This is a genomic window from Paenibacillus sp. cl123 (genome assembly GCF_900101595.1).
In the GTDB taxonomy this organism is placed as follows: Bacteria; Bacillota; Bacilli; order Paenibacillales; family NBRC-103111; genus Paenibacillus_G.
In genome coordinates, this window is sequence record NZ_FMYY01000028.1 from 1 (window position 1) to 82,815 (window position 82,815).

At 49.1% G+C, this 82,815-nt stretch carries 78 protein-coding genes, 2 pseudogenes and 1 riboswitch; of the genes and pseudogenes, 67 read left to right on the forward strand and 13 right to left on the reverse strand.

Going from position 1 to position 82,815, the window contains the following annotated elements; genetic code table 11:
- From BLR08_RS31335 to BLR08_RS27065, 5 genes and pseudogenes are all read left to right on the forward strand, one after another.
- Positions 1-541 (forward strand): annotated as a pseudogene (locus BLR08_RS31335) (hypothetical protein); the annotation flags it as partial.
- A 48-nt stretch (positions 542-589) separates the two neighbouring features.
- Positions 590-2,887, forward strand: coding sequence for a helix-turn-helix domain-containing protein (locus BLR08_RS27050; protein ID WP_072331631.1), 2,298 nt, complete (start codon positions 590-592; stop codon positions 2,885-2,887).
- Positions 2,888-2,893: 6 nt separating this feature from the next.
- Complete coding sequence (locus BLR08_RS27055) at positions 2,894-5,026, forward strand: alpha-L-rhamnosidase (RefSeq protein WP_072331634.1); 2,133 nt, start codon at positions 2,894-2,896, stop codon at positions 5,024-5,026.
- 20 nt (positions 5,027-5,046) lie between these two features.
- The gene (locus BLR08_RS27060) at positions 5,047-6,726 is read left to right on the forward strand and encodes a hypothetical protein (protein ID WP_072331637.1); all 1,680 of its coding nucleotides are present in this window, start codon (positions 5,047-5,049) and stop codon (positions 6,724-6,726) included.
- 19 nt (positions 6,727-6,745) lie between these two features.
- Positions 6,746-6,817: riboswitch (cyclic di-GMP riboswitch) on the forward strand.
- Positions 6,791-7,465 (forward strand): PleD family two-component system response regulator, encoded by a 675-nt coding sequence (locus tag BLR08_RS27065; RefSeq protein ID WP_176835621.1) that lies wholly within the window; start codon positions 6,791-6,793, stop codon positions 7,463-7,465. It overlaps the preceding riboswitch by 27 nt.
- A 17-nt stretch (positions 7,466-7,482) precedes the next feature.
- Here BLR08_RS27065 and BLR08_RS27070 read toward each other — a convergent pair whose 3' ends face one another.
- Positions 7,483-8,412: a ketopantoate reductase family protein gene (locus BLR08_RS27070; protein ID WP_072331643.1), complete on the reverse strand. Its 930-nt coding sequence runs from the start codon at positions 8,410-8,412 to the stop codon at positions 7,483-7,485.
- 150 nt (positions 8,413-8,562) lie between these two features.
- Here BLR08_RS27070 and BLR08_RS27075 point away from each other — a divergent pair, with 150 nt between their 5' ends.
- The 10 genes from BLR08_RS27075 to BLR08_RS27120 all read left to right on the forward strand — a co-directional run bounded on the left by BLR08_RS27075 (position 8,563) and on the right by BLR08_RS27120 (position 19,246).
- A complete protein-coding gene (locus BLR08_RS27075; protein WP_072331646.1) occupies positions 8,563-9,132 on the forward strand; it encodes a TetR/AcrR family transcriptional regulator in 570 nt (189 codons plus the stop codon).
- Positions 9,133-9,311: 179 nt separating this feature from the next.
- Positions 9,312-10,127, forward strand: a complete 816-nt coding sequence (locus tag BLR08_RS27080) for an AraC family transcriptional regulator (protein WP_256257662.1) — start codon at positions 9,312-9,314, stop codon at positions 10,125-10,127.
- Between the two features lie 204 nt (positions 10,128-10,331).
- Positions 10,332-11,483 carry a Gfo/Idh/MocA family protein gene (locus BLR08_RS27085; protein WP_072331653.1) on the forward strand — a complete coding sequence of 384 codons (1,152 nt, stop codon included), beginning with the start codon at positions 10,332-10,334 and terminating at the stop codon, positions 11,481-11,483.
- A gap of 15 nt (positions 11,484-11,498) precedes the next feature.
- Complete coding sequence (locus tag BLR08_RS27090; protein ID WP_072331656.1) at positions 11,499-12,671, forward strand: dihydrodipicolinate synthase family protein; 1,173 nt, start codon at positions 11,499-11,501, stop codon at positions 12,669-12,671.
- 34 nt (positions 12,672-12,705) lie between these two features.
- On the forward strand, positions 12,706-13,527 hold the full coding sequence (locus BLR08_RS27095; RefSeq protein WP_072331659.1) for a sugar phosphate isomerase/epimerase family protein: 822 nt from the start codon (positions 12,706-12,708) through the stop codon (positions 13,525-13,527).
- Positions 13,520-13,744 (forward strand): hypothetical protein, encoded by a 225-nt coding sequence (locus BLR08_RS30850; RefSeq protein ID WP_143014470.1) that lies wholly within the window; start codon positions 13,520-13,522, stop codon positions 13,742-13,744. The genes BLR08_RS27095 and BLR08_RS30850 overlap by 8 nt, the downstream gene beginning before the upstream one ends.
- A 281-nt stretch (positions 13,745-14,025) precedes the next feature.
- Entirely contained in the window at positions 14,026-14,592 is a 567-nt protein-coding gene (locus tag BLR08_RS27105) for a histidine phosphatase family protein (protein ID WP_072331666.1), read from the forward strand.
- Between the two features lie 98 nt (positions 14,593-14,690).
- Positions 14,691-15,023 (forward strand): DUF3024 domain-containing protein, encoded by a 333-nt coding sequence (locus BLR08_RS27110; protein ID WP_090586555.1) that lies wholly within the window; start codon positions 14,691-14,693, stop codon positions 15,021-15,023.
- 203 nt (positions 15,024-15,226) lie between these two features.
- Positions 15,227-18,289 carry a 3-keto-alpha-glucoside-1,2-lyase-like domain-containing protein gene (locus BLR08_RS27115; RefSeq protein ID WP_072331669.1) on the forward strand — a complete coding sequence of 1,021 codons (3,063 nt, stop codon included), beginning with the start codon at positions 15,227-15,229 and terminating at the stop codon, positions 18,287-18,289.
- A 126-nt stretch (positions 18,290-18,415) separates the two neighbouring features.
- Complete coding sequence (locus BLR08_RS27120; protein ID WP_072331885.1) at positions 18,416-19,246, forward strand: helix-turn-helix domain-containing protein; 831 nt, start codon at positions 18,416-18,418, stop codon at positions 19,244-19,246.
- 12 nt (positions 19,247-19,258) lie between these two features.
- On the opposite strand, the gene BLR08_RS27125 is transcribed toward BLR08_RS27120, so the two are convergent.
- Complete coding sequence (locus tag BLR08_RS27125; RefSeq protein ID WP_072331672.1) at positions 19,259-20,755, reverse strand: FAD-dependent oxidoreductase; 1,497 nt, start codon at positions 20,753-20,755, stop codon at positions 19,259-19,261.
- Between the two features lie 250 nt (positions 20,756-21,005).
- Here BLR08_RS27125 and BLR08_RS27130 point away from each other — a divergent pair, with 250 nt between their 5' ends.
- Positions 21,006-21,410: an MmcQ/YjbR family DNA-binding protein gene (locus tag BLR08_RS27130; RefSeq protein ID WP_256257672.1), complete on the forward strand. Its 405-nt coding sequence runs from the start codon at positions 21,006-21,008 to the stop codon at positions 21,408-21,410.
- 155 nt (positions 21,411-21,565) lie between these two features.
- Here BLR08_RS27130 and BLR08_RS27135 read toward each other — a convergent pair whose 3' ends face one another.
- Positions 21,566-22,165, reverse strand: a complete 600-nt coding sequence (locus BLR08_RS27135; protein WP_072331675.1) for a GNAT family N-acetyltransferase — start codon at positions 22,163-22,165, stop codon at positions 21,566-21,568.
- A gap of 183 nt (positions 22,166-22,348) precedes the next feature.
- On the opposite strand from BLR08_RS27135, the gene BLR08_RS27140 reads away from it, so the two are divergent.
- Together BLR08_RS27140 and BLR08_RS27145 are read left to right on the forward strand one after the other, a co-directional pair.
- Positions 22,349-22,885 (forward strand): NUDIX hydrolase, encoded by a 537-nt coding sequence (locus BLR08_RS27140; RefSeq protein ID WP_256257663.1) that lies wholly within the window; start codon positions 22,349-22,351, stop codon positions 22,883-22,885.
- Between the two features lie 53 nt (positions 22,886-22,938).
- The gene (locus tag BLR08_RS27145; protein ID WP_072331681.1) at positions 22,939-23,664 is read left to right on the forward strand and encodes a metallophosphoesterase family protein; all 726 of its coding nucleotides are present in this window, start codon (positions 22,939-22,941) and stop codon (positions 23,662-23,664) included.
- A gap of 52 nt (positions 23,665-23,716) precedes the next feature.
- On the opposite strand, the pseudogene BLR08_RS31915 reads toward BLR08_RS27145, so the two are convergent.
- The 4 genes and pseudogenes from BLR08_RS31915 to BLR08_RS27170 form a co-directional block, all read right to left on the reverse strand.
- Positions 23,717-23,824 (reverse strand): annotated as a pseudogene (locus BLR08_RS31915) (transposase); the annotation flags it as partial.
- A gap of 145 nt (positions 23,825-23,969) precedes the next feature.
- Complete coding sequence (locus tag BLR08_RS27155; protein WP_072331684.1) at positions 23,970-26,501, reverse strand: hypothetical protein; 2,532 nt, start codon at positions 26,499-26,501, stop codon at positions 23,970-23,972.
- Positions 26,502-27,389: 888 nt separating this feature from the next.
- Positions 27,390-28,100, reverse strand: coding sequence for an ABC transporter permease (locus BLR08_RS27165; RefSeq protein WP_072331690.1), 711 nt, complete (start codon positions 28,098-28,100; stop codon positions 27,390-27,392).
- Between the two features lies 1 nt (position 28,101).
- Complete coding sequence (locus BLR08_RS27170) at positions 28,102-29,022, reverse strand: ABC transporter ATP-binding protein (RefSeq protein ID WP_072331693.1); 921 nt, start codon at positions 29,020-29,022, stop codon at positions 28,102-28,104.
- 729 nt (positions 29,023-29,751) lie between these two features.
- On the opposite strand from BLR08_RS27170, the gene BLR08_RS27180 reads away from it, so the two are divergent.
- The gene (locus BLR08_RS27180) at positions 29,752-30,411 is read left to right on the forward strand and encodes a TetR/AcrR family transcriptional regulator (RefSeq protein WP_072331696.1); all 660 of its coding nucleotides are present in this window, start codon (positions 29,752-29,754) and stop codon (positions 30,409-30,411) included.
- Between the two features lie 252 nt (positions 30,412-30,663).
- On the opposite strand, the gene BLR08_RS27185 is transcribed toward BLR08_RS27180, so the two are convergent.
- From BLR08_RS27185 to BLR08_RS27195, 3 genes are all read right to left on the reverse strand, one after another.
- Positions 30,664-31,611: an NAD(P)-dependent oxidoreductase gene (locus BLR08_RS27185; protein WP_072331699.1), complete on the reverse strand. Its 948-nt coding sequence runs from the start codon at positions 31,609-31,611 to the stop codon at positions 30,664-30,666.
- 90 nt (positions 31,612-31,701) lie between these two features.
- Positions 31,702-33,105, reverse strand: a complete 1,404-nt coding sequence (locus BLR08_RS27190) for a sensor histidine kinase (RefSeq protein ID WP_072331702.1) — start codon at positions 33,103-33,105, stop codon at positions 31,702-31,704.
- The gene (locus BLR08_RS27195) at positions 33,106-33,819 is read right to left on the reverse strand and encodes a response regulator transcription factor (protein WP_072331705.1); all 714 of its coding nucleotides are present in this window, start codon (positions 33,817-33,819) and stop codon (positions 33,106-33,108) included.
- A gap of 161 nt (positions 33,820-33,980) precedes the next feature.
- On the opposite strand from BLR08_RS27195, the gene BLR08_RS27200 reads away from it, so the two are divergent.
- The 14 genes from BLR08_RS27200 to BLR08_RS27260 all read left to right on the forward strand — a co-directional run bounded on the left by BLR08_RS27200 (position 33,981) and on the right by BLR08_RS27260 (position 42,621).
- Positions 33,981-34,898 (forward strand): ABC transporter ATP-binding protein, encoded by a 918-nt coding sequence (locus tag BLR08_RS27200; RefSeq protein ID WP_072331891.1) that lies wholly within the window; start codon positions 33,981-33,983, stop codon positions 34,896-34,898.
- On the forward strand, positions 34,895-35,647 hold the full coding sequence (locus BLR08_RS27205; RefSeq protein ID WP_072331708.1) for an ABC transporter permease: 753 nt from the start codon (positions 34,895-34,897) through the stop codon (positions 35,645-35,647). Before BLR08_RS27200 ends, BLR08_RS27205 begins: the two co-directional genes overlap by 4 nt.
- Before the next feature lie 14 nt (positions 35,648-35,661).
- Positions 35,662-36,393: an ABC transporter permease gene (locus BLR08_RS27210; RefSeq protein ID WP_072331711.1), complete on the forward strand. Its 732-nt coding sequence runs from the start codon at positions 35,662-35,664 to the stop codon at positions 36,391-36,393.
- A gap of 412 nt (positions 36,394-36,805) precedes the next feature.
- Complete coding sequence (locus BLR08_RS27215; protein ID WP_256257673.1) at positions 36,806-37,264, forward strand: DUF5662 family protein; 459 nt, start codon at positions 36,806-36,808, stop codon at positions 37,262-37,264.
- Positions 37,265-37,316: 52 nt separating this feature from the next.
- Positions 37,317-37,700 carry an NUDIX hydrolase gene (locus tag BLR08_RS27220; RefSeq protein WP_143014472.1) on the forward strand — a complete coding sequence of 128 codons (384 nt, stop codon included), beginning with the start codon at positions 37,317-37,319 and terminating at the stop codon, positions 37,698-37,700.
- 19 nt (positions 37,701-37,719) lie between these two features.
- On the forward strand, positions 37,720-38,229 hold the full coding sequence (locus tag BLR08_RS27225) for a DUF1572 family protein (protein ID WP_072331717.1): 510 nt from the start codon (positions 37,720-37,722) through the stop codon (positions 38,227-38,229).
- 41 nt (positions 38,230-38,270) lie between these two features.
- A complete protein-coding gene (locus BLR08_RS27230) occupies positions 38,271-38,906 on the forward strand; it encodes a histidine phosphatase family protein (RefSeq protein WP_072331898.1) in 636 nt (211 codons plus the stop codon).
- 114 nt (positions 38,907-39,020) lie between these two features.
- Positions 39,021-39,824, forward strand: coding sequence for a P-loop NTPase family protein (locus BLR08_RS27235; protein WP_072331719.1), 804 nt, complete (start codon positions 39,021-39,023; stop codon positions 39,822-39,824).
- 23 nt (positions 39,825-39,847) lie between these two features.
- Entirely contained in the window at positions 39,848-40,234 is a 387-nt protein-coding gene (locus BLR08_RS27240; RefSeq protein WP_256257664.1) for a histidine phosphatase family protein, read from the forward strand.
- The gene (locus BLR08_RS32190) at positions 40,126-40,416 is read left to right on the forward strand and encodes a histidine phosphatase family protein (protein WP_371117762.1); all 291 of its coding nucleotides are present in this window, start codon (positions 40,126-40,128) and stop codon (positions 40,414-40,416) included. The genes BLR08_RS27240 and BLR08_RS32190 overlap by 109 nt, the downstream gene beginning before the upstream one ends.
- Positions 40,417-40,449: 33 nt before the next feature.
- Entirely contained in the window at positions 40,450-40,911 is a 462-nt protein-coding gene (locus BLR08_RS27245; protein WP_072331722.1) for a GNAT family N-acetyltransferase, read from the forward strand.
- A gap of 25 nt (positions 40,912-40,936) precedes the next feature.
- The gene (locus tag BLR08_RS27250; RefSeq protein ID WP_072331725.1) at positions 40,937-41,407 is read left to right on the forward strand and encodes an NUDIX hydrolase; all 471 of its coding nucleotides are present in this window, start codon (positions 40,937-40,939) and stop codon (positions 41,405-41,407) included.
- A 53-nt stretch (positions 41,408-41,460) separates the two neighbouring features.
- The gene (locus tag BLR08_RS27255; RefSeq protein WP_072331728.1) at positions 41,461-41,880 is read left to right on the forward strand and encodes a GNAT family N-acetyltransferase; all 420 of its coding nucleotides are present in this window, start codon (positions 41,461-41,463) and stop codon (positions 41,878-41,880) included.
- 174 nt (positions 41,881-42,054) lie between these two features.
- Positions 42,055-42,621 (forward strand): HAD-IIIA family hydrolase, encoded by a 567-nt coding sequence (locus BLR08_RS27260; RefSeq protein WP_072331901.1) that lies wholly within the window; start codon positions 42,055-42,057, stop codon positions 42,619-42,621.
- A gap of 104 nt (positions 42,622-42,725) precedes the next feature.
- Here the strand turns inward: BLR08_RS27260 and BLR08_RS27265 are convergent, their stop codons facing one another.
- Complete coding sequence (locus BLR08_RS27265; protein WP_072331732.1) at positions 42,726-43,169, reverse strand: cell wall hydrolase; 444 nt, start codon at positions 43,167-43,169, stop codon at positions 42,726-42,728.
- 192 nt (positions 43,170-43,361) lie between these two features.
- Here BLR08_RS27265 and BLR08_RS27270 point away from each other — a divergent pair, with 192 nt between their 5' ends.
- From BLR08_RS27270 to BLR08_RS27355, 18 genes are all read left to right on the forward strand, one after another.
- Complete coding sequence (locus tag BLR08_RS27270) at positions 43,362-43,853, forward strand: DUF6933 domain-containing protein (protein WP_072331734.1); 492 nt, start codon at positions 43,362-43,364, stop codon at positions 43,851-43,853.
- Positions 43,854-44,133: 280 nt separating this feature from the next.
- The gene (locus tag BLR08_RS27275; protein WP_072331737.1) at positions 44,134-44,523 is read left to right on the forward strand and encodes a VOC family protein; all 390 of its coding nucleotides are present in this window, start codon (positions 44,134-44,136) and stop codon (positions 44,521-44,523) included.
- 44 nt (positions 44,524-44,567) lie between these two features.
- The gene (locus BLR08_RS27280; RefSeq protein ID WP_072331740.1) at positions 44,568-45,419 is read left to right on the forward strand and encodes an inositol monophosphatase family protein; all 852 of its coding nucleotides are present in this window, start codon (positions 44,568-44,570) and stop codon (positions 45,417-45,419) included.
- Positions 45,397-46,014, forward strand: a complete 618-nt coding sequence (locus BLR08_RS27285) for a nucleotidyltransferase family protein (protein WP_072331743.1) — start codon at positions 45,397-45,399, stop codon at positions 46,012-46,014. The genes BLR08_RS27280 and BLR08_RS27285 overlap by 23 nt, the downstream gene beginning before the upstream one ends.
- Positions 46,015-46,040: 26 nt before the next feature.
- The gene (locus BLR08_RS27290) at positions 46,041-46,742 is read left to right on the forward strand and encodes a histidine phosphatase family protein (RefSeq protein WP_256257665.1); all 702 of its coding nucleotides are present in this window, start codon (positions 46,041-46,043) and stop codon (positions 46,740-46,742) included.
- 48 nt (positions 46,743-46,790) lie between these two features.
- Positions 46,791-47,417, forward strand: a complete 627-nt coding sequence (locus BLR08_RS27295) for an HAD-IA family hydrolase (RefSeq protein WP_072331746.1) — start codon at positions 46,791-46,793, stop codon at positions 47,415-47,417.
- The gene (locus BLR08_RS27300; protein WP_072331749.1) at positions 47,418-48,614 is read left to right on the forward strand and encodes a winged helix-turn-helix domain-containing protein; all 1,197 of its coding nucleotides are present in this window, start codon (positions 47,418-47,420) and stop codon (positions 48,612-48,614) included.
- Between the two features lie 561 nt (positions 48,615-49,175).
- On the forward strand, positions 49,176-49,439 hold the full coding sequence (locus BLR08_RS31920) for a hypothetical protein (protein ID WP_256257666.1): 264 nt from the start codon (positions 49,176-49,178) through the stop codon (positions 49,437-49,439).
- Between the two features lie 15 nt (positions 49,440-49,454).
- Complete coding sequence (locus BLR08_RS27310; protein WP_072331752.1) at positions 49,455-50,090, forward strand: pyridoxamine 5'-phosphate oxidase family protein; 636 nt, start codon at positions 49,455-49,457, stop codon at positions 50,088-50,090.
- A 207-nt stretch (positions 50,091-50,297) separates the two neighbouring features.
- Positions 50,298-50,861: a suppressor of fused domain protein gene (locus tag BLR08_RS27315; protein ID WP_072331755.1), complete on the forward strand. Its 564-nt coding sequence runs from the start codon at positions 50,298-50,300 to the stop codon at positions 50,859-50,861.
- A gap of 14 nt (positions 50,862-50,875) precedes the next feature.
- Entirely contained in the window at positions 50,876-51,496 is a 621-nt protein-coding gene (yqeK, locus tag BLR08_RS27320) for a bis(5'-nucleosyl)-tetraphosphatase (symmetrical) YqeK (protein ID WP_256257667.1), read from the forward strand.
- Between the two features lie 20 nt (positions 51,497-51,516).
- Entirely contained in the window at positions 51,517-51,816 is a 300-nt protein-coding gene (locus tag BLR08_RS27325; RefSeq protein ID WP_072331758.1) for a hypothetical protein, read from the forward strand.
- Between the two features lie 47 nt (positions 51,817-51,863).
- Complete coding sequence (locus BLR08_RS27330) at positions 51,864-52,373, forward strand: DUF6886 family protein (protein WP_072331760.1); 510 nt, start codon at positions 51,864-51,866, stop codon at positions 52,371-52,373.
- A 40-nt stretch (positions 52,374-52,413) separates the two neighbouring features.
- Positions 52,414-53,355, forward strand: a complete 942-nt coding sequence (locus BLR08_RS27335; RefSeq protein WP_072331763.1) for a class I SAM-dependent methyltransferase — start codon at positions 52,414-52,416, stop codon at positions 53,353-53,355.
- A gap of 102 nt (positions 53,356-53,457) precedes the next feature.
- Positions 53,458-53,889 (forward strand): GNAT family N-acetyltransferase, encoded by a 432-nt coding sequence (locus BLR08_RS27340; RefSeq protein ID WP_072331766.1) that lies wholly within the window; start codon positions 53,458-53,460, stop codon positions 53,887-53,889.
- Between the two features lie 161 nt (positions 53,890-54,050).
- Complete coding sequence (locus BLR08_RS27345) at positions 54,051-56,198, forward strand: ABC transporter transmembrane domain-containing protein (protein ID WP_143014474.1); 2,148 nt, start codon at positions 54,051-54,053, stop codon at positions 56,196-56,198.
- A gap of 22 nt (positions 56,199-56,220) precedes the next feature.
- Positions 56,221-56,736 carry a hypothetical protein gene (locus BLR08_RS27350; protein ID WP_072331772.1) on the forward strand — a complete coding sequence of 172 codons (516 nt, stop codon included), beginning with the start codon at positions 56,221-56,223 and terminating at the stop codon, positions 56,734-56,736.
- 325 nt (positions 56,737-57,061) lie between these two features.
- Positions 57,062-57,592: a hypothetical protein gene (locus BLR08_RS27355; protein WP_072331775.1), complete on the forward strand. Its 531-nt coding sequence runs from the start codon at positions 57,062-57,064 to the stop codon at positions 57,590-57,592.
- A 117-nt stretch (positions 57,593-57,709) separates the two neighbouring features.
- Here the strand turns inward: BLR08_RS27355 and BLR08_RS27360 are convergent, their stop codons facing one another.
- Positions 57,710-59,020 carry an aminotransferase class I/II-fold pyridoxal phosphate-dependent enzyme gene (locus tag BLR08_RS27360; RefSeq protein WP_072331778.1) on the reverse strand — a complete coding sequence of 437 codons (1,311 nt, stop codon included), beginning with the start codon at positions 59,018-59,020 and terminating at the stop codon, positions 57,710-57,712.
- Positions 59,021-59,381: 361 nt separating this feature from the next.
- Here BLR08_RS27360 and kduI point away from each other — a divergent pair, with 361 nt between their 5' ends.
- Entirely contained in the window at positions 59,382-60,215 is an 834-nt protein-coding gene (gene kduI / locus BLR08_RS27365) for a 5-dehydro-4-deoxy-D-glucuronate isomerase (protein WP_072331781.1), read from the forward strand.
- 88 nt (positions 60,216-60,303) lie between these two features.
- Here the strand turns inward: kduI and glsA are convergent, their stop codons facing one another.
- The gene (gene glsA, locus BLR08_RS27370; protein WP_072331786.1) at positions 60,304-61,254 is read right to left on the reverse strand and encodes a glutaminase A; all 951 of its coding nucleotides are present in this window, start codon (positions 61,252-61,254) and stop codon (positions 60,304-60,306) included.
- A gap of 244 nt (positions 61,255-61,498) precedes the next feature.
- On the opposite strand from glsA, the gene BLR08_RS27375 reads away from it, so the two are divergent.
- From BLR08_RS27375 to BLR08_RS27445, 15 genes are all read left to right on the forward strand, one after another.
- Positions 61,499-62,836 carry an ABC transporter substrate-binding protein gene (locus BLR08_RS27375; protein ID WP_072331790.1) on the forward strand — a complete coding sequence of 446 codons (1,338 nt, stop codon included), beginning with the start codon at positions 61,499-61,501 and terminating at the stop codon, positions 62,834-62,836.
- A gap of 74 nt (positions 62,837-62,910) precedes the next feature.
- Complete coding sequence (locus BLR08_RS27380; protein WP_072331793.1) at positions 62,911-63,780, forward strand: carbohydrate ABC transporter permease; 870 nt, start codon at positions 62,911-62,913, stop codon at positions 63,778-63,780.
- Positions 63,781-63,920: 140 nt separating this feature from the next.
- Positions 63,921-64,706, forward strand: a complete 786-nt coding sequence (locus BLR08_RS27385) for a carbohydrate ABC transporter permease (RefSeq protein ID WP_072331913.1) — start codon at positions 63,921-63,923, stop codon at positions 64,704-64,706.
- Between the two features lie 138 nt (positions 64,707-64,844).
- On the forward strand, positions 64,845-66,668 hold the full coding sequence (locus BLR08_RS27390; protein WP_072331796.1) for a cache domain-containing sensor histidine kinase: 1,824 nt from the start codon (positions 64,845-64,847) through the stop codon (positions 66,666-66,668).
- Positions 66,669-66,742: 74 nt separating this feature from the next.
- Positions 66,743-67,657, forward strand: a complete 915-nt coding sequence (locus BLR08_RS27395) for a response regulator (protein WP_072331799.1) — start codon at positions 66,743-66,745, stop codon at positions 67,655-67,657.
- A 424-nt stretch (positions 67,658-68,081) separates the two neighbouring features.
- Positions 68,082-69,137 carry a dienelactone hydrolase family protein gene (locus BLR08_RS27400; protein WP_072331801.1) on the forward strand — a complete coding sequence of 352 codons (1,056 nt, stop codon included), beginning with the start codon at positions 68,082-68,084 and terminating at the stop codon, positions 69,135-69,137.
- A complete protein-coding gene (locus BLR08_RS27405) occupies positions 69,134-70,132 on the forward strand; it encodes a hydroxyacid dehydrogenase (RefSeq protein WP_072331804.1) in 999 nt (332 codons plus the stop codon). The genes BLR08_RS27400 and BLR08_RS27405 overlap by 4 nt, the downstream gene beginning before the upstream one ends.
- 189 nt (positions 70,133-70,321) lie before the next feature.
- Positions 70,322-71,695, forward strand: coding sequence for an extracellular solute-binding protein (locus BLR08_RS27410; RefSeq protein WP_072331807.1), 1,374 nt, complete (start codon positions 70,322-70,324; stop codon positions 71,693-71,695).
- A 500-nt stretch (positions 71,696-72,195) separates the two neighbouring features.
- A complete protein-coding gene (locus BLR08_RS27415; RefSeq protein ID WP_072331810.1) occupies positions 72,196-73,569 on the forward strand; it encodes an extracellular solute-binding protein in 1,374 nt (457 codons plus the stop codon).
- A gap of 69 nt (positions 73,570-73,638) precedes the next feature.
- Entirely contained in the window at positions 73,639-74,547 is a 909-nt protein-coding gene (locus BLR08_RS27420; protein ID WP_256257668.1) for an ABC transporter permease, read from the forward strand.
- Positions 74,548-74,563: 16 nt separating this feature from the next.
- Positions 74,564-75,430, forward strand: coding sequence for a carbohydrate ABC transporter permease (locus BLR08_RS27425; protein ID WP_072331818.1), 867 nt, complete (start codon positions 74,564-74,566; stop codon positions 75,428-75,430).
- Positions 75,431-75,676: 246 nt separating this feature from the next.
- Complete coding sequence (locus BLR08_RS27430; RefSeq protein WP_072331821.1) at positions 75,677-76,690, forward strand: M14 family zinc carboxypeptidase; 1,014 nt, start codon at positions 75,677-75,679, stop codon at positions 76,688-76,690.
- Between the two features lie 29 nt (positions 76,691-76,719).
- The gene (locus BLR08_RS27435) at positions 76,720-79,833 is read left to right on the forward strand and encodes a glycosyl hydrolase (protein ID WP_083537217.1); all 3,114 of its coding nucleotides are present in this window, start codon (positions 76,720-76,722) and stop codon (positions 79,831-79,833) included.
- A gap of 308 nt (positions 79,834-80,141) precedes the next feature.
- Entirely contained in the window at positions 80,142-82,352 is a 2,211-nt protein-coding gene (locus tag BLR08_RS27440; RefSeq protein ID WP_072331824.1) for a helix-turn-helix domain-containing protein, read from the forward strand.
- Positions 82,353-82,466: 114 nt separating this feature from the next.
- On the forward strand, positions 82,467-82,815 hold a 349-nt coding region (locus tag BLR08_RS27445; protein ID WP_256328370.1), incomplete at its 3' end, for a transposase.

Genomic DNA, 82,815 nt, shown 5'->3' on the forward strand with positions numbered 1-82,815 from the left:
CGTAGCCTTCAATAAGAAAATGAAAAATCCGAAGGCCGCCGTGGAATATTTGGACTGGATGGTGGAAAAGGGCTGGAAAGCGTTGGTGAACGGGGAAGAAGGCGTTCATTACAAGGATGTCAACGGAGTGGCTCAAATGCTGGATGCAGAGAAGTATAAGAAGGAAGTATCGTATGCGGGCGAATATGCCGTTGTTCGGGATGCGAAGTTTTCACCCGAGGATCTGCTCGTGAAGGCGGCGCCTGACGAGATCTCCCGGAAGCTGGCGGCATTGAGCCGGCAGGGATTGGAGACGGCGGCCAAAAACCGGTTCCGACGGGATATCCCGTATCAACCAAGCTTTACAGAGCTGAACGATATTCAGACGGCGCTGAAACCATTTATCGAAGAGGTTCGCGCCAAAGTGACGGTGCGGGGCAGCCAATATACGGCGGCATGGGGACTGGAGGAAATTCGCAAGGAATGGAAGCGCCTCGGCGGAGAGGCGATAGAAGCCAAGGCGCAGGAATGGTACGAGGCGCATAAAGCCGACTTTAAATAGTTGCCGCACGAAAGGAACGGGACAATGAAGAGTATACAGAGCCGATGGATGAAAAAAATAATTACAGGTCTAATCATGTTCCTGTTCCTGATCGTAACCGTGTCGGCCGTGTTGTTTTATTTTATTTTCACCAATGATTTGAAGGATCAGCTTGTCAGAACGAATGTAGAGCTTTTGGAACATATGGAGCAGAAGCTGGATTTGGTGCTAAAGAGCATCGACAACGAAGCCATCCAGCTCGTTCAGTACGATGGAATCAAAACGTTTTTTGACGATAGCTTGCCCCAAGGGGAGAGGACCGAAAACGACTATCGGATCGGCAGTCATATCGACAGACTAATCCGCAGTAATGAATATCTGTTCTCCGTAGACATCTACTCCTATTCCCAGGACAGGCTGGTGTCGGGAGATATCCTGACGGAGGAGATGAGGCTGAAAGATTACGCCTGGATCGGACAATTCGCCCAATTCGACGGTTATTCCAACTGGTTGGCCAGCCGCAAAGTGTTGATCAGCAATTCCAACTTTCCCATTTACCGTAATGTGGTGTCGTTTATTCGGACCTATCCGTTGATTCATTCTACAGGCGCAAGGAAGGGAGCCATCGCCTTTAATTTGAAGGAGGAGATGCTGCTGCCTTTGATTTATCACGAGGGGGATGCTCAAGGTCTGAATCTTGTGCTGGACAACGGGGGGGTGGTAGTGCTCCATCCCGACGAGTCCAAGCTAGGGGAGAATATGGGTTCCGCGCCTTTTGTGGCGCAGATGGTCGCAGAGGGCAAAAGCGCAGGTTACTTTCATGCCAAGGTTGAGAACAAGGATTCCATAGTCTTCTACAAGGTGAATCCATATACCGGATGGAGAATTACAAGAATCGTTTCGGAGATCGAGTTGAACAAACCGTTGACGGTGATTCGCAATACGCTGGCCGTTCTGTCCGGTATGATCCTGATAACAGCGGCTGTTTTGGCTCTTGCCGTAGGCAGATGGACATTCAAGCCGCTGAACCGATTCCTGGGGACAATCTCCTCCAGATTAAATGCCTTTTCTCCCCAATCCACTGGGGAAGCGGGCGGAGATGGATTCCGGATATTGGAGTCCAGGTTTGAGGATTTCCTGGTCAACAGCGAGCAGCTGCAGCAGCAGGTCCGTGAAACCAAGCCCATTCTGAAATGGCAGCTAGTCATAGAGTTGTTGTCCGATTCAAAGATCAACATCTCCAATACAAGGCACCATATGGGGATGTTGGGGATTCAGCTGGACATGAACCGGTTTGTCGTGATGGTGGCGGAATTTGACCAGCGAAACGATTTGACCGCCCAAGATACACATCTGTTCAATTATGCGCTGTGCAATGTAGCCGAGGAGCTGATTCAGGCGGAGGGCAAGGGCGTGGCCATTGAATTGGAAAACGGCTGCTGCGCTATTCTGATGAGCTTCCAGGATAGCGGCGTGGAAGCCGAATTTCAAGCTAGCATTGTGGCGGATTTGATCAAAAATTACGTCGCTGAAAACTTCAAACGCACAGTTACGATCGGCGTGGGCGGGCTGGCGGAATCGGTGGGTGAGATCAGCCGGTCCTTCAAGCAAGCCTGCGAAGTCCTGGCATATCGGTTGATTCTGGGCTCGAATACGGTGATCACCCGGGATGATGTACAAAGCGACGAGTCCTCCCAATATTACCGATTGGTGGCGATGACGGACGGGATGATGGATTCATTGAAGCTTCTGGACAGGGAGAAGCTGAAGGCGCAGACGGACCGCTGGTTCGAGGCTTTCACCCAATATGGAGTATCTCCGGAGATGATTCGCCAGTTGAACCTGCAATGTTTGATGAAGGCTGCCGTAGTGGCCGGGGAAGCGGGCATTGAGCCGGAGCAATTCCGTATGCCGCAGGAAATGAGAGATGCCCTGAATCAATACGACAGTCTGGATGAAATGAAATGTTTTATCTTGACCATGCTTGGGGAGTACATGGATCTGATTCGGACCAAACGCGGCAAACGGGAGAAAAGCGATCTGATCGTCAAGGTGCTGGACTATATTAACAAGGATTTCGGCAAAGCCGACCTGTCGCTAAATTTGTTGGCCGACGAATTGAGTGTGAGCGTGTCTCACTTGAGCAGGCTGTTCAAGGAGCAGACGGAAAGCAACTTTATCGATTACCTGATGAATCTGCGAATTAATCAAGCCAAGCGGCTGTTGGCGGAAACCGATGAGAAAATCAAGGTAATTGCGGAAGCTGTTGGTTACAGCAATGTCAATACGTTTATTCGCATCTTCAAGAAGCTTACGGCGCTTACCCCTTCGGAGTACCGAGAGCAGAGGGAGGAACAACAGGAGTGATTTTCGATGAAAAAATGTAAAGCAATGAATGTTAACCAGGCATGGAAAGCAAAATGGATCATGTATACCGGATGTCCCGATCATGCGGCGCCTGTCTTCAGAAAAAGGTTTGAAATGCCCGATGGCATAAAAAATACGCAAATCCGTATATGCGGACTGGGCTTCTATGTGTTGAACATAAATGGACGACGCGTTGGCAACGATATTATGCAGCCTGCATTTACCTCTTACGACAAAACGGTTTTGTTTAACGTCTACGAGGTGGACAACTATTTAGCGGAAGGAATCAATGAGATCGAGGTTACATTGGGCAACGGCTGGTACAATGAATTGCAGCCTTCGGCATGGCAATTCGAACACGCGGTATGGCGCGCTCGGCCGAAATTGATTGCGGAATTGTACATGGATGAGCAGTTGGTTCTGGTATCGGATACAACTTGGGAATGCGCCCGGAGCGGCATCAGCTATAACTCTTTGCGATGCGGCGAAACGTTTGATGCAGGATTCAAGATTGATAGATGGGAGAAACCATCCATTGCGCCTGCACCCGGCGGCGTGATGAAAGAGCAGCAGATTGCTCCTATCCGGGTGAGAGAGCTTATTAAACCTGTGGCTATTGTGCCCAGCCCTTTGCCTGTCATCTATGATTTTGGCGTCAATCTTTCGGGGAATATAGAAATTCAAGTAACCGGACGAAAAGGCAGCAAAGTGACGATTCAGTATTTCGAACTGCTGCGAGCTACGGCGACTCCGGATCTGGAAAGATATAATCAGCATGTGTATGATGACAGATTTCAATGCGACGAGTATATATTATCAGGCGAGGGAGTCGAGACCTGGCATAGCGAATTTAATTATAACGGTTTCCGTTATGCAAGAGTCTATGGCGAATATGAATCGCTTGAAGTAGTCGCCCGTTGTTTCCATACCGATCTATCCGATGCGGGAGGCCTTCAATGCGACAATCTCCTCGTTGCGAAAATCCAGGCAGCCGTGCGGCGGTCTACTTTAACTAATTTTCATCATATTCCAACCGATTGTCCGCATCGTGAAAAAAACGGCTGGACCGGAGATGCGCATCTGGCTTGCGAACAAGCGCTGTTCAACTTTCAAATGAGTGAAGCCTATATCAAATGGCTGGACGATATTGTAGATTGCCAGCGTCCAAGCGGCCGTATTCCTTGCATCGCTCCGACAAGCAGTTGGGGATATGATCACATGTTGTGCGGGCCTACATGGGATGCCGCGTTATTCGTTATTCCTTGGGAGTTGTACCGATACACGGGAAAGGTTGAATATATACGAAGGTATTATGAGCCAATGCGGAAATATATCGATTATCTGCAATCCATTCTTGATGATGGCATTTGCCGCATCGGTCTAGGCGATTGGTCTGCGCCTTCGGATGCGCCGGCATTTCCGACAGAATCGCTGCTGACTGCCTACTCCTATTATATGACTGATATTTTCCGGAAAATATCCGGGATTCTGCATGAGGACGAAAGAGAGCGGCAGGCCGCAGATCTTGCGGAAGTTATAAAATCGGCATTTATAGAGAAATTTGCCGCTATTCAGACGGACAGTCAGGTTTTTTATGCGATGATGCTTTATTTTGGTCTTGCAGATGACGTGTCCGCAACGCTGGATAACCTGATCAGAACAGTGGAATTAGCGGATGATCATATTAGGGGCGGAATGTTTTGTTCGAAAATGCTTTTGGACGTACTTACAGATAATGGGCGTTTTGACCTTGCCTATAAAATTGCGTCACAAGAGGATTTTCCGGGCTGGGGTCACTTGGCAGGCTTATGTGCGGGAACGTTGGGAGAGAACTGGTATGGCGGTTCATCGATGAATCATTTTATGTTCGCCGAAATAGGCGCTTGGTATTACAAGGCGCTTGCGGGATTCAAGATGGACGACAACAACCCGGGATTTAAGCACATCCGATTAACCCCCCATACCCCGGCGGACATCGGCGAGTTCCGAGCCTGGCATCAAACCCCCTACGGCAGATTGGAAATTTCATGGGATCGGGAATATATGAATATTATTCTGCCGCAAGGGGTATCTGCAACATTCGTGTATGGGGATACGACAATGGAGCTTTCTGCAGGTGAATATCGTTTGAAAAGATAACGGAGAAGGAGAGATCGATTATGCGTTGTGTCGAACTGGCAGCCAGGATTAAGGAAACGGAAGCAAACTATGACGCTCGGATCAAGCTTGTACGCACTCCGCTGACGGCAACTTATCATACGGCGCTGAAGCCGGATGCGCACCCTACTGTCTACGCGCTTTATCCGTCTACTTGTTATGCGTATGATTTGCTTCAATACGGGGGCGAGGACCATATACAGAAGGCTGCAGCTATTCTGGAGGTGGTAATGTCTTGTCAGGATCAGGATTCGACACGGGCGACTTATGGAATATGGCCTTACTTCTATGAGGAAACATTGGATGAGATGGATCGTCCCGACTGGAATATGGCCGACTTTCACGGCAAGAAGCTGCTGCTGATTCTAAAAAATAATGCGCAGCTCCTTCCGCAGCCGCTTCTGTCGAAACTCCGAGACGCTGTGTACCACGCTTGCAAGGCTATCATGATTCGGGATGTCGGGCCTCATTATACGAACATTGCCATCATGGGGGCGGCGGTGACGCTTATTGGCGGTGAAGTACTGGGGAATGAAGAGTTTAGAAGTTATGGAGAGCAGCGTCTCAGAAGGTTTCATGTGTATACAACGGGGATTGGCACATTCACGGAATATAACAGCCCGTGCTATACGCCTATTGCGATTGAAGAATTACACGTCATTTATTCGCAATCGAGCTCGGCGGATGCTGTGGAGATAGCCGGGCAACTGCTGGACATTGCATGGCATATGATCGGAAGGCATTATCATGCGGCGACGGGGGCATGGGGAGGACCGCATAGCCGAACGTACAGAACGGCGCTTCGTCCAATCGAACGGGAGTTTCTGACAAATGGACTGGCGGTGGAAGCATCCGGTCCCCGTTGTCCCGAGAAGTATCGTTGCTTATTCGATTCCACCGATGAGCGTTATTACACAGAGCCAACGGTGCTGGCCGCGGAGACCGGTTATCAAAACTATGCAACCACCTATCAGAATGAGGCTCTGACGCTTGGTAGTTTCAGTCGTGGAAGCATGTGGAATCAGCGCCGCAATTTGATCGGCTACGTCGACGCCGGAGACGGGAGGACCGTGTCGGTCCAGTTGCAGTTTCTGAAGGACGGTAAGGACTTCTGCTCCGCCATCTTTACCGGTGTGCAGTCGCGCAAGCAAGTGTTGTTCAGTTTGAACTTAGCGACGGATAATGGAGCCTGGCATCAGGATCTCGATATCATTAACGGCAGATTTAGAGCCAAGGATCTACGAATTCGCTTGCTGATTGGCGGCGACGCTGCGTTGTTGGATATACCTGTCATTCAAGATGGCGCGCGACTTGAAGCACAGCTTGGAGCAACAGCCCTGCTAGTGAAAGCGGTGCTGGACAACTCTGGGTACGGCCCGCTCTCCGTCCAAGCGGAGCGTACGGCTGACGGTGTAAACCTCGATTATGTGATTGCGTCGGGAGAAGAGCGGGAATTTGATTTCCATGCACTGGATAAGGCCGTATGGATCTTTATCCTGTCGTTAGGAGAAGATCAGGCATTGCCTGCTGTCACTCTTAAGCCGGACGGAATGTGGGTGACCGCGTCGGTTCATAAGGAAGATGATTCGATGGCGATAACCGTGTCGGTGGTTCCGCGGAGGACCAAAGAACTGTATCGGGACAATCAAATTCAAATGCCCAGGGCGCTTAAGGCACAGTAACTCGGTGGTCAGGATCCAACCAATATAAAGGCAGCGACGCAAAGCCACGGATCATCGGCCCGGAATGGGAAATGACCGCCGGGCCGCCCAGCAAGCAGGAAGACACTGCCATAAGGGTAGTGTTTTCCTGCTTGCTTGTATGAATTCTATGAGGGAGAGAAGGAAGATCGAAAAGATTCATGTCTTGCTGATATCCGATGACAGTACGTGTCTAAAACAGCTAACTGGCTTTCTGCAGGCTCAACCGGGTTTTCGTATAACCGTTGTTCTAAACAGAGAGGAAGCCAGGCAGACGGCAAAACAGCACCCGGATGTTATCTTGCTAAACGTATCTCTGATCCCGCCGTTGTATGCAGGATTGGACTTGGCGATTAAGTCTCAAGAGAATTTCGATGATTTAGTTAAAGAAGTACTTTTAATAATAGTAAATGCATGGGAAATAATATATGAAAAATGGAGCGTGTGCTTTAACTACTTTGATGCAGTTAAACTAAGTGAGAAATATAATATTCAAAAAGGTATTGGAGTGTACTCGCTACATATACTTATCGGGGAAATAATTGAAAACAATGGAAGAGGTAGAACGGATCAAATAATTGACGAATTTAGAAAGATAATTAATAAAAGCGAAGTTACTACTGATGATTGGAGAATTGGTGGGAAATTTTCAGTGTTTAATTCCAAGGCAGGATTCCAACTAATAGCAGACCACATAAAAAATATGCGGTCTTTGGGATAGATTTATACTTTGTTAGTTTATATTTCTTTTGCATATTCCGTATTTTCAATTGCCATCGTAAGACGCGGCAAAGGTATGCCTGTCTTTTTTGCTTCTCTCACAACTTCAAGTACCGCAAAACCTGCTTTACTATTGTTGTATTCCATAAAAAGTCGCGGTATGCTGCCTTTTGCAAAAATAACCTTGTTAAAAATTGTGCCGAGAAGTACCGGGGGAATTTTAGTCAGCAGGTGAGAAATGGCATCCAGCTTTGCACCTCTTGCTTTAAGTACAGGGATCATTTCCCTCATATTCAACCCAACATTGGAAAATGAGTCACTATGGTTCATCAGCGCTGGAAAACTTCCCCGTTGTAACACCTCGGTTTCCATAGCTGCATTCATGGCAAAGTGATTCCATAGCCAGTTTTGCATATCCTTTACCCATCTAATGTTAAAATGGGCACTTTCAAAACATTCTTTGACCAATTGGTTAATAGGCTCAGTGCCCGCCCGTGGTTTTTCAAGAAATACCATTTTCAAAAAGCCGCCTCTAAGCCTGTTGTTCGCGATGCCGCCTCCTGCTCCGGGGAAGCCAAAGACAACATTGTTCATAGACAACGGTGCGATCGATGCTTTCAAATCTTGCCAAAGGTTGTTAAATATGAGGACAGGGGTATTTCCTGCAGCAGTTGATAGGAATTGTGCTGCTTTCGGAAGCTGTTCCGTGTTGACGCTCACAATAATGAGATCATAATTTGGAAGTATCTCCTCATGTAGTTTGACGCTCCAGCTTTCTTTTATAAGCTTTTTCCCTTTCCGTGCGTCCCACATTTCAAGCTCTATCCTGCTTCCGAAGGTTTCTTTTCTTCCTTTTCTAACGTAAAACTCAACTGTATGCCCTGCCTGTTCAAAAGCCCACGCATATTGGGTCGATATTACACCTCTACCGAAGAATAAAATTCTCATGTTAGCCCCCCGAAAAATAGTTGATAATCCTTGCTAATGATCCAACAACGTGTTGTATAATAATATTGTATGCATTCGTTATACGGTCATCAACCATCAGATTTTTAATATCTGTCGGATAATCGATGGAACAGAAAATGGGGGCGCATTATGAAAAAGCAACCTGAAATTACGGACAAAACAAGGCAAACATTTATTAATGTTTTCTGTGATTTATATAGCCAAAAACCAATTGAAAAAATATCTATTCAAGAGATTGCTAACAAGTCAGGATATAATCGCAGTACATTTTATCAATACTTTACAGATATCTATGAGTTGTTGGACTATGTCGAAAGGAGTGTTTTGAAATCCATTAACGAGGAAATGGCAAGCAAGGAGCTTTCTACGCACACCTTCCAAGATGCACTTCAATGCTTGGAAAATACAGAAGAAATTTCAATCCTAAAAGCTCTCTTGGGTGACTATGGTTCTGTTCATTTTATTGAACGTCTGAAGAGGGAAATTCCCTTTGAGAGATTGATTGTGAACCTTCCAACCCATGAGATTTTGGCGCCATACCTAATTGAGTTTTATATATCAACATTAATATCTTTGTTTCGCCTTTGGATACGCAACGGCAAAGATTTATCGTCGGAAGAATTGGTCAAGCTGATAGATAGCCTGTTCGCAAATGGGATAACGCCGTTTCACATTTTTGGCACGGTCAAGAAAGAGTAAAAGCGGATCAAATGATATGCATACACATGTGGCAGCAATCAAAGGCGAGGGTTAAGTTATTCCAAAAAATGCTACGAGCATGGCCGCATACTGTACGTAAGCCGCTGACAGCGTTACAATGTCATTGAACGAAACGCTTCGCAAACGGGGGTTTCGCCGTGATGATTAGAAGGATAGACTTGTCGAAGAATGAAATTGACATATACGAGCAGAAGCACACGGGCGGCCATCTCATGTCCGAGCACTATCACCAGATTCACCAGGTGTTGTTTGTGTTGGAGGGTGAAGGCGCGATCCGGCTGGACGGGGAGGTTCGGAGGCTGGCGGTTGACGATACGGCCGTGATCGTGCCGAATTCCGTCCATTCGGTCATGTCCGATTCCACGCTGACCCTGCTGGTGCTGGCATTCGACGCGGAGGCGCTCGATCCGGATATAAAGACGCAGTTGCTTGAAGTTTATTTCAAGGCCTCCCGTCTGACGAAACCAGGGTTGTTCGCCTCGAGCGAACTGCGCCAGTTGCTGAGGAAAATGCTGTTCGAGCAGTCCAGAGAACTGTCGCCGCTCATCCGGCTTTCGCTCAAGGTACAGCTGTCTCAGCTGTTGATCTTGCTGGTCCGCTCGGCGGGGACGGAGACCGCTGGAGCGGGCTCAAGCTCCAACAGGCTGCGCGCCGAGAAAATTCGCAGCTATATCGATTCGAAGTATTTTGATCAGCTGACCGCTGGAGACATCGCCTCCAAGCTCGGCATCAGCACGCGGCACGTCAACACCATCTTCAAGGAACGGTACGACATGACGCCGATGCAATATTTGGCCGAGGTTCGTATCCGCGTCGCCCAGAAACTGCTCGCGGAGACGGGCAAGGACATTATTTCAATCTGCTTCGAGGTCGGTTACGACTCCGTGTCCACCTTCTACCGCTCGTTCAAGGCCGTCGCCAAGCTGTCGCCGAAATCGTACCGAGAGCTGAACGCGCAGGCGTCGCCTGAGTAAGCGGGAGCTTCTCGTCCAACGGACCATCGGCCGACTGATGGCCATGCGATACCCCTTGCATCCCCATCGGCCGAACGCCGGCGGGATGTTGCTTGAATAGGAACAATTCGCTTCCGAAATTGAGAATCGGTTTCCCGGAATTGTAAGAAAAGCGCTTTCGCAGCGGTTACAATACGGGTAAACAAGCGAAGGGAGCAATGAACGATGGCAATTCGCAATATCGGCATTATTATGAACGGCGTTACCGGACGAATGGGGACCAATCAGCATTTGATCCGTTCGATTCTCGCGATTCGCAAGCAAGGGGGCGTCGCGATTCCGAATGGGGACGTCATTATGCCCGACCCGATTCTGGTCGGTCGCCAGGAGAGCAAGCTGCAGGCGCTGGCCGCGGCCCACGGCGTCGAGCGCTATAGCACAGATCTTGAAGCATGCCTGGCCGATCCGTACAATGAAATATATTTCGACAGTCAGACGACATTGCGCCGCGCGGAAAGCATCAAGCAGGCGATCGCCGCGGGCAAACATATTTATTGCGAGAAGCCGACGGCCGTCGATCTCGAAGGGTCTCTTGAGCTGGCGCGCATGGCCGCCGAGGCCGGAGTGAAGAACGGGGTCGTGCAGGACAAGCTGTTTTTGCCCGGATTGCTTAAGCTGAAGCGCTTGGTCGACTCCGGCTTCTTCGGGCGCATCCTGTCCGTACGGATGGAGTTCGGTTATTGGGTGTTCGAGGGCGACTGGCAGCCAGGTCAACGGCCTTCGTGGAACTACCGCAAGGAAGACGGCGGCGGCATTGTCGTCGACATGTTCGCGCATTGGCGTTATGTGCTCGAGAATTTGTTCGGGGGCGTGAAGGCCGTTTCTTGTCTTGCCGCTACGCATATTCCAAGACGTCTGGATGAGCGGGGCGTTCCGTACGATTGCACGGCGGACGATGCGGCGTACGCGATGTTCGAGCTGGAAGGCGGCATTATCGTGCAGGCCAACTCGTCCTGGGCGGTGCGCGTGGACCGCGACGATCTGCTCACGGTTACGGTGGACGGCACCGAAGGCAGCGCCGTGGCGGGCTTGCGCGATTGCAAGACGCAGCACCGGGTCAACACGCCCAAGCCGGTATGGAATCCGGACATTCCGAATCCGTTCCAGTTCCGCGACCAATGGGTACAGGTGCCGGACAACGCGACGTTCGATAACGCGTTCAAGGTGCAATGGGAGATGTTCCTGAAGCATGTCGTCATCGACACGCCGTTCCCGTGGGATCTGCTCGAAGGCGCGAAGGGAACGCAGCTTGCCGATCTCAGCATACAGTCGTGGCAGGAGCGTCGCTGGATCGACGTGCCGAAGCTGAGCTTGTAGGGGAGGAGAATAGAGATGGCCAAATCGCTGCTGCTCCCCCGCGCAGGGGGAGCATTCTACGAATACACTCCGGGCGAAGCCGCCTCGTTCGTGGTGCCGGCCAAGCCGTTCACAGGCCGCATCGCCTTCTCGGCCGCCCATGTCGTCTGCGATCCGTTCGCGGACGCCGATCCGCTGCATGACGCGCGGATTGATTGGACCGCGACGCTTGCCTACCGTCACCATCTGTGGTCGCTAGGCTTCGCCGTGGCGGAGGCGATGGATACCGCGCAGCGCGGCATGGGCCTCGACTGGAACCGCTCGAAGGAGCTTATTCGCGCATCGATCGCGGAAGCGCGCTCGGTAGGCGGCAAGATCGCTTGCGGCGCGGGAACCGATCACCTGCACCCGGGACCGTCGGTTACGATCGCCGATGTGGAAGCCGCCTATGAGGAGCAGGTCGGCTTCATCGAAGGCGAGGGCGGCCAAGTCATCCTGATGGCGAGCCGCGCGCTCGCTGCTTGCGCGAGGGGCCCCGAGGATTACGAGCGGGTGTACGGACGGATTTTGGGACAAGTGAAACAGCCGGTCATCCTGCATTGGCTCGGCGACATGTTCGATCCCGCCTTGGCCGGTTATTGGGGCTGCAAGGACGATCTGGACGCGGCAATGGACGTTTGTTTGCGCGTCATTCGAGCGAACGCGGACAAGGTGGACGGAATCAAAATATCATTGCTCGACGCGGGCAAAGAGATCAAGATGCGCCGGCTGCTGCCGGAAGGCGTCAAGATGTACACCGGCGACGACTTCAACTACCCCGAGCTGATCAAGGGCGACGAGCAGGGCTGCAGCCATGCGCTGCTCGGCATATTCGACGCGATCGCGCCGGCCGCCGCCCAGGCGCTTCATGCGCTCGATGCGGGCGATATGGCCAGATACGAGGCGATTATGGAGCCTACCGTCGCCTTGTCGCGCCATATTTTTCAGAAGCCGACCTACGCCTACAAGACGGGGATCGTGTTCATGGCCTACTTGAACGGGCATCAATCGCATTTCCGCATGATCGGCGGAGCCGAAGGCTCGCGCTCGATCGTCCATCTCGCCGAGCTGTTCGTGCTTGCTGACCGGGCCGGGCTCCTGGCCGATCCGGAGCTTGCCGTCGAACGGATGAAGCCGGTATTGGCGCTCGCGGGTATTCGGCCGCAATAATCTTTAACAACGTTCAATATAGGGAGGAATCAGCATGGAACCGCTTCGTTCCATAGACAGACTCAGCTTGAACCAGATTACAACCGATCGGCTGAATATGCGTGAGGCTGTAGACGCATGCGCAAGCGCCGAAGTGCCCTGGATCGCGCTGTGGCGGCATAAAGTGGCCGAGACCGGCCTTGCCGAGAGCAAGCGGCTTGTACGGGACGCGGGCCTGCGCGTCTCCAGCTTGTGCCGCGGCGGTTACTTCCCGGCGGCCACCGAGCATGCGCGCATGGAGCGGATGGACGATAACCGCAGCGCCGTCGAGGAAGCGGCCGAGCTCGGCGCCGACGTGCTCGTGCTCGTGTGCGGACCGGCGCCGGACCGGGATATCGACTTCGCGCGCAAGACGGTCGAAGAGGCGATCGCGGAGCTTGCGCCTTTCGCCCGCTCGCATGGCGTCAAGCTCGGCATCGAGCCTCTGCATCCGATGTATGCCGCCGAACGCTCCGTCATCAATACGCTGGCACAGGCCAATACGCTCGCGGAGCAGCATGATCCGCAGGATGTCGGCGTCATCGTCGACGCGTTCCACGTCTGGTGGGATCCCGAGTTGTATGCGCAGATTGAGCGGGCCAAGGGACGGATACTCGGCTTCCACGTCTCGGATTGGATCGTGCCGGTGCCCGACCTGCTGATGGGCAGAGGGATGATGGGAGACGGCGTCATCGAGCTGCGCCGGATGCGGCATGCCGTCGAGGCGGCCGGTTACGCGGGGGCGATCGAGGTGGAAATCTTCAACCGGCAGGTATGGGATATGCCGGGAGATGAAGCGCTCTCGCTGATTAAGGAACGTTATTTGCAGCATGTTTGAGCTTATTGCCTTGGCGGCCCTTTGCGATCGCATTCCGGCTTGCCAAGGCATGGGCAAGGCCCTGGTTGTGGAGGGCTTCAGCCCATTTCGCACTGAATGCCGCCATGACAACCAAGTAACGGTCGACGCTCCTCTGATCATCAAGCCGATCAACACCGTACCTTTGAACAGCATACCTTGTGCAGATCAATCCTGCTGTATTTGTGCCAAAAAATAATACGCTGCCACTAAGACTTGCAAACCTCATATAATCGGTGCCTCCCCGTAATACGATGATGCATTTACCCTTCACATGTTCAGACCTGCCAATAATTCCGAAGAGAACATAGAAGAAACTCATTCAGTTCGCTGATGGATCTATCCATAGATGCGCATGACTCTTCATGGTCATGCCCGTGCAAACCATCGATCTCCTTATAGTTTGGCTGGTCTTGCAGTGTGGTTGATGCTGCGGGTAAGATTAAGGATATATTTTCTAATACAGCTTAAGGAGACCTAATGAAGACAATTATCTATATGGTTAGGCATGGCGAATCACCATACAATGAAGGAAATGAAAGAACAAGAGGGCTTACCCCAAAAGGAAAAGCCGATATTGAAAAAGTAACGAAGTTACTTATAGATGAAGGAATAGACCTGATTATATCAAGTCCTTATAATCGGGCAATTCTTAGCGTTGAGGGATTGGCCGAGCACTTAAACTTAGATATTAAAGTATTTGAAGATCTTAGGGAGCGTCATTTTGCAGCAGATATGATTGAAAATACAGAGTTAATGGCTAGTATCAGAGAAAGTTTTAATAACCCTGATTATACCTTGCCGGGTGGAGAGTCTAATGCTGATTGTCAGAAAAGAGCAATCGCAGTCTTAAAATCCATACTAAATGAGCATAAAGGGAAGAGGATGGCAATCGGGACTCATGGTCTTGTCATGACTTTGATGATGAATCATTTTGATCCAGTTTATGGCTTACAATTTTTGAATCAATTAAAGAAACCGGATATTTATAAAATGCTATTTGAGGATTTAGAATTAAAAGAAGTAACGAGATTGTGGAATGATTAGATTGAGTCGAAAAATATGATATGATTTAGATTCGTGAATACAAAAACATAATGATAAATCATTGCCAAGCTACCAAGATTCAGTACGGAGGAATAAACATGGACGACTTTACAAAGATCAGAATAAAGAAAATTATGGATAAATACACAGAAGCTAAAATACCTAAACATCTTCAAAACCAAATGAGACTGATATATAAGATCAGGGGCAACAACGTGACTTTATTGGAGGAAAGACCCGCATACAGGGGAGAAGGCTGGACCCAGCGTGATTTAGTGCAATTCAGATTAGATGGTCAGGGGGAATGGAAGGTTTATTGGAGAGATAGCAAGGATAAGTGGCATTGGGTTGAAGATATTGAAGCAAACAAAGACTTTGAACAACAATTAATGATAGTGGATCAAGACAATAGAGGAATTTTTTGGGGTTGATCGGGAAAATGATCTATTGGAAAATAGTTGAAAATTATCCCTAAAGAGTGAGATTGCCTCACTCTTTTCTATTTGGTCAGGGAGTATAATCGATCTTGAAAGTAAAATAGCTTGATGAGACAGGAGGGATGTCTAAAAAATGAATCTGTTTGTTCTCGGAGAAATGTCAGCGCTTTCGCAGATTGAACCTTAAGGAGGTATTTATGTTTACAAGGACAAGAAAAGCGGTCAGCTTGCTGGTCATGCTTGCCATCATGCTCACAGGATTTTTGCCCCGAGCTGCTGAGGCGATCGAGAGTACGGAGACCTATACTATTTCTTCAACGGATGACGCTGCTCCGGAATTCGTGGAACAAATCGCTGCGGCTCCGACCACGATTCAAAATTACCCGATGCCATCTATCTACACGGCATCCAGCGTGTTTTCATTGAAAGCGGATAACCAAGCGGTGCCTGTCATCAACTATTTACCTGACTATGATTACGCTCAGTTTTCATTTGCCGGCAAGGTCACTATCGAGGTGACGGCCAACGAGCCTATTACTTCTTATTCCATCAGTCCATTGGCTAAAAATATCGAGGGTACGGTCAATGGGAGCAAGCTGACGTTTTCGCTTGCGTCCTCGACTTATGTAATTGTGACTATCAATGATGCGAGGAAAAAGATCGTCATTGCGGCAGACCCCTTGGAGACGGATATTCCTCCGTCCACAGGCGCCGGAATCTACAATGTCACACAGTCGCCCTACAACGCGGATAAAACGGGGAATTCGATGGCGTCTGCCGGGATTCAGCGGGCGATCGATGCCGCTCATCAAGCGGGCGGAGGCATTGTATTTGTTCCGCCCGGCGTGTATAAAAGCGGGAATCTGACATTAAAAAGCAATGTCACCTTTTATGTGGCCGGAGGCGCTGTCATTGTCGGCACAGGCAAGGGTGAAGACTACGTGAACGATTTCCGCAAGGATTCGCGAAATGCGGATGGGACGTATTTTATTCGTACTGCCGTAAATTCCAGCAATATTACGATACGGGGACGGGGGACCATCGATGGCAAAGGCATAGCGATGCGAGAACGCAAGATGCCGGCGCCGAATAAAAATGAAGGGTTCCTGAACAACCTGCTGGTTCCGCTTGCCACTTCAAATTTTACGTTTGACGGCTTGATTTTGCGGGATGCCGGTTTCTGGTCGTTCATGGTGGTTCGTTCCGACAATGTGACGATAAAAAACCTCAAGGGCTTCCAGGACTTATACAAAATCGAAAATGACGTGATCGATATAAACGAGAGTCAGAACGTGCTTGTTAAACATGCGATCGCTATATCGGACGATGACACGTATTCGACTAAAACCTGGCTGCAAACGGGGATGTCCAAAGGATGGCCGGGCGGGCTTGAGCATTTGGAAAACGTGGTTTTTGATGATGCGCTTGCTTGGACAAGATGTGCGGCTTTCAAGATCGGTATGGGAGTAGCCCAGGCGCAGATCGGAGTGACCATCCGAAATTCGTATGTGTATCAAAGCGCCCGGGCATTGCTGATTGATCATGGCTACCAATACAATACGCTTCCGAAGGAAGGTTACGCCCAAAATGTGACGTTTGAGAATATCGATATCGAACGTGTCGGCATCAATCAATTCGGGAACTATTGGCTGGGCGTTTCTACCAGCACTTCAGGCGATGTAAGCAATGTCATCGTAAAGAACGTCAATGTTCGCGAGCTGGGATCTCAGAACTCCAGAATTTCCGGGAATGCCACCAAAGGCGGCATGGTGAACGGTGTCCTGTTCTCCGATATTTATGTAAAAGGCCAGCTCGCAACGACGCTGAGCGACCTGAAAGTGACCGTAGGGAACAATGTAAACGGCGTTACCATTATTAATTCGAAGCCGCCGCTGTTCAGCGATGATTTCGAAGACGGCAATACGATGGGATGGACGGCTGTGACAGGCGGCTGGAACGTTCCGACAGTCGGCACGAATAAAGTGTTGTCCAGCGGGAGCCAGACGACCACATCCCTGATTACGGCCAATGCCGGCGGCTCATGGAAGGATTACGCGTACCAAGCCAGAGTAAGAATGCCTGTCACCAATGCTAATGCGGGCATTGTTTTCCGAGTGAAGGATGCAAACAATTATTACATGTATCGGATCCATTCAGCGAATCAAACGCTGGAGCTCTACAAATCCGTGAACGGGCAACTGACGTCTGTGGCTACTACTCCGTTTACAGCGCTGGAGAAGCAGTCGTATACGGTTAAGGCGGTTATAGAGGGAAACAAGATTTCATGTTATGTGGATGGCGAGTTAAAAATGACATGGACCAATCCGACAACGGAATTGACGACAGGAGGCATCGGATTCCGCACCACCTCGGCGGGCGTTCATTTTGACGATGCCATTGTTTCCCCCATCAATAAAGCGCCTGCGAATATTGCGCTTTCACACAACAGCGTAGTTGAGAACACAACGGCCGGAGGCTTGGTCGGAACCTTCTCGACCAGCGATCCTGATGCGGGAGAAGCATTCGCTTATATGCTGACGGCAGGGGCCGGGGATGCGGACAACGGTAGCTTCACCGTATCGGATGATCAATTATTCCTTAACGTAACACCGGATTTTGAAGCGAAAAACAGCTACAGTATCCGGGTGAGGAGCATCGATTCGGGCGGAATGTATGTGGAGAAAAGTTTTACGATCCATGTCACGGACGTGAGTGAACCTCCCGCCAATCCGGGTCCTACGACCACCCGATTCAGCGATAATTTTGAAGGTGGAAATACGACAGACTGGTCGTCTGCCTCCGGTTCCTGGACCGTGACCACAGACGGCACAAAAGTGTTGACTCAAAATAATTCCACCACTGCGCTCATTACCGCCGGCAGTTCATGGACGGATTATACGTACGAAGCCAAAGTGAAAATGCCTATCGCCAATGCCAATGCCGGCCTTGTATTCAGGGTGCAGGATGCGAACAATTATTATATGTACCGCGTCAATTCATCGAATCAAAAGCTGGAGTTGTACAAATCGGTGAATCAGGTTCTGACCCTTGTATCCAGCACGCCGTTCACCGCTCAGCCGAACCAGTGGTATACGATTAAGGCATCCATTCAAGGCAACACGATAACAGGTTATGTCGACGGCGTAGTAAAAATGAAATGGACCAATCCTGTAACGGAGCTGACAGCAGGAAAAATCGGATTCAGAACCACCTCGGCGGGTGTATCTTTTGATGACGTTTTGGTTGTGTCTCCTGCCTAATATCGGTCGTCAAGCATACAAAGGAGCTGTCCCCAAGCCATGACGGCTTCGCGGGACAGCTTCGTTTTTCTTCGAAGAAACGATATAATCGGAGCAGAAGCGCTGTTTCCGGGAGGGACCTCATCTATGACAAATTCAGAGCCACGCCGATCCTGCGTCATGTATGCTAATTATTTCACGCACACAAAGCCCCACTCCGTTGCGTATAAAGACGGGCTGAGCTTCTATCTGTTCCGGCTTCAGGCGGAAGGAACCTGTCGTGCGCTGGTGGCGGGGACATACGAGACCATCATCCCCGGCGATCTGCTCATCTATGCTCCCGATCAGCCGTATGAACTAAATGTGCAGCCCCGAAGCGCTCCGGGATCGGATGCGGTTCAACCTGTCGCGGACTATTTCCTGATCGGCAATGGGGAGTGGCTGGACGCGTGGTGGAAAGACAAGGGGCTGCCAGCCAAAACGAACATCGGCTTTGACGATACGGTTATTTCTTTATGGAAGCATATTATTAACGAAAAGAAAAAAGTGATGCAAAACCAAGAGGAGATCATGGACTATCTTCTAAGAACGCTTTGCCTGACATTGGAGCAAGTGATCCAGACCAAGCAGCGCGCCAAGGGAGCGGACACCGCGTACAAGCTTAAGCTATTCATAGAACATCATGCCCACGAGCCTCTCAGTTTGGAGGAAATATCGGCCTCGGTCGGATTAAGCGTCTCTCGCTGCTCTTATCTGTTCAAGGCCGCCTTTGGCCAATCGCTGTTTGCCTACTGCATTGACGTCAGGCTAAAGCTTGCGCAGCAGCAGGTGCTCTACAGCAATCTGGCGCTGGAGCAAGTTGCCGAGAAAACAGGCTTCCAGAGCTATCCACATTTCTGCCGGGTGTTCCGCGAACGATTTGGACATCCCCCGGGCGAATACCGGCGCCAATTCGGATTCGGGATCAATCATGACTGAGGGCAGCAGGCGTTAGGCGTCTGTATACAAAACCTGGTTTTCTTGCACGAGTACGGCATGCAGCCGCTCATACTTTACGTTTTGAACGATGCCGTCCGCCTCAAGCGCCAGTGCGGCTGCGGCTGCAGCCGATTGTCCCAGGATCATAAATACGGGCTCCATCCGGATCGAGCCGTAGGCTGCATGGGTGGCGGAAACGCATACGGGCACGATGAGATTGGTGCATTCCGTCCGTTTCGGCACGAGCGCCCGATAGCTAATCGGATAAGGCGCCTTCAATTTGACATAAAATCCGCCCTCCGTGCTTACATGCCCGTCTTCGTTGATATAATATTGAGTATGGTGCGAATCCATGGCAAAGGAGCCCATTCCTACGGAATCCGGCACATGATTTTCCAGTCTGACCACATGCTCCGTCACCACATAATCGCTAATCATTCTGCGGGATTCTCTGATGTATAACTGAGGAGACCAATGGCCGCTTTCGATAAATTCATCGAGAGGCAGGCCCCACGGCTTGTAAACCGCCCGGATTTCCTCCGGCACTCGCGGATGGTTCTGAATGGTCCACACATAACCTTGCTGATAGAGGCGATGCGCCTTCCAAATTTGTTCCCGCGTACGATAATCCGCTTCCGCATAGTTATGATTCATTCCGTTGTAATCCGTAGAAATGCCGCTATTGTTATTGGAATCCGTCTTATCCGGGGTGACCAGATTCAATTTAAAGAACTTGGAGTGTTGCCCTTGCTCGATGGCCCGGAACAAAATTTCATAATCGGCTTCGTTATATCCCTCGGGCTTTTCAATCTCCAGACGGTTGTCCGGATTATTGGTCAAACACATGCGAAAGTTATACGCCTGAATCTTGTTGTCTCCATCGCCGATGTTGCCGCCGCGGTCCGGGTTGACACGAAGAAGCAAGCCGCTTGAGGGCACTCCTTTTACCACATAAGGATCGATCCCGCTGGGCAGTTCATTCCCGGGATGAATGCCGTTTAATGTCTCCCCGTATTGTGCATTCGACTCCCGGCCGACAAAATAGGATACGCGGGATTTGCCCATCAAATCTCCCTCATACGAAGCGTCGATGAACATCTTGCCCCTATAGACGTTCCCGGATTCCATGCGAATGGAGGTGATGGTTGATCCTTCCTTTGTGACACCGTCCTGCAGCTCAAGCCTTTCCCCGTAAACGACTTCGATATTGTTTTCCACTACCCATTCCTGCAAAACTTCGAGCGCTACCTTGGGTTCAAATAGCCAACAAGCCCCGTCTTGCGAATATTTCCGGGCTACTCGCCGGTAAAACTCCAGAGACAAGCCGCCGATGGCTTCCTTCATCCCTACATCAGTATCTCCCAGTCCTCCGGTGGTCAACCCCCCGATTCGTTGACTGGGCTCGATGACTATTACGCTTTTATCCATTACGCTGGCTTGAACAGCCGCCACAATGCCTGCAGCCGTCCCTCCGTAAATTACAATATCATACTGTTTATTCTTGTTCATGGTACTCCCCCTTCGGCATGTTTCGCCTTACAAATCTTATTATAAACCGCTTGCCGATTTGGCGAGAATGATGGATCTTCCTTTTTCGTTTGATGAATCTTACTGTTTTTATGAAAATAGAGCCTTCTTATTTTTAATTTCCACTTTGTGGATGTCCTGTTATAATGGAGGGATCATGGTGATGGTGACTATATCCGAACGTAACGGGGCCAAACAACATTCAATGCAGGAGGTGCTATGAAAGTTGGACATGGAACAATTATTTGAACAATCGCCGGCTCACATGGCTTTATTTGAAAAAATCAGAAACCTTTGTCTGTCATTTCCCGGTACAAGTGAACGGCTTAGTCATGGGGCGCCCACATTTTTCGTAAATGAGAAGCATCCATTTGTACATTACCGTGTCAATCATCATGGTGACGGGAAAATTGCGCTATGGTGCTCAGCGCCAGCCGGCGTTCAATCGCTGTTGATTGAAGCAACTCCCGAAATTTATTTTAAACCCGCTTATGTGGGACATCTGGGCTGGGTTGGGATGAGGCTGGATCGAGAGGCAGATTGGACCGAAATATCGGGAGTAATTGGAGAGGCCTATCTTAATAGGGCGCCCAAGAAATATAGGGAAATGGTAAAGGAGCTTAAGGAGAATTTGTAGGTGTTAGGGATAAAGAAGGGGATGTGTATGAATATTTTGGTACTTTTGCTTTTATCGGTATTTTCGTGGAATGGATCGGGCGAGGGGGGATACACGCTCCGTCCCGCCGCTCCGAGTAAGTTCCTTTTAACATGTGATCTATGTCGACCGGGACTTTAATGTTTGTCAGTCCAATCCTTTTTATCGAGCTTATAATAGTTATAGCTTTCGTTATCAATCTCGATAATACTTTGAAAGGTAAAACCACATTTTTGTATTACCTTATTGGACGGAACGTTATTTAATAGAGCAATAGCACTAAGCACCTTAACGTTCGTACTGTCAAATAAATAATTAATCAATCCTTGTGAGGCTTGGGTTGTAAATCCTTTACCTCTATGATCTTTAGAAATTGCATACATGATTTCTCGATTTGGCGGTAGCAATTCGTCTTTAATTCCTGAGCAACACCAACCTATAAATTCTCCCGTTTCTTTCAAGATAATTCCTAATCGAATACGGAGTTCGCCAATGTCTTCACTTCTCGCTACAGCATTCAAAAACTGTTTATTTTCTGGAATCTCATAGTTGATAAGCCAGTCTTCTCTTTGCTCTTTCGATACGTTCCAGCCTGGCAAACATTCATGTATTTCAGGCTGCCAAGTGAGTGAATGAAAATCATCTAAATCAGTAACTAAAAGTTCTCGCAGAATTACATTTTTACATTCAATCATAAAAATGTTTTCTTTGGAATCGGAACGAGCAGTAATGCTCATATTACCATCTCCCTTTACATAACTGAACTATTATCTATCGTACATCTCTAAGTGAATCTATTGCGAGGTTAGAATCACTATAATTGTTTTTTATTAGCTAGGTCTGTCGGATTCGCTGCTATATGACAAAAGCCAATGAGGGTTTGTGAATACAAGAAAGTTTATATGGAGGGAGTGCGTACATTGCCGGATAAATTGCTTAGTCAATATCAAACCCTAAGTAACAAGATTGTTTGGGGACCGGTGGAAGCAGAGTTTGTGCTGGGCAATGATTATTCTGCTGAAATGATAAGTAACGTAAATATTGTACCGATGGTGGGCGATCAATACGTACTGATTAAAGCCAAAAACGGAGGTTATGAACTCCCGGGAGGAACATTAGAACCTGGTGAGTCCATACTGGATGGATTACGGAGAGAAGTTGTTGAAGAAGTTGGGGCTGAATTAGTTGATTTCCATGTTTTGGGCCATTTCCAGTGCACATCTAAATTAGAAAAACCATATAGACCTCATATCCCGCATCCTCAGTTTATTCGGTTGATTGGATACGGATCTGTAAAAATAATTGGGGACCCCACCAACCCTAACGACGGTGAACAAATAGAAACCGTTGAGCTTGTTTCCATACATGAGGCAATAAAGAAGCTCGAAGAAAATGATAGATATGATCTTGCCGATCTGTATAGACTTGCTCATGATAAAAGAAACACAATGCTATAATAACTACTCTGGCATACCGGGATATTCCTAAACAAACGAAAGGATTGTATACAATGGGCAGAACTTTAGTAATAAGTGATATCCATGGTTGCTACGAAGAGTTTAACACCTTATTGGAATTAGTTCATTTTAATAAGAATGAGGATTTACTGTTGCTCCTTGGTGATTATGTAGATAGGGGAATGCAAAGTAAAGAGGTTGTTGAGCGGGTATGGCAACTTGTGCAAGGTGGAAATGTCGTTGCACTTCGGGGAAACCATGACCAAAGATTCCTCGACCTTATGACAAGCGAAGATGAAGTAGTAAAAATGAAATTTATCCAACATGGTGGACTTCAAACATTGGAAAGTTATTGTGGTGATTCGTTATTAGAGAGCATGTCAATAGAAGAAAGATTACAATATGCGGTAGCGTACATAAACAAGAGGTATAAACATCACATATCTTTTTTGAATAGCCTTCCTTTTTTCTACGAAGATAGCGACCATATTTATGTCCATGCAGGATTGAATCCGTCCTATGAAAATTGGAAGCAACAATCAGAACATGACTTTATGTATATTAAAGAACCATTCTTCAAAAATCCCACAGTGGTAGATAAGATTGTGGTGTTTGGACATAGCAAAGTAATAGATATACATGAAAAGGCTGATGTATGGTTCGCTGAAGACAAAATTGGTATTGATGGCGGATGTGCATATGGGTTTCAGTTGAATTGTTTGGAAATAAAAGATGGGAATTACAAGACTCACTTCACTCTGGCGAATTATTCTAAATGACAGGAAAAAAAACCAGAGAAAAGTCCCGATGATAAATACTTCATCGGGGCACAATCTCATATCTCTTTGATATTTCCCAAAATACTTCCTTCAGGATTTCGTCAACTTCTTTACTGGGTACTTACCTTCTATATTTTGCTGGACATACGAAATGGTGCATGAGTACTGACACGTTGTGTGATTTAAGGATATACTCAATCTAATCACAACGTCTCCTTCTGTTTTTATCTTATGTACTCGATATAGCTCAAAGCCTAAGTTACTTGCGCAGCAAGCTGCGGAGAATTAGACCCGTAGAGATTAAGTCAGCGAATGCGAGTAAAATTAATCTGCCTTTTTGGCCAGTCTGGTAGTTCTATATCACCAGGATCAGGCCAGTCCCAATCGCCAGGTAGTTCAATACGATCGGGCAATTTAATTTCTGGCCATTGTTCGGATACTTTTTTAAATGCGTCTTTGATTTCATCTTCCGAAAAGAAATCCTCCATGGATTCAGCGATATCATTTGTAGATACATCACCAAGATTTAATGAAAACTTCTCAGCTACTTGATAATTACTCCATTTCCATTCTTCAACGGCAAGTTTAACAATGGTATCTAAAGGTATGCCGATTCTTTGATTATGCAAAACCTTAAGGATATCTTCCTGTTTTACATACAGAATTGACATTCCTGAGGCAATTTGTTTGTAATCCATACCCAATATCTTTAGATTCTCTGCTGTTTGAAGAATTGCTAACCACCGATCGGCTATCTCTTTTTCTACAGCGTTAAATAATCCTTTGACGTTATCTTCATATGAAAACTGAGCAAATTCTAGCTCTTGAAAAATATCAATAGGTTTAATTTTTATAATACTGCTTAATAAACTAGATATATCGATTGGACCAACTCCCCAACCTTTAAGGGTTTTCCCCAGTCTATCTACAGCAACAAATATTTCATTTGCAATTTGCTCAAGCCAGTTAGGGATGTCAATTTTATATTCATCCGGTAGCTGGAATTTATCTCTTGCATTTTCCTTCAGTTGATCTAAAATTTTTCCTGGAACTTCGTTGATACTTGTTATTTTGGAATTAATTGTAACTGATGCTGAGATAGTTGGTAAGGACCCTATAGATAAATGTGCATCTGCCTCTAATATAAACTGATTTTGCTCTGCAGCTACTTGAATATTACCTATAATGTCGGTTCGTCCGAGATTGACTGTAAAGTGTTGACCGAGAAGACTTACATTAAGGGTTTCGCCAGAGAAATGAAAATTAATATTTGCTCTTGTTTCAATTTGTTTTTTCAAAGTATTGAGCTTGCACTGCATCTTGAATTTATTTATTTTTTCTATTTCAAAATCAAGTTGAAAGAGCAACTCCTCTTTATAAATAATTACATTTACACCTTGTTGTAGTACATCAAGAAAAGAAACTTTTCCTGAAAACAAAACTATTTCGCTTCGTCCAGTTGTATCAATGGATACCGCTGGACCTGAGTCCCCTTTAAAATTCGTTATTCTTAAAACATCTCGGCCTATTTCAATTATATCGGTCTCCCCAGCTGCAATTAAACCTTTTTCATAAATGACTTGAAGTCTAAACTTTACAAATAAACCAAGCAAATCTACTTCAGCATAAACTCCAAATCCGGGCTCGAAAAGACCGAATTCACTCAGATAAGGAGTAGGCGGGTTTACTAAATACAATTTAAATTGTTTAATTAGAATTTTTTTAAAGAATGGTATGTTTTCTGTATTATAGATAGTTAATTCATTAATAATCCTCGATAGAGGAATTCCTTGACCCTCAGAATGTTTCATTTCTGTGCAAAGAACGACAGGAATCTCACCGTTTTTAAATAATGTATCTACACTAATTAAGATTTGATCTTCCTTTGTCTGCCCTAATCCTAATTCTCCAAAGAATCCTATGTCAAAACCACTAGGCTCGATAACTAAAGTTACCCCAATTTTTCTAATCGTAATGTTTCTAAATCCGAAAGGTTCTTCCCAATAATCAACGCGATCAGGTGAACCATTTTTACGAACTCCTCTGAGGGAAAGTTTGAATATTTGTTTTGTATTTGGAACAATAGTTCCACTTCCTTCTAATTCAATAATGTCATTGTTCGCTGCGATTAATATGTCACTACTAAGTGTTAGTATTTGATGCTTCGGAATGAAATGGAGTTTTTGATTACTAAACGTTATTATTCCTTTTACTGTCTGTTCAACAACTCTGTTATAGGCTAAGATATCTTCCGGCACCAATCCATTATTCGGTGTGTTCTTGAACTTAATAAGGAAATTGGTTTTTCTCGGTAAACCAATAACATTCCTTAATATATCTATTGTAGTTCCAGAAAGTTCAATTGCCGAAAATAAAATTGCACCTGAAGGTAACGTATCGGGAATTTCGTTAATATTGCTTAATTCGCCCTTAGGTATTGAATTTACACTGGACAATAACACACCAGAGTTGCTGAATTTAAATTCAATACTTAATAGATCTTTTATATACTTTATTAAGTTACGAGCATCTCTTGGTGAATCATCTTTTGGAAATAACCAAGCACAAATAAATTGAGCCTTTTGCGATCTGAGAAAAAACTCGATTTTTGTTTCAAACTGAGTCCTTGCTTCCTTTCCATTTACAAAAATCATTTCATTTTGATCGTCGTACTTTGGAGTTATGGGCTTTAGGAGATACATAATTTCGGCTGCAAATAAATTCGGAAAGGTTTGAAGAGTTGTTCGGTCATCAGAAAAATTTTCAGGAATAAACACAAATTGCTGAAATTCGTCGATACTGTATTCAACAAGTTGTTTTAATTTTTGATAATTCAAAATAACTCACCTACCCTATTAGTTTTGTTCTCAAGGTATTTTAACCATAAATAACCTATGTAATACATATAAATCCAAATATTCAATGTTGCCCTCAGTGTAGGGAGCACTCTTTTTATGTAGTGTTTTGGTTCGCGTCCATTTAACGGGATAAAAAAGCGAAAGCTCCTCATCCAAGAGGTTACAGAAAACCATAACTATGACCATTTTAAATCTCTATAATTGTAAACTCATGCGACTGGGCTTGGGATTGAATTTATATCCGGTCCATTTACTTTCTAACTTTTTCAAGTATAAAAAGCTAACGTCACAAATACTTTCCGACTTTTCTTTTTCTAATTGATTTTTCCAGTCGCAAAAACAAAATAAAATCCGCAATGACGGACGACGAGCCGTACCAAACTTTCCGACTGGTGTGTGTTCAACCCAGCGGCGATGAAGTTCCATTCCGCTTCAGGGTCGGTTTCAATCCGATGATCGACATTTCTGGCAAAGTCGAATTCTTCGCGGGTCGGAGCCGAGGCGGACGATACAATCCTGCCCAATGGATGATCGGGCGGGCCTTGGCGCTCGGATCTTCGCAGGCAATGGCTACGATCTGAAGCATCTGCTGCTCGGTGAAAGTCGGCGGCGCTCCTGGTCGCGGCTGATCACTAAGCAACTACACGATGGCGGCTTCCAGTTCCTCCAGATGCACTTGTTCGATGCGGCATAGTTCCGAATACCCTGATCCAGAGACCACGCCAAAGAACCACCTGAGGACGGTCCAGCGGCAGGAGCTGGCTATTTGCCGTTACTCAAAATCCCTTTTTAAATGGAGTCTATTCTTAAAGGAAAGGAGCTGGGCGCAAGATGAGAAATTTAATCCAGCGGAAAATATGAAGCGATTCATCGTTGAGCCCTGTTTTGCAACCATTTAACGGTCCCAATGAAGCCTGCCAGTCCTATCAAAAATACCAAAAAATAACTGATGCCTGCTAAGGGAAATGATGCGACGCCGTGTTCCTTCAAATGCAAAGCAGGTACAGACCAAGGCAGATATGCGCCAAGGGCAGTAGGCCCGAATACCAACGCCAGCATCAAAGTTGTAAAAGCAAAGCCGATCGGCACCAGATAACCTCGCGATATACAAGCCAATAAGGCAAGTGGGGCGCTTAATAAAAGGTGGAGAGAACCGATGATAAGTATTAGGAGCAAATAATGTTGTACAATCGCAAACGAAAAGCCAGGAAGTCCAATAGCAAAGCCAAGTACTAAAGCATAAGCAAAGCTGATCAACATCATGATAAAACACCAGAATATAATTGCGGCATATTTGGCAATCGCGATTTTACCGCGCGATATAGGCAAAACGAGCAAATCCTTGAGCGTCCGATCAGAATACTCACGGCCAAATGTCCAGCTTGTCACCAATCCAAACCCCAGCAGTCCAAACACGGATGCATACAAAAACGCAGTCCGTTCAAAAAAGGCAGGCCAATCGGGCTGTCCCACGAACAACGTGATGACAAATAAGATAAACAGAAGCGTGCCCCATAAGACAAAGGATCGACGCAATTTGTAAACTTCAACGCGACAAGCTGTCAACAATGATCCCATTTCATTTCCCCTCCTCAACTCCGATTACTTTGAGAAAATAATCTTCCAAATTCTCTTCTTCAATATTAAGCATAGTGAGCGGCACATCATGATGGGCAAGCAATCTTGCAATATGTTCGGGATGCTTCACGGCATGATCATCCGGTAGTGCAAGGCGGTTATTCGAAATCGGATGTACCGCATACCCGGAATCTGAAAGAATAGCTTGAGCCTTCCGGGCATCCTTCGTTCCGATCATCAGCTGCTTTCGGCGGATGGTTTCAAAGTCTTTTGTTGTCAGTTCTTCTAGCAATACGCCTTTGTGAATAATGCCGATTCGAGAAGCCATTTTGGACATTTCCTCAAGGATATGGCTCGATATAAACACGGTAATCCCTTGTTGAGAGGCTAGAGCTTTCAGCATTTCCCGTATCTCGACAATTCCGGCTGGATCAAGGGCATTCGTTGGCTCATCAAGAATCAGAAGGTCCGGCTTATGAATTAAAGCTTTGGCCAATCCAAGTTTCTGCGCGTTTCCAAGCGACAAATCTCTTGCCTTGCTATCCGCATAATGGGTCAAATTCAATTGCACCATAATTTCGTCTACTGCCCTCGGAACCGGTAAGCCTCGCAGCCTGGCCATCAAATTCAAGTTTTCCCTTACCGTAAAGCTAGGGTAGGCATAAGGAACTTCCACCATATAACCTACTCGTCTCGACAATTCGGGATTCCCAATCGCCCAGCGCTGACCAAACAAATACACTTCTCCGGAAGAAGGCTTGCTCATTCCGAGAAGAGCTCGAATGGTTGTCGTTTTCCCTGCGCCATTCAACCCCAAGAATCCATAGATTTCTCCTTTTTTAACGGAAATCGAAACGCGATCTACAATGACTTTATTTCCGTATTGCTTTGTCAGATTAACGGTTCGAATAATTTCTTCCATAGAAACAGTCCTTTCCTTATCTGAGATGTTGCAAAAGATCGCCGCCGGCTTTTCCAATCAACTTTTGCTATAAATGAAATTCAAATAATTCAAGATCGATGCGGTATCCTCAATGGAGGTACGCAGTGCGATGTAACCGTCGGGACGAATCAATACGAGTTCTTCACTTGCTACATCGTAAATTCGATAGGCATTCCCTGCTGTGTCTATTATGCCTTCCGTCCCCACCATGTTCGATGGCAGGATAGAATGCACATGGAGTTTATCGTTGGTGAAGTTCTTCAGAGAGGGATAGCTGCAGTTTGCAAAAGCCAACAGCGTCCAGTGCGTGCCGCGCAGCAGGTCAAAGACACTTCCTGCAAACCTGGTACCTTGCAGACCCGTAGCATTAGGAGCACGATCCCCGGGAAATAAACGGGTAACATTTGTTCGGGCAGACGGACGGGTAAGAGTACTAGAGCGGTAGGAAACGAGAAGGCCACTAGTCAGATCGTCGGATCGGCATCACCGCAAGGAAAACCCGGTCGCTGCGGTAACATTCAAAGCCCTGTTGGTCCGGCCCCGACAATGAGAACATCAACTAAAGATTGTGTGGTTTGCATGGTTAAAATCCTCCTTGATTATTGATTTGATAGGTTGTATTTGATATACTACACCGTGCAGTGTAATTTGTAAAGTGGTAACTCCCATCGACTTTTGATAGTATACTCATAAGGGGGAGACTTCAGGATGGATACTACGGAAAACAAAAAAATCCGCAAAGGCTCTTCAGACAAACGAGCTAAAATTATTGCGGCGGCACGAGATCTGTTTCTTTCGGATGGATTTGATCGTTCCAGCGTCGATGCGGTCGCAGCTAAAGCGGGAGTCTCCAAACGGACAGTTTATGATTATTATGGCGACAAACAGAACTTACTGCTTGCCGTTGTGGAAGAAACCAGTTGGGCGGTTCTGGACATGATTAAGCAAGGGATTTCAGACTACCTCCAGGAATTCGAGGATCTGGAGCAGGCGCTCATCTTATTTTGCGAACAATTCGTAGCTTCTGCGAACGGTTCGTCCGATTACAGCGCTTTGATCCGTCTGGTTATGATGGAAGCCGCCAACCTGCCAGCCTCGTTTTTAGAAAAGCTGGATAAGGCGACGGAAGAGGGGATCATCAAGAGGTTTACCGAGTTTGGACAAGCCGGACTGCTCGATGTGCCCGATCCTGAAATGGCTACAAAGCATTTCTCTGCATTAACGTTTTTATTGGTATTTAATCAACCGATAAGAACCGGGACATTAGAGGAGGAACAAACTAAACGGATCATCACGGAAGGCGTACGTGTCTTTCTCTGCGCTTATGCGCCACATACCGTTCCAAACAAAAATCAGCCATCATACTAATGGCGATTATCTGGCAGAGATCTGCTCCGTGTGCTACTCGTTTGCCAAGCGATAAAGCTATCCGGGCCGCTAATCGGATCAAGGGAGAGAATGGAATGAGGAATTTGGATAATCATGCTTTTTTGGAATCAAATGAAAGGGGGCCCAAGACAACAGGAAACTCACAAACGTAATCGTATATGGTTACGTTTGTGAGTTTGCTCCTCTGGCGTTCGTGGTTGATGCACGGGAATCCGCTCCGCTTTGGATTGACTATAAAACCTGATTAAGCTTGCTTTCGGGTTCTTCACCGTTGTTTATATGGTTTATATTCTTCAAAAAGAAGTCATATCTGTTTTTATGGAACTTGACACCATCTGGCATGCCGGCAGTATGGGGAGTAAGTATGACATTACTCAGATTCCTTAGTTCACTATCCATGGAAAGCGGTTCAGATTCAAACACATCCAAGCATGCTCCTGATATTTCTTTATCTTTTAAAGCAGCTATTAAGTCATTTTCATTGACAATCCCGCCGCGAGACGTATTGATAAAAAGTGCGGTATGCTTCATCTTTTTGAATACTTCTTTATCGATCAATTGTTTGGTTTGCGGATTTAGTGATGTATGTACAGTAACTATATCTGATAGGCTTACATGATTATCGAAATCCGTCATTCTTACAAGGCTGTCAGGTTGTACAACGGCATGTCTAGCATTAACCAGCACACTCATACCAAAAACCCTGCAAAACTCGGCTACTTTTTTACCCACAGCACCAAAACCGATAATTCCTATCGTTTTCCCCTTTAGTTCACTTCCTGTATAATCCAACTGTTTTTCATCTATTCTTGTTTTCATAAATCTATCAAGGTAGGGTATGTTTTTATAATAAGACAACACCAGCGCCATGACATGCTCGGCCACTGCCTGCGCATTCACTCCTGCAGCATTAGCTACCCAAATACCTAGTTGCGTGCAGGCATCAATATCTACATTATCATACCCTGCGCCCGTCTGTACCAGTTTCAATTTACTTGCCATGGCAAGTAAGTCGCGATCCACTTTGATATGTTCAGGTATGATTACCTGGCAGTCTCCAATATGATGCAGCATTTCTTTTCCCGGCGGCACAATTACAATGTCCCAGTCATCAGGAAAATGCTTTTTAATATTTGACTTTGATATTGCTGTAAAATGTCCTACTACAAGTATTTTCATTGTCAATCCACCTCCAATTTCTTTTTTTACCCAGCTTGCCCTCACACGTATACCGGCCCCGCCAGCGGCTCCAGGACAAGCTGCGTTTTCTTACTCGCTTGCTTTGTTTTTTAGCTGCAGGGGAAATTCCAGGACCGCTTCCAACCCTTTCTTATGCGGCTCGCTCGAAAGATGGAGACGGCCCTGATGCGCGTTAGCAATCCTCGCCACCATCGGAAGCCCCAGACCGTGACCTTGCTGGATAGACCTCCGCCTTTCTAACGAATAGGGTAATTCGGTAATCCTCATCAATTGTTCCGGCGGGATTCCCCGTCCGTTATCTCGTACGATCAGCCGATACTGGGCGCGGTCTTTGTCTAGAAAAGTTTCTAGTATGATTTTACAGCCTTGGGGGTTATGACGCACACTGTTTTGGACAAGATTATTGATTGCCCGCAGCAGCAATTTTTCATCCCCGTTGATCGCGACCGCTTCATCGGTCAATACTAATTCAATGTCATAGTGAGTCCCCAAGCCATTATTCAAAAAATCCGCGACAACCTGTCTGGCTAAAGCCGATAACCGGACACTTTTTAAATGCAAAGGCTGCATGTCATATTCAAGCATGGAGACCAGGTTCAGATCGTTTACAAGCGAGCGAAGCTTCTCGCCTTGACGCCGGATGATCCCGGCTTGATACCTATGCTCATGCGGCAAGTCCGCATTGTCCTCCATTTCGCTTGAATAACCGAGAATCATCGAGAGCGGAGTTCGAATATCATGAGAAATTCCCGCAATCCAGTTGGAGCGGGCTTCATCCCGTGCCTTCAACGCAGCCGTCTTGTTTTGAAGTATGGTTGACCCCGCATTAATGCTCTGGGCCAAATCGCCGAATATACCTCTGGTATTCAGCCGGACTGCTTCATCCTTCGCAAGACTATGGACACCCGACACAAGAGGACGTATGCCTCGCATGAGTCGCGTTCCCATAACGATGGAAACAAGCAGAGCCACAGCCACGTTAATAAGCAGCAGCCACAAAAGTCGTAGGGGCAATGATCTTACCCAGTCGGAAAGAAAATTCAATTGATACTTTCCGTAGCTGGTTTTAGGATACCCTACCACAATCAAGCCATCCTTATGCGTCCAAATATAGACAGGATAATCCATTAGATAATAACGTGAGAACTTGGCTACATCGACCAGCCTATAGCTTCGCGGAACATCATCCGGCAAATGATAATCCCATTGCACATAGCCATCACCATCGAGCAGCATAGCCCAAGCTTGATTGTCCTGAAGAAGCTTGACGACGTGTTTTTCTAATATATAGTTGTTTTCCTCCAGACTTACGCTTTCGGCCACTTCCTTAACCACGTCTTCTGGGGATGGCTTCTGATTAATTTCTTTGAACACCAGGGTGCCCAGCAGGATGAAGTTAAAAATGAGAAGAAAAAATGAAACCAAGATGGTCGTGGCGACAAACCGGCGTAATATACGAATAATTCCTTCCACTTATTGCTTCTCCGTAACCAGCAGTTTATACCCTAAACCCCTGACCGTGTGGAGGTAGACCGGGTTCGATGGAACGGGCTCAATTTTCTCACGGACTCTTCGGATATGGACCATCAATGTATTTTCGTAACCAAAACTGTCATCTCCCCATACAGCCTGGCATAAGGCATCACTTGTGACAATTCGTCCCCGGTTCTCATACAGCTTTACAAGAATGGCATGCTCCTTGGCTGTCAAGGGCAGCTCCTCTTGTTTGTTACGTACGATAGCGCTATCGAGATCAATAGTCTTTTCTCCAAGTCGGAAGACAGTCAGATGATCTGTCACGGGAGAGGAGTAGACCCGCCTTAAAATTGCCATTAGTCGCAAGACCAGCTCGCGCGGCAGAAACGGCTTCACGATATAATCATCCGCTCCCAGTCCCAGTCCGAGTAACCGATCTTCGTCTTCTCCGCAGGCGGATAGAAAAAGGACGGGGATATCTGAGAATTGTCTGATGGATGACAGCAGCGAAAATCCGTCTCCATCAGGCAGCATGACATCGAGAATCGCGATATCCGGCTTGTCCCTTCGGCAATTTGCAAGAGCAGAAACGCAATCCCCAGCTGTATAAACGCGAAAAAAACCTTCTTTTCGTAAAAATCTTTCGATCATCAGTCTGATCTCCGGTTCATCATCAACAATTAGAACTTTTTTATCTTTTACATGATCCATGTGCGTCACCCGCCTTTTATTATACATGAACAAGAGGATGGTCAGTATGTTCCCGAACCGATTTAAGGCTCTTGTAAGGTTCTCTTTAGATGGAAGAAAGGTGGAATGATTATAGTTGAAGCGGGGAGAAACAAAAAAACGAAATGGAGCTGACTTTTCATATGAGTGCTTCCGATGTTGTGCAAACACAAAATTTGACCAAAACCTATGGGGAGATAAACCGCGTAAACAAGGTCGACCTTCATGTCAAAGAAGGAGAAATCTACGGGTTTTTGGGCCCAAACGGTGCAGGAAAAACAACCACACTAAAAATGCTGCTCGGCCTGATCAAGCCGTCCGGGGGGACAGTTAAGATATTCGGGGAAAGCCTGGACAAACACCGCCCGTCCATTCTTAAGCGTACCGGCTCGCTTATTGAATCGCCCTCCTACTACGGGCATCTGACGGGTCTTGAGAATATGAGGGTCATGCAGCGCCTTCGGAATGTTCCAGATCAACATGTAGACGAGGCGCTTCGTATCGTGAGGCTGGAAAATCATAAAAACAAAAAAACGGAACAATACTCGCTCGGAATGAAACAGCGGCTGGGAATCGCTATGGCCCTGCTTCCCTTCCCTAAGCTGCTGATTCTAGATGAGCCAACGAATGGTCTGGATCCGGCAGGCATTGGCGAAATCCGCGAACTCATCAAATCGCTGCCCGCTCGCTACGGAATGACGATCCTGCTCTCCAGTCACTTGCTATCGGAGATCGAACAGATCGCCACCTCAGTAGGTATCATTAGTGAAGGGAATCTGCTGTTTCAGGGCAGGATGTCAAGCCTGCAGGCAAAAAGCAGAACCGCTATCAGCTTAAAAACCTTTGATAATGTCACAGCAGAACGGCTGCTTATCACTCAAGGCTTCAGTCCGGTCCAAAGCGGCGGCCGGCTTGAGTTCCACGATTTGGAGGACACAGACGTGGCTGAGATGAACAGATTGCTCGTTTCACGCAGCATTCCTGTTACCCGGATCGAGGAGCGAAAGAAAAATTTGGAGGATATTTTTCTTGAGCTGACGGGAAAGGAGCGGAGCTTGTGATCAACATGCTAGGACTGGAATACTACAAAATCCGCCGTAAAAAGCTGTGGATGATGGCTACATTCTTGATTGCCGCGGAGATATTGTGGGCCATCATGTCCATTAGCATGTCCATTGCCCGTAATCCGGATCATATCGTTTGGGCGTCTGTCTTTTTCAGCATTTCCTCCATGAATGGACTTTTTATGCCGATTATCTCGGCCATTGTTGTCTCCCGTACTTGTGATATGGAACATAAGGGAGCCACTTGGAAAATGCTTGTTGCTACCGGTGCGAGCCGCGGCCGCCTTTATGCGGCCAAGTATATATGCGCAAATAGCTTGCTTCTGTATGGCGTCCTTGCTCAGACCCTATTTATGATTGCTTTCGGCTTGATGATGGATTTTCCCGGTGGGCCTCCTATCGATTTGCTGACCAAATTTATAGGGGGAACTATGCTGACGAGCCTTGCTGTTACTGCCCTTCAGCAATGGATCTCTATGGCTATTAAAAATCAGGCTTTTGCGCTCTGTCTTGGCATGTTGGGCGGATTTATCGGAATGACTGCCGGGATGTTCCCGGCTATGGCCCGGCATCTGTTTATCTGGTCTTATTATTTGGAGCTCAGCCCGGTTACCTTTGTATATGCCGAATCCTCGAGCGCCTATATGGTACAGCCTATAGGTCTAGGGTTTGTGATAGCCGCGGCAATCATGACTTTTTTGTTCTACACCGCCGGAAACCTTCATATTACCCGGCAGGAAATCTAAGGAGGAAGTGCTGAATGAAGCAAAGTATTTCCGCTGAATGGCTAAAATTACGGCATTCCCGGATCGGTCTGGTACTCGCAGTCCTTCCCATCCTAAGCTGGCTGATCGGATGCGCGAATTACTACTTTAACCAGGATGTTCTACAAAACGGTTGGCACAGCCTTTGGACCCAAGTGAGCCTGTTTTATGGTGAGTTTTTCCTGCCTATCTTGATTGCTATCTGCTGTTCCTATGTATGCAGACTGGAACAGCAGAACCGGAATTGGAATATGATATTGGCTTCTCCGGTCACGGTCGGATGTATATTTCTTGCCAAAATGATTGTCGTTAGCATTTTAATGCTAGCTGTGCAAGCGCTGTTTATGGGGCTCTACCTGCTTGCAGGCACCTTTTTCTCCATACAGGAGCCTTTCCCAATAGAAACACTAGGATGGGCGTTTCGCGGATGGTATGCTTCTCTGTCCATTAGCGCTTTGCAGCTGGGACTGTCACTGCGGTTCCGCAGCTTCGCAACGCCTATCGGTATTAGTCTGTGTGCGGTCTTTACAGGTCTTGGCATGTACTTGGCCAAGCTTGGCCTATTTTTTCCGTTCTCCCTGCTCACCATCGGCATGAGCGTATTGAGCCAAGATAAGCTGACAGCGGTACAGAGCAATTTATTTTGGGTGATGAATATGGTTTTCATTATTACTTTTGTGTCCATGTCTATTCATCGGTTAAAGACAAAGGATGTAATCTCGTCCTAATGCCAAGGAGGCTTTATGATGAAAAAAATAAGGTGTGCTGACACCTGAAAACCCTGCGGGAAAAGCCGTTTATTATACGAGGGTAGCTGGTTTTGGCGTTCAAAATGAGCAGGGACGTTATGATTAGGTTTTGCTTGCTTATAATGGCTTATATTCAGCTTCTAATGCGGTTCAACAACATTATCAAAATTAATGTTACCCGGATAGACATGGAGAACATACATTCTATCCAATCATAAGGACATGTGGTAAGATATAGAAATACCTTTTAATCTTGCGCAGGTAATGGTCTTCCTTGCACATCCGTATAGCCGTGTGTTTATAGCATTCGGTTATTTTAATATTAAGGAAAGTACTTCAAATTTCTAGAAAAGGCGGGAGCGCTATTCTAAAGGCTTGTTGGCGATATTTTCTGTATGTCGTAGAGCACAAGCTCAATGTTCTTGTTGAATGCTGGAAAGAAGGCTTATATCTTCAAGGCATCCTACATGATTTGTCTAAATTCCTGCCTAATGAATTCTTTCCTTATGCCCGCAAATTTTACACCAATCAGAAGAATGATGAAGCAGAGTTGAAGTGGAAGTACGCGTGGCTGCACCACCAGCACCATAATAAACATCATTGGGAGTATTGGGTAGTCAATCAGAATAGTAAAGAAGCTTTAAAAATGCCCAGGAAGTATGCTATAGAAATGGTTTGTGACTGGCGTTCATTTTCAAGAAAGTGGGGAAGAAAAGTAAAGGAATCAACCTTGCCGGAAAGAATGATGGAGTCAGATAAAATCATACTTCATCCGGAGACAAGACAAGAACTATTACTGATTTTATCTCAAAAAGCCGAGAATACTCCTTCCTCTCAAGGGAGGAGATGAATCGGCGGTTCGGCATGTAGCCGACAGTTTTGATAAGTTAATTACGTTCAGAATGGGGGCAGTCGCAATTATTTCTCAAGCTGTCATTTTTAATCCTCCTCATTTGCTTATGGTGAAGCAATATGTTGAGCGAGGAGACATTGTTTGGAATTTCCCAGGTGGCGGAATCGAAGAGGGGGAAACCCCCGAGGAAGCTTGTGTAAGAGAAGTTCAAGAAGAAACTGGTTATGTAATCCAGATCGTCGACCTGTTACACAAGCAACATGGAAAATATACATTCGCAGCAGAAATAATTGGAGGAGCTATTAAAACTGAATTTATTGAAAAGTATAATGAGGACATTATTGAAGTGAAATGGATAGATGTTGGAGATTTGAATTACTTTGATAAAATAACAAACCCGATAAGAGATTTAATAGTAAAAAAACAAAATTAATAGGAAAGGCGTGGATTTTGTGGATGTTTCCGCTTTATTTATTGATAGCGTTCTAAGTAAAGTTATACCGGAGAGAAAATGGTTTGTTCAATGTATAGAACAGCTAGATGAAGAGGATATCACTTGGGCGCCGACCAATGAAAGCAACAGCATTGCTAATCTTGTTTCTCATATTCGAGGTACTGTTCACTCAAGAATCGAAATCTTGCTTTTTGACATACCCGATACAAGGGAAAGAGAGAAAGAGTTCGAAAAGGGCCTTATCTTGACTAAAGAACAGGTATTAAGGATTGGAATGGAAGCTTTTAACTTAATCATTCAATACTTAGAGAAAATGAAAGAACAGCCCCAGCTGCTAACCTCTCAGCCCTATTTGAAAAAACCGGCACTTACCTATAGTGCTTTTAACAACGAAACAACAGCCATGAATCTGTTAATCCAAATGGTAAGAGAAGTTCATTTTCATACAGGACAAATTATTTATATCGCCAAGATGAGAAAAGGAGAACTGAAGTGGAAGTATGACTAATGACATTAAGTGATCTCATAATAAGCGGAGGAGAGTTCGAAATGGATAACAAAACCACTATTTATTTGGTAAGGCATGGGCAGACAGAGTGGAATGTGCATCATCGCATGCAAGGACACCAAGATTCTCCTTTAACAGAGTTAGGAATCAGACAAGCCGAATGGTTAAGCGAAGCTATTTTTAATGAGGCCATAGATGTTATTTATTCGAGTTCAAGTCCTAGAGCACAGAAGACTGCGGAAATTATCAGGAATACTCGAAATATTCGTATGTTCGAAAGTGATGACTTAAGAGAAATTAATCTTGGAATTTGGGAAGGCAAAACCCAGTCGGAAGTGAAGGAATTATTCCCGGAGGAGTTTCGTAATTTCTGGGAGGATCCGGGCAAGTTTTGGGTAGAAGGAAGCGAAACGTTCGAGGAAGTAGCGACTAGAAGTATTGGTGCATGTAAGAGGATTGCAGAAACCCATGCGGGAAAAACCATCCTGATTGTAACTCATACCGTTGTAGTTAAATTGCTGATGGCTTACTTTGAAAACAGACCATTAAAAGATATTTGGAACCCTCCCTATATACATCCGGCTTGCTTAAGTAAAGTAGTACTACACAATGATGAAATGGAAATTATGATGCATGGGGATACAACCCATTTTAAAGAAAAACCTGTAGAGGGTTAGTTCTATCTCATGTCAATCGGGAGATGATGTAGGATGATTTGTCAGATCAACTATTGAAGCCATATCTTAGTAAGGTTTTTTAGCGTGCCTCATCTTTTGGAACGGAGGATTTTATTGACAAAAACAAAATTAATCCTTTTGGAGGGCATCCCGGGTTCAGGGAAAACAACCACTTCGCAGTTGCTGTATGATCATTTAAAAGAACAAGGGATAGCTTCGAATCTTTATACGGAAGGCTGCGAACATCCCATAGACCTCCCCTTTCACGCATTCCTTTCTCTGCACGAATATCATACATTACTAGGAAATTATCCCGAACAAACCGTTTGGTTTAAACAGCATTCAATTATTGAAGCTGACTATGTATTAGTTCCCTATAAAACTTCTGAACTGAATCCAAGAAATGATGAACTGGTAACATTTTTGAGTTCGAGAGAGTTTTGCTATACCGACAAGGCTGCAGTCCCTTTTGATATGTTCAAAAAGGTCTTCTCCAAAAGATTCAAACAGTATGTTGCCGAAGTCCTAGAAAATCCCATATTAACCATTTTTGAGAGTGTTCTATTTCAACATCAAATTCATGATATTAATAGAATGTATCCGCATGTGGATGAGAACGAAATAACGGAGTATATCGGAGAACTGGCGAACATTATTAGTCCATTAAATCCGGTATTATTTTATATATCCCAAACTAGTGTTCAAGAATCGCTGGAACATACAGCACATATTCGTTCAAAGCCGCATTGGTCAGATCCGAAAACGATCGAATACTATATCAAACGCAAAAATCTGGAGCTTCAAGCGATCAATCGTCTTCCGTTTCGATCCTTCATTTTGGATAATTCAGATAGAAATTGGGATGACATGTTTGAACGTATTAAACAAGTTCTTTCAAACGCTATATGTAAAATGTGAGTATGATCGGGGAAGTGATTGTGATGGAAACAAAAGTGTACTTTGTCAGACATGCGGAATCGCCTTACACAGCGGGAATGGAGCGATCGAGGGGAATATCGGAGAAAGGAAAGCAGGATGCATGTAAGGTCAAAGAGACTTTGATGAGCGAAGATATTGAAATATTGATTTCAAGTCCATATGAAAGAGCTATCCTTACGATCAAGGGCCTGGCTATTGAATTGAATAAGGACATTATAGTAGAAGAAGATTTAAGAGAAAGGCAGCTAGCTGGAGAAGAATTTACAATACCAAAAGAAGAATTTTTAACTCGAAGAGACGAGTATATGAGGACTGGAATTTTTCGTTTCCGGGCGGCGAATCCAGCAAACAAGCTCAGGAAAGGGCTGCGCGTGTATTTAACAGGATGATTGAGGAGTTTAAAGGGAAAAGAATTGTCGTAGGAACTCACGGAGATATTATGACGTTAATGATGAATTATGTTGATCCTAGGTACAGCTATGAGTTTTGGCGATCTTTAACGATGCCTGACATTTATAAATTAGAATTTGAAGAGCATACATTTAAGAGTGCCACTAGACTGTGGAGTTGAATTTTGAATGAGATTTATACTGGAGGGCGTAACTTGATTATACGTCAGAGCAATAGGAATGATATGGATCAGTTAATCAAAATGAGATATGACTTTACGGCAGAGTTCAAGGAATTAGAGCCAAATCTATATGAATCGTTTTCGGTTGAATGCAGGTTATTCTTCGAAGAAATGTTTGAATCCGACAGATGGACTGTTTGGGTAGCGGAAATAGAAGGGAAGATAGTTTCACACGTATTTGTAGAAATAATTGATACCATTCCGAGACCAGGACGAAGTAAATCCCCTTATGGATATGTTACGAATGTCTATACGATACCCGAATACAGATCCAAAGGATTTGGGAGCAAGATCATGACAGAAGTAAATCACTGGGCCAAAGAGAACGGGTTAACTTTTTTGACAGTATGGCCTAGTGAAACCAGTGTGGAATTTTATGAAAGACATGGATTTAGAAGAGCAGAAGAGGTAATGGAGAACCATTTTATAAATTAGTGGAAATAAAAAGTGAGGAACTGCAATGACTACGTCTCCAAAACATACAGTGACCGCCGCCGCGGTTGTGTTGAATAAGAATAATGAGATTTTATTGATCAATGGACCAAAGCGAGGATGGGAAATTCCAGGCGGTAGAGTTGAAGAAGGAGAATCGCTTTCCTCTGCCGTAATCCGGGAAACTAAAGAAGAGACCGGAATAGACATAGAAATTATGAAGTTTTGCGGGATGTTTCAGAATGTAAAGGATTCCGTTTGTAACACGTTATTTCTAGGCAGACCCGTTGGGGGAGAGTTTAGAACATCGAGTGATAGCCTGGAGATTGGATTTTTCACAATAGAAGAGGCGTTACAGAAAATAACTTGGAAGAGCTTTAGAGAACAAATTGAGTATTGTATGGAATATAAAGAACAATTTTTAGTTGAGTTCAACAAACATCATTCTATGAGAAGGACATTCAGTGGGGGTATTGAGGAAGGCCCAGATTTCATATAACCCGTATTAGCACGGTGGGCCACATACTGAGCGAAGAAAGTAGGAGGATCTTAGTGCCACTTAATACGCGATTGAATCGAAGTACAAGTGACGAGGCCAATTACATAAGAAGAAAACTAATTGAGTTCAATTCCAAATACGTTTCAAACGACACGTATGAAGAAGTGAATCTATGTATTAAAGATGAGAATGAAGCAATTATTGCCGGGCTTAATAGTGCCATCTGCTGGAACTGGATGGAGATTGACATTCTTTGGGTAGACGATAACTATCGTAAACAAGGGCTAGGTAAGCGATTGTTAGAGGAAGCCGAACAAATAGCCAGATCCAAGGAATGTACATTCATTAAGCTCAATACGTTCAGTTTCCAAGCACCCGAATTTTACAAGAAACATGGTTACGCAGTAATGGGGATTATCGAGAACGCCCCTCAAGGGAGCAAGCACTACTATCTCAAGAAAGAGCTTAATTAAAGCGAAACTTTCTATAATTCGTTGACTATGCTTGTGCTCAAACTTATACTTCATGATAAGTACCTCTTTCGTATGTGGGAGTTGTTCTTTGATCGGAACATTCCTAAGTACTTAAGAGGCGTTTTTTCATTCAAGGGGTGTAACGTAAAACGCCCTAAGAAAGGACAGGTAGCCATGATCGAACAAACCGCCGGGATTCAGGCTGTTTTCATAGACAGAGACGGAACGATAGGAGGTACGGGGCATTTTATACATCCCAGCAATTTTACCCTGTATGCCAATTCACAAACGGCCATTCATTTATTGAAAGAAGAAGGATTACGAGTATTTGCGTTCACCAATCAATACCGTATAGGTCGAGGGGAAGCAACTGTTCAAGAGTTTGAGGATCAATTTAGAGCCTTTGGATTCGATCAAGCCTACATATGTCCGCACGAAGAAGAATGCAGATGCAGGAAGCCGAAGCCTGGCATGCTGCAGGATGCCGCTGAAGAACATCAACTAGATTTGACAAGATGCATCGTAATAGGTGATGTTGGGGATACCGATATGCTAGCCGCTCATGCCGTGGGTGCGAAAAAAATTATCGTGAAGACAGGCTGGGGAGCAGCTTCGTTAACCACATACCGTCATAAGTGGAGTCAGACAGAACCTGATTACATAGCGGAGGATCTTTTAGATGCGGCACATTGGATTATTGCTAATAAAGGAAACCTGGTAACAAGTCCTTGTGAAGAGTAAGCATCTGCACCATCCCATATCTCGGGCATCATCGCAGTAGATCCTTAGTCCACCAAACCTAAAAAAGCCGCGATTTACGCGGCACATGGCTGTGACAGGTCAGGTTAAAACGTATTATATACATTTTCACATTCTTCCGCGGTCGGCTCATAAAAGCAGTGCTTCTTCCAGCGTCCTGCCAACGGCTGATTATACCAAGTTGGCGGACATGGCCCGGGATTTTCGAACGTTCCTGGACGAAAATACCAGAGGGAAAATTTGGCTGGCCAGCCCCGCTCGCCATTCACAGCTCGTTGCGCCAGACGGCGTTCCCTATCTCTTGCGTTTTGATAGTACAAGCCATGCTGCAACGCTTCGAACGCATGCGGCTGGTTGATCATCTGGGGAATTGTCCGGATTCCTTTAAAGTCGGAGCAATTCGCTCTTACACGGTTAATGCCAACAGTGCCAACATGGAGCATGCCCGCCTCGCCTTCGGTCTCAGCTTCAGCTCGAAGCAACCTCGCCAGCATATCAATATCCTGTTTCCTCGCTTTTACGACTGCCATTGGCTCACCTCTTTAGATTTCTGGGCTCATCATATCGCCGTCGTCTGACTAATACTTTATTTTCTCAGTCTACAACGTACTCTAATACTTTATTCTTCAGTTCCATACTTTAGTTCTTCGGACAACAGACTGTTGAGATTATTTTATGCAGGAACCGGGATATTTCCGAGAAAAGGGAAGGGATGATAATAAATGATCGCTCTGAAATTCACTCAATCCTTATTGAAAGACATGAAAATAGCCCAAGTAGACGACAAGGATGTCTCCTCCTTTTTTAGTTGGCATGTGAACATCTATAAGCTGAATAACAGAAAACACATCCTTTTTGTCAATGATTTTACAAGGCTTTCTATCCTTATTGATGGAGTCAGATCCGCGCAGCTTAAAGTGTTGAAAGACAAATTTTTGCTTACCCTTGAAGCCTATTTACAAAGTGAAGGTATCGAATCGTCTTTAATCGATTCGTATCTTAATGACGCATCCGCCATGATTATTTCCAAGACCGATAACAGAAGTGTACTGGGAACGATGAAAGAAGTATCCCTCTTTAGCTCGGATGACTTTCCTGACAATATACAAAGGTTGAAATGGCTTAACAGATTGATATATAAACCTATTGATTACAAGGAACCTATCGCGTTGTTTAAAGAAACTATTCGAAAACAATATTTGAATGGAATGTAGGGCAGACAATCAAAAAGGGACGACAGCTGTTCAAAAAAGCGGTACTATTATTTGGATACCCATTCCGAACAGTTTCGAACATTGTCTATATCTGAACCCGGCAGATATTCCATAACAGCCAAAGCAGCATTTAGTACAGGAGAAGAGGAAACAACAAAGGAGATTAAGCTGGTGTCTAATCCCAAGGAAATCATAATCGAATAAGTTTCTTTACATTAGAACGTATATTCGCTATATTCTATTTGGGTAAAATTTCCATGGGCACAGGAGTGAAGATGTAATGACGGAGAAAATCAAAGCGAAGATTGAAAATTCTCTTACTGTCTTATTAGTTTCGGATATCGAGAAATCAAGAAAATATTACGAAGAAGCCTTGGGATGTGAAGTAAACGAACACTGGGCGATTCGCGACCAGTGTGCGTTGGGTTTTAAATTGATTCAAGCAGAGGACCCGGAAGATGTGAGGCCCAATAAAGGGGCATGGAATACCTATGCTTATGTAAAAAGCCATGGTGAGCTTGACGCGTTATATCAGGAACTACGATCGGGCGGCGCGATTATCGCAGCAGAACCGCAGGTAACGGAGCATGACTGGGGATCATGGAAGGAATTTTCTGTACGAGACCCGGATGGTTATATAATAGGCTTTGGTTCGGGAAATAAAGAATAACTAAAGCGATCGCAAATGATTAGATCCTATAGCAGAGGTGAACTATGGACCGCCATGTCATTCAGCTTGCAAAGGTAATATCTGAAAAAGTTATTCGCTCGGCAGGCATTTTAGCTAAAGATAAGTTTGACAACTTTGCCCAGTTAACGACTAAAGATGAGTATGGCGATGTCGTGACAGAAGTGGACCATTTGACTGAGCGAATCATTCTGCCTGAAATCCGATTGAACTTCCCTACTCATAGAATTCATAGTGAAGAAGCAGGTGATCTTGGCCCGGAATCCGACTGGCTTTGGCTAATCGACCCATTGGATGGCACCAACAATTATGCAATCGGCTTACCCGTATTTACGACATCCATTACTTTGATGTATAAAAGAGAGCCTGTCCTGGGTGTTGTATACGAACCGATGACAGACCGATTATTTGTGTCTGCTGTCGGCGAAGGCGCTTATTGCAACAATAAACCGATGCAGGTGAGAAGAAACCCTGATCTGTGGAAAGGAAATATAGGGTGGATTCAAGGCCACAAGGTTCAAAATAACAAGCAGGCTGTTCAATTAAGGCGGCATATTGATGCGAATTTTAAGAGAATGATGAGATTGTGGGCGCCTACGCTGCAGTGGTGTATGCTCGCAAAGGGAAATATAGACGGGATCATTCTGTTTAATTCCGAAGGGGATGATCTTTATTCGGGCGTGTTAATGGTTAAGGAAGCCGGGGGAGTCGTCGTAGACTTTGATGGCAAACCGTTTATCGGTATGTGTGACGAGCCGTATTTAATCGCATGTCATAAAGAACATCAAGATGATATTTTACGCGTCGTAAGAGAAGGACTGGGCGACTGGAGGAATGAAGAAAGGGAGGCACAAAATGACGTGGCAGCAAGCCCTTAAAACGTTCACGGAGCTGTATGCCGAATCGGGTCTAACCAACGAATGGATAATTGTCGGTTCTGTAGGCTCCGTCCTGCAGCATGCGGTTATGACTCCAGGAGATTTAGATATATATGTTCGGAATAGGGAAGATGTAGCTCCAATCGCCGCGCTGTTCAAGAAATACAACTTGAAGGCTAAAGCAGATGTTGCCTATTCCGATCCGGCATGGCTTTCCTCCGACGAAGAACCATTTTTTACGCAATCCTTTTCTTCCGGATTCACATGGACGAAAGGCAAATGGAAGATCGGCGAATTTCAGGTTGAGCTTGTACATATTTCAAATTCCGCCGGCATACCCGATTCCGATCAAGGCGACGGGATATGGGAAGGCGGGAAGTATATCTGGGAACTGGCTAAGTTCGTGGATTTTGAGGGTGGCGCGATTCCGGTCGTACCCTTGGAAATTCAATTAGAATCAAATATCAGAAGGAAAAGGCAGGACCGGGTTGATGCTATTGTTCAGGCGCTGTTAGTGCATGGCTGGGATAAGAAATTGTTAGAGAAAGCGTTATCGCACACGAATAAAACGCAATTTCAACCTATGATCCAGTAGAATGACATTCCGAGGAGGGATGCTCGTTGGTACGAACCGAAAAGAGCAGACAAGCGGGGAGTTCAACTAGGCTTGCTGAAAGCAGGGTTAGCAAGCCTAATTCGAATATTCGCTTCTTTCTTATCAGGCATGCGATCAAGCAAAAAGAAATAGGTGATGTGCCTATTACTCCGGCGGGTATGGAGCAAGCGAAGTTAACCGCTCAGTATCTATCCCGGTCTCCTTGGTCAATAGACGCCGTCATCTCCAGCCCGCTTCGAAGAGCAGTTGAAACTGCCCACTACATAGCGGCAGAAGTAAAAGTGCCTCTCATCAGGGATAATCGTTTGCGGGAGCGAGCTAACTGGGGAGACTTGCCGGAGCAAACTTTTCAAGAGTTTGTCGAGATGTGGGAAAAATGTACGCGTGAGCCGGACTATATTCCGCCCGTAGGCGATTCTGCCAGACAGGCGTCTGAACGGATGTCCTCGTTATTGCTGGAGTTAGTGAACACCTACCCTCCCGGCAGTCAGGTTGTTATCGTTACGCATGGAGGACTAATAACCGATTTTCTGGTAAATACATTTTCTGAAGCGGTGTTGAATCAGTTTCATCCCAGCTTTATTGCTGAACAGAGCAATTTAGTCTCCGAATGCGCCATAACGAAGCTGAACTATGACGGCGAGAGTTTCGTTATTGAAGATTTTGCTTCCGTAGATCATCTGTCTGCCCCAAGGAGAGAGGCATGAAAACCAAGCTGTTTCTAGCCAGCCTGCTTAGATAAAGGAGTGGAGAGAATGACCGCAAAACCGCAGCTCGTATTGGATTTGGCCGGCGTGCTGGTAAGCAATATTTCACCCGCACTGTGGCTGAAGTTTGCTGAGGGGACGGGTATTTCATTTCAAAATATCAAAGAACAGTTCGATGGGGTCCGAAAAGAGCTGTGGACAGGGAGCATCCGGGAAGAGGAGTTTTGGGAGTGGTTAAGCATTCGCATAAGTCAGATTAACATGCAACAAGCCCGTGAGATGTTGATTCAATCCTTGGAGCCGCTTCCCGGCTTGAGCCGCTTGGTTCATTGGAGCCATGCGGCAGATATTCATATCGTAAGCAATCACTGCAAGGAATGGCTGGGGCCAACTCTGGAAAAGGTTGAACCCTACGCGAAGAGCATCACCATATCCAATCAGGTTGGGTTAAGCAAGCCCGATTTGCGAATATTCCAGCATGTTGAGAAGCAGTTCGAGCATTCCAGCCGAACCATCATTTACATTGACGATCAAGAAAAAAATTTAAAGCCTGCGGCTGAGCTGGGATGGACAACATTGCTGGCAGATAAAGATCATCGGTGGATAGAACAAGTTGAACCGATGCTGAATAACAAAGCCGCTTTTATAAGCGAAATTAAAGAAACAGGTGCATAAATGATTCGATTAACAAACCGCCAAGCGCGGCAGTTTATGTTGTTGAAGCATGGTCTGTTGGGCGAATATAAATTTGCAGGAAAGCAGGGCATATTGGATTTTGTTCGGCAGACAGGGTGTATACAGTACGATCCCATTGATGTTTGCGGAAAAAATGCCGAGCTGGCGCTGCTCTCGCGAATTAAGGGATTTAACATGAACATGCTTCACGAAGTGCTGTATGAAGATAGAAGTTTAGTCGATTATCCGGATAAAAATCTTGCGATTATTCCTGTTGAGGACTGGCCGTATTTTGAGCGATACAGACGGGCCGCCCGGCAGCATGCTGAACGCTATCCTGATATGCAAGCTTTGACTGAGCAAGCAAGGGATCATATCCAAAAGTTTGGCGCGCTAAGTTCAGATGATTTAAAATTGGATGGAAAGTTCGCTTGGCGATCGGTTATTCATTGGAGCGGTGGAAACAATTCCTCTCGTTCGGTACTGGAACAGATGTATGCGACAGGTGAGTTGATTATCCATCACAAAAAAGGCGCGCGAAAATATTACGATATCGCTGAAAAGTACATACCAGCCAATCTGCTGAATAGTCCGGAGCCGCTGCCCGACGAACTCGATCATCAAAAATGGCGGGTATTGCGTCGGATTGGCGCTGTCGGCCTTTTATGGAATCGCGCATCGGATGCTTGGCTGAACATACGGGGACTGAAAGCGGCCGAGCGTAACGAGGTTTTCCGCCAGTTATTGAACGAAGCCAGCATTATGGCTGTGACCGTTGAACAAATGAAGGATATGCTGTATTGCCGCTCGGAGGACTTGCCGCTTATTGAAGCCGTCCTGAACAACCCGGAGCCGGAATACCGCTGCGAGCTGATAGCCCCGCTGGATAGCTTGATCTGGGACAGGAAGCTCATCAACAACTTATTTGGCTTTGACTATACCTGGGAAATTTACACGCCTGCCTTCAAACGGAAATTCGGATATTACGTGCTGCCTTTGCTGTATGGCGAGAATTTCATCGGACGTGTAGAGGCTGTAGCGGAGCGCAAGGCTGGGAGGCTTGTCGTTAAAAACATATGGTTCGAAGACGGCGTAGTGCAAACGAAGGAATTGCGGACGGCCTTGGACGATTGTTTCCAAAGGATTGCACGATTCAATGGTTGTGAAACTATTGCGGTTCCTGACCTCTCGGATTGATACAAGGGAGGCCGAAGCATGGGAAAATCGGACAGATATTTTCACGTGCTGCAAACGGGTATTGGCCAAAATAAGGCTTGTGGGAACGCTGTTCCGGTGATACGATCAGATCCATAGTATGAAAAAAAAGGAATGAAATGGGGATCGCAGATGCCTTGGCCGATGGTTCATTTTGCAATCGCTGCACAATTAACTGCATGTAAGCCTTCTCCTCATTTTTTAGTAGGAAGCATTGCGCCCGATGCTCTGCATGTGAGAGAGAAGGTAACCAGGCAGGATAAAGGATTTACGCACCTGGTGGCAGAAGACCGGTTTCCAAGCATAGAGCTGCTTCAAGAGAGCTGCTTGGCGTTTTTACAGCGGAATCAAGCATGGAATTGGCAGCAATTTGTGCTGGGATATATGGCTCACATTTATGCAGATTTAAGGTGGACGGAAACGATTTATGCGGAATTTGAACGCGATTGCCAGGGAAGCCATCAAGAGAAACGGAACATATATAATAAGGAAGTTAGTCAAATAGAATTTATTTTGCTGCACGGTAAGGAGTGGGGACGTGAAGTGGTTCACAGCTTGCAGCAAGCGGAGGCGTTCCCCATGGAGCCGTTCGTTACCCAAGCCGAGGTGAGCCGGTACAGGGATCTGAAGATCGGCTGGCTGCAAGATGACAGCAATGAACCCCGGATTAAACCGATCTATTTTACGAAAGAAGCGGTGGATGCTTTTATTGTGCAAACATCGGAAGAGATGAACGTATTGGCCAAGGCGTGGGGGATTGACTATCTCTTGAGCCCTGTCGGCCAGGACTCCCCTACCACATCGTAAAGGTGGCAAACGACAATGACAGAACAGGTTTTCCAAGACATGGTAGCTTCGGAAGAAGAATTGCGGGCGTTATGCGGATTCCCAAGCGAGCTGGTCAACAACAAAGCGATAACTTCCATAGACAGGCATTGCCGGGATTTTATATTCCGGACTCCGCTTGTTTTCGTCGCCACCAGCGATTCAGCCGGTTATTGCGATGTGTCGCCGCGCGGAGATTTGCCAGGCTTCGTAACGGTTATTGATGAGCAGCATCTGGTGATCCCTGAGCGTCCCGGCAATCGGCGGTTCGATACGCTCCGGAATATTTTAGACAACCCGCGAATCGGCTTAATTTTTATCATCCCCGGACTGGAAGAGACATTGCGAATCAATGGACAAGCGGTGATTATCAAGGATCAAGACATTTTAAAACAATCGGAGTCGTTCGGCAAAATCCCGGTCCTTGGAATCGGTGTGAAGGTGGAGGAGTGCTTTATTCATTGCGCCAAGGCATTCAAGCGGTCACGCTTGTGGGATGCTGCCTCCTGGCCGCCTGCCCAAGAGCTGCCTGTCCCTGCGGTCATTCTGGCCGAACATACCAAAAAGCTGGGCGTTTCCGTCGAACAAATAGCGCTGGGGCTCAAGGAAAGCTATGAAAAGCGTTTATATTAACGAATTAGACTGCAAAGAAGAAGCGCAGCAGGAAAATTAAGGTTAAAAAGTATTAGATGATCGTGTATACTGGAAGAAGCAAACAATCGGCGCCGGATGTTAAAGACGGCTCCCAAGACATCAGGTTTAAGGACTTGATGTCTTTTTAATTTGGCGGGAGCAGAAGCAGTCCATACATGCCGGAATCTTAAGATGGAGGTGCTAAGGATGAAGTCAAATGCCGAGCTGTACCTGGAGCATATCGAGCATGTATTTGGAGAGGGCTATACGATCCGGAAGGTGGAGGCGGTTGACGGAGGGCCTCCGGTGCATGTATTTATATACAAGGACTTGCCCGAGGAAGGGATGATGACCTTCATCACATACGGACTGTCGGAGGGAGACCATCCGGACTGGCGGGTCGGGAAGCCCGAGCTAATCTTGACTCTGGAAACCGGGGACGAGGCATGGGGATTTGCGGCTGCTTACCTCGCTGCGCAGCTGAGAGGCATCAAGAGGTTTTCATACGGAGATTTATTTACATGGGGCGAGCCGATCAGCGGGGAGTCCGGGATGTCCGGCTTCTTCGTATTTGCGCCGGCGATTATTGATCGTGAACGCCAGAAGGTAGAGCTCCCGGTCAAACCTGTAAATCTGGTTGGTCTGTACCCCGTGTACAGGGAGGAAATCGACTTGATTCAGACGATAGGACTGGAGAAGTTCTGGCATCTGGACGGCTTCGAGCTGTATAACGTTAACCGAAAAAATCTGGCTTTAGAGGCCGAAATTTAAGGAGGCGAACTGCCGTGCATGCTATTCTGACAAATCTGATCCAGCCTATGAGTTTGACAGGAGATTTAAAAAGCGATGTTCATACATTCCTCACGGCTAACGGAAGTCCGCATACCGCCACTCACTGTATGGAAGTAGGCAGTGAAGCAAGGAGGCTCGCTGAGAGGTTTCATGCCGACCCCGAGGCAGCTGAGATAGCCGGCTGGCTGCATGATATCAGCACCGTGATTCCGAATCATGAACGCATAGAAGCGGCCAGACAGCTGCAAGTTGACATTTTGCCGGAAGAAGAGCGTTTTCCGATGATCATTCATCAGAAGCTGTCGAAGGTGATGGCCAGAGATATTTTCAAGGTGACGGATGAGGAAATTTTAAATGCCATAAGCTGCCACACAACGCTGAGGGCCAAGTCCACCTTGCTCGACCAAGTCGTATTTGTCGCTGATAAAATTGCCTGGGACCAGACGGGGACTCCCCCCTATATAGACAAGCTGACCGACTCTCTGAATACTTCGCTTGCACGTGGAGCCTTCGCTTATATCAACTACTTGTGGGAGCGGAAGGAAACCTTAAGGGTCGTCCATCCATGGTTGAAGGATGCATATGAGGAGCTCGTAGCGGATTTTGGCGGCTGAAGGAGGCGGGACTCTTACAGATGAAGCTGAAGATTAGACGAAGCCTGGCATTACTGGCTTTGGTCGTCGTCGTGCTGGTGTTAACATGTCCCGATGAAGCGGATTACAGACGATGGTTAACGGAAAAGCACGGAATTGCGTGTACGCAGCCGGAGTTTGAATGCAAGAAAAACGGCAGCCCCATAGAGTGGAGGTCGAAATCCGTTAGATCCGCCGGAATCTATATGCTGGTAAAGGATATTTACTGGGATTCTGGCGTACCGTATGAGGTCAAAGCGCTTGGAATTCTTCATACTTTTATCGACCGGTCCGAACATTAGCAAACGCAGAGTCGGATCGTTCCTACAGAAAGGGTGCCGGCAGCTTGATGCTGTATCACTTTAGCGAAAATCCGAATATTGATATCTTCGAGCCGAGGAAGCTGGAGTCACGGCCGGATGAGCCGTCGATGGTATGGGCGATTGACGAGTTTCATTCTCCGCATTACTGGTTTCCGCGAGATTGTCCGAGGGTATGCATATGGCCGGACGAGGATACGAAGGAATCGGATATCGAGCGTTTCTTCGGCCTCTCCCGGACAAAGCATATCGTAGCGATAGAATCCGGTTGGCTGGACAGAGTCCGGGCAGGCTCTATCTACCGGTATTCCTTTAAACCGGAGGAGTTTGCCTTATATGACCGCCATGCGGGTTACTACACAGCCACCCACACCGTCCAGCCTGAAGGAGTCGAACGAATCGACGATTTGCTGGGCAGCTTGACCGCGCATGGCATCGAGGTGCGCCTAACGCCTTCTCTTCTGCCTTTGCAGCAGGCTATCTTAAAGTCTACCGTTCAGTTTTCGATGATCCGGATGAGAAATGCGCTGCTGAAATAAAGAAGCCCATTCTTCATTTGCTCAAAAAGGGAGGAGCGGTATGCAGGCGATACATGCACATCTGATCGAGCATCAGCTTCAGTACAATGGCGGGAAGAGCCTGTTCTACGAAGATCCCGACGGGCGGTTGGCCGTAGAGCCGTCACCGGTAACACTCAAGTATATCCGGCAAGGCGTGGAACTCGTCGGCAGGCCGGATGGGCGGCTATCCGAGCCGGAGACGCGCAAGCATGAATTGGCGACCTATGCGAGCAAGCGGGTGCTGGAGACTTTTGTGGGGGCCAACCAGTACATGAATTTCAACAAGCGTGATGCTGACCTGCTCACAGCGATCATCCGCGCTTTCTTCGAGCAGCTGCTTGATGCCGCCTGCAGGCGCGAAGCGATCACAGAGAGGCGGCTCTCCTTGCTGTTTGAGCAGCACTACCGCCGTTTGCAGGCGTTTCTTATTTATTCCAATGGAGAAGAGCTGTTCAGAAGGTACCGGGAAAACAAACGGCTGTTTGATGTCGTGTGTGAGGAATACAGGCCGGAGCTGCAGCTCCGCATGATGAAGCTTGAGCTGGACGAGCTGAAGGAGCCCGTGCTGGACATCGGCTGCGGGCGCGAGGGGAGGCTGGTCAAGTATCTGCGAGCGCAAGGCATTCAAGCGTTCGGCATGGACAGGCTGGCGGAGAGCGGCGAGTTTATCTGCGATAAAAATTGGCTGGAGATGACGTTTGAAGCGGAAAGGTGGGGGACCATGATTTCGCATATGGCGTTCTCCAACCACTTTAGTCATCACTTCTACCGCAAGGACGGCAACTATGCAGGATATATGAGAAAGTTCATGGAAATGCTGCGGGCGCTTCAAGTCGGCGGAAGCTTTGTCGCTGCTCCGTCGATTCCGTTCCTGCAGGAGGCGATGAGGGGCCAAGAGCAATTTCGCCTCGTGACTGGGGACCCGCGTGCGACGGCGACGAAGATCAGGAGAGAGTGTTAGACTTGGGATGACAGCCGGCAGGACTGGACTAAAAATTAACTATACAAATATCCGGATTGGTTTATAATACCATTTAATAGAAGATTAGATGGAGGCTGCCCTATGGAAATCCGGTATGACGATTATGTGATCAGCGACGATAAGTCCAGGCTGGATGTGGAGGCCGTGCTTGAGTCTTTATCCAGAAGCTACTGGGCCCAAACAAGACCTCAAGAGCGAACGAGAAAGGCTATCGAGCATTCGTATTGCGTCGGCGTTTATTATAACGAGGCCCAAGTCGGATTCGCGCGGGTCATTACGGACTGGGCTACGTTCTTTTATTTGTGCGACGTATACGTCGATGACGAACACCGCGGCAAAGGAATAGGCAAGAAGCTGGTCGAGGCCGTTATGGACATAGCGGAGCTGGAAGGGCTGATGGGGCTGTTGGGCACCCGGGACGCTCATGGGCTGTATGAGAAATACGGATTTATCAAAGACGGCGAGCGCTTTATGAAACGTCCTCCCCAATGGGCTATTCCGCCGACGCCGTGACGGGCGATGCAAGAGGCTTTGAAGAACCCTGGCGGGTCCTCAAGGCCTCTTTTCATGTGTTGTTATCCAGAGAGGTCTCTAAGCGAGCCAGCCCCCCTGTAGTCATTTACACCCCGAACAATCTGCGGTAAGCTAACAAGTACGGGGAGGCGTTGGTAACCTTGAATGGGATCAGGTCGATGTTGAAATATTTTACTCCATATACGTTTTTATTAGGTGTTTTTTTATTCAGTCTATTGGTTGAGGTCGCTTATGGAGTGGCAGCGCCGCTTAGCCTGCAGTATTTGGTGGATGAGGCGCTTCTGCCTAAAAATTTTCAAGTGTTTCTGCTGATCCTGGGAATTTTAATCGTTGGCGGCTTGATCAATATCGCGGCTGGCATAGGAGGAGACTTTGCGCTCGGCAAGCTGAGCGGAGAAGGGATACGGAAGCTGAGGACGGAGCTTTTCGACCATCTGCAGCGGCAGTCGTTCTCGTTCTACCATCGGTACCGTACCGGCGATCTCGTTACGCGCTTCTCGGGGGACATGTCTTCCGTGGAGAGGGTGATCCGCGTCTCGACGCCTATGTTCCTTAAGGAGCTGCTGGCCGTGCTGCTCGGGCTAGTTTTGCTCTTCTCCATCGAGTGGAAGCTGACTCTGGTCATGGTGGCCGGCTCGGCGCTGATGTTTGTCGGACCGAGATTGCTCCAGCGGCGGGCGGAGGACGACAATACGGGCTATAAGGAAGCCCAGGAACGTTTTTCGAATACAATCGACGAGGCGGTGAAGGGGCATAAGACCATCAAGAGCCTGCATCAGCAGGGGAGGTTTCGCGAACGGGCCCGCGGGCAAATACACAACCTGTTCTCGGCAGGCTTAAAGCTGCATATGACCAACTCTTTGATGGAACGCCTGCCTCTAACGGCGCTTATGATCCTGAACGGCACCATGCTTGGTTACGGAGGATATTTAATTTTCCATGACGAAATGACGATTGGCGGCTTTATGGCCTTTTTTACGTTGTTCATGAGCGTCGGCCAATCGGGCTCCAATCTGTCGTTCCTGATTCCCAGTCTGATCGAATCGGGCGTCAGCTTCAAGCGGATCGGGGAAATTCTCGCCCATAAGCCGGAGGTTGCGGAAGCCGCCGCCCCCTGGGAGCTTCCTTCCTCGTTCCGTAAGCTTCGCATGGAGGAAGTGACGTTCGGCTACAACGGGACCAGCGATCAATTAAAGGATGTCAGTCTGGAAATAGCGGCGGGAAGCTATGTAGCCTTCGTCGGACCAAGCGGCTCCGGCAAAAGCACCGCGCTGCAGCTGCTGGCGCGCTTCTACGACCCGAGACAGGGGACTGTCTTCATGGACGACTCGGACCTGCGCACGGTAAGCGAAGCCTCGCTGAGAAAGCTGTCCGTGCTGGTCACCCAGGATACCTTCCTGTTTAACTCCACGATCCGGGACAACCTGCTGCTTGACAGCGCGGAAGCTACGGAAGCGGACATGGTGGAAGCGGCCAGGAATGCCGGCATTCATCAGGTTATCGAGGGCTGGACGGAAGGCTACGATACCTGGATTCATCAGGAGGGAGCGACTTTATCCGGCGGTGAACGTCAGCGCATAGCGCTGGCCAGAGCGCTGCTGAGAAAGCCGAAGCTGCTGCTGCTCGATGAAGTGACGTCAGCGCTAGACCCGGCCTCGGAGTCGGACATCAATGCGTGGATTAACCGGATGCGCGGGGAGCGGACGATCATCTCCGTTACCCACCGTCTCGCGTCCGTCATTCAGGCGGACAACATCTACGTGTTCCAGGACGGGAAAGTCGTGGAGTCCGGGACCCATCAGGAGCTGCTGAGGCGGCAAGGGTTGTATGACAGCCTGTGGCAGAAGCAGCAGGGCTTCCATCTGTCTCAGGATGGGCTCCGCGCCTCGGTGGAGGTGGAGCGGCTTGCGAAGCTGCCTTTTTTCCGGAGCACCGAGCTCGGGCTGCTGCAGGAAGTTTCGGGCCTGTTTTCGACCGAAACGTGCAAGGAAGGCGAGTCCGTCGTGCATGAGGGGGAAGAAGGCGACAAGTTTTACATCATCGTCCGCGGGAAGTTCGAAGTGCTCAAGATGGTGCCCGGTGAAGGAGATACGCGGGTGGCCTGGCTCCAGGACGGCGACCACTTCGGAGAGGTTGCTCTGCTGCGGAACGCCCGCAGGAACGCTACGGTGAGAGCGGCAGGTCCGGCTGTGCTGCTGTCGGTTAGGCGAGAGGCCTTCCACCGCTTGTTGGACCAGGCTCCGCATATGCTGGCTGAGCTGCAGCGGACGCTGGAGCTGCGATCATAAGAATGAGGGAGGGGACGATGCCGTGAAGAGATATTTTATGCCCTGTGAAAGCGACGAAGATTTCGCTCGCGCCAGCTCCTTTATGCTGGAGCATCGCTATGACCTGCACCCGTCCTTCGGTACGCTCGATGTGGTGACCTTGATGTACGGGTACATCACGGAGGGACATTTGCTCTTAGCGATAGGAGAAGGGGGCGCTCTGGCCGGAATTGCAGCTTACTACCAGGGAACCAGGGAGCAGGAGTTCCGGGACCGCGAAGTGGCTTTAGTGGATATGGTGATTTTTGGTAGGGAGCATCGAGGAACGAGAATGTTTCTGATGGGGCTGAATTACTTGATCGACCACATTACGGAGAAGCATCCGGAGGTAACGGAAATCAGACTCGCAGCCTTGGCTTCCAACGGCTATTTATGCAGGCTATATGGAAAAATCATGGACCGCTGCGGCTCCCGGATGGGGACGCATGGCGAAGAAATCATATTCTGTAGTAAAGTTAACAACTTCAGGGCTATCTTGGAAAAATGGAATAAAGTATAATGAGAGCAAGCGAATAAATATTATTTCGAATGGAGGCGACGCATATGTTCCCACCCCTTGGCAATATCAAGGATATCAAAAAAGGAAGCGGCTTCGGAAAAATTTCGATTCTTAACGACACGCTCCGAGTTCAACCGAAATAAGGTCACAACTCCACTTTCGGAGCTGAGGACCTGGTATTCAGCAAGCAAGCACTCATATATTCAGAAACGGAGGCGACGCATATGTTCCCAATCCCACCCAGCATCGACAAGGGCACCAAAAAAGGAAGCGGCTTCGGAAGAATTTCGATTCTTAACGACACGCTCCGAGTTCAACCGAAATAATGTCCTACGACTTTCGTACGTGTGAGCTGGAAATTCACTTTACTTCGTATGTGCAGTTCCTGCTCTCGCATCACAGCGAGCTGAATTTGCCCTATTCCTTTCCTCAGAAGCTTAGCTTCTTCAGCAGTCCTTTGATGTTCGGCAAAGCGATGCTGATTATCGATGAAGACATGTATGAGGTCGTCGGGGCCGCCGGCTTTGTCTTGGGTACAGGTCCCCAGCAATACGAGGATCGGGAGATTTGTCAGATCGAAGCGATCTTTATTGAGAACGGGCACCGGGGGACGCTGCTGTTCGCCCGCGCTATGCAGGCTTTCGTCAGGCTGATCCGGAGTGAGAACCCGGACGTCCGGCAGGTTCAGTTCTGGACCGCAGCCGAGCCGGAGAGCGGGCTGAAGCAGCTGCTTGCCAAGCTCTGCTCGCTGCCTGGCGGCAGCAGGACGCTAGTGAACGAACTGGCATTTTACACCATTCCATTCCCTGAGCTGGAAAATTATTGTGCTCGCCTGGGTCCGCGTATGGATAGGTAAACCAAGATAAGCTTCAGCGTGACAAGGAGAACCGCCGGGTAAGATGAACCGGCGGTTCTATTTCGTATAAAAAAAGCCCCGGATCAGAAGACCGGGGGCAGAGGAAACAGCAAGCAGTTAGGACTGTGCAGGAACGCCTTGCAGGTCAAGCACGCCCTGATAGATCGTATCGAACAGCTCGTCGATATTTTTTTCCTCAATGCACGAGAAGGCTACGCGCAGATCAGTATCGCCGAGGGCGATCGTGCCGACGCCGTACTTGTCGAGCAGATGGGTGCGCAGCGCTTCGGCTGTGACCGTATTCAGCTTCAGGCACATGAAGTAGCCGGAGTTGAACGGGTAGTACTCCCACACATCGCCGTACTTGCCGCTGTCGAGCAGCTGCTTGACGCGGTTGGCGCGGCCCTTCATGATGTCGAACTTCTCCTGCTTCTGAGCGTGGAAGTCCGGCGATTGCAGCGCGTGAAGCACGAACGTCTGCGACGGGTGCGGCCCGCTGGAGATCGTGGCGCGGATAATGCCCATCGTCTTCTGCTCCAGAGCGGCCAGCATGGCATCGCTTTGGCCGGCGTAAGTAATGAAGCCGACGCGGAAGCCCCATACATACTCTTCTTTGGTTGCTCCGTCGATCTTGATGGACAGGATGCGCGGGTGCAGTTCGGCGAGCTGGCCGGCCAGCGATTCCTGAAGCGAGTTCTCGAAGAAGAGTCCGAAGTAGGCGTCGTCGGTGACGGCGACGACATTGATTCCGGCTTCGGCCGCTTCGCGGATGGCCGCCACGATGGCGCTGCCTTCATCGGCATCCGGTGTGTAGCCGGTCGGGTTGTTCGGGAAGTTGAGGACAACGATCGCTTTGCCCTTATCCTTCTGAGCCAGCAGCGCGCTGCGCAAGCCCTGGGCGTTGAAGCGGCGCTCCGCGTTATATAGCGGATAATAGACGAGCTCCGCTCCGCGGCGGATGCCGAAGGTCAGCTCATAGTTTTCCCAGTTTTTGTCCGGGATGATGACGGCGTCTCCGGGACCGGCGTACAGGTCGGCGACGATGCTCAAACCGTGCGTCAGCGCATTTGTTACGATAGGATTGCCAAGTCCTTTTCCCTGCAGCGAAGGGTTTTCCTCCAGCATCTTGGCGCGCCAGGCGGAGCGCAGCTCCGGCTTGCCCGCCGGTGGGGCATATTCATAAATGTCCTTCGGTTGATAGGCGGACAATGTGTCTTGGATCACCTTCAGATGCATCGGCTGGCCGTTCTCCAGAGCGGTGCCGATCGTAGCGTTAAATTTCTTGGCCTTGGCCTTGGCTTCGGCGGACTGGCTCAAGATTCCTTCCTTCGGGAAGTAAATTTGGCGGCCGAGCTCGGACAGCATCTCGTACACATAAGGATTTTCCAGGCCGATCGTCTCATTCAATTTCTGAGCTAGAGGGTTCATGAATTTCCTTCCTTCCAACTTTTCATTACTTGCATGCATCAGCCCATATTATATCACTTTAAAGCAGGAGCGTCACTGAGGTTTTTCCTCTGCCGGCGGTAAGCCGGATACAGCCGCGCCGGGCGCTCAAGGCCGGCTGAGTTTTTTTCGAACTTGGCACAGCTCCGTCAACTGTGATAGGATAGAAGCATATCCGAAGCTTGCCCGGCCGTTGTTTTAACGCTTTTATTGAAACGTTTAAACACTATGGCTACGACAGCTCCGGGCGCTTGTCATGCAAGAGCGCAGGACCATCCGCCAGCTTCGAGGAGCTTTACGAAGTATCCTAACCCTGCATTTATTCTAAGGAGGACGAACGTTCATGGAAATCCGTTATGCCACTAACCCTACCGAAACGAAAAACTACGATACCGAGCGCCTGCGCCAAGAGTTTCTGATCCAGGGACTGTTCGTTCCGGGCGAGCTGAAGCTCGTATACAGCCACGTGGACCGCTTCATCACCGGCGGCGCTGTACCGACTGACGCTGCGATCAAGCTCGAAGCGCCTAAGCATGACATGGGCGCCGACTACTTCCTGGAGCGCCGCGAGATCGGCATCATCAATATCGGCGCTGCCGGCGTCGTGACGGTGGATGGCACCGATTATACGCTGGAGAGCAAGGACTGCCTCTATGTCGGTCTGGGCAACCAGGACGTTCAGTTCAAGAGCGCTGACGCGGCGAATCCTGCCCGCTTCTACCTGAGCTCCACGCCGGCTCACAAAAATTATCCGACGGTGAAGGTCGCGATCAGCGAAGCGGAGCCGGCTCATCTTGGTTCGATCACGAACTCCAACGAGCGCACGATCTACAAATACATCCACTTGAACGGCGTGCAAAGCTGTCAGCTCGTCATGGGCATGACGCTGCTGAAGCCGGGCAACATGTGGAATACGATGCCTTGCCACACGCATAACCGCCGCTCCGAAGTATATCTGTACTTCGATATGCCGGAAGACGGCGTAGTGTTCCATATGATGGGCGAGCCTACCGAAACCCGTCATCTGGTCGTCCGCAACGAGCAGGCGATCATCAGCCCGAGCTGGTCGATTCACAGCGGCGTAGGAACAAGCAACTATACGTTCATCTGGGCGATGGCCGGTGAGAACCAAGAGTTCTCCGATATGGACCATGTTGCGATGACCGACCTGAAATAAATGATGTAACGACTAAAGCCATCCTTCAAGTCCCGTCAGGGGCGAAGGATGGCTTTATTTGCGAAGCGGAACGGCCAAGCCAAGAACTCTAGAAAATACTCCAATCGCAAGCCTCCGACATCGTCTGCAGCAGATGCACCCCGGCGACGCTGTTGCCCTTGTCGTTCAGCGCCGGCCCAACGACGCCGATGCCGTAGCGGCCGGGAACGAGCGCCAGGATGCCGCCCGCTACGCCGCTTTTGGCCGGCAGGCCGACCTTGATGGCGAATTCGCCGGATGCGTTGTACATGCCGCAGGTGATCATAAAGCTTTTGGCAATCTGCACATAGCGGCGAGGCACCAGCACGCGGCCGGTGTCCGGGTCTTGGCCGTTTAAGGCCAGCACGAGCGCAAGCCGGGCGACATGTCGGCAGGTCGCCTCGATCGAGCAGTGCCGGAAGTACACGTCCAGCACGTCCTCGACCTCCACATTCTCCTCCAGCACCCGGTTGTCCTTCAGGAAATAAGCAAGCGACCGGTTCCGGTGGGCGGTAGCCGCTTCAGAGGCGCGCACCTGCTCATTGTATGACAGGTCCTTGTCGCCGGTCAGCTCGCGAAAGAATGCCAGAACGCGCTCCGTCTTCTCCGCAGGCGTCTGCCCGCGAATGAGCGAGGACACGGCGATGGCTCCGGCGTTGATCAGCGGGTTGAAAGGGATGCCGGGCTCGACCAGCTCCAGCTTCAGCATGGAATTAAAGTCGTCGCCCGTCGGCTCCATGCCGACCTTGCGGAATACGCCTTCCTCGCCCTGATCTATCAGGGCAAGCAGAAGCGTGAATACCTTGGATATGCTCTGCAGTGTGAAGGACAGCCCGCAGTCGCCCAAGGTAAGCTCCCGTCCGTTCGCGGCCGCCACCGTAATACCGAGCGCATCGGCCGGGGCGTGGGCCAGCTCGGGAATATAGCTGGCGGGGGAGCCGTGCGTTGCCTGGCGCCGGCTGTCCTCCAGCCAGCCAGGAAGCCGTTCGGACAAAAAGTCCCATTCGTTGGTTATCGTCATCGCTCGTATATCCTCCTTGCGGGTGCATAACCCGTCCACGTATCCGTGCTTTACTTCCCTAGCATACCCCCGGTGGCCCGAAATTGCCAAGTGCCGCAAGAAGAAATCGTTCTATCGGCGTCCCCCCAACTTCACGACATCGTTCCATCCTTCCCAGGAAATCGTTCATTACCGGCTCGCAGGACGGGTGTTATATTGAAGGGGCAAGGGAAAACCAAGTATAGCAAACGGAGGGGACTCTACCATGATAAAGAAAAAGACCATGTCGGTACTGACCGCAGTCGCGGTATGTGTGACGGCGGCAGGTTGTTCGACGGGAACGGCAACAACCGATGGAGGCGCGGCGGCCAAGCCGGGAAGCGGGGCCAGCCCGTCTGCGGCCAAGCCTGCGGAGAAGATTACGCTGACGATGTGGGGCGGCGTGCCGGCGGAGTCGGGGCCGCAAGCTGTCGTCGACGCCTGGAACGCGAAAAATCCGGATGTGCAGGTCAAATACGAGCGCTTCGTCAACGACGACGCCGGCAATATGAAGCTCGACACCGCGCTGGCAACCCAGCAGGGCGTGGACCTGTTCGTCAACTATTCGCAGACTCAGCTTCAGCGGCGCATCGACGCAGGATTTGCGCTTGATCTGGGCACCTTCAAGGATTACAACATTGACGAGAAGATCGACGGCGCCAAGGAATGGAAGGTCAATGACAAATATTACGCGATGCCTACGAGCAAAAGCCAATTTTTCGTCTGGTTCAACAAGGATCTGCTCGATCAGGCGGGGCTGAAGGTGCCGGAAGCCTGGACCTGGCAAGAGATGAAAACATATGCCGAAAAGCTGAAAAGCGACAAGCGCTACGGGCTCGTACAGCATCTGGAGCCTTTCCCGGACCCGCTGGATTCCGTATCGACCAAGTTCGGCTACACGAAGGCTGACGGCACCTCCAATCTGGATCATGCGCTGTACGGTCAGTGGATGGAAACACTGAAGGCTATGATGCAGGACGGCCGGACGACGGTTCCTTACGCGGAGCAGGTGACCTCGAAGATGCCGGTGGACACGGTTTTCCTGAAGGGCGAGGCGGCGATGCTGAATGCCGGCACCTGGATCTTCCGCAGCTCCAACAATATGAAGGATAATCCGAGAACGTTCAAGATCGCTTTCGCGCCGGTTCCGAGACTGGCGGAGCAGGCAGGGGATTTCATTACCCGCGGCGGGACGGGGGATGCGATATCGGTCAACGCGCAGTCCAAGCATAAGGAGGCGGCATGGGAATTCCTGAAGTGGTATGCGGACGGCGGCATGCTGCCGATGGTTCCGGGCGGCAGATTCCCGGCCTCCAAGGCTGTCAATGCGGACGAGACGCTGAAGCTGCTGCTGGGCGAAAATGCCGCGACTTATGATCAGGAATCGCTTAAGAAAGTGCTGTTCAACAGCTCCGTCAAATACACCCGCGCACTGCCGAAGCAGGTACTGGATCTGCGTATGGAAGAATATGAGAACTTCTTCACCGGCAAGAAGGATGTCAAGGCGGCTCTGGAGTCGATGGCGAAGCGCCATAATGATTTCCTGAAGCAAAACAAAAAATAACCGGAGGGAGGGGGAGCGCCGTATAAGAGCGGCGTCTCTCCCGGACCGCCGGTCCGGATTGGAGCGGACTTGCAATGCGCAAAAGGCAGCTATGGATCGGATATGCGTTTATTATGCCGAATCTGATCGGCGTGCTCCTGTTTTTTATCATCCCGGCGTTATTCTCCGCGGTTTTGATGTTTACCGACTGGCAATTTACAAGCCCAACCTTTCACTTCGTAGGCTTCGATAATATTAAGCGGCTGTTCAGCGACGAGCTGTTCTATGTGTCGCTCCAAAATACGGTGCTCTTCCTGGCGAGCGTGCCGGTATCGGTCGCGCTGGCGTTCATCGTCGCCGTTATCCTGAACCGCTCGGTATACGTGAAGACGCTGCTTCGCGCGCTTTATTTCATGCCCTACATTACGAGCGGCGTGGCTGTCGCCTTCGTCTGGATGCTGCTGTTCCAGCCGAAGCTCGGGCCGATCAACAGCCTGCTCATGAACCTTGGCATCGCAAATCCTCCGGGCTGGCTAACCTCGCCGGATTCCGTCATGCTGGCGGTCGATATCATCTGGATCTGGTTTATGCTCGGCTACAATATGATCATCTATCTCGCGGCGCTGCAGGAAATATCGCCGGAGCTGCTGGAGGCGGCCAAGATTGACGGCGCTTCGGTCAGACAGACCGTGCTGCGTATCATGCTTCCGCTCGTCAGCCCGACGACATTCATGCTGGTCGTGACCGGACTCATCATGACGATCAAGACGTTCGGCATCATCGAGGCGCTGACGCAGGGAGGTCCCGGCAGCAGCTCGCTGATCTTGTCGCTGTACGTGTACAAGACGGCTTTCCGGTACTATGAGATGGGCTATGCGTCCACCGTATCCTGGGCATTGTTCGCCGTCATTCTGATCATCACGGGCATCCAGTGGGTCGGACAGAAGAAATGGGTGCATTACTGATGGTCAACACGGATATAAGGAGGTCATGAGCCATGAATGCCAACGCCGATTATGCCGCAGCCCCGCGCCGCAATCCCGCAGCCGCCGCCGTCAAAAAGCAGGTCTGGCAGCGGCTGGGGAAGCTGGCGGTTACGCTGATCATGCTGTTCTTTGCGGTGCTGATGGTGCTGCCGTTCATCTGGATGATCTCGACATCGTTCAAGACGCCGTCCGAGGTGTTCGAATACCCGATCGCCTGGATTCCCGCTCAGCCCGTATGGGAGCATCATATCAAGATATGGACGGGGACGAGCAGCTTCGTGCCGTATTACCTGAATTCGCTTAAGGTATCGCTGATCAGCATGGCGGGAGCGACGTTCCTGTCCGCGCTGGCGGCCTACGGCTTTACCAAGGTGGAGTTCAGGGGCAGAGACACTCTGTTCCTGCTCTATATCGCGATGATGATGATTCCGCCGCAGGTGCTGTTCGTGCCGAAGTTCATCATGTTCAAATGGCTGGGCATCTTCAATACGCACTGGGCGCTTATTCTGCCCGGAATGATTACGATCTTCGGCGTGTTTATGATGCGGCAGTTTTTTATCTCGATTCCGAAGGATATTTCCGAGTCGGCGTTCATCGACGGAGCGGGCCATCTGCGCATCTTCGCGCAGATCATGCTGCCGCTTGCGAAGCCGGCGCTGGCGACGCTCGCCATTATCGACTTCTCCTGGCACTGGAATGATTTCGAGAATGCGCTTGTATTCCTGATCAACCGCGAGCTGTATACAGTTCCGCTCGGACTGCAAAACTTCATTATGGAATTTAACGTCGATTACAACGGGATGATGGCGGCCGCTTCGGCGGGCATCCTTCCGATGCTGGTCGTGTTTCTGATCGGTCAGCGCTTTATTATTCAAGGCTTGTCCAGCACGGCGGTGAAAGGATAGAAGACGGATGGCGGCTTCCGCCAATGGACGGCGCAGAAAGAAGGCTTGTGTCGGAGGCCGGACGTGTACTAAGCTGGAGGCAGAAGGCTGTCTTTTGCACCCAAGGGGAAGACGGTCTGCAGAAGGGTGGCTGGGAAGTTGGAAAAGGAATTCACGAAGGAAAAGAGACGGCTCTCCTCCTGGCTGCCCAAGACGCTGAAGAATCGCCTGTTTCTGGCCTTCGTGCTGCTGATTCTGCTGCCGCATGCGTTCCTGAACCTGTACAACTTCAACCGGGTGGAGGCGGTGCTGCGCAAGCAGACTGCAGACCAGAATCTCGATCAGATGCTGTCGCTGAACAAGTCGCTGGAGGACTTTCTGAATGTCGCCTACAAGTCCGTCATTCTGATCGAGCAGGATGATACAGCCTCGACCGTGCTGCAGGACCCGGACCGGTATGATGCCTTGCAGCGCGTCTATCTGATCGAAACGAAGTTCAAGTCCATCATGAACAGCCTGTTCCTGAGCTTGTCTCCCGTTTATTACACGATAGCCGATTATAAGGGACATGCCTATGCCTCCTACCAGCCCTATGAAAGCTTGTCTTACCCGCGAATGACTGCGGAGCCGTGGTATGTGAAGGCTACGCAGCAGCCGGGCGTGTATGCCTGGAGCTGGGAGAGAAACTATACGAGTCGTGACGTCTCGCGCAGCCCGGAGCTGCTGACCTATGCCACCTCGCTCAAAAACCGCAACAACGCACCCTTCGCCGCCCTGCGCGTGAGCGTGGATGTGTACGAGTGGTTCCGGCTGGCCACGCAATTTTCCCAGGAGAAATATTTGCTGCTGGACCCGGACGGCACCGTTCTCGCCGACAGCAAGCTGAGACGTCCCGAGCAGGGGGACCGGCTGCCCGGCATGCCGCCGCTCGAAGACAAGGGTTACTACGTGTCGGGCTCCTATCTGAATATATACGCCAAGCTGCCGCGGCTGGATAAGGTGATGATCAAGCAGGTGCCGCTGGACATCATGTATGCGGAAGTGGATCGGCTGAAGCGGTCATTTTTCACCGTGTCGGTATCGTTGACCCTGGCCTTCATTACGATCACGCTGCTGATCGCTTCGACGATTACGAAGCCGCTGCATCATCTGCAGCGCCGGATGGCGGATGCGGTGGACAAGCGATTCCGCGTCAAGCTGCCGGAAGGAAACCGTCAGGGAGAGGTGCTCCAGCTGACGAGGGCGTTCAATCAGATGATGGGCGACATGGAGGACCTGGTGCAGCGGCTGAAGGAAGAGGAGAGGAAGAAAGAGGCTGTCCGCTTTCAGGTGCTGTTGTCCCAGACGAACCCCCATTTCCTGCTGAATACGCTCAATACGATCAAATGGCTGGCGCTCGGCGAGAAGCAGCCGGATATCGCGGAGATTTGCGTCAGCCTGGGCAAGCTGCTGGAGGCCGGACTGAATTCGGAGCTGGAGCTGATCCACGTGCGGGAAGAGCTGCGTCTTGTGGAATCCTACATGTACATTCAAAATTTCCGGTACAGGCAGCAGTTTGCCGTTCGTTACGAAGCGGAGCCCGGACTGGAGTATGCGCTGATCCCGAAGCTGAGCCTGCAGCCGCTGGCGGAGAACAGCATCCAGCACGGCTTTATGGAGCTGGAGAGACAGGGGATAATTACCGTACGAGTATATGCGCGGGACGGAAGGCTGTATCTGGAAGTGGAGGACGACGGAGCAGGGATAAAGCCGGAGGAGAACGGCGCCGCGGGAGCGGCGGGCAAGCCGGGACGAAGCAGGCCCGGTATCGGGATCAGCAATCTGCGGGAGAGGCTGGGTCTGCTGTTCAAGGGGAATTCGGGACTGGAGGTGCTGCCGCAGCCGCAAGGAACGCTGGTCCGGTTTTACTTGCCCCTTCTGCTCTCGAAGCCTTATGAGGAAGCTCCCGCCGCAGTTGTGCAGCCGCCTGGTGAAGAGGACTGAGGTTGCACGGGAGAGATTGACTCATGCTATAATCAGGACAGCCGGCAGATGAACGGGATCAGGGGGTGGGGCGTATGTGGACCGTGCTGCTTGTCGAGGATGAAGTATTTGTACGGGAATCGGTTAGGCGTATCGTCGATTGGCATAGTCTGGGCTTCGATGTCATCGGGGAAGCGGGCAATGGCGAAGACGCGCTGGCTCTGATCCGGCAGCAGCGCCCCGATCTGGTTATTTGCGATATTCTGATGCCCAAGATGAACGGCGTGGAAGTGCTCAAGCGCGTCCGGGAGGATGAGATCGACAGCCGTTTTATCATGCTGTCTTGCCTCAGCGACTTTGAATATGTCCGGCAGGCGATGGAGTACGGCGCTTCCAACTATATCCTGAAGCTGTCGATGAATGTGCAATCCTTGATGGACTCCCTGGTCAAGGTAGATAGCGAGCTGAGAAAGCGGCATAAGCATGAGGCGCGTCAGAGCGCAAGCGCAGACGGACCAGGCGGGAAGCCGTCGGGCTACGAGGAGGAGCGGCTCGGAACGGAGGCAGGCGTCGTAGCGTCCGATGAGTCCGGCGCCGCGGCCACTGGACCGGACGGACCGGCTGCAGGGCTCCAAGCGCCGCTTCCGGCCCGGACCGGACATAAGGAAGTCGACAAGCTGATCCGTTATATGGCCGAAAACTACCGGAGCATCATATCGCTGAAGACACTGGCTGCGCAGGTTGCGATGGATGAGAAATACATCAGCACGCTGTTCAAGAAAAAGACCGGCATCAATGTCATCCATTACCTGCATCAGCTGCGGATAACGGAAGCCAAACGCCGGTTGGAGCAGTCGGCTCTGCCTGTATCCGAGATCGGTCTGCAGGTCGGCTACGAGAACGATAATTATTTTATTAAAATCTTCAAACGCTTTACCGGCATGACGCCGAATACGTATCGAAGCCAGTTCAACGGCCGCAGGCAATGGCCTCCGGCCTCTCAGCCGTAGAAGGCCGTCCTTGCGGCGGACGATAGACATTGGGATAGGGCGAAGCAGCTCAGGACTTCATTTACAGTCCTGGCTGCTTTTTTTTTAAGATAAAGAGTTTATATCCTGAGGGGTACCCCTCGCTTGATCTCATAGCAAGCATACCTTTGCAGAAAGGAGAGGGGCGGAAGCGGGAAAAATGCAGCGGAGCGGAATTTTTAACGGAACTCAGCGACGCTTAGTGCCCGAAAACGACCGCATTCCAATTACCTGTACATCCATTCAAACGGACACGACTTCAAGAGCGGCTGGAACCCCATATCCATTCTGATTTTTCATCTGATTTATATCTGGTTGACGGAGCTAAAGGCAAGAGATATAATTTTCAATATGTAAACCAGATGTGAGTCAGGTTGTCGATGCCTAAGAAGGAAGGGATGTAGAGATGGCTTATACCTTATCGCTATTGAACCGACAGGGGATTCCGGCGCTGCTGCAAGGGGTAGAGACCCGCGGGCAATGGCTTGAGAAACGGGATTCCGTCCGCCGGGCTTGGCTGTCGTATATCGGCGAGCTGCCGCCAAGGGTGCCGGTGAACGTGAGGGTCCGTTCCGAAAGCAAGGAGCCGGGCCATACGAGGCATCATATCGAATACGACACCGTGTATGGAGATACGATCACCGCTTATTTGTTAATTCCGGACGGAGCCGAGACGAGCGGGGCGGCTTCCAAGCAAATTCCGGCTATCCTCGCTCTGCATCCGACGCAGGAGATGGGCAAAGACAACATCGCTACGCCGCAGGGCAAAAAGAACCGGATGTATGCTCTGGAGCTGGTGCAGCGCGGATATGTGGTGCTGGCGCCGGATGCGCTGACGGCTGGGGAGAGAATTGAGCCGGGCGGAGCGGCTTTTCATAGCGGACTTTTTTATGAGCGTCATCCGGAGTGGTCTACCGTCGCCAAAAATATAACGGACCATATGCAAAGCGTGGATGTGCTGTGCTCGCTGGACGTTGTGAATCCGCATGCCGTCGGCGCGATCGGCCATTCGTTCGGCGGATACAACTCCTATTTCCTGGCGGGCATGGATGACCGGATTAAGGCTGTCGTCTCCAGCTGCGGCTTCAGCCCGTTCACCGGGGATCCGCATCCCGAGCATTGGGGCTACCGGAGCTATCCGTATACGCATATACCTAAAATGTCGGCTGACCTGCAGCAAGACCGGATTCCGTTCGAATTTCACGAGATCGCCGCGTTATGCGCGCCGGTGCCTTTCTTCAATTATGCGGGGCAGGCTGACCATATTTTCCCTCATTGGAAGTCGGTCGCCGAAGGGATGCTGGAGGTATCCGGGCTCTACGGCTGGCTGGGGGAAGAGGACAGGTTTAAGTTTTATATGAGTGCGGGAGGGCATGACTTCCCGGGTGAAATACGCGAGCTGGCCTATTCATTTTTGGACCGCTGGCTGATCCATGCGATAAAGGAGGAGACCGGAAGATGAGCAGCTTGAACATCGTGATGCTGCAAGGGAAAGATTTGATCGACAAGTTCTTTAAGCCTGAGCAGCTGGAGCAGCTGCGGCAATTCGGCACCTTGCGGATGAACCCGAAGTCAGGTCCTCCGTCGAAGGAAGAAGTTGCAGAGCTGATCAAGGACGCGGATATTGTCATTACTTCCTGGGGGAATACAACCCTGGATGCGGAGCTCCTGGACCGCTGCCCGAATGTGAAGCTGATCGCCCATGCGGCTGGTACGGTGAAGCCCGTCATAAGCACGGATGTGGCAGAGCGGGGAATCCGGGTGTGCAGTGCCAATGATGCGTTGGCGAAGGGGGTGGCCGAGACGACGCTTGGCCTTGCCATCGTATCGCTGAAAAACATATGGCAGCTGGCCCGGAGCACCCGGGAGGGAGAGTGGGACAAAGGGCGCGAGCATGTCCGCGAGCTGTACGAGGTGACGATCGGGGTCGTCGGCGGCGGGTTATCGGGAGGCCATTTTATCCGCTTGCTGAAGCAATTTGATGTTCGCGTGCTGGTATATGATCCGTTTTTGTCCGAAGCGGCGATCCGCGAGCGGGGCGGCGATAAAGTAGAGTTCGATACGCTCCTTCGCGAATCGGATGTCGTTTCTATTCATGCGCCTTCGATTCCGGAGACCGATCATATGTTCAATCAACGCACTCTGAAGCTGATGAAGGACGATGCGATTCTGATCAATACGGCTCGCGGCTCGCTCATCGACGAGGATGCCCTTGTAGCGGAATTGCGCAAAGGGCGCCTATGGGCCTGCCTAGACGTGACGCTTCCCGAGCCTCCGGATGTCAATCATCCGTTCCGTTCACTGCCTAATGTCACGTTAATCCCACACATTGCCGGAGCTACGAACAACGGGCTTCACCGGGTTGCCGCCTATACGATCCGGGAAATCGAGCTGTTCCTGAAAGGACAGCAGCTGCGAGGGGAAGTGGACCTGTCCGTTTTGCATACACGGGCTTAGCTGGCGGGAGCATGCAGCAGTTCCTGCCGCCAATGGCCGATAAGCGGTCGAAAGAGGCTTGAGCCTGCCGTCCGATGGGATTTTAACGGCGAAGTCGGGCTCGACCATTAAGTTGACACAGCATAAACGGCTACTTAGTATATAGGGAGATAGCTGGTGCATATTTTTATATACGGGTAGGAGTTCGGGATGAAATTCAAACACAGCCGCAAGACATTTCGCATCCGGCAGGAAGATATGCTGAAGCAGCTTAGAGAAGAAATTGTTTCGGGGGAAAAGCCGGCAGGCAGCTACTTGCCTTCCGAGAAGACGCTTGCCGAGCAATTTGGCCTGAGCAATAAGTCCGTGCGCCAAGTGCTTGACATCTTGGTCGATGAGCGGCTTATCGAGAAAAAACCGCGGATCGGCAACGTCGTTGTGAACAGGCAGGAGCAGCAGACGATCACCCTGAAGCTTGGCCATCATAGTCCCATTTTGCATGAATCGGAGCTAAAGGATCTGCTTGCCGCTTTTCATAAAAAACACCCGCATATTCACGTCCAGGACGTCGTGCTCCCTTCCGGAAGCAATCCGGAGGTGCTTAAGCCTTATCTCGATCATGGGATTATCGATGTTATGACGCTGAATGATTATGAATTTCAGAATATAGTGGAAACCGGCAGCGGGGAGTATTTGACCCCTCTTGAGCCCAGGCCCGATATTTACCCTTTCTTGTCCGAAGCTTTTACCGCGGATGGCCGGCTGCTGGCCCAGCCTTTTTTGTTCAGCCCGACCATTCTGTGCTATAACCGCGATCATTTTACCGAAAACGGTCTGCCCGAGCCGGACGACAGCTGGAGCTGGGACGATCTGTTTGAAGCAGCCGGGATGCTGGCCGAGAAAAATGAGCGGATCGGCTTTTACTTCTCTTACTCCCAAAGGAACCGGTGCGTCGCGTTACTGCTGCAGCACGGCGCTGCTTTCGAAAGGGATGACGAGGGCCGCGTCAAGCTGTGCGGCACAGGGCTCATGAATGGCATCCGCTTCTATAAGGATGTCATCTCGAACCGGATTCCGCCGCTGCCGTATGAACAGGAAGCTAATTTTCATGCCGAAGACTTGCTCGGGCAGGGCAAAGTGTCGATGATTATTACGACTTATCTGGGCATTAATCATCTTCGTAAATACAAAGTGAATTTTGAAGTGGCGCCGCTGCCGGGTTATGATCATCCCGCGACGCATGTGATCGCCATCGGACTTGCAGTGAACCGGCAATCGCCGAACCTGGAAGCGGCCCGTTTGCTGGTGGACTTTCTCACCCAATATTCAACGCAGCTTGTTATCCGGCAAAAAACGTTAAGCTTGCCCGCCTGGCAAGCCGCCGCGGAATGGGCGGGGGAAGAAAGCATCTATCGGCCATCACGGTTCGCTTTGTTCCGGGAGTTGATTCCGGGTTTTCGTTATGGCGGAGAATTAGGCTTGAGCGAAAGCGAATGGAATGTCTTTTTTAAAGAAGTGTTCATGTACTGGTCCGGGCTGGAGACGGAGGAATCGTTCTGCCGCCGGATGGAGGAGCTTTTATAACGCAGCAGAAACGCCCGGCGATGTACGCCGGGCGTTTTCTTGCAGATAAACAATTTATATCCTCATGTTGTGAGCCGGGGCGAAAAATCTGGAAAAGAAGTGTCATGACCCGTATAGGAGAATAGGCTTTTTTGTAGAAGTTAGTATTTTTCTCAGAAAAGCTGAAAGTAGTTGCACACTAGGCAGAATTGTTGATTTACTCCCGCTCAAAAAGACGTATATGATGACGTTGTCAGGAGGCGGCGCGTATTGAAACCGAATACACCCCAGTTCTTTACGAGACAGGCAGCCCGGATCAGAAAACAAATTTAAAAAGGGATGGTGTACACAACTTGATGAACAAAAAGAGCGTAAGAACGAGCGCGTTAGCACTAACGGTTATCTCCACATTGGTTGCCGGATGCTCCGCCAATACAGGCTCGGAACCTCAAGCGGGCTCCCCGGCTCCAAGTGCGCCGGCATCGTCTTCCGATAGCGGAAAAAAGCCTGAGCCTGCTACCTTGCGTTTATTAACGGATCAGACGACTGCATGGCCGGTCAAGAAGGATTGGGCGGTATGGAAATGGGTCAAGGAAGAAACGAACATTACCATCAATCAGGAGCTGCAGACCGGACCCGAGTCGCTCGCTCTTGCTATCGCTTCCGGCGACATGCCGGATCTGATGTCCGTGTTTCCGTATGACGCCAAGAAATACGGCCCGCAAGGCGCTTTCCTTGATCTGTCCAAGCATCTGGACAAAATGCCCAATTTGAAAGCATTTTTGCAAGCTAATCCGCAAGTTGCTCAAAGAATGACGTCCCCAGGCGGAGAAATGTATCATGTGCTTAACGATGGCGGCGGAGCGGGGAACCGGATGCCGTTTCACTACCGGGACGATATATTTGCCAAGCATTCTCTGCAGGTACCGAAGACGTGGGAAGAGATGTACCAGGTGTCTAAAAAGCTGAAAGAGCTGTATCCGGACAGCTATCCGTTTGTCTTCCGCCACGGCGTCGGAACCTTGAGAGCTTTTGGTCCGCAGTTCGGGCTTTACCCGGGCTTCTATGAGGATCCGAAAACAGGCAAGTTTACACACGGCGTGCTTCAACCGGGCTTCAAGCCGATGCTTGAAATATTGAATAAATTTTATAAGGACGGCCTGATTCCTCCGGATTGGCTTTCCATGGATTATAAGGCATGGACCCAGTTCATCACGACGAATAAATCGTTTATTTCCATTCAGTACCTGGGGCAAATCGAAATTATGAACTCGCAGCTCACGAACGGCGCTCACCTGAAGTTTATGCCGCCGCCTCTCGGCTATGGCGATAAAGCCTATATGATTAAAGCCGGCTACGAGGATTATGGCTTCGCGGTTGCCTCCACAACGAAAAACCTGGACGCGGCCCTTCGTTATCTCGACTTTATTTATTCGAAAAAAGGAACGGATATTCTCAGCTGGGGTAAAGAAGGCGAAACGTACACGGTGGTGGACGGCAAACGGAAGTTCCTGCCTCAATTCAAAGAGCCTAATGACCTTCGCAAGGAATTGGGGATTATGACTACAGGTGCTTATGGGTATGCGGATTTCGAAGCCTCCATATCCCTGAGCAATGCTAACGAGCAGTATTCTTTTACGGAAGCGGAGAAATATGATTTCCCGACGCCATTCCTCACGCCTACGTTAACGGCCGAAGAGAAAAGCTCCATACAACTGCAGGAAGAGCAAATTCAAAAGTATTTCGAAACTTCCGTAGCCAAATTTATTATGGGCGAGACGCCACTCAGTCAATATGATGCTTTCGTTGAAGAGATGAAAAAGCTCGGCATGCAAAAACTGATCGATACGTATCAAGTAGGACTCGACCGTCAGAAAAATAATGCTAAGAAATAAGTAAACGCTGTGGGCTGAGTATCCTCTTGCGATGCTTCAGCCCCTATCGTGTCAGAGAGGAGAACAGCATTGAAGCCATCCATCGTTAGGCAATTGAAGCGAGATCACATCTTTTTGCTCCTGCTGGCGCCCGTTCTGGTCTATTATGTGATGTTCAGGTACGTTCCGATGCTTGGAATTGTAATTTCATTTATGGATTACAATTTATTCAAGGGACTTGCCGGCAGCGAATGGGTCGGCCTTAAGTATTACAAAATTTTCTTTCAAAACCCCGATGCGTTTGTCATCATTAAAAATACGCTTCTCCTTAGCGCCTATAAACTGCTGTTCGGGTTTCCAGCCCCCATATTGCTGGCGCTTATGCTTAATGAGGTGCGTAATGTCATTTTCAAACGATTTGTGCAGAGCGTAAGCTACCTGCCTCACTTCATATCTACGGTCGTTGTATCGAGTATGGTTGTCATGCTGTTGTCGCCCAGTACGGGATGGATCAGTCATACGCTGCAAGGGATGGGCTTTCCCGCTATCAGTTTTTTGCAGGAATCCGAATGGTTCCGGACCGTATATGTCACCTCGGAGGTATGGCAATATGCAGGCTGGGACTCCATCCTGTTTCTTGCGGCACTCTCCACGATCGATCCGCAGCTGTATGAAGCAGCCAAAATGGACGGTGCCGGGAGGTTCAGACAAATCTGGCATGTTACGCTGCCGGGCATAGCAACAACGATTGTTATTGTGTTCCTGCTGAAAATCGGCCATGTCCTGGAGATCGGGTTTGAGAAAGTGTTTCTCTTGGCGAATGCCGCTACCTACGATGTGTCGGATGTCCTCTCCACCTACGTCTACCGGGTAGGCTTAGTCCAGGGTGGATTCAGCTACGGGACAGCCATTGATTTATCGATGGGCATTATTGGATTCATTCTTGTGTATGTCAGCAACAAGGTAAGCCGTAAATACAGTGAAACCAGCTTATGGTGAAGGGGGATGATGTGCTGTGATCAAGCGTATTTCATTATTTGATACGGTGAACGTACTGCTGCTGCTTATCTTTTCCTGCGCCATGTTATTTCCCTTTCTTCATATGGCTGCGGTATCGCTGAGCTCGTCTTCGTTCATTACCGCCAATCAGATCAGTATATGGCCAAAAGGCTTTAACTTTGACGCTTATGCGACCATGCTGCAGGATAAGCGGATTTACATCGGTTACAGAAATACCCTTCTGTATGTGGTGTTAGGGACTTCGCTCTCGTTGTTTTTTACGACGATTGGGGCGTATGCCTTGTCGAGAACTAATCTGATCTTCGGCAAAAGCGTCATGATGCTGATCGTATTTACGATGCTGTTCTCGGGCGGAATGATTCCAACCTATCTGGTCGTGCGCAGTTACGGTTTATTGGATACGATTTGGGCTATGGTGCTGCCGGGTCTTGTATCTTCCTATTATCTGGTCGTCATGCGCACCTTTTTCCTGGGAATCCCCAAGGAGCTGGAGGAATCCGGCAAAATCGACGGTTTGTCGGATACTGGCATCCTGACGAAGATTATTCTCCCGTTATCCAAGCCGGTTTTGCTGACCATAGGGTTATTTTACGCCGTGCAAATTTGGAGCAATTTCTTCTCGGCGCTGATCTATATCCGGAATGCCAACCTTTATCCGCTTCAGGTAACCATTCGCAATATCGTCCTCATCGGCCAGGTGACGGACGCAACCGTAACGGAAGCTCTGGGAAATAAGCAAGTCCCGCTGGAGTCGCTTAAATATGCCGTCATTCTTTTTGGAACTCTGCCTATCCTTTGCGTCTATCCTTTTATTCAGAAGCATTTTGAGAAAGGCGCTATGCTGGGCTCTGTCAAGGGATGATCTTCGGGCGGAAGGCGATTGCCGGCTCTGAATTAAGCTAACCCGCAAGGCCGGTCGAACTCGCTCGGTCTTGTTTCATCATATCCGAACAGGACTATTTTGCGGAAATTGGTATATTTTTTTGCTAAAAGCAAAAATGTTGAGAATTTGAACAATTAGTTCATATACATTTGGAGACACAGCTACTACGATTACTAGTGTCGACGAGATGGGACCGTCGGATAGGATGAAGGAGGGATTCGCAGCATGGTTGATTCATTCTGGAAAAGTAAATTGACGGAAATCAATGAGGTCTTCTCGAGCGTAAAAAAGGGGACTGTTAAGAAGCTTGCCATATCGGCGGGCGGTAGAGAGATCCGTTATGTCGAATACGGCGAGAAGGAAGATTTTGGCCGGAAGGCGAATTATATGTCCGCCTGCGGCGCGGGAAGTCCGATTCATTACGCCAATAAAAGCGATGCCAATAAACCCGTGCTGCTGATCGTCGGCGGCATTCACGGCGGAGAGCTTGAAGGGATTGCGGCTGTGACCAATCTGATTCAAGTGCTGGAAACCGGAGAAGACTTCCGGGGGAAAAAATACGACTATTTGTATGAGCATGCGGACCGGTTCCGTCTGCTCGTCATCCCTTGCATGAATCCGGACGGGCGTGCGAGGCTGCCGATCGATACGCTGATTGACGTGCCCGAGGAGAAGTTTGTGTATTACATGCAAGGCACCTGGAAGGACGGAACGCTCTGCAGATGGCCGGATTGCAAGGCGGTTCATCCGATCAAGGAAGCCTCCGGTTTCCTGGGCTCCTATTTTAACGATGACGGCGTTAACATGATGCATGACAATTTCTTCAACCCGATGGCGCGTGAGACAAGCGCGCTGCTCGGGCTTGCCGATGAAGAGGCGCCGGATTTCACGGTGCTGCTGCATGGAGGGGCGAATTACAACGTACATATGCCCCAAATTTATCATTTGCCGCTTTGGGCGATGGAGCGGATGGAGGCGTTTAATCAGCAGCTGGATGCCGCGTATGCCCGAGCCGGGATTCCTTATACGAATATTAAGCAGATCGTGGACGATACGGGGAAATATCCGTTTCCGGCGATCAATCTGACGTCGGCGATTCATCATGTCAGCGGAAGCCTGAGCTTCACGTTCGAATCCAATATGGGGCTGGACGCGCCTGAGCCGAAATTTTCGCCGGATCAAATTCTGGACAGCCACTTTGTATTATTTGAAGAGATGTTTCGTTATTCGATGAAATAGGCATGGTTACGGGAAGCGGTGGTTGAAGGATGAAAAGCCGAAGATTAGCCGATATGCTGGTGTCCAAGGGCGCGGCGGAATACGAGCAGCTCAAAGACATGTTTGCGAGCCCTCCGGTGGAACACCGCTCCATCCCCTTCTGGTCGTGGAACGGCAAGCTGGAGCAGGCGGAATTGAACACGCAGATTGAGGGCTTCAAGGCGCAGGGAATGGGCGGTTTCATGATGCATGTCCGCGAGGGGCTGGAAACGGCGTATTTGAGCGACGAATTTATGGAGCGGATCAAGGAGTCGGTTGAGAAAGCCAAGGCCGAGGGCATATACGCCTGGCTGTACGACGAGGACCGCTATTCTTCGGGTATGGGCGGCGGCTTGGTCGCGCGTGCCGGCGGCGATGCGGTGCGAGCCAAAGCGCTGGAGCTTGTCATCTGCCAGGAGTTCCTGGCGGATGATTCCATCCTGGCCGTGTACCGAGCGGAAGTAAACGGAAATGAGCTGGTAAGCTGTGTGAAGCTGGAGGATGCTCGCGCAGGGCGCCCGCCCCTTGGCGGGAATGAGGTTTACCTGGTTATGCACCGGCGCATAGCGGCCCGCAACGAATGGTGTAACGGGGAAACCCATACGGATGTCATGAACCCGGAGTCCGCCCGCCTGTTTATCGAGACGACCTATGAACGTTACAAGCAAGCTGTGGGCGAGGAATTCGGCCGCACGGTGCCGGGCATTTTTACGGATGAGCCGTTCATCCGAGGATTTAAGGAAAGGCTTCATGCGCCGGACATGACCTGGATCGCCTGGTCGGACCTGCTGCCCGCTGCGTTTGCCGCCAGGCGTGGGTATGAAATATGGGATACGCTGCCTTATTTTTTCTTTCACGGTCCGCCTGCCGCCAAGATCAGGCATGATTACTGGAGGACCGTTACCGAAATGTTCTGCTCGGCCTATACGGAGCAAATCGGCGACTGGTGCCGGGAGAATGGCATTTTGTTTACGGGGCATTACTGCGAGATCGGTATCGTAGGGGCGGTTCAATTCGGCGGGGCTGTTATGCCGCATTACCGCTATCTGGATATTCCCGGCATCGATATTTTATGCGAGCAAACGGACGAGAGCCTGACGGTCAAGCAAGCATCCAGCGTAGCCCGGCAGTACGGGAAGAAAAAAGTCCTGTCGGAAACGTACGGCGTGACCGGCTGGGATCTGACTTTCGAAGGCCGCAAGTGGATCGGAGATTGGCAGTTTGCGCTGGGAGTCAACTTATTGACGCATCATCTTGCGCTCTATTCGCTGCGCGGCTGCCGTAAGCGCGATTACCCGCCTTCTTTTAACTACAATGTGAACTGGTGGGAGCATAATCATACGATAGAGGATTATTTCGCCCGGCTGGGAGCGCTGCTCAGCGAAGGGGATGCGGTAAGAGAGGTGCTGGTCGTTCATCCGGGAACATCCGTATGGGCGCGGCTCGGGATGGACGTTCAGGCGGCGCAGTGGCGCAATAAGGCGGGAAATACAGAGGAGCTCGACCGGTATAATCGGGAGTTTCATGAGCTGGTTCAGCTGCTCCTCGGCGAGCATTACGATTTTGACTTGGGCGATGAGCTGATCATGCAGGAAATCGGACGTGTAGAAGGGAGCCGGCTGCAGGTTGGTCAAGCGGATTATCGGGTTGTGGTGCTGCCATCCTTGTCCAATATGCTTAGGCCGACGTTTGAGCTGCTTGTTGCCTATGTGAACGCAGGAGGCATTGTGCTCTCCTATGGGAATGTTCCGCACCTGCTGGAGGGGGTGCCTTCTACGGAGCTGGAGTTGCTGACGAACCACCCTGCCTTTCGCCGTCTGGCGAGCCGATACGAGCTTGTTATGGAATTGGAGAAGCGGTTGCCGCGTTCCGTCAGCCTGAAGGACCGAAGCGGGAGGGAAGCGGACCGGCTGCTGTATATGCGTCGGGAGCTTGCGGATTGCACGGTCGTTTTTGTCGTTAACAATGATCGCGATAACGCGGTTGATGTGGAAGTGCGTATACAGGGATGCGGCAAGCTGGAAGAGTGGAACGTGCTGACGGGAGACAGGTTCGCGAGAGAGGTTGAAGCCGCCGGCGGGTATAGCGTATTCCGGGATAGCTTCGGTGCTGCCGATTCCAAATTATATGTACTGACGCCCGGGGAAGAGGACGCGCCTTCGCCTCTGCCGGAAACGGGCGACTTGCAGCCGGCGACCGGCCTCGGTCCGGTCGCCGGCTTCACACGGACGGCTCCTAACGCGCTCGTGCTCGACCGGTGCCGGTACCGGATCGGCGAGGAAGCCTGGTCGGAGCCGATGGGCGTATGGCAGGCGCAGCGTCAGCTGCGCGAGCGTCTGGATATGAAGCAGGTCTATATGAATGGCAACCTGCAGCGGTATTTATGGATTCATGAGCCGCATCCGCATGACGGAACGCCGGTCGCCTTTTGTTTTGTGTTTGAAGTCAAGGATATCCCCGAAACGGACACTTTTCTGGTGTTTGAGCAGGCGGAGCGCTTCCGCTGCCGGTTAAACGGCCGGATGCTCGAAGAGGCGCTTGACGGATGGTATCTGGATCGCAGTATGGGGAAACTTAAGCTTTCGGAGCTTCAAACAGGCGAAAACGTACTTGAAGTCCTTTGCGACTATAGGCATGACATGGAAATCGAGGATGCCTTCCTGATCGGCGATTTTGCCGTAGACGGCAGCCGCCGCCTCGTCAAGGAGCCGGATCGCCTCCGATTCGGCGATTGGTGCTTGCAGGGCTATCCGCATTATTGCGGGAGCATGATCTATCACTTTGAGCTGGATGTGGAGGTTAAGGGTGGCCGGAAAATTGTAATGGAGCTCGGTTCGTATGAGGCCGTTACGTTACAGCTGACGATTAACGGGCGGGATAAGAAGGCTATCCCTTGGCGGTCCGCAGGCAAGGTGGAGCTGACGGACTCGCTTGTCCCGGGAGTCAACCGGATCGATATCGAGGTGGCGGGCAGCCCGCGCAATTTGTTTGGTCCGCTGCACGAAGCGCGCTCGAATCACACCTGGCAGGATTGGTGGTCGTTCCGCCCCGAGGGAGCGGAATATACGGACGATTACGTGCTGCGGCCGTATGGTTTGATGGGACAAATTCATATTTACGGTTAGCGGCATAAAGCGGCCGATCAGCCTCGTGACATAAGCGTCACGGGGCTTTGAAGCTTATCTGTCCTTGTGACTATGGCCCGATGGGTTAGGCGCTTTTTCGAAAGCTGATCTTTTTTTAAGAAACCTGAGGAGCATGGGGCGTTTAAGTATTCCATTTTTGCCCGGCTTTGTTTTATGATGAAAAAAGGCTGCTCCAGCAGTTTTCTCTTATGTGGATTCGGACGCTACAAGGTTTACACGGGGTGACCCGTTTGTTAGGATATGAGTACGATGCCTGAATAAGAGATTATTGTCAAAGTGGGGGTTTCATGAAAACTCTTCAACCGATTACTTTCATCAAAAACAGATCTAATTCTCTATTTATTCGGCTGCTTGCGGGTTTTTTGTGCATTGTTGTGCTGCTTGCTTCTCTTACGGTATATGCTATCTCCGTATCCAAGCAAAATATCAGGAAGGAAGTTGAAAAGTACAACACGCTTATGCTTGAAACGACGAGAGACAGCTATGAGAAGCATTTCGAGCTAATTAAGAAGCAAATGTTTTTGTTTCTTTTCAATGATGACGTGCAAAGGTATCAAAGAAGTCCCAATTCTGCCATTTTGCCGACGATCGTTAAAGATATTTCAACCTGGGTGGCGAACCCCTTTTTGTTTATCGATAACATTGTGTTCCACTCCAAGCCGGACGGCTTAATTATTGAAAGGGGCACAAGCACAAACGCGGATTCGATGTTTGGCGTCTTCTATGCCAGCAAGGAGTATCCGCTGGAGTTCTGGAAGCGGCAATTCGACGAAACCTACGCTGTCCGGATCTTTCCGGCGACGGCGATTACGAATTATACGAACCGGCTGAGTCCGCAGGAGCTGGGAGATAAGCTCCCCATCATATTCAGAAACAGCAACAGCCCGAATATATATATGGCCGTTTTTCTCGATCTCGACAAAATGTATCAAGCCTTTCATCAAAGTCTTTACGATGATTTTATCGTATACGACGATCAGGGACAGACGATCTACAAGAGCGCGAACCGGGAGCCCTTTCTCTCTTACGAAGAGCTGCGCGCGAATGAAAACGGGGATGCGTTTATCCGCGATGAGAAGTATTATTTTGTGAAACAAGGTCAGGGCACCGGCTTCAGCTATGTGTACCGTGTTCCGGTAGAGCAGATTGCCAGCCAGACCCGCTTGAATATTACGCTGATCGGCGCAGTTGTAGCGGCGATCACGCTCAGTATCGTGTTCGCTTTCCTGTTCTCCGCGCAAATTAACAATCCGCTCAAAAAGATGATTGAATCGATCCGCCACAGGAACGACAAGGCGCCTCACAGGTCGAGCATCAAGGAGTTTAATATCATAAGCGACGAGATTCACGTCAATCAGCTGATACGCCAGCAGTTGTCGTTCATCAACCGCTTGAAGGCTATCCGCAGCAACGATCAGGACAGCATTAACCTGGATTTTACGAATAAGACCTTTGTGTTTGTGCTTTATCAAATCAAACCGTTCCAAACGGATGAAAGCATGCAGGCGTTGTTTCAGAAATGGCTGTATTATATAAAAACGTTTATCGACAGCAAGCTAAATCCCGCGTATCCGGACTCGCTGACATTCCAGATGGAACGCGATCAAATCCTGAGCCTGATTTTTATTCGGGAGAGAGCCGAGCTGGACGAACTGCTTCTTCAGATGAAACATGTGCTTGATCATGACCGGGAATACGGTATCGTCACGATTGCCGTCAGCTCGGCGTATACGGATTCGTCCGACTTAACCGCTGCTTACGAGGAAGTTCAGGATTTGGTGGGGGAACGGCAATTGATCAACGAAACGCAGATCATTACCGAGCGTGCCGCCAAGCAGACGGCGGTTGGCTTTTCGCCGGATCAGGACAAGGAATTTGAAGCGAATTTGAAAGAGGGCAATGCGGCGCAGCTGACGGCGCTGATGGAGCGTTTGTTTACCCGATGGCATGGTAAAAATCTGACTGCCGCCATGCTGCAGCGGTTTGCCGAATCTTTCGTCGGCAAGATCCGCAGCGCGACGCTTCCTTTCCAGGTTGAGCCGGAACGTCTGGAGGTTATTCTGGAGGGAGCGGAAGAGAAAATTCAGCGGTGCAATACGGCACAGGAGCTGGAGGAGCTTCTGCTGGGGTGGGTGACGGCGACCGCGGAGGCCGTGCAGGATAAGAAAGAGGAAAAATATCCGGTGACGACGTTTGTGATGGAGTACATCAACGAACACTTGACGGAAGAAATCTATCTGGACGTATTGGCTGAGAAGCTCAAGATGAGCAGCGGATACTTGTCCACTTATTTCAAGAGCAAAACCGGCAAAAATATTGTAGATTACATCAACGAAACCCGGATTGAGAAGGCGACCGAGCTTCTGGGCGATAGCCGGATCAAAATTCACGACGCCGCCAAAGCCGTCGGGTATCAGAACATTACGTCGTTTAACCGGATGTTCAAAAAATATAAGGGGCTAACGCCCAGCGAGTACAGGAAGCGGCTCGACTCTTAGGCCGGCTGCACTAGAGGTGGAAGGGCGCGACTAGCGTTCGAACGGTAGCGGCATAAAGGCGGAGAGGGAAGAAAGAGGTGGAAGTACGCGGCTACAGAAGCTGTGAGGAAGTGGGTGTGGAGTGAAAAAGCGAGAGCGAGCTTGAGCGAGGAAGAAAAAAGACAAGTACAGGCAAGATTGCAGAAAGCCTATTCAGCAAATGGAGAAGGTTTCTATGTGCATGCTCCAAAGCAAAAAGGGAATGTGAAGGAACAATTGGGTTACATCGGACGATACATGAAACGACCCGCTATAGCATTAAAAAGGATAAGAGAATACGACGGTGAGTTTGTAGTATTCAGCTACCACGATAAAACCAGTGGAGAAGAGAAAATAGAAAAAGTGACCGTAGAGGAGTTTATTGCTCGGGTTATTCGTCATATTCCTGATGAAAATTTCAAAACCATCCGATATTATGGTGTTT

Excerpts from the sequence above, each read along its gene's own strand:
- BLR08_RS27050 (WP_072331631.1), top strand. The coding sequence starts at position 590 with ATGAAAAAAATAATTACAGGTCTAATCATGTTCCTGTTCCTGATCGTA.
- BLR08_RS27055 (WP_072331634.1), top strand. The coding sequence starts at position 2,894 with ATGAAAAAATGTAAAGCAATGAATGTTAACCAGGCATGGAAAGCAAAA.
- BLR08_RS27060 (WP_072331637.1), top strand. The coding sequence starts at position 5,047 with ATGCGTTGTGTCGAACTGGCAGCCAGGATTAAGGAAACGGAAGCAAAC.
- BLR08_RS27065 (WP_176835621.1), top strand. The coding sequence starts at position 6,791 with ATGGGAAATGACCGCCGGGCCGCCCAGCAAGCAGGAAGACACTGCCAT.
- BLR08_RS27070 (WP_072331643.1), bottom strand. The coding sequence starts at position 8,412 with ATGAGAATTTTATTCTTCGGTAGAGGTGTAATATCGACCCAATATGCG.
- BLR08_RS27075 (WP_072331646.1), top strand. The coding sequence starts at position 8,563 with ATGAAAAAGCAACCTGAAATTACGGACAAAACAAGGCAAACATTTATT.
- BLR08_RS27085 (WP_072331653.1), top strand. The coding sequence starts at position 10,332 with ATGGCAATTCGCAATATCGGCATTATTATGAACGGCGTTACCGGACGA.
- BLR08_RS27090 (WP_072331656.1), top strand. The coding sequence starts at position 11,499 with ATGGCCAAATCGCTGCTGCTCCCCCGCGCAGGGGGAGCATTCTACGAA.
- BLR08_RS27095 (WP_072331659.1), top strand. The coding sequence starts at position 12,706 with ATGGAACCGCTTCGTTCCATAGACAGACTCAGCTTGAACCAGATTACA.
- BLR08_RS30850 (WP_143014470.1), top strand. The coding sequence starts at position 13,520 with ATGTTTGAGCTTATTGCCTTGGCGGCCCTTTGCGATCGCATTCCGGCT.
- BLR08_RS27105 (WP_072331666.1), top strand. The coding sequence starts at position 14,026 with ATGAAGACAATTATCTATATGGTTAGGCATGGCGAATCACCATACAAT.
- BLR08_RS27110 (WP_090586555.1), top strand. The coding sequence starts at position 14,691 with ATGGACGACTTTACAAAGATCAGAATAAAGAAAATTATGGATAAATAC.
- BLR08_RS27115 (WP_072331669.1), top strand. The coding sequence starts at position 15,227 with ATGTTTACAAGGACAAGAAAAGCGGTCAGCTTGCTGGTCATGCTTGCC.
- BLR08_RS27120 (WP_072331885.1), top strand. The coding sequence starts at position 18,416 with ATGACAAATTCAGAGCCACGCCGATCCTGCGTCATGTATGCTAATTAT.
- BLR08_RS27125 (WP_072331672.1), bottom strand. The coding sequence starts at position 20,755 with ATGAACAAGAATAAACAGTATGATATTGTAATTTACGGAGGGACGGCT.
- BLR08_RS27130 (WP_256257672.1), top strand. The coding sequence starts at position 21,006 with ATGGAACAATTATTTGAACAATCGCCGGCTCACATGGCTTTATTTGAA.
- BLR08_RS27135 (WP_072331675.1), bottom strand. The coding sequence starts at position 22,165 with ATGAGCATTACTGCTCGTTCCGATTCCAAAGAAAACATTTTTATGATT.
- BLR08_RS27145 (WP_072331681.1), top strand. The coding sequence starts at position 22,939 with ATGGGCAGAACTTTAGTAATAAGTGATATCCATGGTTGCTACGAAGAG.
- BLR08_RS27165 (WP_072331690.1), bottom strand. The coding sequence starts at position 28,100 with ATGGGATCATTGTTGACAGCTTGTCGCGTTGAAGTTTACAAATTGCGT.
- BLR08_RS27170 (WP_072331693.1), bottom strand. The coding sequence starts at position 29,022 with ATGGAAGAAATTATTCGAACCGTTAATCTGACAAAGCAATACGGAAAT.
- BLR08_RS27180 (WP_072331696.1), top strand. The coding sequence starts at position 29,752 with ATGGATACTACGGAAAACAAAAAAATCCGCAAAGGCTCTTCAGACAAA.
- BLR08_RS27185 (WP_072331699.1), bottom strand. The coding sequence starts at position 31,611 with ATGAAAATACTTGTAGTAGGACATTTTACAGCAATATCAAAGTCAAAT.
- BLR08_RS27195 (WP_072331705.1), bottom strand. The coding sequence starts at position 33,819 with ATGGATCATGTAAAAGATAAAAAAGTTCTAATTGTTGATGATGAACCG.
- BLR08_RS27200 (WP_072331891.1), top strand. The coding sequence starts at position 33,981 with ATGAGTGCTTCCGATGTTGTGCAAACACAAAATTTGACCAAAACCTAT.
- BLR08_RS27210 (WP_072331711.1), top strand. The coding sequence starts at position 35,662 with ATGAAGCAAAGTATTTCCGCTGAATGGCTAAAATTACGGCATTCCCGG.
- BLR08_RS27220 (WP_143014472.1), top strand. The coding sequence starts at position 37,317 with ATGGGGGCAGTCGCAATTATTTCTCAAGCTGTCATTTTTAATCCTCCT.
- BLR08_RS27230 (WP_072331898.1), top strand. The coding sequence starts at position 38,271 with ATGGATAACAAAACCACTATTTATTTGGTAAGGCATGGGCAGACAGAG.
- BLR08_RS27240 (WP_256257664.1), top strand. The coding sequence starts at position 39,848 with ATGGAAACAAAAGTGTACTTTGTCAGACATGCGGAATCGCCTTACACA.
- BLR08_RS27250 (WP_072331725.1), top strand. The coding sequence starts at position 40,937 with ATGACTACGTCTCCAAAACATACAGTGACCGCCGCCGCGGTTGTGTTG.
- BLR08_RS27260 (WP_072331901.1), top strand. The coding sequence starts at position 42,055 with ATGATCGAACAAACCGCCGGGATTCAGGCTGTTTTCATAGACAGAGAC.
- BLR08_RS27265 (WP_072331732.1), bottom strand. The coding sequence starts at position 43,169 with ATGGCAGTCGTAAAAGCGAGGAAACAGGATATTGATATGCTGGCGAGG.
- BLR08_RS27270 (WP_072331734.1), top strand. The coding sequence starts at position 43,362 with ATGATCGCTCTGAAATTCACTCAATCCTTATTGAAAGACATGAAAATA.
- BLR08_RS27275 (WP_072331737.1), top strand. The coding sequence starts at position 44,134 with ATGACGGAGAAAATCAAAGCGAAGATTGAAAATTCTCTTACTGTCTTA.
- BLR08_RS27280 (WP_072331740.1), top strand. The coding sequence starts at position 44,568 with ATGGACCGCCATGTCATTCAGCTTGCAAAGGTAATATCTGAAAAAGTT.
- BLR08_RS27285 (WP_072331743.1), top strand. The coding sequence starts at position 45,397 with ATGACGTGGCAGCAAGCCCTTAAAACGTTCACGGAGCTGTATGCCGAA.
- BLR08_RS27295 (WP_072331746.1), top strand. The coding sequence starts at position 46,791 with ATGACCGCAAAACCGCAGCTCGTATTGGATTTGGCCGGCGTGCTGGTA.
- BLR08_RS27300 (WP_072331749.1), top strand. The coding sequence starts at position 47,418 with ATGATTCGATTAACAAACCGCCAAGCGCGGCAGTTTATGTTGTTGAAG.
- BLR08_RS27310 (WP_072331752.1), top strand. The coding sequence starts at position 49,455 with ATGACAGAACAGGTTTTCCAAGACATGGTAGCTTCGGAAGAAGAATTG.
- BLR08_RS27315 (WP_072331755.1), top strand. The coding sequence starts at position 50,298 with ATGAAGTCAAATGCCGAGCTGTACCTGGAGCATATCGAGCATGTATTT.
- BLR08_RS27325 (WP_072331758.1), top strand. The coding sequence starts at position 51,517 with ATGAAGCTGAAGATTAGACGAAGCCTGGCATTACTGGCTTTGGTCGTC.
- BLR08_RS27330 (WP_072331760.1), top strand. The coding sequence starts at position 51,864 with ATGCTGTATCACTTTAGCGAAAATCCGAATATTGATATCTTCGAGCCG.
- BLR08_RS27335 (WP_072331763.1), top strand. The coding sequence starts at position 52,414 with ATGCAGGCGATACATGCACATCTGATCGAGCATCAGCTTCAGTACAAT.
- BLR08_RS27340 (WP_072331766.1), top strand. The coding sequence starts at position 53,458 with ATGGAAATCCGGTATGACGATTATGTGATCAGCGACGATAAGTCCAGG.
- BLR08_RS27355 (WP_072331775.1), top strand. The coding sequence starts at position 57,062 with ATGTCCTACGACTTTCGTACGTGTGAGCTGGAAATTCACTTTACTTCG.
- BLR08_RS27360 (WP_072331778.1), bottom strand. The coding sequence starts at position 59,020 with ATGAACCCTCTAGCTCAGAAATTGAATGAGACGATCGGCCTGGAAAAT.
- kduI (WP_072331781.1), top strand. The coding sequence starts at position 59,382 with ATGGAAATCCGTTATGCCACTAACCCTACCGAAACGAAAAACTACGAT.
- glsA (WP_072331786.1), bottom strand. The coding sequence starts at position 61,254 with ATGACGATAACCAACGAATGGGACTTTTTGTCCGAACGGCTTCCTGGC.
- BLR08_RS27375 (WP_072331790.1), top strand. The coding sequence starts at position 61,499 with ATGATAAAGAAAAAGACCATGTCGGTACTGACCGCAGTCGCGGTATGT.
- BLR08_RS27380 (WP_072331793.1), top strand. The coding sequence starts at position 62,911 with ATGCGCAAAAGGCAGCTATGGATCGGATATGCGTTTATTATGCCGAAT.
- BLR08_RS27385 (WP_072331913.1), top strand. The coding sequence starts at position 63,921 with ATGCTGTTCTTTGCGGTGCTGATGGTGCTGCCGTTCATCTGGATGATC.
- BLR08_RS27395 (WP_072331799.1), top strand. The coding sequence starts at position 66,743 with ATGTGGACCGTGCTGCTTGTCGAGGATGAAGTATTTGTACGGGAATCG.
- BLR08_RS27400 (WP_072331801.1), top strand. The coding sequence starts at position 68,082 with ATGGCTTATACCTTATCGCTATTGAACCGACAGGGGATTCCGGCGCTG.
- BLR08_RS27405 (WP_072331804.1), top strand. The coding sequence starts at position 69,134 with ATGAGCAGCTTGAACATCGTGATGCTGCAAGGGAAAGATTTGATCGAC.
- BLR08_RS27410 (WP_072331807.1), top strand. The coding sequence starts at position 70,322 with ATGAAATTCAAACACAGCCGCAAGACATTTCGCATCCGGCAGGAAGAT.
- BLR08_RS27430 (WP_072331821.1), top strand. The coding sequence starts at position 75,677 with ATGGTTGATTCATTCTGGAAAAGTAAATTGACGGAAATCAATGAGGTC.
- BLR08_RS27435 (WP_083537217.1), top strand. The coding sequence starts at position 76,720 with ATGAAAAGCCGAAGATTAGCCGATATGCTGGTGTCCAAGGGCGCGGCG.
- BLR08_RS27440 (WP_072331824.1), top strand. The coding sequence starts at position 80,142 with ATGAAAACTCTTCAACCGATTACTTTCATCAAAAACAGATCTAATTCT.